The 115343-nt window shown below is 71.1% G+C and carries 84 protein-coding genes and 2 pseudogenes (1 of these 86 only partly in view); 43 read left to right on the forward strand and 43 right to left on the reverse strand.

What is annotated here, in order from left to right; translation table 11 throughout:
• Positions 1-1589, forward strand: the 3' portion of a protein-coding gene (locus WME82_RS46505) for a hypothetical protein (protein ID WP_438040585.1). The gene continues 799 nt to the left of window position 1, outside the view; only the last 1589 of its 2388 coding nucleotides appear in the window; its start codon lies beyond the left edge, outside the window; the stop codon is at positions 1587-1589.
• Positions 1590-1798: 209 nt separating this feature from the next.
• Positions 1799-2083 carry a hypothetical protein gene (locus WME82_RS46510; RefSeq protein WP_438040586.1) on the forward strand — a complete coding sequence of 95 codons (285 nt, stop codon included), beginning with the start codon at positions 1799-1801 and terminating at the stop codon, positions 2081-2083.
• A 248-nt stretch (positions 2084-2331) separates the two neighbouring features.
• Here WME82_RS46510 and WME82_RS46515 read toward each other — a convergent pair whose 3' ends face one another.
• Entirely contained in the window at positions 2332-2673 is a 342-nt protein-coding gene (locus tag WME82_RS46515; protein WP_438045030.1) for a hypothetical protein, read from the reverse strand.
• On the opposite strand from WME82_RS46515, the gene WME82_RS46520 reads away from it, so the two are divergent.
• From WME82_RS46520 to WME82_RS46530, 3 genes and pseudogenes are all read left to right on the forward strand, one after another.
• Positions 2649-3287 carry a DUF998 domain-containing protein gene (locus tag WME82_RS46520; RefSeq protein ID WP_438040587.1) on the forward strand — a complete coding sequence of 213 codons (639 nt, stop codon included), beginning with the start codon at positions 2649-2651 and terminating at the stop codon, positions 3285-3287. The two genes, WME82_RS46515 and WME82_RS46520, sit on opposite strands and share 25 nt — an antisense overlap.
• Before the next feature lie 40 nt (positions 3288-3327).
• Positions 3328-3558, forward strand: a pseudogene (locus tag WME82_RS46525) (proton-conducting transporter transmembrane domain-containing protein); the annotation flags it as partial.
• Positions 3482-4024 (forward strand): annotated as a pseudogene (locus tag WME82_RS46530) (MnhB domain-containing protein); the annotation flags it as partial. The pseudogenes WME82_RS46525 and WME82_RS46530, both read left to right, overlap by 77 nt.
• Positions 4025-4164: 140 nt before the next feature.
• Here WME82_RS46530 and WME82_RS46535 read toward each other — a convergent pair.
• The 4 genes from WME82_RS46535 to WME82_RS46550 all read right to left on the reverse strand — a co-directional run bounded on the left by WME82_RS46535 (position 4165) and on the right by WME82_RS46550 (position 8939).
• A complete protein-coding gene (locus tag WME82_RS46535) occupies positions 4165-5130 on the reverse strand; it encodes a universal stress protein (protein ID WP_438040588.1) in 966 nt (321 codons plus the stop codon).
• Positions 5131-5201: 71 nt separating this feature from the next.
• Positions 5202-5513, reverse strand: a complete 312-nt coding sequence (locus WME82_RS46540; RefSeq protein WP_437913901.1) for a hypothetical protein — start codon at positions 5511-5513, stop codon at positions 5202-5204.
• Entirely contained in the window at positions 5510-7840 is a 2331-nt protein-coding gene (locus WME82_RS46545; RefSeq protein ID WP_438040589.1) for a nitric-oxide reductase large subunit, read from the reverse strand. Before WME82_RS46545 ends, WME82_RS46540 begins: the two co-directional genes overlap by 4 nt.
• A 211-nt stretch (positions 7841-8051) precedes the next feature.
• Complete coding sequence (locus tag WME82_RS46550; RefSeq protein WP_437854833.1) at positions 8052-8939, reverse strand: SDR family oxidoreductase; 888 nt, start codon at positions 8937-8939, stop codon at positions 8052-8054.
• 111 nt (positions 8940-9050) lie between these two features.
• Between WME82_RS46550 and WME82_RS46555 the strand changes: the two genes are divergently transcribed.
• From WME82_RS46555 to WME82_RS46650, 20 genes are all read left to right on the forward strand, one after another.
• Positions 9051-9983, forward strand: coding sequence for an AraC family transcriptional regulator N-terminal domain-containing protein (locus WME82_RS46555; RefSeq protein ID WP_438040590.1), 933 nt, complete (start codon positions 9051-9053; stop codon positions 9981-9983).
• Positions 9984-10125: 142 nt separating this feature from the next.
• The gene (locus tag WME82_RS46560) at positions 10126-10596 is read left to right on the forward strand and encodes a hypothetical protein (RefSeq protein WP_438040591.1); all 471 of its coding nucleotides are present in this window, start codon (positions 10126-10128) and stop codon (positions 10594-10596) included.
• Positions 10597-10723: 127 nt separating this feature from the next.
• Positions 10724-11554: a hypothetical protein gene (locus WME82_RS46565; RefSeq protein WP_438040592.1), complete on the forward strand. Its 831-nt coding sequence runs from the start codon at positions 10724-10726 to the stop codon at positions 11552-11554.
• 25 nt (positions 11555-11579) lie between these two features.
• Entirely contained in the window at positions 11580-13184 is a 1605-nt protein-coding gene (locus WME82_RS46570) for a hypothetical protein (protein WP_438040593.1), read from the forward strand.
• A 359-nt stretch (positions 13185-13543) separates the two neighbouring features.
• Positions 13544-15682 carry a prolyl oligopeptidase family serine peptidase gene (locus WME82_RS46575; RefSeq protein ID WP_438040594.1) on the forward strand — a complete coding sequence of 713 codons (2139 nt, stop codon included), beginning with the start codon at positions 13544-13546 and terminating at the stop codon, positions 15680-15682.
• Positions 15683-15880: 198 nt separating this feature from the next.
• The gene (locus tag WME82_RS46580) at positions 15881-16687 is read left to right on the forward strand and encodes a hypothetical protein (RefSeq protein ID WP_437742873.1); all 807 of its coding nucleotides are present in this window, start codon (positions 15881-15883) and stop codon (positions 16685-16687) included.
• An 18-nt stretch (positions 16688-16705) separates the two neighbouring features.
• The gene (locus WME82_RS46585; protein WP_438040595.1) at positions 16706-20062 is read left to right on the forward strand and encodes a hypothetical protein; all 3357 of its coding nucleotides are present in this window, start codon (positions 16706-16708) and stop codon (positions 20060-20062) included.
• 115 nt (positions 20063-20177) lie between these two features.
• Positions 20178-20810: an OmpA family protein gene (locus tag WME82_RS46590; protein WP_438040596.1), complete on the forward strand. Its 633-nt coding sequence runs from the start codon at positions 20178-20180 to the stop codon at positions 20808-20810.
• Positions 20811-20839: 29 nt separating this feature from the next.
• Positions 20840-21829: a DUF2894 domain-containing protein gene (locus WME82_RS46595; protein ID WP_438040597.1), complete on the forward strand. Its 990-nt coding sequence runs from the start codon at positions 20840-20842 to the stop codon at positions 21827-21829.
• Positions 21830-21842: 13 nt separating this feature from the next.
• Positions 21843-22286 carry a hypothetical protein gene (locus WME82_RS46600; RefSeq protein WP_437854850.1) on the forward strand — a complete coding sequence of 148 codons (444 nt, stop codon included), beginning with the start codon at positions 21843-21845 and terminating at the stop codon, positions 22284-22286.
• Positions 22287-22740: 454 nt separating this feature from the next.
• The gene (locus WME82_RS46605; protein ID WP_437742878.1) at positions 22741-23511 is read left to right on the forward strand and encodes a PP2C family protein-serine/threonine phosphatase; all 771 of its coding nucleotides are present in this window, start codon (positions 22741-22743) and stop codon (positions 23509-23511) included.
• Between the two features lie 137 nt (positions 23512-23648).
• Complete coding sequence (uvrA, locus tag WME82_RS46610) at positions 23649-26693, forward strand: excinuclease ABC subunit UvrA (protein WP_438040598.1); 3045 nt, start codon at positions 23649-23651, stop codon at positions 26691-26693.
• 605 nt (positions 26694-27298) lie between these two features.
• A complete protein-coding gene (locus tag WME82_RS46615) occupies positions 27299-28963 on the forward strand; it encodes an IgGFc-binding protein (RefSeq protein ID WP_438040599.1) in 1665 nt (554 codons plus the stop codon).
• Between the two features lie 53 nt (positions 28964-29016).
• Entirely contained in the window at positions 29017-29940 is a 924-nt protein-coding gene (locus WME82_RS46620; RefSeq protein ID WP_438040600.1) for a DMT family transporter, read from the forward strand.
• 376 nt (positions 29941-30316) lie between these two features.
• Complete coding sequence (locus WME82_RS46625; protein WP_438040601.1) at positions 30317-31546, forward strand: phenylacetate--CoA ligase family protein; 1230 nt, start codon at positions 30317-30319, stop codon at positions 31544-31546.
• A 211-nt stretch (positions 31547-31757) separates the two neighbouring features.
• Positions 31758-32480, forward strand: coding sequence for a ClpXP protease specificity-enhancing factor SspB (locus WME82_RS46630; RefSeq protein ID WP_437742884.1), 723 nt, complete (start codon positions 31758-31760; stop codon positions 32478-32480).
• 56 nt (positions 32481-32536) lie between these two features.
• Complete coding sequence (locus WME82_RS46635) at positions 32537-33787, forward strand: branched-chain amino acid ABC transporter permease (RefSeq protein WP_438040602.1); 1251 nt, start codon at positions 32537-32539, stop codon at positions 33785-33787.
• A complete protein-coding gene (locus WME82_RS46640; RefSeq protein WP_438040603.1) occupies positions 33784-34584 on the forward strand; it encodes an ABC transporter ATP-binding protein in 801 nt (266 codons plus the stop codon). The genes WME82_RS46635 and WME82_RS46640 overlap by 4 nt, the downstream gene beginning before the upstream one ends.
• A complete protein-coding gene (locus WME82_RS46645) occupies positions 34581-35339 on the forward strand; it encodes an ABC transporter ATP-binding protein (RefSeq protein ID WP_438040604.1) in 759 nt (252 codons plus the stop codon). Before WME82_RS46640 ends, WME82_RS46645 begins: the two co-directional genes overlap by 4 nt.
• A 266-nt stretch (positions 35340-35605) precedes the next feature.
• Positions 35606-35980: a response regulator gene (locus WME82_RS46650; protein WP_012241215.1), complete on the forward strand. Its 375-nt coding sequence runs from the start codon at positions 35606-35608 to the stop codon at positions 35978-35980.
• An 80-nt stretch (positions 35981-36060) separates the two neighbouring features.
• Here the strand turns inward: WME82_RS46650 and WME82_RS46655 are convergent, their stop codons facing one another.
• Entirely contained in the window at positions 36061-37101 is a 1041-nt protein-coding gene (locus WME82_RS46655) for a hypothetical protein (protein ID WP_438040605.1), read from the reverse strand.
• Between the two features lie 505 nt (positions 37102-37606).
• Between WME82_RS46655 and WME82_RS46660 the strand changes: the two genes are divergently transcribed.
• The 4 genes from WME82_RS46660 to WME82_RS46675 all read left to right on the forward strand — a co-directional run bounded on the left by WME82_RS46660 (position 37607) and on the right by WME82_RS46675 (position 40818).
• Positions 37607-39172, forward strand: coding sequence for a glycosyltransferase family 2 protein (locus WME82_RS46660; RefSeq protein ID WP_438040606.1), 1566 nt, complete (start codon positions 37607-37609; stop codon positions 39170-39172).
• A 320-nt stretch (positions 39173-39492) separates the two neighbouring features.
• Complete coding sequence (locus WME82_RS46665; protein WP_012241218.1) at positions 39493-39798, forward strand: integration host factor subunit alpha; 306 nt, start codon at positions 39493-39495, stop codon at positions 39796-39798.
• Positions 39799-39809: 11 nt separating this feature from the next.
• Entirely contained in the window at positions 39810-40175 is a 366-nt protein-coding gene (locus tag WME82_RS46670) for a MerR family transcriptional regulator (protein ID WP_437742891.1), read from the forward strand.
• A complete protein-coding gene (locus WME82_RS46675; protein ID WP_438040607.1) occupies positions 40156-40818 on the forward strand; it encodes a hypothetical protein in 663 nt (220 codons plus the stop codon). The genes WME82_RS46670 and WME82_RS46675 overlap by 20 nt, the downstream gene beginning before the upstream one ends.
• Before the next feature lie 122 nt (positions 40819-40940).
• Here the strand turns inward: WME82_RS46675 and WME82_RS46680 are convergent, their stop codons facing one another.
• A complete protein-coding gene (locus WME82_RS46680; RefSeq protein WP_437854874.1) occupies positions 40941-41558 on the reverse strand; it encodes a single-stranded DNA-binding protein in 618 nt (205 codons plus the stop codon).
• Between the two features lie 256 nt (positions 41559-41814).
• A complete protein-coding gene (gene mgtE / locus WME82_RS46685; protein ID WP_437742894.1) occupies positions 41815-43200 on the reverse strand; it encodes a magnesium transporter in 1386 nt (461 codons plus the stop codon).
• 698 nt (positions 43201-43898) lie between these two features.
• On the opposite strand from mgtE, the gene WME82_RS46690 reads away from it, so the two are divergent.
• Positions 43899-46253 carry a hypothetical protein gene (locus WME82_RS46690; RefSeq protein ID WP_438040608.1) on the forward strand — a complete coding sequence of 785 codons (2355 nt, stop codon included), beginning with the start codon at positions 43899-43901 and terminating at the stop codon, positions 46251-46253.
• Positions 46254-46443: 190 nt separating this feature from the next.
• Positions 46444-47133 (forward strand): response regulator transcription factor, encoded by a 690-nt coding sequence (locus WME82_RS46695; protein WP_437713728.1) that lies wholly within the window; start codon positions 46444-46446, stop codon positions 47131-47133.
• Here WME82_RS46695 and WME82_RS46700 read toward each other — a convergent pair.
• A complete protein-coding gene (locus WME82_RS46700; protein WP_438040609.1) occupies positions 47115-48056 on the reverse strand; it encodes a M23 family metallopeptidase in 942 nt (313 codons plus the stop codon). The two genes, WME82_RS46695 and WME82_RS46700, sit on opposite strands and share 19 nt — an antisense overlap.
• A 207-nt stretch (positions 48057-48263) precedes the next feature.
• Here WME82_RS46700 and WME82_RS46705 point away from each other — a divergent pair, with 207 nt between their 5' ends.
• Positions 48264-48941 carry a HEAT repeat domain-containing protein gene (locus WME82_RS46705; protein WP_437713732.1) on the forward strand — a complete coding sequence of 226 codons (678 nt, stop codon included), beginning with the start codon at positions 48264-48266 and terminating at the stop codon, positions 48939-48941.
• Complete coding sequence (locus WME82_RS46710; protein ID WP_438040610.1) at positions 48941-49768, forward strand: class I SAM-dependent methyltransferase; 828 nt, start codon at positions 48941-48943, stop codon at positions 49766-49768. The genes WME82_RS46705 and WME82_RS46710 overlap by 1 nt, the downstream gene beginning before the upstream one ends.
• A 58-nt stretch (positions 49769-49826) precedes the next feature.
• Here the strand turns inward: WME82_RS46710 and WME82_RS46715 are convergent, their stop codons facing one another.
• Together WME82_RS46715 and queD are read right to left on the reverse strand one after the other, a co-directional pair.
• A complete protein-coding gene (locus tag WME82_RS46715) occupies positions 49827-50111 on the reverse strand; it encodes a (2Fe-2S)-binding protein (RefSeq protein WP_272096324.1) in 285 nt (94 codons plus the stop codon).
• 4 nt (positions 50112-50115) lie between these two features.
• Positions 50116-50478 carry a 6-carboxytetrahydropterin synthase QueD gene (gene queD / locus WME82_RS46720; RefSeq protein WP_012241229.1) on the reverse strand — a complete coding sequence of 121 codons (363 nt, stop codon included), beginning with the start codon at positions 50476-50478 and terminating at the stop codon, positions 50116-50118.
• Between the two features lie 115 nt (positions 50479-50593).
• Here queD and WME82_RS46725 point away from each other — a divergent pair, with 115 nt between their 5' ends.
• The gene (locus tag WME82_RS46725; protein ID WP_012241230.1) at positions 50594-50734 is read left to right on the forward strand and encodes a hypothetical protein; all 141 of its coding nucleotides are present in this window, start codon (positions 50594-50596) and stop codon (positions 50732-50734) included.
• Between the two features lie 27 nt (positions 50735-50761).
• On the opposite strand, the gene WME82_RS46730 is transcribed toward WME82_RS46725, so the two are convergent.
• The 7 genes from WME82_RS46730 to hemE all read right to left on the reverse strand — a co-directional run bounded on the left by WME82_RS46730 (position 50762) and on the right by hemE (position 60200).
• Complete coding sequence (locus WME82_RS46730; RefSeq protein ID WP_437742899.1) at positions 50762-52324, reverse strand: GAF domain-containing protein; 1563 nt, start codon at positions 52322-52324, stop codon at positions 50762-50764.
• 133 nt (positions 52325-52457) lie between these two features.
• On the reverse strand, positions 52458-53579 hold the full coding sequence (locus WME82_RS46735) for an acyl-CoA reductase (RefSeq protein WP_438045000.1): 1122 nt from the start codon (positions 53577-53579) through the stop codon (positions 52458-52460).
• Complete coding sequence (locus WME82_RS46740) at positions 53579-54781, reverse strand: acyl-protein synthetase (RefSeq protein ID WP_438040611.1); 1203 nt, start codon at positions 54779-54781, stop codon at positions 53579-53581. Before WME82_RS46740 ends, WME82_RS46735 begins: the two co-directional genes overlap by 1 nt.
• A gap of 40 nt (positions 54782-54821) precedes the next feature.
• Positions 54822-56180: an aspartate aminotransferase family protein gene (locus tag WME82_RS46745; protein ID WP_437742901.1), complete on the reverse strand. Its 1359-nt coding sequence runs from the start codon at positions 56178-56180 to the stop codon at positions 54822-54824.
• 43 nt (positions 56181-56223) lie between these two features.
• Positions 56224-57123 (reverse strand): diguanylate cyclase, encoded by a 900-nt coding sequence (locus tag WME82_RS46750; RefSeq protein ID WP_437742902.1) that lies wholly within the window; start codon positions 57121-57123, stop codon positions 56224-56226.
• Positions 57124-58130: 1007 nt separating this feature from the next.
• Entirely contained in the window at positions 58131-58916 is a 786-nt protein-coding gene (locus WME82_RS46755; protein ID WP_272096333.1) for a class II glutamine amidotransferase, read from the reverse strand.
• Between the two features lie 234 nt (positions 58917-59150).
• On the reverse strand, positions 59151-60200 hold the full coding sequence (gene hemE / locus WME82_RS46760; RefSeq protein ID WP_437547498.1) for a uroporphyrinogen decarboxylase: 1050 nt from the start codon (positions 60198-60200) through the stop codon (positions 59151-59153).
• Positions 60201-60427: 227 nt separating this feature from the next.
• On the opposite strand from hemE, the gene WME82_RS46765 reads away from it, so the two are divergent.
• Positions 60428-61012 (forward strand): hypothetical protein, encoded by a 585-nt coding sequence (locus tag WME82_RS46765; RefSeq protein ID WP_437742903.1) that lies wholly within the window; start codon positions 60428-60430, stop codon positions 61010-61012.
• Between the two features lie 106 nt (positions 61013-61118).
• On the opposite strand, the gene WME82_RS46770 is transcribed toward WME82_RS46765, so the two are convergent.
• On the reverse strand, positions 61119-62306 hold the full coding sequence (locus WME82_RS46770) for a M20 family metallopeptidase (protein ID WP_438040612.1): 1188 nt from the start codon (positions 62304-62306) through the stop codon (positions 61119-61121).
• A 183-nt stretch (positions 62307-62489) separates the two neighbouring features.
• Between WME82_RS46770 and WME82_RS46775 the strand changes: the two genes are divergently transcribed.
• On the forward strand, positions 62490-63641 hold the full coding sequence (locus WME82_RS46775; RefSeq protein ID WP_438040613.1) for an FAD:protein FMN transferase: 1152 nt from the start codon (positions 62490-62492) through the stop codon (positions 63639-63641).
• Positions 63642-63697: 56 nt separating this feature from the next.
• Positions 63698-63901 (forward strand): hypothetical protein, encoded by a 204-nt coding sequence (locus WME82_RS46780; protein WP_438040614.1) that lies wholly within the window; start codon positions 63698-63700, stop codon positions 63899-63901.
• 81 nt (positions 63902-63982) lie between these two features.
• On the opposite strand, the gene WME82_RS46785 is transcribed toward WME82_RS46780, so the two are convergent.
• From WME82_RS46785 to WME82_RS46800, 4 genes are all read right to left on the reverse strand, one after another.
• Positions 63983-64858, reverse strand: a complete 876-nt coding sequence (locus tag WME82_RS46785; protein WP_438040615.1) for a hypothetical protein — start codon at positions 64856-64858, stop codon at positions 63983-63985.
• Between the two features lie 112 nt (positions 64859-64970).
• Entirely contained in the window at positions 64971-65759 is a 789-nt protein-coding gene (locus WME82_RS46790) for an enoyl-CoA hydratase-related protein (RefSeq protein WP_438040616.1), read from the reverse strand.
• Between the two features lie 44 nt (positions 65760-65803).
• Positions 65804-68467, reverse strand: coding sequence for a M1 family aminopeptidase (locus WME82_RS46795; RefSeq protein ID WP_438040617.1), 2664 nt, complete (start codon positions 68465-68467; stop codon positions 65804-65806).
• 75 nt (positions 68468-68542) lie between these two features.
• Positions 68543-70408, reverse strand: coding sequence for a bifunctional homocysteine S-methyltransferase/methylenetetrahydrofolate reductase (locus WME82_RS46800; protein ID WP_437742910.1), 1866 nt, complete (start codon positions 70406-70408; stop codon positions 68543-68545).
• Positions 70409-70500: 92 nt separating this feature from the next.
• On the opposite strand from WME82_RS46800, the gene WME82_RS46805 reads away from it, so the two are divergent.
• Both WME82_RS46805 and WME82_RS46810 read left to right on the forward strand, forming a co-directional pair.
• Positions 70501-71379, forward strand: coding sequence for a hypothetical protein (locus WME82_RS46805; protein WP_438040618.1), 879 nt, complete (start codon positions 70501-70503; stop codon positions 71377-71379).
• 39 nt (positions 71380-71418) lie between these two features.
• On the forward strand, positions 71419-72000 hold the full coding sequence (locus tag WME82_RS46810) for a hypothetical protein (RefSeq protein WP_437742912.1): 582 nt from the start codon (positions 71419-71421) through the stop codon (positions 71998-72000).
• A gap of 6 nt (positions 72001-72006) precedes the next feature.
• Here WME82_RS46810 and WME82_RS46815 read toward each other — a convergent pair whose 3' ends face one another.
• The 5 genes from WME82_RS46815 to WME82_RS46835 all read right to left on the reverse strand — a co-directional run bounded on the left by WME82_RS46815 (position 72007) and on the right by WME82_RS46835 (position 79098).
• On the reverse strand, positions 72007-74361 hold the full coding sequence (locus tag WME82_RS46815) for a hypothetical protein (RefSeq protein ID WP_438040619.1): 2355 nt from the start codon (positions 74359-74361) through the stop codon (positions 72007-72009).
• Positions 74362-75015: 654 nt separating this feature from the next.
• A complete protein-coding gene (locus WME82_RS46820; protein WP_437742914.1) occupies positions 75016-75435 on the reverse strand; it encodes a type II toxin-antitoxin system VapC family toxin in 420 nt (139 codons plus the stop codon).
• On the reverse strand, positions 75432-75617 hold the full coding sequence (locus WME82_RS46825; RefSeq protein ID WP_433930775.1) for a hypothetical protein: 186 nt from the start codon (positions 75615-75617) through the stop codon (positions 75432-75434). The genes WME82_RS46820 and WME82_RS46825 overlap by 4 nt, the downstream gene beginning before the upstream one ends.
• 330 nt (positions 75618-75947) lie before the next feature.
• Entirely contained in the window at positions 75948-77177 is a 1230-nt protein-coding gene (locus WME82_RS46830) for an aminotransferase class V-fold PLP-dependent enzyme (protein ID WP_438040620.1), read from the reverse strand.
• Entirely contained in the window at positions 77152-79098 is a 1947-nt protein-coding gene (locus WME82_RS46835; RefSeq protein WP_438040621.1) for a YgiQ family radical SAM protein, read from the reverse strand. Before WME82_RS46835 ends, WME82_RS46830 begins: the two co-directional genes overlap by 26 nt.
• Positions 79099-79499: 401 nt before the next feature.
• Between WME82_RS46835 and WME82_RS46840 the strand changes: the two genes are divergently transcribed.
• Positions 79500-80279 carry an RNA polymerase sigma factor gene (locus tag WME82_RS46840; protein WP_438040622.1) on the forward strand — a complete coding sequence of 260 codons (780 nt, stop codon included), beginning with the start codon at positions 79500-79502 and terminating at the stop codon, positions 80277-80279.
• 29 nt (positions 80280-80308) lie between these two features.
• On the opposite strand, the gene WME82_RS46845 is transcribed toward WME82_RS46840, so the two are convergent.
• From WME82_RS46845 to WME82_RS46865, 5 genes are all read right to left on the reverse strand, one after another.
• Positions 80309-81943 carry a right-handed parallel beta-helix repeat-containing protein gene (locus WME82_RS46845; RefSeq protein ID WP_438040623.1) on the reverse strand — a complete coding sequence of 545 codons (1635 nt, stop codon included), beginning with the start codon at positions 81941-81943 and terminating at the stop codon, positions 80309-80311.
• A gap of 683 nt (positions 81944-82626) precedes the next feature.
• Positions 82627-84744: an FtsX-like permease family protein gene (locus WME82_RS46850; protein ID WP_438040624.1), complete on the reverse strand. Its 2118-nt coding sequence runs from the start codon at positions 84742-84744 to the stop codon at positions 82627-82629.
• Positions 84745-85509 (reverse strand): ABC transporter ATP-binding protein, encoded by a 765-nt coding sequence (locus tag WME82_RS46855; protein WP_012241252.1) that lies wholly within the window; start codon positions 85507-85509, stop codon positions 84745-84747. It abuts the gene before it with no gap.
• A gap of 249 nt (positions 85510-85758) precedes the next feature.
• A complete protein-coding gene (locus WME82_RS46860; protein ID WP_438040625.1) occupies positions 85759-87492 on the reverse strand; it encodes an endo-1,4-beta-xylanase in 1734 nt (577 codons plus the stop codon).
• A 234-nt stretch (positions 87493-87726) separates the two neighbouring features.
• Positions 87727-88317, reverse strand: a complete 591-nt coding sequence (locus WME82_RS46865; RefSeq protein WP_438040626.1) for a Uma2 family endonuclease — start codon at positions 88315-88317, stop codon at positions 87727-87729.
• 262 nt (positions 88318-88579) lie between these two features.
• Here WME82_RS46865 and WME82_RS46870 point away from each other — a divergent pair, with 262 nt between their 5' ends.
• Entirely contained in the window at positions 88580-90223 is a 1644-nt protein-coding gene (locus WME82_RS46870; RefSeq protein ID WP_438040627.1) for an ATP-binding protein, read from the forward strand.
• 185 nt (positions 90224-90408) lie between these two features.
• On the opposite strand, the gene WME82_RS46875 is transcribed toward WME82_RS46870, so the two are convergent.
• Positions 90409-91509 (reverse strand): LLM class flavin-dependent oxidoreductase, encoded by a 1101-nt coding sequence (locus WME82_RS46875; protein ID WP_438040628.1) that lies wholly within the window; start codon positions 91507-91509, stop codon positions 90409-90411.
• 509 nt (positions 91510-92018) lie between these two features.
• On the opposite strand from WME82_RS46875, the gene WME82_RS46880 reads away from it, so the two are divergent.
• Positions 92019-93470, forward strand: a complete 1452-nt coding sequence (locus WME82_RS46880; RefSeq protein ID WP_438040629.1) for a peptidoglycan-binding domain-containing protein — start codon at positions 92019-92021, stop codon at positions 93468-93470.
• Positions 93471-93605: 135 nt separating this feature from the next.
• On the opposite strand, the gene WME82_RS46885 is transcribed toward WME82_RS46880, so the two are convergent.
• Entirely contained in the window at positions 93606-94772 is a 1167-nt protein-coding gene (locus WME82_RS46885; protein ID WP_438040630.1) for a hypothetical protein, read from the reverse strand.
• Between the two features lie 744 nt (positions 94773-95516).
• Between WME82_RS46885 and WME82_RS46890 the strand changes: the two genes are divergently transcribed.
• Entirely contained in the window at positions 95517-97046 is a 1530-nt protein-coding gene (locus WME82_RS46890; RefSeq protein WP_438040631.1) for a sigma-54-dependent Fis family transcriptional regulator, read from the forward strand.
• A 226-nt stretch (positions 97047-97272) separates the two neighbouring features.
• On the opposite strand, the gene WME82_RS46895 is transcribed toward WME82_RS46890, so the two are convergent.
• The 8 genes from WME82_RS46895 to WME82_RS46930 all read right to left on the reverse strand — a co-directional run bounded on the left by WME82_RS46895 (position 97273) and on the right by WME82_RS46930 (position 115092).
• On the reverse strand, positions 97273-100167 hold the full coding sequence (locus WME82_RS46895) for a kelch repeat-containing protein (RefSeq protein WP_438040632.1): 2895 nt from the start codon (positions 100165-100167) through the stop codon (positions 97273-97275).
• A 252-nt stretch (positions 100168-100419) separates the two neighbouring features.
• Positions 100420-103491 (reverse strand): tetratricopeptide repeat protein, encoded by a 3072-nt coding sequence (locus WME82_RS46900; protein ID WP_438040633.1) that lies wholly within the window; start codon positions 103489-103491, stop codon positions 100420-100422.
• A 195-nt stretch (positions 103492-103686) separates the two neighbouring features.
• Entirely contained in the window at positions 103687-103968 is a 282-nt protein-coding gene (locus WME82_RS46905; protein WP_438040634.1) for a hypothetical protein, read from the reverse strand.
• Positions 103969-104311: 343 nt separating this feature from the next.
• Positions 104312-108184, reverse strand: coding sequence for a protein kinase domain-containing protein (locus WME82_RS46910; protein ID WP_438040635.1), 3873 nt, complete (start codon positions 108182-108184; stop codon positions 104312-104314).
• Between the two features lie 99 nt (positions 108185-108283).
• Positions 108284-109771, reverse strand: coding sequence for an OmpP1/FadL family transporter (locus WME82_RS46915; RefSeq protein ID WP_438040636.1), 1488 nt, complete (start codon positions 109769-109771; stop codon positions 108284-108286).
• A 29-nt stretch (positions 109772-109800) separates the two neighbouring features.
• On the reverse strand, positions 109801-111627 hold the full coding sequence (locus tag WME82_RS46920; protein WP_438040637.1) for an acetyltransferase: 1827 nt from the start codon (positions 111625-111627) through the stop codon (positions 109801-109803).
• 2 nt (positions 111628-111629) lie between these two features.
• Positions 111630-113579: a hypothetical protein gene (locus WME82_RS46925; protein ID WP_438040638.1), complete on the reverse strand. Its 1950-nt coding sequence runs from the start codon at positions 113577-113579 to the stop codon at positions 111630-111632.
• A gap of 214 nt (positions 113580-113793) precedes the next feature.
• Positions 113794-115092 carry a ketopantoate reductase family protein gene (locus WME82_RS46930; protein ID WP_438040639.1) on the reverse strand — a complete coding sequence of 433 codons (1299 nt, stop codon included), beginning with the start codon at positions 115090-115092 and terminating at the stop codon, positions 113794-113796.
• Positions 115093-115343: the final 251 nt, after the last annotated feature.

The raw sequence follows: 115343 nt of genomic DNA on the forward strand, positions 1-115343 counted from the left end.
GGCTCGCGAGCGACGGCAGCTACGCCTGGACGCGCCGCCAGTCCACCAGCACGATCACGCTCTGGAGCACCGCGGGGGTCGAGCGCTGGTCCGCACCGGTGAGCCACCACGGCGACGTCTACGCGGCGCCGGACGCGCTCCGGATCGCACCGGAGCCTCCTGTTCCCCCGCAAAATAGCATCGCCGTGCTCCCCGCTGACGGCTCGCCTCCCACGGTCACCCCCGAGCTCTCCGGCTCATTCCACTCCTGGTTCCAGGATGGCGAGCGATTTCTCACCACCGTCGGCACGACGGTGCGCGTGTACTCGAAGGCGGCGATCCAGGAGGGCATCGTCAACCTGCCGTCGATCACGCAACTCGCGGGGACGCGCGACTATTTCTGGATGCTCGCGGACGACAGAGCGGGCTCTCCGCTCATGGTCTATCGCGTCGGAGGCGGGGCCGTCCCCGTCGCCGAGTACCCTGACCGAGCCGACTATCGCTACACGTTCACGCCGACCGAGCGTGCGCTCGCCTTGCTCCACAAGCAAGCGTCGAGGCTCGACATCATCGATCTCGACGGCCCCGAGGTGACCCTGAGCGAACACGTGCCGCCGCTGGTCGCGAACGCCCACGTCCACATCGACCAGGAGCTGCGCCTGGCGGTCTCGAACGTGTACGGCGCGATCTCGTACAAGGGCACCCTCACCGATCCGGATAGCACGGGGCTGCTCGGCTGCGGCGCGCTCCACTCCGTCGCAGGCGCTCCCTCGGGGCACGTGGCGCTCGCGACGGGTTCGGGGAAGACGCTCGTCTATGATACGGCGGCGCTCGACGCCGGACCCTCGGCGGTCGTTCCGTTCCACAGCAACAAGGTGCTGCTCTCGGCGGACGGCGGCCTGCTCGCGGCGCGCGCCGCCCTCGATCCGATGGTCACGGACACATCACTCCGTCTTTTCTCGCTGCCGGACGGCGCGCAGCTCGCCTCGCTCTCGCGCGAGGAGGTGATTCAAGACTTCTCGATGTCCTTCGACGGCAGCACGGTCGGCCGCACTTACCACGTCGACTCGCACAGGACGGAGCGCGTCGTGAGCGACTGGGCGGGCAGCGCGCCGCTCTTCCAGGACACCGGGCACCGGCCGGCGCCGCTCGTCTCCCCCGACGGTCACCACGTCGTCGTCACGGACTCCGCCCCCTCGGAAGGCTGCGGGTTCACGCAGCTCTACGAGGACAGCGCGCTCGTCAACGTGGTGCCCGGCTGCGCGATCGGCTGGCTCGACGACACCCACGTTCTCGTCCAGTCGTACACCCGCTTCCTCCAAAGCAGCCCCTGGACGTATCAGGCCTCCACGATCTACGACGAGCTCGGCAACCCGGTCGACGCGCCGCCGCTGCCGAGGATCCCTATCCGCACCGACTCCGGGGATGTGAGCGACAACTACGGGATCCAGCCGGTCTCGGCGACGGCGCTCTACTCGCGCTACGACGGCGTCCTCTACGACATCGAGACGGGGGCGGCGCTCGCGACCTTCCCGGGCTTGCGAAGCGCCGTCGCCGGCGCCTTCATGGTCCATCCGTGCGGCTACGGCGTGTGCGCAGAGACCTACTGAGCCGGCGTGCGGCGCCCGGTTCAATCTCCGCCGGATTCCAGCAAGACGCGAACTCAAAAATCGACATCGGCCCGTGCCCAGACTGGCTCCGTCACGTTCTTCCTAGGGCGAAGGGGCCGGCGACAACGGCGGGCCGCTTCCGGGGCGCCGCGCTGCATGGGCCGGCCGGCTCCCCTCCATCCACACGTTGCGAGCTGCAGGGCTGGACCATGCGCAATACTTATCTCATGGCGTCAATTTTCCTTGCGACCGCGCTCCTGGGGGCCGGCTGCAAGACGGGGACATGCGCGGATGCCGTCGAGCACGCGGAGGCCTGCGGGGTCGACGGCCTCGAGCTCGAGGACGATCTCGTCGGCTGCTCCGAACACGAGGAGTGTCGCGCGTCGTGCGTGCTCGACGCGCCCTGCGACGAGATCAAGGCGTCTTTCGCCGGCGGCACGGACCGGAGCACGGAGGCCTGGCGCTGCTACGAGCAGTGCCCCATCTCCGATTGATGGCCATTCCACCGATCGATTTTCACTCCACAGCCTGCGGCCCGCGCCGCGAAGCCTGAACCGTGCGCGGGGCACGCGCCTCTGCCCGCTGCACCCGCATCGCCTGCGCCTGAGTCGCCCGCGCCTGCCAACGCCGTGGGCGACGACGTGAGCCGCATGGTGTGGTGGCCCGCCTCATCGAGCGCCCGGGGTGGGGCGAAACGGCGGACACGTCGCCGCTGGCGACCGACCCGGGCGGCTGATGCCGGTCACCAGCCGGATTTCTCGTCCTCGCCCAGCGCGCCGCCGATCAGGCCGGCCGCGCCGCCCACGGCCGCGCCGCTGGCGCCTCCGAGGAGGCCTCCGACGAGCGCCCCCTTGGCAGCCCCTCCGGCGAGCTCGTCCTCCGGCGAGGACTCCCTCGCTTCTCCCTTCGCCGCCGGGTTCGCCTGCTCCTGCTGGCTCGTCGCCTGTGTCGGCCGATCCTTCTGCTGCTTTTTCATGATGAGCTTCGGAGCAAGCGTCGTACCAGCGGCGACGGCGGGCCGCCGGAGCGGGGCGGTCTCCGTTCGGCCTGGTTCGATCCATGCACCGAATTCGTGATCTCGCATGGACGGATCCTCCCTACAGCTACACGCATCACTACATCAGCAACCTGGGAGTCCGTGGGCCCCTCGAGGCTCTTGGCCAGTTCATGAACTCGCCACTCGCGTGGGTCATGAACACCGGGTTCTTCCTCTTCGGGATCATGTTCTTCATCGGTGTCGCCGCGCTCGAGGGCCTGCGAAGCTGGCGCCGCTTGGCAGCGCTCATCCTGGGAGCTCTCGTGGCGCTCGGCGGCGTCTTGCTGGCATTCAACCCCGGTTCCGGAGAGCCGCCCGACGGCGCGGTCGACTATCACGGCCTGGGCGCCTTCGCGTCTATCGTCGGAGGCAACGTGCTCGCGATCTTTCTTGGACGCCAGCGCCAACAGATCGGAGTCACTCCGAAGGCCGGGAGGGCCATGGTCGTCCTCGGCGTGTTCGGGCTCGCCTCGATGGTGGCGTTCCTCGCGGTCGCCAGCTCGGGGGCCAACGTCCTCATCGGCCTCGTCGAACGCTGCGCCGTCTATCCCCTCCTGGTCGGCTTCATCTGTGCGGGGGCGTCGATCTGGGATCGCAGGACCGCTCATGCAGCTTCCCGACCGGCGCCGCGAACGCCGCGACCCCTCCCACCTTTTGGCTGAAACCCGCGCGGTCGGCAAATACCCTCGCGCGCCATGCCTGTCCGTCAGCCACCTCGGCCTCATCACGCTCCTCTTCGGGCTCAACAGCTCGCTCGCCGCCGTCGCCGGCGTGTTCCACATCATGAACCATGCGACGTTCAAGGCCTCGCTGTTCATGGCCGCGGGCGTCGTCGACCACGAGACCGGGACGCGCGACATCCGTCGCCCTCCTGCGCCGCTTTCGACCGCCCCCGGAGAGCATCGAGCAGCTCCAGCAACAGAGAGCTTTGCCGGCCGACATCGTCACCGACCTCATGAAGCCGCGCACGGCCGAGGACGCCGAGCGCGGATACATGATGGTGCCGGCGGTCATCGCGCGCGTGCTCCTGCCGGTCTCCGTCCTCGTCGCAGCGCACTTCCTTCTTCGCGGACACAACGAGCCAGGCGGCGGCTTCGTGGCCGGCCTCGTCGTCGCGATCGCAATGCTCATGCAGTACATGGTCTCGGGGGCGCTCTGGCTGGAAGCGCGCGCGCGCCTGCGTCCGGCGCGCTGGATCGCCGCTGGACTGCTGCTCGGGGCGACCACGGGCCTCGGCGCGCTCGCCGTGGGTTATCCCTTCCTTACGACGCACACGGCCCATGTCAGGCTGCCGCTGGTCGGCGAAGTACACCTGCCGAGCGCCACCTTCTTCGACCTCGGCGTGTTTGCGGTCGTCGTGGGGGCGACGCTCCTCACCCTCACGGCGCTCGACTCCTGAGGGCGGTTCGAGGCCGGGGAGCGGCTCATGCGCGAACGTGGGCCAGGGTCGCCCGATGCGGCGCGCCGGATGCTCATCCAATGCATCGGCCGTGGGCGGACGGCTGCGGTGGGGCCCAGAACGAACAGCAGGATGCAGCTTCATTCGGGCTCCTCGGCGCGTGGCCGAGCAGGCACGATCAGCACGTCGCTGGCGACCTCACGCAGCACGTCTCCAGCGACCGTCCCGAGGAAGGCGTGAGCGACCCCGGAATAGCCGTGGGTGCCGAGCACCAGGAGGTCGCTGTCTGCCTTCTTGACTGCCTTCTCGATCACGCGCCGCGCGGAGCCGCATCGAACATGCATCTTCCAGGGCGGCACCCCTGCTGGCCGCGCCTTCGCCCGCGCGAGCGAGGCGGCGAGCAGCTTCACGATCTGCTGTGTAGCTGCTTGCTCGAGCTCGCTGCGCCATGCCTCTGCGTCCTCCTCCGAGAGGCTGGGATAGATGACTCCGCGATAGGGAGTGTCGAACGCATGGATCACCAGGACGCGCGGCCGCGGGGTCGGAATCAACCGGAGCATCAGAGCGAGCACATCCGTGGATCCTTGCTCGAGATCGAGGGCGACCGCGGGCCGGCTGTACGCCGCGCGAGGAGCCAGCCGAACCGCCAGGACCGGGAGCTGCCCGCGGCGGATGACACGCTCCGCGGTCGAGCCGAGGAAGGTGTCCCGGAGCGCGCGGCTGCCGCCGCGACCCATGACGATGAGCTCGGCCCTCGTCGAGGTCGCGCAGCCTGCGATCTCCGCGGCCGAGCTGCCGACCTTCACCACCGGTTCGACGTCGACGCCCTTGGGCAGCGTCTTTACGAGATGCCGCGCCTCGTTCACGAGTGATTTCCTGGCATCCTGCTCGGCGCGGTCCTGGGCCCTGGCGGGGAGGTTGCCGGGAACGACGTGAAGCAGCGTGACGCGAGCTCCATCGGCCAGAGGCAGAAGTGCAACTCGGCCGAGGACGCGGTCCGAGATGGCCGTCAGATCGACGGGGACGAGCAGCGAATGGAAGCGCTCGGCCTCGTCCATCTCGGGCTGCCCTTCGCCTGCCTCAGGCTTCTTCAGACGCTCGGTCATCGTGTGGCCTCCTCTCTATGAAGCAGGTCCCTTTTCGGAGAACGCCCTCCACCGCGCCTGGAACAGCCGGTCTAGGCGCGACGGCCGCCTCGGGCGAACGCGGCCAGGCCCCTGGCGAGCGCCCTCGTCACGAGCGCCGCGGCGAGGCCAAGGATCCCGAGATCAGCGAGGCCGTGGTTCCGCAGCGCGACCGCCCCGACGATGCAATCGCCCGCGAGAAGGACCACGAGCGAAAGGCCGAGCTGAAAGCGGCGCGCGTCGTCGTGCGGCCACCCGGGCGCGGGCTCGGCCCTGGCTCCTCCGAACGCCCGGATCCCTGCGGCGATCCCCAGGAGAAGCACCGCATATCCGGCGCCGAGCAGCGCCTCCGGCGCGACGCTCACGGGAGCTCGCCCTGCCCCGCGCCCGAGGGCGCTGCCCTCCCGGCGCTGTCCGGCGGCGCCTCGATCTCGGTGAAGAGGTTGTCCTGGGCCCCTGGTCCCGCGAGCTGCGGGACGCGATGGCGGACGCCGCGGTAGGCGAGGAGGAGGAGCGGCAGGGTGCCGCCGAGGATGAAGAGCACATCGCCCGGCAGGCGCATCCACTCCATGAGGCGGTTCGTGGGGTTCGTCAGGTACTGGAGCTCTCGAGCCTCGAAATAGCCGTAGCTCACCGCGTGGTGGAGCTGCATGAGCCCGAGCGGGAACAGCGTGGCAAAGACCATCCACGCGAGCCCGACGTTCAGCGACCAGAAGCTGATCTTGGCCGCCCTGTCGGACCACCGCGCCGGGGGTATCAGGTAGCGCAGCGCGAAGAGCGCGAGCCCGGCGGCCAGCATGCCATAGACGCCCATCATCGAGGCGTGCCCGTGGTTGGCGGTCAGCGCGGTGCCGATCTCGTAATAGGACACGATCGGCAGGTTGATCAGGAACCCGAAGATCCCGGCCCCCAGGAAGTTCCAGAACCCCACGGCCACCAGGAACATGATCGCCCAGCGATGCGGGAAGGGCTTCGTCGACTGTTCGCCTTGCGCGATCCCCAGGCGGAGGAAGGTCCACGCCTCCACCGTGAGGAAGGTCAACGGGATCACCTCCGCGGCCGAGAAGAAGGCGCCGAGCGCCATGTGCTCCACGGGCGTGCCGGAGAAGTACAGATGGTGCATGGTGCCGATCACCCCGCCCGCTGAATAGAGGATGACCTCCAGGTAGATGAGCCGCAGCGCGATCGCCTCGGCCACCACCCCGAGCAGGACGAAGAGATAGGCCACCATGAGCGTGGTGAACAGCTCGAGGAAGTCCTCCACCCAGAGGTGCACCACCCAGAAGCGCCAGAAGTCGGTGCTCGTGAAGTTTGCGCGCGGGTGCGCGAGGAGGCCTACGGCGTAGAAGGCCGGGATGGCCAGCGCGGCGAAGAAGAAGAGCCAGGGCATGTTGCCCCGGTGCTCGACGGCGAGCCGACCCCGGAGCACGCGGAAGAGCAGCGCCACCCAGGAGAACAGGCCGAGCGTCAGGAGCACCTGCCAGAAGCGGCCCAGATCGAGGTACTCGAACCCTTGGAGCGCGAACCAGATGCTGTTCGAGGCGCCGTGGATGGCGAGGAGCTCGCCGAGGAGGCTGCCCGCGACGACGATGACGAGCGCCCCGAGCAGACCATAGGCGAGCCAGCTCTGGCCTCTCGGCTCGCGCCCGCTGATCATGGGCGCGATGAAGATGCCCGCGCCGAGATAGGAGACCGCGACCCAGAAGATGGCGAGCTGCAGGTGCCACGTGCGCACCAGGTTGAAGGGGAAGGCCCCGGCCAGGTTGATACCGAAGAAGCTGGACAGCTCGGCGCGATAATGCTGCGTGGCGCCTCCGAGGACGGACTGGAGGGTGAACAGCAGCGCCATGACCAGGAAGAACCACGCCGTCGCGCGCTGGGCTGGGGTCAAGGCGACCTCGCCCGGCTGGCGGAAGCTGAGCCGGTGCCCTTCCCGCCCGTGCCAACCGAGGAAGCGCCATCGCCCGAAGGCCGCGAAGAGCAGGCCTGTCCCGCCGAGGAGCGCGATGAGCGAGAGCACGCTCCATACCACCAGCTCGCCCGTGGGCTGGTTCCGGACGAGCGGCTCTGGAGGCCAGTTGTTGGTGTACGAGTAGGCCTCTCCGGGTCGCTCCGCCGCGGCGGTCCAGGCCGTCCAGGCGAAGAACGAGGTGAGCTGCGAGAGCTCGCGAGCGTCCGAGAAGAGGCCGGAGCGCAGGCCGTGCTTGCCGCTGGGCTGGGCGAAGAAGCGGCGATAGTGATCCTTCAGCAGCTCGAAGGCCTCCGCCTGGGCATCGGTGAAGACCAGCGTCCCTGTCGCGGGATCATAGCGGTTTTGACGAAAATCGCCGACGGTGCGCGCGAGCGCCTCCGCCGAGCCCACGCCGCCGTGGCGAGAGGCGGCGTGGGAGGCGGCCCGGCGGAGGTAATCGGCGGTGAAATCCGGGCCGAGGTAGGCGCCGTGGCCGAAGACGGATCCGTATTCCATGAGCCCGTTGCGCAGGAACAGCTCCTGACCCGTGAGCACGTCGTCGCCCGTGAACAGAACGCGCCCCGCAGGGTCGACCACCCGGGCGGGGATGGGTGGCTGTGCCGCGTAGGTGCGGTAGGCGAGCAGGCCGAGCACGAAGAACCCGAGCAGGAAAACGAGGGCCGTCGCCTGGACCCAGCCGCGCGAGATGAGGAGGTTTCGCCGTCCGGAGGAGCGCGCCATGGGAATGCCGGGAGCAAGCCGAGGAGGGCCCACCCGTTCTCCGAGATGACGACCGAGGAGGCTGCGTTGCGCGGCGTTCGTGCGCCTGGACGAGGAAACGGGGGTCTTTCCGCGGATTCCTCCTGGCCGCTGCCGGCGAGCTCGTGCTGGAGGTCGGGCGGCGTTCGGCGCCCCTGGAGCTCGGCCGCGAGGGCCGGGATCGCGTACTCCGCTATGCGCGCGCGAAGTACGTGCCGTGCTCGAGGTCGGCGAGCAGGCCCGCCTGCTCGGGCTTCCAGCCGAACCGCGCCTGCGTGATCGCGCTCGACGCGGGGGTGTCGAGCGCGAAGAACCCGCCGAGCCAGCCGAAGTGCTCCTTGGGGACCGACTCCACTGGCAAGCCGAGCTTGCGGCCGATCACGCCGGCGATGTCGCGGGTCGGGATGCCCTCGTCGCCGACCGCGTGGAGCCACGCGCCGGCCGGCGCCTTCTCGAGCGCGAGGACGAACAGCCGCGCAGCGTCGAGTCGATGCACCGCGGGCCACCGGTTCTCGCCGGCTCCGACGTACCCGGAGCGCCCGGCCTTGCGCGCGATCTCGATCAGCATCGGGACGAACCCGTGGTCGCCATCATCGTGGACCGACGGCGGCAGCCGCACCGAGGAAACGCGCACGCCGCGGCTCGCGAACGACAAGGCGAGCCGCTCGGAGGCGGCCCGCGGGCCGCCGGCCGACGGGTCGGGCGCCTCGTCCTCGGTGACGACCCGGCCCGCCGTGAAGCGCGCGATGCCGGAGGCGATGACGAGCGGGCGCTCGGAGCCGGCGAGAGCGCCGCCGAGCGCCTCGATCGCGCCGCGGTCCTTCTCGCAGTTGCCGGCGTAGTCGGTGAAGTCGTCGTGGGAGAACGCGCAGTGGATCACCCCGTCGCAGGCGGCGGCGCCGCGGCGCAGGCCATCGAGATCGGTGAGCGAGCCGCGGTGCACGTCGACGCCGGCGGCGGCGAGCCTCTCGGCGGACGCGTCCGAGCGCGCGAGGCCGAGCACGCGGTGGCCGGCGCGCGCGAGCTCGGGGACGATGGCAGATCCGATGAAGCCGCTGGCTCCCGTGAGGAAGATACGCATGGGACACCTCTCCTTGGTTCGCGATCCACCATGTCACCGCCGCGGCGCACGCGAAATACACGGCCGTCTCCAGTTCTTGCCCGATCGTCTACGCGAGGCTAGGCTGCCACCGTGAGCTCTGGGCGCGACGAATTGCGCGACGAATTGCGCGACGAATTGAAGGCCCTCATCGCGCGCTGGTGCCCCAGCGACGGCGTGCACGCCTCGCCGGTGCCCGGAATTTCTTGCATCAAAGTCTCGCGCCAGCAGCAACGCGCGAAGCGGCACTGGCGCGCGTCGTTCTGTATCGTCGTCCAGGGCACGAAGGAGATCCTGCTCGAGCGGCAGGTCTTTCGCGAGCGGGAGCCGCACTACATCGTCAGCCCCATCGACCTGCCGGTGACGAGCCGGGTGATGGGCGTGTCGCCGGCGCAGCCGCTTCTGGGCCTGAAGATGGACTTCGACGCGGCCCTGCTGCGCGAGGTCGCGGCGCAGCTCGACCGCGCGCGGCCGGATGGCCTCGAGAACCCGGGGCGCGTGATCTTCATCGGCAAGGCGAGCGACCGCATGCTCGACGCCGCGGTCCGGCTGGGCGCGCTGCTCGCGACGCCCGACGACGCGGTCGTGCTCGCGCCGCTCGTGAGGAAGGAGCTGACCTTTCACCTGCTGAAAGGCCCCGACGGCCCGGCGATCCGCCAGCTCGTGCGCGCGGGCAGCCAGGCGCACCGCATCGCCGAGGCGGTCCATCACCTGCAGGCGTCGCTCGACGAGGACGTCGACATCGCCGCGCTCGCGCGCACCGCAGGGATGAGCCGGGCGGCGTTCTTCAAGCGGTTCAAGGAGGCCACCGCGATGAGCCCGCTGCAGTACCAGAAGCGCCTGCGCCTGCTCGAGGCGCGCCGCCTGATGGTCGAAGAGGGCGTGGGCGCCGAGGTCTCGGCGTTCCAGGTCGGCTACACGAGCGCCTCGCAGTTCAGCCGCGAGTATTCGCGGATGTTCGGCAACTCGCCGCTGCGCGATGCCCGCGCGCTGCAGCAGAGGGCCGCGGTCGTCCAGGACATGTAGCCCGGCCGCTTCCATCGACCTCCTTCGTTTCCGCTCCCACGTTCCGCCCCCGTGGCCGCCTCGAGCTGAAAGATCGAGCTCGCCCAGAAACCGCTCGGCGCCTTCGCCGCAGGACTGGGCACCGCTCGACACGAGCGCGGCGATGCGTCGAACGCCGAAGCATGCGGCCGTATCCGGACACGGGCTCAGAGCTGCCCACGACGGTGACTTCGACGAGCTCGAGCCGATCGAGCAGGGCGCGGTAGCGCTGTGCGAGGCCAGCGATGATGGTCAGCCATTGCGGGTGGTGCGTCCCGTCGAAGCCGGGATGGGTGGGAACGATCACCCGGGCGTGGTTGCGTTCGGCGAGTGTCTTGGCGAAGCCGGCCGCCGACCGGGGACCGGCGCCGCCGTGCAGGAGCAGGAACGGGTGTCCGGCGCCGTATGCGTCGAGGGTGACATCGACGTGGCCGCGGCCGGGAAGGGTGAGGCTGCGCGTTGCCATGGGGGCTCCTCGTGGGGTTGCGGCGAGCGCGCTCGCCGAACCGCTGGTGGTAAAGCTCTTGTCGAAGCGGCACGCGCGCGGATCGTCCCGCTGGGGCGCAGCCTGGCGGCTTCGATGACTCGACCCTAGCGCCTTGCTCGACGGCGTACATTGTCCGGACGTGCCAGAAAGGTGGCGCGCGACGCGCGCGCCCGAGCCAGCACCGCTCGCCGTTCGGCGGCTTCCGTGGCGGGTGCTCATGAAGTAGCATCGCCCTATGCCCACGATGTTCGACATCGCCCAGCGCGCTCTAGCGAGCGTGGAGCAGCTCGGCAAAACGATCGCGGTGCTGCAGGATGAGGTCGCGCGCCTCTCGCAGATCGTGAGAGAATTGCGCGCGCCGCGCGGCCTGCAATTGTTCGCTGAAGCGGTGCCAGGGTTAGGTGAGTTTGGCCCCGATCCTTCGCTGAAAGCGGCGACGATCTACGTCCGCACGGCCCGTCCGGACGGCACGCCTGTGGATGCCGAGCAGGAGCTCCGGATCCGTTGGGTCAATGGTCCCGATCTGCCGTCCGACCACCTCTTCAAATGGCAGGCCCGGCATGGCGTGGATATCGGGCGCGCGGTCACGTACGTGCAGATCGCCATCCTTGCGGGATGGGTCGACGACGCGACCTACGTCTTTCTCATCGAGTCCATCGGCGGGCCCACGCCCGCACAGACGTTCGTCACGTTTCGCGCGGCGGAGAAGGCCCTGCCGGGCGCGGAGCTCACGGTGCACGCGGTCTGCACCAACGAGTTCAAGGTCGGCGCGAGCGATCCTGTGTTCGTCTTCGTGACGGTCGTCGGCACCTCGTCGTTCACGCCGAAAGTCGACATCACAGTCAGCGCGAAAAGCGCGGCGTGGAGGCCCGCCCCTCCCTCCGCGCCCGACGTCAATGTCTCGAGAGTCTATTACCCGGGCGGCACAACCTGGGTCCTCGAGGTGAGACCAAAGGCCGCCGCATGGCCAAATGACGTCATTGGGTTGCGCGTCTTCGCATCGGAGAAGCGTTCGAGCCAGATCGTCTCTGGGATGACGGTGGTCCAGCTGCGGCCAGTACGCTGAAATCCGACGAAATGGACGGCTCACGATGATTCGTCTGCAGAGATGGTTCCTGAAGCCTCCCTATAATTATCTGCCGGGGGACGATCTGGTGAATCGCGCCTTCCAGGACCTCGCGATCCTGCTCGGCGATTTGGCGATGTTCTTGATGATCCCCGAGATCAAGAGCAACACGGAGAACACGGACAACTACTTCCAGATTGCGATCGATTTTGACCAGGCAGAGCAGTATGGCGTTGTGCTCACGCCATTTGCGACCCTCGTCGCCGAGATCATCCGATCCGCGACGGAGGTCGTCCTCTGGCCGATCGACGGTCCGTTTGATGTCTATTATCGAAATCAGTTCTGGCCGTATGAATGGGAGTCCATTCGAAAGATCGCCGACCCGTCGGACCCGAATAACGTGAGTCTCGGCGTCACGCACATACCCACGGCCCTCGTCGCGCCGACGATTCCGCCTTCGTACCACCCGACGTTTGACATGTTCGGAGGTCAGGTGTTCTGGGTCGTCTATGAAGCGAGCGACGTCAACGGGACGAAATACTGCACGGATGGCCTCGACAAGGACGGGAATCGCGTGAGCGTCTGCATGCCGTCCTTCATCACATTGTTTCACGAGCTCACGCACGTCGTCTCGATCGCATCCGGCGGATCGCAAGACGAGACGGAGAGCGAGGCGATCGCGCGCCAGGGGGAGAACCTGTTGCGTACGGCATTGGGACTTGCCGTCAGGGACGCAAATCCGTCGACTCCGAACCGGCTCCAACCACCGAGCTACTGCTGGCACCCACCGCCGGCCGTACCCGATCCGACGGCCGGATCGTGGAGCTGGCCGGGGCCGAAGTGCTTCATCGCCTCGTCCGCGGGGGCCGATCTGGCAGCGCTTCGGCGCGTGCGTAAGCGAATCGCGCTCGAATCGGAGATTTGTCGCGACTTCCTGGTCTCGCTGTTCGATGAGTACTATCAATACAGTCCATTTCTCTGCCGGCGGATGACGTCAGGGACTCACGGGGCGCGGGAGGCGAGCGAAGGCATCGCCGCGTTCTGGCGGGCGGTGCTCGACGGAGCGGAGCCGCCGGCTCAAGCCGAGGGCGCCACGGCGCGCCGCGCCGGCGTCGAGTGGCTCGAGGAGATGCTCAACCGGAACCTCGTTGGACCACTGTCCGGGTGGGCGCTCGTGGACCCTGCGCGAATGATGGTGCTCGGCTTGTCCTCTCGGGCGATCGAGGAGTGGTGGTATCGGTTGCCTTGGCTTTGCGGCGCGGGCGCCGGGGGAGACCCCGTGCTCGATGGCTTCCTGCAACGCGCCAAGGCGCCCTTTCGCAGCGATCGGATCGCGCCGCGGCCCTCCTTTGCCATTCCCCGCGCGGACGATCTCTCGATCGTCACGGAGCGCGCGTACCGACTTCGGATCGAGAACGTCGGACGACGGCCTCTCTTCGTTGCGCCGCGGTTCTCCGCTGGAGTCACGGCGCCGTTCGACGACTCGATCGTCATCATGCCGGGCGAGGAAGGGTTCATGCCCGTGGGGCCCTTCGTGTCGGGCGTCGAGGCCGCGTTTCAGCCGAAGTACCCGGGAATCAATGTGGACGCCGACGGTCGCTGGCGCGTCGCGATCGCCGTCGATCCCTGACGCTCGGATCAGCTGGCTCGCCGGACGTCGTCGATGACTGCGAGCGGACTTGTTGCTGACGGCGCCGCCGACGTCCAGCGCGAGCGCGGCGGCGCATCGTGAAATGCGCGGGATCTCCGGACTCCCGCAGCCTCCCCAGGCGGCTCGCGCGATCCGACGTCGCTCTGCGACCCCGTCCTCCCCAGCGACCCGCCTCGCACGATGCTCGCGCCCCGGCGCGAGCCCCGCGAACCCGCGTGCCCCTGTCGGCTGGGGCACGGTATGCTTGTCGCACCATGAAGTACTCTCCCTGCCTGCTCCTCTCGGCGTTTCTCGCTGGCGCCTGCGGAGGTGGCGAGGCACACCCATCGGGTCCGACCATGACCGCAAGCTCCTCTCTGCTCCCCACCGCGGCCAGCGCCGCGCCCGCGCCCGCGTCCGAAGGTCCCAGCCGCCCCGCGTACCCGCCCACCCGCGTGGCCCCGGTGACGAACGCCGTGCATGGGGTCGAGATCACCGACAAGTACCGCTGGCTCGAGGACGGCGACGCGCCCGAGGTGAAGGAGTGGATGAAGGCTCAGGACGCGTTCACGCGCGCCGAGCTCGCCCGGCTCCCCGAGCGGGACGCGATCGCGTCAAGGCTGAAGCAGCTATTCTACATCGATGCGGTCTCTGCGCCGCGCCACCGCCGGGGCCGGTACTTCCTGAGCCGGCGGCACGCGACGAAGGAGAAGTCGGTCGTCTACTGGAAGGAGGGAAAGAGCGGCGAGGAACGCGTGCTGTTCGACCCGAATACCTGGTCCGAGGACGGCAGCGTCTCGCTGGGCGGATGGGAGGTGTCGTGGGACGGCAAGAACGTCGCCTACAAGATCCAGCAGAACAACTCGGATGAGGCGACGCTCTATGTGATGGATGTCGCGTCCGGCAAGCGCTCCGAGGTGGACGTCATCGAAGGGGCCAAGTACGCGTATGCGTCGTGGACGCCCTCCGGCGACGGCTTCTACTACGTCTGGCTCCCCACGGACCCGTCCATCCCGGTCGCCGAGCGGCCGGGTTATGCCGAGGTGCGCTTCCACCGGCTCGGCCAGGATCCGAAGCAGGATCGCGTGGTGCGCGGCAGGACGGGCGATCCAAGGACCTTCCTTAACGCGTCCCTCTCCAAGGATGGCCGCTTCCTGGTGCTCACCGTCTCTCACGGGTGGACCTCGGCTGACGTCTACTTTCGCGATCTCCGCAGGCCGGGCGGCCAGGCCGCGGACAAGCCGCTCGCGGTCGGGCGCGACGCCCACTACACCGTCGAGGTCTACAAGGACCGGCTCTACGTCCACACCGACGAGGGCGCGCCGCATTACCGCGTCTTCGAGGTCGATCCGGACAGGCCGGATCGCGCCGCATGGAAGGAGATCGTCCCGGAGCGCCCCGACGCCACGCTGGACAGCGTCTCCATCGTGGGTGGGCACCTCACGCTGAGCTATCTCAAGGACGCTTCGAGCCGGGTCGAGGTGCGCGCGCTCGACGGCAAGCTGGTCCGCGAGGTCCCGCTGCCGGGCATCGGCACCGTCGGCGGCCCTTCCGGGCTGCCCGACGAGGACGAGGCGTATTTCTCGTTCGAGTCCTACACCTCGCCTCACGAGATCCACGCGACCTCGATCAAGACGGGTCGGACCGAGCTCTACGCGCGCATCGAGGTGCCCATCGATCCGTCGCCCTTCAGCGTCGAGCAGACCTTCTTCCCCTCCAAGGACGGCACGAAGATCTCGATGTTCATCGTCCGCCGCAAGGACATGAAGAAGGACGGGAGCTCCCGCGCGCTGCTCTACGGCTACGGCGGGTTCCAGATGTCGCAGACCCCCGCGTTCACCTCCTCGATGTACCCCTGGCTCGAGCGGGGCGGCGTGTACGCGGTGGCGAACCTGCGCGGCGGCGGCGAGTACGGAGAGGCGTGGCACCGGGACGGGATGCTGCTCAAGAAGCAGAACGTCTTCGACGACTTCATCGCCGCCGCCGAGCACCTGATCGGCGAGGGGTACACGCGGCCCGAGCGGCTCGCCGTCCTGGGCGGCTCGAACGGCGGTCTGCTCGTCGGCGCCGCGCTCACGCAGCGGCCCGACCTGTTCGGGGCCGTCCTCTGCGGCGTCCCCCTGCTCGACATGGTGCGATACCACCTGTTCGGCTCCGGCAAGACGTGGATCAGCGAGTATGGCTCCGCCGACGATCCGGAGCAGTTCAAGGCGCTCTACGCCTACTCTCCTTATCACCACGTCCAGTCGGGGAAGCGGTATCCGCCGGTTCTCCTGCTCTCGGCCGACAGCGACGATCGGGTCGATCCCATGCACGCGCGCAAGTTCGCCGCCGCGCTGCAATCCGCGAGCGCGGGCGGTCCCGTCCTGCTCCGCATCGAGCGGAACGCCGGGCACGGCGGCGCGGATCTCATCAAGTCGGCGGTCGCGAAGGGCGCCGACCAGATCTCGTTCGCGCTGTGGGCCACGAGCGCGCAGGCGCCGGCGATCAAGCAGTGAGGCGTCTTGCGGCGCGCGTGCGCCGCAAGACGCGTGAGGCGCGCGGCGCGCGGCGCACGACGAGCGGCGCGCGTGAGGCGCGGGACGCGCGCCGCGGGCGGGGCGACGGACAGGCTTGCGGCTCCGCGCCGCGACGGCTAACAACGCGCCGCTGTGCGAACGCTTCACCCCGTAGCCGGGGCTTCCCGCCGCGGGCCTTTGATCTCGCGCCCCCTCGCGGCCGCCGTCTCGGCGCTCGCGGAGGGCCCGCGCGCGCCGCTCGCGGACCTCGCCGATCCTGCGGCGGTGCTGGCCGGGCTCATGGACCTGCACGGGAGCGTCTCGCTCGCGCGCGAGCTCTCGCTCCTCGACCGCCACGCGGCGCCGCCGCCGGCGTCCGAGGGCGCTCGCGCCGAGGTCCGGGCGCTCGCCGCCGATCGCCTCGGCGAGCTCGCGGAGGCGCTCGACCACGTGTTCGCCGCCCCGTTCCACCGGCGGAACAAGCTCCCCGACGCGGCGGCGGTGCACGCGACGCTGGAGCAGACCGGGGTGCTGCCTGCCCGCGCGGCCCGCGACCGCGGGGGGCGCCCGCTCGCGTCCGCGGCAGGGCAGCTCTGGGAGCCGTTCGGAGAGCTCATGGGCCGCGCCCTCGGCCGCATCCGGCTCGAGACGCGCGCGCTGCGCGAGGAGCTCGCGCCTTCGCTGCGGGCGCTCGGCCCGGAGGCGGCGCGGCTCGAGCGGCTCGACGCCGCGATCTCCGCTGCCACCCAGAAGCGGCGCGAGCGCGCGCTCGCCGAGCTCGTCCCCGGGCTCTCGCGCGCCTTCGCGCGGGCCTTCCGCGCGGCCGTGGGCGCGCTGCCGGAGGGGGCCGGGCTCGAGGACGTCGCGGGCTGGTTCGGGCAGGAGCAGTGGCTCCTGCGGGAGCTCCAGCGCATGGAGCTCGTTGTCCAGGCGGTGCTCGCGCACGAGGCGGGCCGGCTGCTCTCGCTGGTCGACGGGGCGGCGGCGGCGGGCGCGCCCGCGTAGCTCGCGGGGGGCTTCACGATGCGGTTCGCGACGGCGCGGCAGTGGACGACGCGGATCCTGGTGCTCCTCACCGGCGGGGTCGGCCTCGCCCTGGTGGGGCGGGCGGCGCTCGTCTACCGCGGGGCGGACCCGCTCGCGTACCGCCTCGTGCAGCTCATCGCGCTGGGGCTCGCGCTCGGCACGCTCGAGCTGTTCGTGCGCGCGGGGCGGGCTGCCCGGATCGAGCGCGAGCTCGGCGCGCTGCCGCGGCCGGCGACGCGGGCGGCGATCGAGCAGAGCGGCGCCCCGCTCCGATCGATGCTCGAGGCGCGGATCGCCGGCGCGGCGCTGCCCCCGGCGAGCACGACGTTCGCGTCGTATCTCGTCGGCCTGCTCGTGATGATCGGGCTGCTCGGCACGTTCCTCGGCCTGTTCGAGACGCTGCGGGGGGCCCGCGAGGCGCTGACGCTGAGCGCCGACGTCGACGCGCTGCGGGAGAGCCTCGCCGCGCCCATGCAGGGCCTCTCGCGCGCGTTCGGCACGTCGGCGGCGGGCGTCGCGGCGTCGGGGGTGCTCGGGCTCGCCGGCGTGCTCCTGCGCCGGGCCGAGGCGCGGGCCGCGGCGGCGCTCCAGGCCTACGCGTCGGGCCCGCTCGCGGCGCTCACGGTGGCGGGGCGGCAGCTCGCGGCGCTGGAGGCGCTCGCGCGGCAGGGCGAGGCGCTCCCCGCCGCGGCGGCGTCGCTCCGCGAGGCGACGGGCCGGCTCGAGCGCCTCGAGGAGCGGCTGCTCGCGGTCCAGGTGGAGGGCGCGCGCCAGGCCGCCGCCTCGTTCGCGGCCGCCGCGGCCGAGGTCCGCGGCGACATCGCCGCGGGCCTCCGGCAGACCGCCGACGTCGCGGCGAGCGTGGTCAGGCCGATCCTGGCGGAGGCGGTGGAGCGCGCTGGCGCGGTCGCGGGCGGCGCGCTGCAGGCGGTCGAGCGGCGCCTCGACGAGGAGGCGCGCGCGCGGCGGGAGGCGGACGTCGCGTCGGCGTCGAGGCTGGAGGGCCAGGCGGAGCGGCTGTCGTCGGTGGTGGGGGAGGCGATCGAGCGGCTGGAGCGAGCGCACGCGGCGCGCGCCGCGGAAGCGGCGGAGCGGCAGGCGGAGCTGGACGCGGAGCGGGCGGCGCACCTGACGGCGCTGGGCGAGGCGCTGTCGGGGGCGCTGTCGGAGGCGGCGCGGGCGGCGCAGGCGGCGCCGGAGGCGGCGTCGCGGCTGATCGGGGAGGCGTCGGAGCGGCTGTCAGCGCGTGCGGAGGCGGACGCAGCGCGGGATGTGAGGCTGGACGCGCTGCTGGAGAAGCTGTCGGAGGCGACGGCGGGGATGGCCGGGAGCGCGCGGGAGCAGGCGGAGCGCGTGGCCGCGCTTGCGGAGGTGGTGGAGCGGAGCGGCGCGGAGCGCGAGGCGCGCGCGGAGGCGCGGGTGGCGGCGCTGGGCGAGGCGGCGCGGGCGCAGCTGGCGGAGCAGGCGGCGCGGCTGCTGGCGTTCGAGGAGCGGCTCGACGGAGCGCGGCGGGAGGCGGCCGACGGGCTCGCCGAGCGGCTCAGCGCCCACGCCCGCGGCCTCGGCGAGAGCCTGGCGCAGATGGAAGGGGGCGCGGCGTCGCGGCTGGAGCGGCTGGAAGGGGGCGTGGCGTCGCGGCTGGAGCGGATGGAAGAGGGCGCAGCGAAGCGGCTCGAGCGGCTCGACCAGGAGGCCGCCGCGCGCCGGCGCGAGCTCGAGACGGCGTCGGCGTCGAGGCTGGAGGGCCAGGCGGAGCGGCTGTCGTCGGTGGTGGGGGAGGCGATCGAGCGGCTGGAGCGAGCGCACGCGGCGCGCGCCGCGGAAGCGGCGGAGCGGCAGGCGGAGCTGGACGCGGAGCGGGCGGCGCACCTGACGGCGCTGGGCGAGGCGCTGTCGGGGGCGCTGTCGGAGGCGGCGCGGGCGGCGCAGGCGGCGCCGGAGGCGGCGTCGCGGCTGATCGGGGAGGCGTCGGAGCGGCTGTCGGCGCGTGCGGAGGCGGACGCGGCGCGGGACGCGCGGCTGGACGCGCTGCTGGAGAAGCTGTCGGAGGCGACGGCGGGGATGGCCGGGAGCGCGCGGGAGCAGGCGGAGCGCGTGGCCGCGCTTGCGGAGGCGGCGGAGCGGAGCGGCGCGGAGCGCGAGGCACGCGCGGAGGCGCGGGTGGCGGCGCTGGGCGAGGCGGCGCGGGCGCAGCTGGCGGAGCAGGCGGCGCGGCTGCTGGCGTTCGAGGAGCGGCTCGACGGAGCGCGGCGGGAGGCGGCCGACGGGCTCGCCGAGCGGCTCAGCGCCCACGCCCGCGGCCTCGGCGAGAGCCTGGCGCAGCTGGAAGGGGGCGTGGCGTCGCGGCTGGAGCGGATGGAAGGGGGCGTGGCGTCGCGGCTGGAGCGGATGGAAGAGGGCGCAGCGAAGCGGCTCGAGCGGCTCGACCAGGAGGCCGCCGCGCGCCGGCGCGAGCTCGAGACGGCGTCGGCGTCGAGGCTGGAGGGCCAGGCGGAGCGGCTGTCGTCGGTGGTGGGGGAGGCGATCGAGCGGCTGGAGCGAGCGCACGCGGCGCGCGCCGCGGAAGCGGCGGAGCGGCAGGCGGAGCTGGACGCGGAGCGGGCGGCGCACCTGACGGCGCTGGGCGAGGCGCTGTCGGGGGCGCTGTCGGAGGCGGCGCGGGCGGCGCAGGCGGCGCCGGAGGCGGCGTCGCGGCTGATCGGGGAGGCGTCGGAGCGGCTGTCGGCGCGTGCGGAGGCGGACGCGGCGCGGGACGCGCGGCTGGACGCGCTGCTGGAGAAGCTGTCGGAGGCGACGGCGGGGATGGCCGGGAGCGCGCGGGAGCAGGCGGAGCGCGTGGCCGCGCTTGCGGAGGTGGTGGAGCGGAGCGGCGCGGAGCGCGAGGCGCGCGCGGAGGCGCGGGTGGCGGCGCTGGGCGAGGCGGCGCGGGCGCAGCTGGCGGAGCAGGCGGCGCGGCTGCTGGCGTTCGAGGAGCGGCTCGACGGAGCGCGGCGGGAGGCGGCCGACGGGCTCGCCGAGCGGCTCAGCGCCCACGCCCGCGGCCTCGGCGAGAGCCTCGAGGCAACCGCAGCGGTGGTGCGGGAGGCCTCGGAGCTCGTGCGGGCCGGCGGTGCCGAGATGACGTCAGTGGCGGAGATGTTCACCGTTGCGGTTGACCGTTACCGCGACGCGAGCGATCGCTGGCTGAACAGCCTGGGGGCGATCGAGGACGCGATCGAGCGCCGGGAGCACGGCGAGGCGACGGACCTCCTCGGCGCTTACCTCGACCAGACCCGTGAGGTCTTCGATCACTCGCTGCAGTTCCAGCGCGAGCTCTTCTCCGAGCTGCGGGCGCTGAGGAGCAAGACGAGCTGATGCGCCGCGCCTCGCGTGCGTCTGGCCCTGGTCTCTCGCGCCCTGAGACCGTGCGCTCGGCGGATCGTGGCGAGATCTCACCGCGTTTGCTGACGTCCGCCGCGAGAGCGATGCGATGTCCCTGACGCCGGCCGAAGACGATGTCCCCGAGCAGGCGGCGGTCTGGCCGGTCTTCGGCGACCTCATGGCCTGTCTCTTCGGCCTCTTCGTGCTCTTTTTCGTCTGGGCGATCTCGTTTCAGGTCGATCTGGCCCGCGATCTCGCCGCCGAGCGCGCCACCCGCGCGACGGAGCGCGCGCGTCTGGAAACGCTCGAGCGCGCCCTGGCCGGACCGCTCGCCGAGGGAAGGATCACCCTGACGGAGGGGCGCATCGGGATCCGCGGCAGCATCCTGTTCGAGCTCAACTCGGCCGAGCTTCAGCCTGCGGGCATCGCGCTGCTCCGCGCGCTGGCCGACCCGCTCAAGGCGTACCTCGAGCATCATGACGAGCTCATCATGGTGAGCGGCTTCACGGACGACCGCCCGCTCACGAGCTCGTCCCGCGGTTATGCCGACAACTGGGAGCTCTCGGCGCAGCGAGCGCTCACGGTGACGCGGGCGCTCTCCGCGGCGGGTGTCCCCGACACGTCGCTGTTCGCGGCCGGCTTCGGAGAGCGGCACCCGGTGGCGCCCAACGACACGAGCGAGAACCGGGCGAAGAACCGCCGGGTGGAGATCTCGCCGATCCCGCGGCGAGGTGCGCCCTGATGACATCCACGTCGGATTTTTCTCCGACAATGCTTTCCCAACCCGGGTTGGCCGCGGCGGCGTCCCCCCAACCTGGGTCGGCCGCGTGCCCCCAACCCGGGTCGGCCGCGTCTCCCCAACCCGGGTCGGCCGCGTCTCCCGCATCCCCCCAACCTGGGTCGGCCCCGTCCCCCCAACCCGGGTCGCCCCCGGCCGACGCGCGCCTCGCCGCCCTGCGGGCGGCCGGCGCCCACCGCTTCGACCCCGCGGGCTACCGCCTCGTCGAGGCGCTCCTCGAGCGCGCTCGCGCCCTCGACGGCGGCGCCCGCGCGCGCCTCGCTGCCCGCGCCTCCGCGCGGCTCGCGGCGCTCGACGCCGCCTTCCACCGCGCCCGCGCCGACGCCGAGGCTCACCTCCGCGCCCTCGCCGACGCCGGCCTCCCTCACGACGGCGCCCTGGCCGCGGCGCTCGCGCTCGGCGATTTCCCCGCCGTCGTGAGGACCGCGCGCCGCCGCCTGCGCGCGCTCGCCGCCGAGCGGAAGACGACCGCCGTCCCCTCGCTCGCGCGCCTTCGCGGCGAGGTGGCCGCGCGCGACGTGCGCCTCCCCGGGCCGCTCGCGCGCGATCTCGCGGAGCTCCCGTGCGACGGCGACGTCGTCGAGCGCCGGGTGAAGCGGCAAGCCCAGGCCCTCAGCAGCGCGCTGTCCACCGCGCTGTTCCACGAGTCGCTGGTGAGCGCGCGCGCCACGCTCGCCGTCGCGCGCGCGGCCGACAACGTGCCGGAGGACGCCGGCCCCTACAACGCCCAGGTGCTCGCCTCCCGGGCGCTCTGCGCCGCCGAGCGGCTCTCGGAGCACTACCTGCGCGCGCTCGTGGCCGGCCTCCAGGACCTCGGCGCCCTGGCCGCCGCGCTCGAGCCGCAGCCCGAGAAGCCAGCGCGGAAAAAAGCCGCCCCTCGGAACACGAGCGACGCCGCCCCTCGCCGACGGCCGGCCCGGTCGGTCCGAAAAAAAGAATCCCTTTTTCGCGGATCGCGTTAGGTAAGTAGTCCCCATGCTTTGCTCGCCAGGCCGATCGCTCGCTTCCCTCGCGCTCTTCCTGCTCGCCAGCTCCTGCTCGTCCTCGCCCGACAAGGTGCAGAGCGGGCCGCTCACGCCGCCGCTCAAGCAGTGCGGCACCGAGGTGGTCAAGCGCGGCGACGGCTACAACGGCGCGGCGCGCGAGTGCATCTGGCAGGCGTACAGGAACCACGACCCGTCCGAGTTCACGACCACGCGGTACACCATCGAAGGCGATCCCGTCACCTACCGCCTCGAGGTCACGCTCACGGGCGTCGTGGTCGTCGTGGACAGCAAGGATCGCTACGCGCTCCGGGGCGTCTTCCGCCACGAGTGCCGCAACCTCGAGCGCATCATGCAGGAGGGCACCGACGACCGGTTCGGCTTCGCGCTGAGCGCGTGCTCCGGCGGCGGCGCCGACCGGTTCGCGGTCCCGTGACGAGGCCGCCGCGCGCCGGCGTCCCCGGCTCGTCCCGGCGGCCCGGTCGGCTCGCTGGCCCGACGGGAGGCCGCCCCGAAGCCGCGGCAAATCAAGACGTTGGAAGCGGAACGGCGACGGGCGCGCGGCGTGAGGCGCAATCGCCCACCGTGCCGAGCCCTGCGCGGACGGCCGCGGGCGGGCGCGCCCCGAGGCCTGATCTGGTGGACGCGACCGATCCTTGGCGCGTAGGCTCGCTGGGAGCAGTCGGAGCGGGCGGCAAGATGAGCAGACGAAGCACCCCGTGTCGCGCGATCGGTCCGAGGAAGGCGCCGGAAGGGTGTGGATGACGCGATGACGGAAGACGCGCGCCCGTCGTCCGGCAGTCCGGCAGAGCGTGCCTGCGAGCACGCTGGAGGGAAGCGCCGTGCAGCGTCACCTCGTTTTTGAAGCCGCCGGGATCAGCCATCCTGGCATGGTCCGAGACACGAACGAGGACAGCTTCGCGATCCTCGAGCCCCGGGGGCTGTTCCTCCTGGCCGACGGCATGGGAGGGCGCGCCGCCGGGGAGGTCGCCTCGCGCATGGCGATCGATACGGTGCGTGATTTCTTCGACGACCCGGACTCCACCTGGCCTGTCGCCGTCGGCGTGGGGCCGCCCACGACGCGGGGCTCGGAGGCGCGCTACGTCGATCAGGGGCTCCCCCTGCTCGTCGCGGGCATCCAGCTCGCGAACGGCCGCATCTTCTCCGCCGCGCGGCGCGACCGGGAGAAGCGCGGCATGGGCACCACGATCGCGGCCGTGCTGGCGCGCGACGGCTTCATCGCCGTCGCGCACGTGGGCGATAGCCGCGTATACCGCCTCCGCGATCATCGCCTCGAGCAGCTCACGCGCGATCACTCGCTGGTCAACGAGTGCATCCGGCTCGGCCACCTCCTCCCCGAGCAGGCCAGCTCGTTCCCGCTCCAGCACGTGATCACCCGCGCCCTCGGCACCGACGAGGCGGTCGACGTCGAGACGCGGATCGACGCCATCGAGGGAGGGGATGTCCTCCTGCTCTGCTCAGACGGCCTGTCCGGCGTGGTGCCGGCGCAAGATATCGCAAGTATCCTGGCGACCCACGCCGATCTGGCCGGCATCGCGTCCCGGCTCGTCAAGCGCGCCAACGAGAACGGTGGCCCCGATAACGTCACCTGCGTTGTCGTGCGCTGGCGCGCTTCGCCCGGCGGCCCGACCAGGCGCTGATCCGCGCGCCCGCGCTGCCGCTCCGGCGGTGTGCGGGCGAGAGCATTGCGCTCAGCCCGCCAGTTTTTCCATGAAACATCGCGTGCCTGGAGGTGCCAGAGAGCGCGCCACCGTGTTAATGGCGGTGGGGAATCCCAATGGTCGCGCGAACGAACGGATCCACACACCCGCAATCCATCGAATCCCCGTCCCGGAGCGCGGCGCTGAGCAAGCCGGGGAAGGGCAGCTCATCGGGCGCGCGGCGCCCCGGCCCGGCGGCGGCGGAGCTCGATCCTGCGGAGCACCACCGGCCGGCGCTCAAGCTCCTCGACGCGGCGCGCGAGCCGGATTTCATCGAGGTGCTCGGATCGCGGGAGCACAACCTCCGCATCGATCGGCTGGAGGTGCCGAAGCGGAAGCTCGTGGTGTTCACGGGGGTGAGCGGCTCGGGCAAGTCGAGCCTGGCGTTCGACACGCTCTACGCCGAGGGGCAGCGGCGTTACGTCGAGACGCTGAGCTCTTACGCGCGCCAGTTCTTGGGTCAGCTCGAGCGCCCGCAGGTCGAGCACCTGCGCGGCCTGTCGCCGACCATTGCCATCGAGCAGAAGAGCGCGTCGAGCAACCCGCGCTCCACGGTCGGCACGATCACGGAGGTCTACGATTACCTGCGCGTGCTCTATGCGCGCGCCGGCGAGCAGCATTGCCACCTCTGCGGCAAGCCGGTGAAGGCGCAGAGCTCGGAGCAGATCGTCGACGAGCTCCTCGGGATGCCGGAGGGGACGAAGTTCGTGCTGCTCGCGCCGCTCGTGACGCACCGGAAGGGGGAGTTCAAGGACCTGTTCGAGGAGCTCCGGGGCCGCGGCTTCGTGCGGGTCGAGATCGACGGGGCGCAGCACCGGCTCGACGAGCTGCCGAAGCTCGACAAGAAGCTCAAGCACACCATCGCGCTCGTGGTCGACCGGCTGGTCGTGCGGGCGGACGAGCGCCAGCGCATCACGGAGGGGGTCGAGGTCGCGCTCCAGGAGGGGCGCGGCGAGCTCCGGGTCGAGCTCCAGGCCGACGAGGGGGCGTCCGGGCGGCGGCGTCGCCCCGACGCTCCGCTGCTGTTCAGCGCCGCGCGCTCCTGCTGCGGCCAGAGCTTCCCCGAGCTCTCGCCGCAGAGCTTCTCCTTCAACAGCCCGCTCGGCATGTGCGGCGCCTGCAACGGCCTCGGCACCCGCCTCGAGATCGATCCGGCCCTCGTGATCCCGGATCCTGCGCTGTCGATCCGGGAGGGCGCCATCGCCCCCTGGGCGTCGGCCATGGCGCGCGGGGAGGGCTGGACGTTCCGCATCATCGACGCCGTGGCCAAGGCGTGCTCCGTCGACCTCGACGTGCCCTGGCGCAAGCTCGGGGCGAAGAAGCAGGAGATGGTGCTCCATGGCCTCTCCGGCAAGCGCATCGCGGTGACGTGGGGGAAGGAGGGGACCGAGACGCACGGCACCTGGGGCATGAAGTTCGAAGGCGTGATCCCCAGCCTGATGCGCCGGTTCCAGCAGTCGTCGTCCGAGTCGGCGCGGGACGCTTACCGCAAGTTCATGAGCGAGCGCCCGTGCGACGCCTGCGGCTCCCGGCGGATGCGCCCCGAGTCGCTCGCGGTGCGCGTCGCGGCCAAGGGGATCGCCGACGTCACCGCGATGACGGTGAGGGACGCCTACGAGCATTTCGCCCGGCTCGAGCTGCCTGGCAACCGGCAGAAGATCACGGAGGGGGTGCGGCGCGAGATCACGAGCCGGCTCAGCTTTCTCCTGAACGTGGGGCTCGACTACCTGACGCTCGACCGCTCGGGGCCGACGCTGAGCGGCGGCGAGGCGCAGCGCATCCGGCTGGCGAGCCAGCTCGGCAGCGAGCTCTCCGGGGTGATGTACGTGCTCGACGAGCCGAGCATCGGCCTGCACCAGCGGGACAACCAGCGCCTCATCGAGACGCTGCGGCGCCTCAGGGATCTCGGCAACACGGTGCTCGTGGTGGAGCACGACGAGGAGACGATCCGGGCCGCCGACTACGTCGTGGATTTCGGCCCCGGGGCCGGGCACCTCGGCGGCCGGGTGATGGCCGCGGGGACGCCCGAGGAGATCGCGCGTGACCCCGAGAGCGTGACCGGGGCGTACCTGGCGGGGCGCGCGCGCATCGAGGTGCCCGAGGCGCGGCGCGCGCCGCGCGGGTGGCTGGAGATCCTGGGCGCGGCCGAGCACAACCTGAGGAGCATCGACGTCCGCTTCCCGCTCGGGGTGCTGCTCGCGGTGACCGGGGTGAGCGGCGCCGGCAAGAGCTCGCTGGTGAACGGCATCCTCCTGCCGGCGCTGGGCCGGGCGCTTCACCACAGCACCGAGCCGGTCGGCGCGCACCGCGCGATCCAGGGGCTCGAGGCGCTCGACAAGGTCATCGCGATCGACCAGAAGCCGATCGGCCGCACGCCGCGCTCGAACCCGGGGACGTACACGAAGGCGTTCGACCAGATCCGCGAGATCTTCGCCGAGCTGCCGGAGTCGCGCGCGCGCGGCTACGGTCCAGGGCGGTTCAGCTTCAACGTGAAGGGCGGGCGCTGCGAGCCGTGCAGCGGCGACGGCATGGTGAAGGTGGAGATGCACTTCCTCGCCGACGTCTATGTCCCGTGCGAGGTGTGCGCCGGCAAGCGGTACAGCGCGCAGACGCTCGCGGTGCGGTTCAAGGGCAAGAGCATCGCGGATATCCTCGACACCAGCATCGAGGATTGCCTGCGTCTCTTCGAGCACCACGTCGCGCTGCGCCGCGTCCTCGAGACGCTGGTCGAGGTCGGCCTCGGGTACATGAAGATCGGCCAGAGCGCGCCGACGATGAGCGGCGGCGAGGCGCAGCGCGTGAAGTTGAGCCGGGAGCTCGGCAAGAGCCAGACGGGGCGAACGCTCTACGTCCTCGACGAGCCCACGACGGGCCTGCATTTCGAGGACATCCGCAAGCTGCTCGGCGTGCTCCACCGGCTGGTCGAGGCGGGGAACACGGTGGTGGTGATCGAGCACAGCCTCGACGTCATCAAGTGCGCGGACTGGGTGATCGATCTCGGCCCCGAGGGCGGCGCCGGCGGCGGCCGGGTCATCGCCGAGGGGACGCCGGAGCACGTCGCGAAGGTGAAGGGCTCGTACACAGGACAGTTCCTTAGCCCCCTTCTCCCGCCTAGGCGTTAACGAAGCCTAGCGCCGCGTTCTCCTACATTCGAACGTGGTCGTGGTCGTGAACGTGGTCGTGGTCGTGGTCGTGGTCGTCAACGTTGGACCGTGAACGACCACGACCACGTTCACGTTCACGACCACGTTCACGTTGGTGACCGATGGTGGGGCGAGCTCGTGCGCTGAATGCAACCGAACGAGCTCGGCTAACACATATGCCCTCTTGTCCTGTGCGGGCGCTGGCCGAGCGGGGATGGATCATCTGGGGCAGAGTGGGGCAGAGAACGTCTGCGACGGCTCACTCCGACGCGCCTGAGACAGACGCATTTGTGATTTGCGTCTCTTGCTGACCATCCATTTCAGAGAAGCGCGATATTCATTGGTGGCGCCCTTGACTGATTTATTCGATCGGCTTGCACCGCGCTGCAAAAGCGCGTAGCCGGGATCGATGGACACCAACGTGTCCAGGAGTGCGCGAGCACCCGACCAGCACCTTCAGCGAACAACATCATGAGTTCTCGTGCCAGCGGGGCTGTCGTACAGGCCCCTGCGCTCGAGATCCGTTGACGGGAGGGCCCATGCAGATCTCGAAGCATGCTCTATTTCTCGGCGTAGGACTTTGGGTGGGCGCCGCCTCGGCGGCGGCGTGTTCCGCCAGCGGCTCGTCGGCGGGCGACCCTCGGCCTGGGACCACCTCCAGCGGCGGCGGCTCGGGCGGCGACGCCGTCGGGTCGATGAGCTCCGGCGGTTTCGGCGACGACATCGGCGCCGGCACCGGGGGCGGCGACGTCGGCCCCGAGCTGGTCGGCGACCCGAAGACGTGCGCGGAGGCCGCCGCGAGCAAGTCCTATATCGGCTGTGACTTCTGGCCCACGGTCACCGCGAACATCGTCTGGTCGATCTTCGACTACGCGGTCGTCGTCGCGAACGCCGGCGACGAGATCGCCGAGGTCGAGGTGACGCGCGCCGGCGCCGCGGTGGCGCGCGCCGAGGTCAAGCCCAACAGCCTGAGCAAGATCTACCTCCCCTGGGTGCGCGAGCTGAAGGGGCCCGACGCCACCCATTGCACCGGGGGCGACTCGATCACGAGCTCCGTCCGCGTCGACGGCGGCGCTTACCACCTCGTCTCGACCCGGCCGGTCACGGTCTATCAATTCAACGCGCTCGAGTACAAGGGAGAGGGCGGCCCGTCCGGGAAGGACTGGTCGTCCTGCCCTGGCAACGAGGCGTGCGCGGCCAACGACGGGGAGCCCTTCGGCTGCTTCTCCTTCACCAACGACGCGTCGCTGCTCCTGCCGAGCACCGCGATGACAGGCAACTACCGCATCACGGGCCAGCGCGGCTGGGCGGAGGCGGACTTCGGCGGCTACATCGTCATCAGCGGGATCCAGGACGGCACCAGCGTCACCGTGAACGTCGCCCAGGGAGGCTCGGTGGTCGCGGGCGACGGCATCCCCCGGACGAGCGGCGGCGGCAGCTTCACCGTCCAGCTCGACGAGGGGGATGTCGTCGAGGTCCTCGGGCACCCGAGGAGCGACCTCAGCGGCAGCCTCGTCACCGCGACCCGCCCTGTCCAGGTGCTGACGGGCATACCGTGCGTGCAGGCGCCGGTCGGCCACCAGGCCTGCGACCACATCGAGGAGTCCGTGTTCCCCGCCGAGACGCTGGGCAAGCGGTACTTCGTGACGCTCCCGACGTCGCCGGGCGGCCGCGTCATCGGCCACATCGTGCGCCTCTACGGCAACGTCGATGGCACGGCGCTGACGTATCCGTCCGGCAAGCCGGACGGCGCGCCGACCACCATCGACGCTGGCCAGGTCGTCGATCTCGACGTGGTGAGGCGGGATTTCGAGGTCGTGGGAGACCACGAGTTCGCGGTCAGCACGTTCATGCTGGGCGCCGAGATCGTCGACGCGGACACCGAGTCTCGCCAGAAGGGCGATCCGTCGCAGAGCCACCCCACCGCGGTCGAGCAATACCGCTCCAAGTACGTCTTCCTCGCGCCGAGCGACTACGATGAGAGCTACGTCGACATCATCCAGCCGCTCGACGCCGCGATCACGCTCGACGACGGCTCGGTCGACGTCGCCCCGACCCCGATCGGCAACGGCTCCGGCTTCGGTGTCGCGCGTGTCCGGCTCGGCCCCGGCAACGGCGGCGCGCACGTGCTGACCGCCTCGGCGCCCGTCGGCATCCAGGTGCTCGGCTACGGCGCCTACACGAGCTACCAGTACCCTGGCGGGCTCAACCTCGTCGCCATCGCGCCCCCGCCGCCCCCGCCCCGCTGACCCCGCGCGCCGCGCTGGTTGTCTTTCCCGGTCTCCTGAACTAGCACCCTCGCATGACGGACGAGCCGCGCTCCTCGGCACGTCGCGCCCGCCGCGCCGCGCTCTTCGTCGTCCTGGCCAGCCTCGCCTTCGCCGCGAGCGGCCCGCTCGCCCGCTATGCGCGCCCGGTCCACCCGCTCGCCATCGCCTTCGGCCGGGTCGCCCTCGCCGCGATCGCGCTCTCCCTGGTCGACCCGCGCGCGATCGCCCGCTCGGCTGCCCGCCTCTCGCCGCGCCAGGGCGCCGCCGTCCTCTGCGCCGGCCTCCTGCTCGCCGTCCACTTCGCGCTCTTCCTCTGGGGGCTCGACCGCACGTCCCTCGCCGCGGCCCTCTCGCTCGTCTCGCTCGAGCCGCTCGCCGTCGTGCTCTGCGCGTGGGCGTTCTTCGGCGTCCGCCCCACGCGCTCCGAGCAGGCGGGCGTGCTCCTCGCCACCGTCGGCGCGCTCGTCGTCGCGCGCTCGGCCGGCGCCGGCGATCACCGGCTCTCGGGCGACCTCCTGGTCGTCGGCGCCACCCTCCTCTACGGCCTCTACGTGTCCTTCGCCCGCGCGCTCCGGGACGCGCTGCCGGCGCGGAGCTACGCCGCCCTCGTCTACGGCAGCGCCGCCGTCTTCCTCGCCGTGGCGCTCCCGTTCGCGCCCGGCGCGCTCGAGGGCGTCGCCCCGCCGCCGGTCCACGCCGCCGTCGCCATCGTCGCGCTCGCGCTCGTCCCCACCGTCGTCGGCCACACCGCGGTCCAGATCGCGGCGCGCCGCATGTCCCCATCCATCGTCGCGCTCGTGTCCCCCGGCGAGACGCTCGGCGGGATCGTCATCGGCGCCCTGTGGCTCCACGCCACCCCGACCGCGCTCGAGATCGCGGGCGCCGCGATCATCCTCGCCGGCGCCACCGTCGCGATCCTCGGGTCGAGCTCGTCCGCAGCCACGAGCGCCGGCTGACGCGCGCCCCCGCCGGCGCGCCCCCGGCTGGCGCTCGATGCCCGGCGCGGCGTGAACGCCTGACTGCGTGTGTCCGGGCAGCGGTCGCGCCGAGCGCTCACCGGCTCTGCTGCGACGGAGTTTGCCCGCGCGCGCCGCTCCGGTCGGACTCCGCGCCTCGAACACAGGGATTTCACGGGAGAGGCGCCCGCGCGCGCTTGACGGTCGATGATTCGAAAGAACGCTCTCCCGCATGTACGGTGGGCTGTTTCGAAACATCCTGTTTCCGCTCTATGAGACCCGTTTGAGGGGCAGGGAGACCCTGAAAGACCTGGAGCGGATAGAGCGCTCCCAGTGGCGATCGGAGAATGAGATTCGCGATCTCAGCTTCCGGCGGATGCTCGCCGCCCTCCAGTTCGCCGAGCAGCACGTCCCGTTCTACCGGGCTCGCTTCGCCGAGCACGGCGTGCGCGCCGCCTCGGTGAAGGCGCCGGAGGACCTCCTGCGGTTCCCCGTCCTCACGAGGGCCGACCTCCGCGCCCACGGGCAGGACCTCCTCGCCGAGGGCTTCGTCGGCCGGCTCTACGCGAGCGGCACGGGCGGGTCGACGGGGGAGCCGGTGCAGTTCCGGTTCGACCACCGCACCTACGAGCGCCGCATCGCGGCCGCCATGCGGTCCGACGGGTGGGCGGGCGCCCGGCTCGGCGACCGGGAGCTCCACCTGTGGAGCGCCGTGCTGGTCAGCGAGACGCTCGCGAAGAAGGCCAAGCGCTCCCTTCACGAGGCCATCCTCCGCAAGAAGATGATCTCCGCCTTCGACCTGTCCGACCGGCGCCTCGCCGCGTTGCTCGACGAGATCGCGCGGTACCGGCCGCAGCTCATCGTCGGGTACGCGAGCGCGCTGTACCACGCGGCGCGCTACGCGCTCTCGGATGGCCGCGCGCTCCCCGCGCCGCGCGGCATCGTCACCAGCGCCGAGCGGCTGTTCGCGCACCAGCGCGAGGCCATCGAGCGCGCGTTCGGCGCGCCGGTGTTCGATCGGTACGGCTGCCGGGAGCTCATGCTGATCGCCGCCGAGTGCGAGCGGCACGCCGGCAAGCACATCAACATGGAGAACGTGTTCGTCGAGCTGCTCCGCGACGGGCGCCACGCCCTCCCCGGCGAGCCCGGCGAGGTCGTCGTGACCGACCTCGTCTGCCGCTCGATGCCGCTCATCCGCTACAAGAACCAGGACGTCGCGATCGCCGCCGGCGCGCCGTGCGCGTGCGGCCGCGGGCTGCCGATGCTCGCCTCGGTCGAGGGCCGCGTCCTCGACCTGCTCGTCGGCCCCGACGGCGAGCTGCTCGCCGGGGAGTTCTTCCCGCACCTCATCAAGGACCAGCCGACCATCGCCCGCTACCAGGTCCACCAGGACCGGCGGCGCGCGCTCACGGTCAAGCTCGTGCCGGGCAAGGGCTTCCAGCCCGAGACCGCGAGGCTCATCGAGCGCCTCGTCCGGCAGCACCTGGGCGAGCGCGCGGAGATCTGCGTCCAGATCGTCGACGAGATCCCCCTCACGAGCGGCGGCAAGCACCGGGTCACCCTCTCCGAGGTCCCCGTCCAGCTGGGCCGGGGGCGCGCAGCGTGAGCGTCGCCGGGGCTGCCGGGAAGCTCGCGCGGCGCCGGCGCCGGCGCCGGCCGCGCCGCGCGCTGCGCTCACAGCGCGTTTTCTACAGATCTGCTGGAGCGCCTGGTGGCGGGGGCGCGGCGGCCTGCTCACCCGGCACGCTGCTCGGCGCGTGGCCTCCCCGAAGCGCTGGCGGAGCCGCGCGGTCCGGGGTATTGGGCAGAGCAGTACGATGTCCGACGTGCAGAGACCGCTCCCGCCGAAAAAGGACGTCGCGCTGGCCCTCCTCGAGCGAGAGCCGAGCGTGTTCATCCACCTCGATCCGCGCCGGCCCGGTGTCTCCGTCCCCAAGTGGTTCACGGGACAGCCGCAGCTGATCCTCCAGGTCGGCATGAACATGGCGATCGCCATCCCCGACCTCAAGGTGGACGACGACGGGATCAGCTGCACCCTGTCGTTCAACCGCGCGCCGTTCTGGTGCCGCTTGCCGTGGCACGCGATCTGGGCGCTCGTGAGCGAGGACCAGCGCGGCATGGTGTGGCCCGAGGACATCCCGGCCGATCTCGCCGCGCAGAAGCAGCAGCGCCCCGCCGTCGCCCCGCCGCAGAAGCCCGCCAAGAGGCCGCGCCCCCGGCTCGCCGCCGTCGCGCCCCCCAGCGGCGACGACGAGCGGAGCGACGAGGCGGCGGACGAGGCGCCGGCGCGCGACAGGGCGCGCCCCCAGCTCGAGTCCGTGGAGGCCGGCGAGCGCCTCGGCGCGGGCGAGGCCCCGGCGCGGGACGCCGGCGCGCCCGTGAGGCCGCTCGCGCCGGTGCCGGCCCTCGCGCCGGTGCGGTCCACCGAGGAGCGCGAAGACGACGAATCGGGTGGCTCCGGTGAGCCCGAGCCCAAGCCTCGCCAAGGGGCGGGCAAGCCGAAGCGCGAACTGCCCCCCTATTTGCGGGTCATCAAGTAACGCTACTGACGCTACTGCTTGACGGTGCGGCTCGGCCATTCCAACTCTGGCCGGCCATGCCTCGACCGTTGCAGCGCATCCTCACTGCGCTCCTGCTCCTCGGCGTCGTCGTCGCCCTCGAGTTCGGCTTCGAGACCCTCTTGCCGGACGCTGCCTGGCGTCAGCTCGCCCTGTTCGCGATGGTCAACGTCATCGCGGCGCTCTCGCTCAACGTCATCAACGGAATGGCCGGCCAGTTCTCGATCGGCCACGCCGGCTTCGTCGGGATCGGCGCGTACACCGGGGCGGTCGTCGCCGGCAACCTGCACCAGCACCTCGGCGGCGGCGAGCCGCTCTTCGGCAACTCGTTCGTCGTGATGCCCGCCTCGCTGCTCGCGTCCGGGCTCGTCGCGGCCCTCTTCGGCCTCGTGGTCGGCCTGCCGAGCCTCCGGCTGCGCGGCGACTACCTCGCCATCGTGACCCTGGGGTTCGCCGAGATCTTCCGCCTGACGATCGCGACGGCGACGACCGGCGGCCCCGACCAGGGGGCGGTCGGCAAGCTCCTCGGGGCGCTCGGCGGCCCGATCGGCTACGCCGGCCCCGACGACACCGGCGTGCCGCAGTACGCCGGCCCGTTCTGGATCTTCGGCTCCGTCGTGCTCGCGACGATCCTCGCCTGGCGGCTGAAGTTCTCCGGCTGGGGCCGCGCGCTGCGCGCCCTCCGCGAGGACGAGATCGCCTCCGCCGCGGTGGGCGTCGATCCGACGCGCTACAAGGTCACGTCGTTCGTCATCTCCGCCGCCGGCGGCGGCATCGCCGGCGCCCTGCTCTCGTCGATGCGCGACGGCAACCCCACGGTCCAGCCGGACCAGTTCACGTTCAACTACTCGTTCGACGCCATCACGATGGTGATCCTCGGCGGCTCGGGCAGCGTCTCCGGGGCGATCCTCGGCGGCGTGTTCGTGACCTTCACGGTGAAGCTCATCGAGCAGCTGCAGGGCCTCGACAGCGTCCTCGCGCTGAAGGCGGCCTACCCCGCGCTCGATCTGAACGCCCTCAGGATGGTGCTCTACGCGGGCATCCTCATCGGGCTGATGGTCCTCCGCCCCGAGGGGCTGTTCGGCGAGCGCGAGCTCTTCGGCCGGCGCTGGTCGCGCAGGAAGCGCTTCCCGGTGGGCCCGGCCGAGCCCGTCCCCGCCACGACCGGCGTGGAGACGGTTGCCGAGCACCCGGGCGCGCCGCCTCCCCCAGGCGCGCCGCCCGATGAGCCGCCGCCCGGCATCACGGTCGGCCGCGAGGCCAAGCCGGCCGGGAGGGAGCTCGAGTGAACCTCGATCTGAAGCACGTGACCAAGCGGTTCGGCGGCCTGCGGGCCGTCGGCGGCGTCTCCTTCTCCGTGCCCGAGCGCTCGATCTTCGGGCTCATCGGCCCGAACGGCGCGGGCAAGACGACGGTGTTCAACCTGATCACCGGCGTCTACAAGCACGACGAGGGCGCGATCCGCTTCGGCGGGACCGACCTCGCGCCGCTCCGGCCGAGCCAGATCGCGCGCCTCGGCATCGCCCGCACGTTCCAGAACATCCGCCTCTTCGGCCAGCTCACAGTGCTCGAGAACGTGCTCGTCGCCTGCGAGAACCTGCGGAGATCCACGCTCGCGTCCGCCCTGCTGCGCTCGCCGTTCTTCTTCAAGGACGAGCAGGAGATGACCGAGCGCGCCCTCTCGCTCCTCTCGGTGTTCAAGCTGGAGGACATGGCCGACGAGATCTCGACGTCGCTCTCGTACGGCAACCAGCGCCGCCTCGAGATCGCCCGGGCGATGATGCTCAAACCGAGGCTGCTCCTGCTCGACGAGCCGGCGGCGGGCATGAACTACGGCGAGGCCGAGGGGCTCAAGCAGCAGATCCGCTGGCTGCGCGACACCTTCGACATCACGGTCGTGCTGGTCGAGCACAACATGCAGGTCGTGATGGGGGTGTGCGAGGAGATCCACGTCCTCGATCACGGCGAGACCATCTCGCACGGCACCCCGGAGGTCGTGCGCAGGGACCCGAAGGTCCTCGCCGCGTACCTCGGCGAGGAGATCGACGACGAGGCGGCCGGCGCGGCGGCGGAGGAGCCCGCATGAAGACATCGCATCCGACGCGGCAGCCCCCCTCGGTGGCCTCCGGCGACCCCCTGCTCGTCGTCGACGATCTCGCGGTCAGCTACGGCGGCATCAAGGCGCTCAAGGGCGTCAGCCTCGAGGTGCGGCGCGGCGAGATCGTGGCGATGATCGGCGCGAACGGCGCCGGCAAGACGACCACGCTGAAGACGATCGTCCGCCTCCTCCCGATCGCCTCCGGCCGCATCCGCTACGACGGCAAGGACCTCGCGTCCGTCTCGACGGAGGAGCTCGTCGCGGCCGGCATCTCGCTCGTCCCGGAGGGGCGCGCGATCTTCTCGAACCTCAGCGTCCGCGAGAACCTCGATCTCGGCGCGTGGTGCCACAAGCACGGCCCCACCATGGCGGAGACCGTCGACGACGTGGTGAAGCTCTTCCCCCGGCTGGGCGAGCGCATGCACCAGCACGGCGGCACGCTCTCCGGCGGCGAGCAGCAGATGCTCGCGATCGGCCGCGCCATGATGGCGCGCCCCGCCATGCTGCTCCTCGACGAGCCCTCGCTCGGCATCGCGCCGCGGCTCGTCGCGGACATCTTCGAGTCGATCGCCAAGATCGCGGCGTCGGGAACAACCGTACTCCTCGTCGAGCAGAATACCCGACTGGCGCTCAAGTACTCGACGCGCGCCTACGTGCTCCGTACTGGGCAGATCGCCATGAGCGGCGAGTCGAAGGATCTCGCGGCGAACGAAGAGATCCGCGCGGCCTACCTCGGCGGCTGATCCCGCGCCGGCGCTCGTCGGCGCGTCGCGGCTCCCCGAGCGGGTCGCAGACGGGCCATCGCGGATCACGGCGGATCACAGCGGATCAGAAAAGAAACAGGCAGAGAGCGCTGGTGTTTCAAGCGCGTATCAACGCATCGCGTGATGCGCTGAGGCGCGATTGATATCGCTCTTTGCCGAATATGGAGTATGGTCACTGTGAGCCAGGCCATGAAGACCTGGTCTTCACAGCGGCGGCCAGAGCCGGCCGCTGACGGGGGACACCCATGGAGATTGAGAGCACGACCCGCGTTCTGGTGATCGATGACGACGCCAGCAACTCCCAGCCGCTCGTCCACTTCCTCTCATCCCGGGACTACACGGTGGAGACGTGCTGCGGGCTCGGCCATGCGCGTGACGTGCTTGCCCGCTGGCGTCCTCATGTGATGGTGCTCGTGCCCCGGGAGGAGGCGGAGCTCCACAGCGAGATGGAGGAGCTCCGCCGCATGTCGCCGCGCGTGCCCGTCGTGGTGCTCACGCCCGCGGTCGGCCCCGAGCTCATCCTGGACATGGAGGCGTTTGCGCCCACGGTGCCCGCGTGCCCGTCGCGCGGCCTCGCGTACATCGAGTCTGCGGTGGCCGACGCCTCGGCCATGGGCTGACCGCGGCCGGCCTCGGATGGGGCCCGCGCTCACCGCGGGCCGGGTGCCACCGGGGCAGGTGCCTCTCGCATCGGCTCGCCTCAGGCGGACGGATCGAGCCCGTCCGGCAACCCGTCGAAGAACTCTTCCACCACGGACGCGAGCCAGGCGCGCACCGGTCCGGTCGCGCACATGCTCCTCACGACGGGCCAGAGCGCGTCCGCGAGCGCGCCGACGTCGAGCTCGGGCGTGATCCCGAGCCGCCCCAGCGCCTCGCCGAGCGGCTCGCCCGCGTGCGCCGCGACGAACGCCGCGATCGCCTCGCTGGTCCGCGTCCGGACGGGCCGATCCCGGAGCAGCTGCGCGGCGATGTCGGCGCCGAGCTCCGCGGCGATCGCCGAGCTCTTCGCGTCGAGCTGACCGACGAGCGCGCAGATCTCCTGCTCCAGCACCCACGTGGCGACCTGCTTGCGCAGGCCGACGAACTCGGGGGTGTCGCCCTTGGCGACGAGGATGTCGTGCACCTGGCGCATCGCCGTGCGCGAGAACCCCTGCAAGAACCGGCGGATCTCCGGCTCGAGCCGCCGCTCGAACTCGCCCCGCATCGCGCCCATCGTCTTTCCGACCCCGCCGAGGCCGAAGGGGGCGACCCGCTTGAGGAGCGCGGGCAGGCCCCACTCGGCGAAGAACGGGTTCACCTTCTCGGTGAACTCCATCAGCGTGTCGTAGAGGACGTCGCGCATCACCGCGTCGAGCGCCGCGCTCTCCAGCACCTCGCGCACGAGCCGCTCCGGCACGATCTTCGGCTGCTCGAGGATGCGGTCGAGCTTGTCGCGGGCGCCCTCCGGCAGGAGCTCCTTCGCGCTCCGCCGCTCGGCGCGCGCCGCCTCGACGAGCGCCGCGAGCGCCGCGGCGGCCGCGGGGCGGACCGCCCGCCGGAGCGGCTCCTCCGCCGCCAGCGCCTCGAGCGCGCGCCCGATCGCCCCCGCGTCCACGAGCTCGCCGAGCGGCGTCGCGAGCAGCGCCGCGAAGCCGGCAGGCAGCCGCTCCCGGAAGTCGCGCGCCGCCGCCTCCGAGACGAGCCGCGCCTCGAGGAACGCGATCTGACGAGCCTTCAGTTCATTAAGTAGCGCGCGATCCATCGGGAGAACCGATAGTCCCGAGCCCCCGCGGGTGCCAGGCGCAGATGACCCCGGGCCTCTGCCGACGCGGCGCGCGGCCCCTGCCCAGGCCCCGAAACCGCGCAGTACTGTGAATCTGCCCAGCGGGTGAGCACCCTACTCATCGAACGTGGTTTCGGAGGAGCCTTACCAAAAACACCTTACTTGGAGCTCCAGTATCCGGGGACTCCCTGAGTCGGCGCGCCGCTCGCGTACGTGCGTTCGTGCGGCGCACCAGCGGGCAGCGCCGCGCGCCCGGGCGAAGCGGGATTGTCGGTGATTGTCATTTCCCGCGGAGAGCGACTCGGGCCGAAGTCAACTTTGCGGACCTCGCGACAGAGAGTTGCAACGAATTACAAGTGCCTGACAACTTCGGATCCAGCGGATGGTACGCGTTCGTTGTCTGCCGGCGCCTGCAGGGGTGGAGAGCGGCGTTCTCGCCCGGTCCCACGGCTGCACGGCAACCCGCCGGCGGTAGGTGCTCGCGATGCTCTCCCTGCTGCTCTGTGTCCTCTACTTCGGCGTGCTGCTCGGCCTCAGCGCCTACGGCCTGCACCGGCTGCATCTCGTGGTCCTCTGTCGCCTGAACCGCGCCAAGATCACCCGCGCGCAGGAGGTCGCGGCCCTGACCGATCGCGACCTCCCGCCGGTGACGATCCAGCTCCCGCTCTTCAACGAGTCGACGGTCGCGGCGCGGCTGCTCGATGCCGTCGCGAAGATGGACTACCCGCGCGACAAGCTGGAGATCCAGGTGCTCGACGACTCGACGGACGAGACGCAGGGCCTCGTCCGCGCGCACGTCGAGCGGCTGCGCGCGCTGGGCCTCGACGCGGTGTACCTGCACCGCGTGGACCGCGTCGGCTACAAGGCGGGGGCGCTCGACGCGGGGCTCAAGATCGCGAAGGGCGAGCTGGTCGCGATCTTCGACGCCGACTTCATCCCGCAGCCGGACTTCGTGCGGTCCATCGTCGGCCACTTCGAGGACCCGACGGTCGGCATGGTGCAGACGCGGTGGGGCCACCTGAACCGCGACGTCTCGATCCTCACGCAGGTGCAGGCGCTCATGCTCGACGGCCACCACCTCGTCGAGAACCGCGCGCGCTTCGGCGCGGGCCTCCTGTTCAACTTCTCCGGCACCGGGGGGATGTGGCGCAAGGACGCCATCCGCGAGGCGGGCGGCTGGCAGCACGACACGCTGACCGAGGACCTCGACCTGTCGTACAGGGCGCAGCTCGCGGGCTACCGCTTCATCTACCGCGAGGATGTCGTCTCGCCCGCGGAGCTCCCCGAGGACATCTCGGCGCTGCGCGCGCAGCAGTACCGCTGGGCCAAGGGGACGGTGCAGACGGCGCGCAAGCTGATGGCGACCGTGCTGAGCGCCAAGCTCTCGCTCGGGCAGCGGATCGAGGCGTTCTTCCACCTCACGCCGCACTTCGCCTACCCGCTGCTGGTGCTGCTGAGCATCCTCTTGCTGCCGGCGCTCGTCCTGTTCCCCGCGGCCGACACGCTGACGATGATCGCCATCGATCTGCCGCTCTGCACGGCGACGACGGGGTCGCTCGCGGCGTTCTACATGCTGGCCGAGACGGCGCAGGGCCGCTCGCGCTGGGGCGCGGTCAGGCGCCTGCCGATGCTCATCGCGCTCGGGACGGGGCTCGCGCCGTACCTGTCGAAGGCCGTGATCGAGGGGCTCCGCAGCATGTCCGGCGAGTTCGTCCGGACGCCGAAGCAGGGCGACAACAAGGGCCGGTACAAGGTCCGCACGGACCTGCCGATCACCGAGGCGATGCTCGCGGTGCTGTCGTGCGGCGCGGTGGTCGCGTCCGTGGAGACGGGGCACTACTTCGCCACGCCGTTCGCGGTGCTCTTCGCCGTCGGCTACCTCTACGTGGCGTTCCTGGTCATCCAGGAGCAGATCGTGCGCCGCCGCGATGTGGCATCGAGCGCGCCGGTCGTCGGCTGGAGCGACGCGCGGCCGAGCGAGGCGGCCGTCGTCGGCGCCTGGTCCCGGCAGTCGACGAAGGAACGCCACCTCGGCGATCTTGCCGTCTGAGCGGATCGTCGCCGCCGAGCCCATCCTGCGCCCGTGGTCGCGCCGGTGAGCCTGCCGGATTCCTGGCCGCCGGATCGAGGGTGCGAGGTGTGGGGCGCTGCTCGTGGGGTCGCAGGTTCGCTCCGAGCGCTGCGTTGCTCGGGGGGCTCCACGAAGCGTGCCTGGTGCACATCGGGCGAAGCCTGCGTAACCCCCTAGACCTTACCGACGCACGCTGGCATTCTGCCCTCCAGGCCGGTCGGGGGACCGCACGCGGCTTCCTGAACGGTCTTCAGGGGTTGCGGCGCGTCCCCCCCTTCTGCAAGGGCGATGGGGGTGTCATGACGAAAGCCGAAATCGTTCAGGCGGTCTACTCCCGCCTTGGGGGGTTCTCGAAGAAGGAATCTGCCGATCTGGTGGACCTCGTGTTCGAGACCATGAAGGAAACCCTGGGTCGCGGGGAGAAGATCAAGATCTCTGGATTCGGCAACTTCGTGCTGCGCGACAAGCGCCAGCGGCAGGGTCGCAACCCCCAGACCGGCGACCCCATCCTGATCACGGAGCGCCGGGTCCTGAACTTCAAGGCGAGCCAGATCTTGAAGCAGGCCCTCAACCCGCGTGAGACGGCCTCGGCGGCCGAGGAGTAGACTGCTTGGCGGTGCGCGCGCAGCTTCCGGCGAAGCTGTACTACCGGATCGGCGAGGTGGCCGGCATCGTGGGGGTCGAGCCGCACGTGCTCCGGTACTGGGAGACCGAGTTCCGCTCCATCCGCCCGCAGAAGTCGGCGAAGGGGCAGCGGGTCTACAGCCGGCGCGACGTCGAGACGCTCCTCAAGGTCAAGGAGCTGCTCTACTCGCACCGCTTCACGATCGCGGGCGCGCGGCGCAAGCTGCGCGAGGGCGGCATCGAGCCGCCGACGCCGGACGCGGGCGCGAGCCACGAGGAGGTGCAGCGGATGCGCACGGCCCTCGTCGAGATCCGGACCGAGGTGATCGCGCTGATGGATGAGCTCGAGCGCGTCTGAGCTCCACGGCGTGGCGCCGGGCCTCGGGTTGCGCCTTGTGTTGCCGGCCGGGGCGAGCGGCGCGCCGGAGGAGGCGCTTCCCGCGATCGACGTCTCCGCGATCGCGGGCGCGAAGGTGACGCTCCTGCGGGGCGTCGAGGCGGACGGGCTCTCGCTGCGCGCGGTGTGCGTGACGGCCCCGTCGCGGCAATGGGTGACCGGCCTGGAGGAGCTCGTGCTCGATCGGGCCTCGGGGCTCGTGCGGGGTGGCCTCGGGATAGCGATCGAGCGGTGGGAGGCAGGGCCGATCCACGCGCAGTCGCATCGGTTCGAGCAGGCGTTCGAGGGAGCCGGGAGGGCTGGCGCGCGCGCGGTGGTGATCCGCGGGCAGCACGTGCTCGGCTTCGCCGGGAGCGAGCACGACGCGGCGCTCTGCAGCCTGGCCTGCCTGGAGCCTGCGCAGGGGACGGGCGCTCGGTGCGGCGCGCTGCTCGGCGCGACCGCGTTCGAGGGCGTGTTCGTGGCGCCACCTGAGCCGGGACTGCTCGTGCGGACGATCTTCCTCGCCGCGGAGCAGCCCCTCGCCATGACCGCGGCGCTCGGCGTGCTCGCGGCGGCGGGGGTGACCCTCCTGCTGGCGCGGCGGCCGCGGCCGCGGCCCTAGGACGGGGAAGAGGGGCTCGTGGAGAGCTGCCCGGCCCTCGGAGAGGGCCTATCGCGTGGATGCGAGATGTTGAAGAGAGAGGCGTACGCCAGGCTGATGACTCGACCGGGCAGGGGGAGCGATCAGAACGGGATGTCGTCGTCGTTGCCGCCGCCGCCGTAACCGCCGCCGCCGAAATCATCGGGCGGAGGACCGGGATCCTGCGCAGCCGGCGCGGGGCGACCGCCGCCGCCGCGGTTGTAGCCGCCACCCGCCGGGCGGCCGCCGCCGCCGCCGCCGCTGTAACCGCCGCCGCCGCCACCACCGCCGCCGCCACCGCCGCTGTAGCCACCGCCACCGCCGCTGTAGCCACCGCCGGGATCAGCGCCGAACGCGCCTGCGTCATCGCCGACAGCGCCGCGACCGCGGCCCCCGCCCGTCAGCAGGACGTTGTTCGCGATCACCTCGGTCTTGTAGCGCTTGTTGCCATCCCGGTCGTCGTAGCTCGACGTGCGGAGCGAGCCCTCGATGAAGATCGAGGAACCCTTGCTGAGGATCTTGCCCAAGGCCTCGGCGCGCTTGCCCCAGATCACGACATTGTGCCAGTCCGTCCGTTCTTTCCGGACCTTGTCGCGGTCCAGGTACGACTCGGTCGTCGCGAGCCGCAGGTTCAAGACGGCCTGACCCCCCTGGGTGAACCGGAGCTCTGGGTCGGCGCCCAGGTTGCCGAGCAGCATTACGCGATTCAAGCCTTCGGCCATCGTCACTCCTTCCCTAGGAGGGGCTCTCAGCGCACGCTGCGCTGAACGAACGTCGCCTGCTTCACTCCCCCATGGGGGCCGACGCGTCAAGGGTCGTGGCGCGCCGAAAAGCACGCGGCGCGCCCGCGCGGCGGGACCGGCGTGGGCCTCGGCACGGGCGGCGCGGCGTCGCTCGATCGCCGTCCGATGGCCGTCCGATGGCCGTCCGATGGCCGTCCGATTCCGCCAGGCTCCGCGCAATTCCGCGTGATTCCGCTCACCCGCCCGCTCCGGCTTGCGCGAGGAGGTCGGCCAGGAAGAGCCGGGCGATCGTGAAGTAGAGGAGGATCCCCAGGACGTCCACGAGGCTCGCGATGAACGGCGTGGAGCTGGTCGCCGGATCGAGGCCGAGGCGCCGGAGCAGGAGGGGGAGCATGGCGCCGACGGTGCAGCCCATGAGGACGATCGCCATCAGCGTCGCGCCGATCGTCAGGACGAAGCCGGTGCCGTCGCCCCAGAGCCAGACGCGGAGCATGCCGATGGCGGAGAGGATAAGGCCGAGCACGACCGCCTGCCCGAGCTCGCGGACGAGGACGCTCGCCCAGTCGCCGACGCGCACGTCGCCGACGGCGAGGCCGCGGATGATGAGCGACGACGACTGCGAGCCGGAGTTGCCGCCCGTGGAGATGAGCAGGGGCACGTAGTAGGCGAGCGTCGCGACGGCCTCGAGCTCGTGCTCGAAACGCCGGAGCACCTCGCCGGTCATGAACTCGCCGACGAACAGCACGGCGAGCCACGGGGCTCGCTTCTGGATGAACGTCCAGAAGCTCGTCTTGAAGTAGCTGTCCTCCATGGGGCCGACCGCGCCGAGCCGCTGCATGTCCTCGGACTGCTCCTCCGTGAGGACGTCCATCACGTCGTCGACGGTGATGACGCCGAGCAGCTTGCGGTCCGCGGAGAGCACGGGCAGCGCGTTGAAGTCGTACTTGGCCATGGTCCGCGCGACCTCTTCCTGGTCGGTCTCGGGGCTGACGGCGAAGACGTTCTCGGTCATCACGTCCGCGAGCTTCTCGGACGGCGAGGCGAGCAGCAGATCGCGCAGCGACACGACGCCGATGAGGTGCCCGCGATCGGAGACGATGTACACGTAGTAGATCGTCTCGGCGTCCTCACCGACGGCGCGGATGCGCTCGATCACGTCGGCGACCGTGAGGTGGATGCCCACCGACACGTAGTCGGTGGTCATGAGGCCGCCGGCGCTGTCCTCGGGCCACTTGGCGAGCTCCTCGACCTCGGCCGCCGCCTCGGGGTCGACCTTCTCAAGCGTGGAGAGCAGCGTGCCGCTGACCTGGTCCGGGAGGGCCTCGATGAGGTCCGTGCGGTCGTCGGCCGCCATCTCGGAGACGATCGGCGCGATGCTCTCGATGCCCATCTGCTCGACGAGCGCCTCCTGGGTCTCGCCGTCGAGGCGCTCGAAGATGGGCGCGGCCTCCTCGGCCCTGAGCGCCATCAGGACCTTCGCCGCTTCGGCGTCGTCCAGCAGGCCGATGAGGTCGGCGAGGTCCTCGTCGTGGATCTCGTCCAGCAGGTCGGAGAGCTGCGCCGGATCCTCGGTGAGCAGCTGCCGTACCTCCGGGACCATGGCGAGGGCGACGCGCAACATGCCCGGGCACTGACCACAACTCGGCTCTGCTGGGAAGCGGCAAACCCCACCGGCGCCGGGCCCGCGACCCACCCAGCTCCCCGGCGACCCACCCAGCTCCGCGCATCGACCGAGGTTGGGTTGCGGCGCCGCGGCCGACCGAGGTTGGGCTTCCCAGCCGACCGAGGTTGGGGCCTCCCAGCCGACCGAGGTTGGGCCTCCCACGACCGCCGGTCGCGCGCGATGGAGGCTGGGCTCCCGCGACCCGTGAAGGGGTGGTTTGCAATACAGTGATGAGTGAACTTTCCTTATTGGCCGACCCAGGTTGAGGACCAGGTCGGAGGAGCCAGGTCGACCCAGGTTGAGGGGCGGGTCGCCTACTGCGTTGGCTGTCGCGCAATCAGGTTGACGTCGCGGCGGCGCGCGGGGCATGGAGGGCACGGGTCTGCGGCGGCGGCATCTCGTTTGCTACGGGACCCCTTCGCGGGGTCGAGCGGGGCCGGCCGGGTCGAATTGACAGCCTTCCGGTCGGGTCCCTAGCATCGGGCTCCCGTCGAGCCGTGGATCGCCTGCGGAAGTCGGTCATGGGCCCGTGGACGGCGGGCCTTTTCGGTGGCTTGACCGCCGCGCAACTGGATCGGTGGTCGAAAGGAAAGTCGAATATGACGCGGATAGAGCGTGAGAGCAGGCGCCCGTGGAGGGGCGCGGTGAGGTTCGCCATGGCGGGCCTGCTGATCGCGGGCACAGGCAGCGCCTTCGGATGTCTGAGCCGCCCCATCGCCGAGAACAAGCCCCGGTCGACGTCGACGATCGTCGAGCGGCTGACGCAGAGCTCGGTCGACAAGATCGACCTCCTCCTGGCGATCGACAACTCGGGTTCGATGGCCGACAAGCAGGCCATCCTCGCCCTCGCGATCCCCGACCTCGTCCAGGGTCTCGTCAACCCGCGCTGCATCCACAAGGACGGCACGATGGCGACCACGGTCGCCTCGCCCAACACGCCCTGTCCGCAGGATCACAAGCGTGAGTTCGAGCCGGTCAAGGACATCCACATCGGCATCATCAGCTCGAGCCTCGGCGGCCACGGGTCGGGCGCCTGCCAGCGGACGACGAGCGCCTCGAACGTGGACATGGCGCACCTCCTCGCGCGCACCGACGAGAACTCCGACGTCAACGACATCCCGACCTACCTCAACCTGGGCTTCCTGGCCTGGGACCCGGATCAGAAGCTCGACGGCGAGCCGGAGACGCCGGATCCGAACGACGGCGAGGCGGATATCACCGCCGATTCGAACGCCGACCTCAACAACACGTCGCTGGTCGGGCAGCTCACCGCGATGGTCCAAGGTACGGGGCAGACCGGCTGCGGCTTCGAGGCGCAGCTCGAGAGCGTGTACCGCTTCCTCGTCGACCCGGAACCCTACGCGGCGATCAGCGTTGACCCGGCCACCGAAAACATCGTCGTCACCGGCGAGGATGCCGACGTCAAGAGGCAGCGCGCCGACTTCCTGCGGCCGAGCTCGCTCCTCGCGATCGTCATGCTCACCGACGAGAACGACTGCTCGATCCGCGAGGAGGGCAAGAACTACCTCGTGGCAGAGACCACAGGCTTCCGCCTGTGGCGGCCGCGCACCGAGTGCGCCACCGATCCGGGCAACAAGTGCTGCAGGTCGTGCAGCCAGAGACAGGACGACTGCCCCAAGGATGAGGCGTGCATGGGCACGGACGGCAACACCGCCCAGCTGACCAAGGAGGAGGACCCCGTCAACTCTCGCTGCTGGGATCAGAAGCGCCGGTTCGGCTTCGACTTCCTCTATCCGATCGACCGCTATCGGCGCGCCTTCACCGAGGCGCAGATCCCGAACCGCAGGGGCGAGCTGGTCCCGAACCCGATCTTCAGCGATCCGAACCCGGACGACCTCGACTCCAACGTCCGCGATCCCGGGCTCGTCTTCTTCGCCGGTATCGTCGGCGTGCCGTGGCACGACATCGCGCGTCAGAACGCGCAAGGCCAGCCCGACCTGCTGAACGGCCTCAACCAGGACGGCGAGCCGGTCGGTGGGTTCAAGAACTCCGACGAGCTCAGCGCGCCCGTGGCCGGCGCCGCCAGCACCTGGGAGCTCATCCTCGGCGATCCCGCGAAGTACCAGGCGCCGAAGGATCCCTTCATGATCGAGTCGATGAAGCCTCGCTCGGGCATGAACCCGATCACGGGCGATGCGATCGTCGGGCCGCAGGAGACGGGCTGGAACCTCATCAACGGCCGCGAGTACACGATCCCGCCGGACAGCACGGGGGACCTCCAGTATGCCTGCATCTTCGATCTCCCCGTGGACGCGGTGAAGACCTGCGACGGGACGGCTCAGAGCTGCGACTGCAGAGCGGTGGGGGGTCAGGCGACCGACAACCCGCTGTGCAGGCCTGAAGCGGGGAACGATCAGGAGGATCCGGCGCCCAGGTCGACGACGCAGATCAAGGCGAAGGCCTACCCGGGCCTCCGCGAGCTGCAGCTCATCCGGGAGCTCGGCCCCCAGGGCATCGTCGGCTCGGTGTGCCCGGGCCAGCTCAACGACCCCGGCGCGGCCGACTACGGCTACCGGCCGGCGATCGGCGCCATCATCGACCGCCTGAAGACGGTGCTCGGCGGCCAGTGCCTGCCGCGCACCTTGACGCCGGACACGGACCAGCAGGTCTCCTGCCTGATCCTCGAGGCGCGCAACTCGCAGGGCCAGTGCAACTGCGCGGATCCGAGGACGCCGGGGCGCCTCGACGTGACGGGTGCTCATACGGCGGCGAAGGACGAGGTGCTCTCGCTCGACATCGCGAAGGCGTCCGGCTGGGACTGCGTGTGCGAGATCCAGCAGCTCGAGGGCGACGGGGCCGTCGCGTGCAGGACCAACGTCAGCGATGACATCGACGTGCATGGGTGGTGCTACGTCGACCCGTCGATCCGGCTCGGCGATGCCGCTATCGTGGCCGACTGCCCGTCGACCGAGCAGCGCAAGATCCGTTTCACGGGCCAGGGCGAAGCCCAGCAAGGGGCCACGCTGTTCATCACCTGCTCCGGCGAGTAGGCGACGTCAGCGGCCGTCAGCTAGCGTCAGCTAGCGTCAGCTAGCGTCTGATTGAGCCCGGCGCGCGGGGTGCGATCGTGAGGTCGCGCCCCGCGGCGCTTTTGTGGCCCCGGAGCGGCTCCAGCGAGCCGGCCGGCGGAGCGCCGGGAGGGACCTGCCCAGTTTTGTGCTAAGACCGGACTCCGTCGTGGTGGCACGGAAGAAGATTCTCATCATCGAGGACGAGCCCCACATCGTGCTGGGGCTGACGGACGCCCTCGAGTTCGAGGGCTTCTCGGTGGCGTCGGCCTCGAAGGGGAAGGACGGCGTGCTGCTCGCGCGGCAGGAGAAGCCGGACGCCATCCTCCTCGACCTCATGCTCCCCGACACCAATGGCTTCAAGGTCTGCGAGGATCTGCGGCGCTGGGACGCGTTCGTGCCGATCATCATGCTGACGGCCCGCGGCCAGGAGATCGACAAGATCCGCGGCCTCGACGCGGGCGCCGACGACTACGTGACCAAGCCGTTCAGCGTGGGCGAGCTCATCGCCCGCCTGCGCGCCCTCTTCCGCCGCGCCGCCCGGCCGGCCGAGGCGCCCGTCGAGGTGTTCTCCATCGGCAACGTGCAGATCAACATGACCGCGCACACGGTCTCGCGGGGCTCGCGCTCGGATCAGCTGTCGTTCTACGAGGTCGAGCTCCTTCGCCTGCTGCACGAGCGCGTGGGCCAGCCGGTCTCGCGCGAGGAGATCCTCCAGAAGATCTGGGGGATCGAGGCCGGGCCGTCGAACCGCACGGTCGACAACTTCATCGTCAAGCTGCGCAAGAAGATCGAGCGCTCGCCCGACAAGCCGGAGCACATCCTCACGGTCTACGGCTTCGGTTACAAGCTCGCTCCCTGACGGAGCGGCAGGACGTTGCGGAGGTCGCAAGGCACCGTCACCGCGGCGTCGGTGATGCGCTTCGGATCGGGCTCTTCGATGCGCGCGCCCTCGCGGATCTGCCGCGCCTCGAGGCGCAGCCGGACGAGGCCCGGGCTGCCCGTCTCGCCGGCGTACCCGACCACGTCGCCCGCCTCGAGGCGCGCGCCCGCCACGACGCCGGGGCCAGGGCGATCGAGGTGGCCATGGAGCAGGAGGTACCTGCGCACGCGATCCACGTCGCGCGCCTCGCGCACGTCGTGCGCCGTGGCCACCGTGATCCCGGACAGCGCGCCGACGAAGACGACCTCGGCCTTCCCCTCCTGGCCCTCGAGCCTGAGCGCCGCCACCCGCTCGCCGCGCGTCGCGGCGATGTCGATCCCGCCGATCCACGACGGCGGCTCGGGCCGCGCCGCGCCGATCGCGACGATGGAGCCCGCTGCAGGCAGCGCGCCCGCCCCGGCTGGAGCGTCCTCGACAAGGAGGAACCCCGGCGGCGCGTCCGGCGCGCCGATCGGGAACGTGTACGCGGCGGCGCTCGCCGGACGTTCCGGGCGGCGGGGGATGTGCTCGGGGGCCTGGCTGCGCGTGCCCGCTCTGGCGGGGCGCGCACCGGCAGGGTCAGAAAGCGCCGCAGCGCCGCCTTCGGGGAGCGGCGCGCCCGGAGCAGGCAGCGGGACGCAGGCGGCGCCCTCCGGCACGGTGCGCGGGCCGCAGAGCGCCGCCGCGCCCGCGGCGCCGCGCGCCGCGGCCGCCGGAGGGACGACCGCGGGCGGCGGCGGCTCGGGATCGTCGATGCCGCCGAGCGCGAGGACCAGCGCCGACGCCGCGGCGCCGCGCACCAGCGGGGAAGGGGAGACCGCTGCCCTCGCCGGGCGGGCTTGCAATGAGCCGGACACACGCATGCCATGAACGGTCTACCGCATCGCGCGCGGCGGGCGAGCTCGATGCAGCGGCGGCGCGCTCGTCCCGCCCGGCCTGCGCGCGGCGGCCCCGGCGTGGGCGGCGCCGGGCACGCGCGGCCGCGCCCGCCGTGGACGGGAATTCGCGAGGAACAGGCCCTTGTTGCCTGCCGGCTTGCGGAGGCGACGCGCTGTTGATAGCTCCTCTTCGTGCAAAATCGTCAAGCCATCGAGACGACCCTGAACAAGCTGTTCGACGCGGAGCGCACGGCTCGCCGGCTCCACGACGACCTGACGGCCATGCCCGGCGATGGGCTGCTGGATGTCCTCACGGACGCGATCGCGGCCGCGACGCGCGAGAACGACGAGGACGAGGCGGCGCTCCGGCTGGTGCGTATCGCGTCGCTGCTCGGCGAGCACGAGGGGCCGCGCGCGCTCGACGCGCTCATCGATGTGCTCGCGTCGGAGCACCCCGAGGCGCGGCAGGCCGCGGGCGAGGAGATCGAAACGCTGGCCTACGATCGGTTCAAGGAGGTCGCGCAGGCGATCGAGCGCGCGCTGAAGCGGCTGCCGGTGGGCTCGTCGGCGCTCCCGGAGCTGCCGTACCTCATCGCCGAGGTGCCGGAGCCGGGCGTGCCGAAGCTGCTCAGCCAGTTCCTGGGCCACAAGGATCCGGACGCGGTCGCGGCGGCGATCGAGACGCTGGTCGAGATCGGTGACCCGGCGCATGCGCCGCTCATCCAGCCGCTGCTCGACGACAAGCGCACGGTCGAGCTCGCGGACGACGGCGGCGACGACGCGACGTCGGAGGTCACGATCGGCGAGCTCGCCGAAGAGGCGCTCAGCCTCCTCGCGCCCTACGACGACGAGGAGGACGGGGTCGCCTGATGATCGGCCCGCCGCTGAGCGCGGCGGACGCCGTGTTGTTCGAGCACGCGGTCGTCCCGCGCTACCTCTCGTTCTTCGCCTCGCTGGCGGTCGAGATGCTGCTGCCCTCCGAGGCGGCGCGCATCGTCCACCTCGGCTGCAGGAGCGGCTTCCCCGACGCGATCGTGGCCGACAAGCTGCCCGGCGCGACCCTCGTGGGCGTCGACGGCTCCGCCGCCGCGCTCGAGCTCGCGCGCGACAAGGCCGCGCTGTTCTCTGGGATGAACGCGAGCTACGTGGTCGCCGACGCCCTTCCGACGCCGCTGCCGGACGCGAGCTTCTCCCACGCGTTCACGCTGCACCCGGTCTGCCGTCCGAGCGAGCGGGCGCAGCTCCTCGCCGAGCTGCGCCGGGTCCTTGTCCCCGGCGGCCAGGCGCTCATCGCGCTGCCGTTGCGCGGTTCGTTCCCGGAGATCGCGGACATCGCGCGGGAGTGCGCGCTCAAGCAAGACCTCTCGGAGCTCGGCGCCGCGGTGGACGCCGCCGCCGTCAGCCGCCCCACGATCGAGACCATCGCCGAGGAGATCGAGGGCGCGGGGCTCGACGAGGTCGAGGTCGACGTCCAGCTCATCGCCGTGTCGTTCGAGAGCGGGCGTGAGTTCCTCGAGGATCCCATCTCGAGGTTGATGGTGATCCCGGAGTCGACGGCGATGCTCGACGTCGAGCCGCAGATCATCGACTCGATGCTCAAGTACCTGCACCACGCGGTCTCGAAGTACTGGTCCGAAGGGGTCTTCGAGCTGACCGTGAACGTCGGGTGCGCGAGCGCTCGGCGCCCCCTCGTCTGATCACGGTCGACGATCGGGCCAGGGCGCTGATCGCGCGGAGCGCGGCCAGCGAGCGCGGCTAGCGCTCGCGCCCGCCGCCGCGGAGGCCGAGCTCGTCGAGCCCGGCGAGCGCCGCGAGCGAGACCGGGTGGTACGGCGGCCGCGGGGTGATCGGCTTCCGGGCGTCGCCCCCGCGCTCCTCGATGAGCCGCGCGCAGAGCGCGAGGCACCACTTGCCCTGGCACCAGCCGGTGCCGAAGCCCGTGTAGCGCTTGACGGACTCGATGTCCTTGTAGCCGCGATCCATCGCGGCCTCGAGCTCGTGCAGCGTGACGTCCTCGCAGCGGCAGACGAGCGTCTTCATCGACCTAGTCGCCCTCGTACTCGCAGCGGGCGTCGCAGGTCTCGAAGATGGTGACCCGGTTCAAGGACGGCAGCGACGGCGCGAGGCGGGTCCAGATCCACCGTGCGAGCACCTCGCTCGTCGGGTTCTCCAGCCCGGGGACCTCGTTCAGGTAGTGGTGATCGAGCAGGTCGTGGAGGGGAGCCCAGGCCTCGTAGAGGTGGCTGTAATCGATGAACCACCCCGTCTCCTCGTTCACCGGGCCGCGGATCGCGACCTCGACCTTGAAGCTGTGACCGTGGAGGCGCGCGCACTTGTGCCCCTGCGGCACCTTGGGAAGGCGGTGGGCGGCCTCGAAGCGGAACTCGTGTACGAGACGGACGTTCATCGGAGCAGCGGTCATGGGGCGGTCGCCGTGGGGCGTCAACGCCCCGTGGCCTGAACAGGGGGCGGCGTGAGGTACGGGGTTCCCTCGAGGGCCTCGAGCGACTATACCGCCGGCCATGCCGCAGAAGCCCGCAGTGAGAGCCAAGAAGAAGCGTCGCGATACGAAGCGCCTGGCAAACTGGCGCGCCAAGAAGGAGCTGCAGAGCGCCCAGGGAACGCCGGCCGAGCCGGCCGCCGCCGCGCGGTCCGGCAGCTGAGCCGCGAGCACTGGCCCCGGCCAGTGCTCAGTTCGCCGGCTCGTCCTCTTCGTCGTCGTCTTCGTCGGGTTCCGGCGACGCGGGTCCCTTGCGTCGCGCCGCGCGAACGGTCGCGACCTCGGCCCGGGACGGGTTGATCACCAGGAAGCCGTGGTCCGCGTCGAGGAGCGCGACGTCTCCTGGCGACGCCCAGCGGAACGCCCCCGCCACATCCACGATCGACGGCACGCCGAGCAGCTGGAGAAGCACGAGCGAGCGCGGCCCGGACCGGTCGCTGAGCGCGACGCCCACCGGGTGGGCCCGGGCGGAGATCAAGAGGTCGAAGACCGTCAGCTGGTCTCCCACGAGGACCGCCTTCGACGGGAGCTCGGCCCGGGCATCCGGGGTCGCCAGCATCAGGATCGCATCGCAGAGATCCTCGATGTCACGGGCGCGATCCTGCAGGAACGGGTCACCGACGATCCCGTTGGCGGCCCGCGCCACCTCGCGAGCGACCGTCCCGAGCGCCTGCGCGACGTTGCGCCCGCTGGCCGCGAGCTCGAAGGCGCGCGCGCGCAGGCGGCCGTCGCCGATCATCAGGAGGTAGGTCGAGAGGAACGCCGCCTCCTGCGCGAGCCCTCGCTTCGCTGCGCGGGCGTTGAGGTCGAGGAGCGCCTTCTCCGCGATGTCGAACGCGAGCCGCAGGAGCTTCGGATCGCCGCTGCCCTGCCGCGCGCCGAGCGATGAGGTCGCCGGCCGCCGCAGGGCCGCGATGGCGCCGAGCGCGCGCCCGGCGACGACGGGCAACCCCGGCAGCGTGACCTTGCGCGTGCCACCGCCCGTGCGCCGCCGCCGCTCGCGCAGCTCGTCGAGCACCTGCGCGTGGCGAGCGCCGGCCGCGATCGGAGCGGTCAGCGCCATGACGAGCTCGACGTCCCGCGCCGTGAAGGCGCGATCGCCCGCCCGTTGCACGACGAGGGCGCCGAGCGGGCGGCCGCTGCCGAGGATGGGCGCCGCGAGGAAGACCGGGAAGCGCTCTTCACGGAGCTCAGGGAACGCTCGATAGCGCTCGTGCTCGGTCGCCTGGACGACCGAGATCGGCCGCAGGCACTCGACCGCCATGCCCGTGATGCCCTGCCCGACCGAGAGCCGCACCGTGCCGCGCGCCTCGCGCGGAAAGCCGACGTTGCCGCGCAGCACCAGCTCGTCGCCGTCGCCCTCGAGGAGGTACAGCGAGGCCACGTCGGCGCCGAGGATCGCGGCGATCCGCTGCGGCGCCTCGTCGAGGAGGAGCGACAGCGGCATCGGCTTCGCCACGAAGGCCAGGTACTCGATCACGAGATCCAGGCGCTCGTCGCGGCGCACCTGGATCCTCGCGGAGGCGACCGACGGCGGCGCGCCCTCATCGTCGGCGTTCGCGACGCGGGCCGAGCTGCCGGCCGGATCGCTCGAGAGGGACGCGTCCTCCTCGTCGGGGCGGAGCTCGTCCAGCGCGCGGTTCACGAGGCTGTCCCGTGAGCCCTCCACGCCGGACGGCGTCGCCGACGGGCTCGCGATCGCTTCGAGCTCCGTGGGCGGATGGGTCGCCTTCGGATCGGTGCGCGACGACATGCCATGATCGCTATCACACACCGTCGCTCGAGCGCACCTTGCTCCCACCACGTCCCGATCGTGTCGCGGTCTGGACGGCGTGGCCGCGCGACGTGCGCGCTCGCTGCGAGCCGCCAGCGCGGGCAGCTGGACGTCAGGCCGTCCGCAGATCGACGGGGCCGTCGAGGGGCGGGCGCTGCATCCGCCCGAGCGCGGAGAGCCGGGCGCGCGGGGCAGCCGCGGCCGCCGCGCGCGCGAGCATCCCGCCTCCGCCCGCGCCGATCGCGGTGATCGCGCCGTGGATCGGCGCGAGCAGCGCCGGAGCGGCCTCGGCGCTGCTCGCCGCCACGTGGACGACGCGCGCCGCCGGCGGCAGCAGAAGCGATCGCGGCGCCGGATCCAGGCCGACCCCGTGTCCTCGACCTTCCCAGAACGAGCCCACGGCGTCGAGCGTGGCCCGGTACATGGTGACCTCCGCGCGGGCGGCGCCGTCGAGCGGCCCGCGCGGGACGCGCGCGCCCGCCTCCTCGAGCGCCTCGTGCAGGCCGCGCGCGAGCGCCTCCGCGCGCTCGGCCGGGCCTTCCACCAGCGCGAAGCGCGGCGACAGGCAGCCGCGCTGATCGAACGGCACGACGTCCGCAGCGATGTCCCGCGCCGCCTCGACGAGGTTCGCGTCCAGGCCGACGACGGCGAGCCCCAGGCCGGCGCCGTGCCCGCGCACGAGCACGCCCGGGCCGGCCTGGGCCCGCAGCGTCGCCACGGTCTGGTCCGAGCCGTAGACGTGCAGCTCGGCGTGCGGCAGATCCCCGGGAGCCCGCTCGCCGGCCGCCGCCCCGGCGTCCCCGAGCGTGATGTCCGCGACAAGCGCGATGGCCCCGCCGGCGCGGCGGAAGCCTCCGTCCGCCTGCAGCGCGCGCACGAGGAGCTCCGCGACGACGGGATCGCGGCGGGACGGGCGCACGAAGACCTCCGGCGCTGTGGCCGTCGCGACGGCGATGGCCCGCAGCGGCGCCGTGCAGACGTTGGCCGCCAGGACCACGTGGCAGCGGCGCGCGCGCCCCGAGGACGCCACGAGCGCGTCGAGCTCGCCGTCGCTCGGCGCGACCTCGAGGTGGCGGTCGAGCGCGAGCTCCACGCCCTCGGGCGAGAGGCCGCTCGTGGAAGGCAACCGCTGGCGCGCCTCCTCGCCCAGCGGATCGCGCGCGTCCGCGATCCGCGCCGCCGCGGCGACCGCGCGCTCGACCCGGAGGCGCCGCGCCGCGCCGTCGTCCATCATCACGGCCCGCCGCCGAGCATCTGGTCCATCGCGATCGAGCAGCCGCGCGGCGGCGCCCCGGACGCGCGGCCCAGGAGCTCGACGCCCTCCGCGGTGACGCGCACGCGGTCGGCGGTCTGGATGGCGACCGCCGAGTCGACATTCGCGAGATCGACGATCCGCGCGAGCCCGATCGCCCCGGCAGGGAGCGGCGCGAGCGTCTCGGGGTCCGCCGCGGTGACGCGCGTCCAGGGAGGCGCGAGGTACAGCCCCGGCGCCGCGCCCGGTGCGCCGGCGAGCGCCGCCGCGAGCGTGCCCTCGTAGAGCTGGCTGGAGAGCTCGGTCATGCCGTACTCGCTCACCACGTGCGAGAGGGGAACCCCCAGCGCCCGCGCGATGGACGCCCGCAGCTCCTCCGCGGGCACCTCGCGCGAGCGGCCCTTGTAGCCGCCGGTCTGCATGACCCGGCTCCCTTCGGGCAGCCGCGCCGCGCCCTCGGGCAGCCGCGCCTCGATCAGGTGCTCGATCAGGTGCACGAAGGCGAACGACGTGCCGAGCACGAGCGCCGGCTCTCCCGAGGCGCGCGCCTCGGCGCACGCGCGGGCGAACCCCGCGGCGTCGAGCTCGCCGCCGCGAACGTGCCAGCTCGCCGGCCCCGAGAGGCGCGCGGCGAAGCGGTCGATCATGAACCCGAGCGACGAGTCCGGCGCCTCGTGGAGCGGCGGCGCGAGGACGATCGCCCGGAGCCGCGCGCCGTCGGGCCACAGCAGGCGCTCCCCCCACGCGAGCGCGGCCAGCTCGTACGTGGCGGTCGTGCGGAACGGGTGCTCGCCGCGGGACGCCGCGCCGAGGGAGGTTCCGCTCGTGCGGAAGACGCGCTCGTCCGCCTCCGGCGGGTGGGCCGCGACGCGCGCGAACCGGAACACGTCGCACGGCACAGCGGGGATCTGCGCCGCGTGATCCATCGCGGCGACGTCCGCGCCGCGCGCCTCGAAGAGGCGGGCCACCGGCGCGCAATGCGCGGCCTGGTGCCGGGCGAGGGCGATCGCGAGCGCATCGAAGGTCTCCGGGAGCGCCCCGCGCTCGCCCTGGTCCTGCGGAGGAGAGGCGGCCGCCGCTCGGCCGGCGCCTGTCGAGCCCGCCCTGTCCACGCCGAGCGCCGCCGCCTCGATGAACGCCCGCGCGCGGCGGTGCAGCGCCTCGCTCTGGTCTATCGGTCCCACGGGCACCGGGATAGCACGCGCGTCCTGCTCCGCTCGCGCGCTAGGCCGTCAACACGCGCGCGAGCGCGCCGGCCGCGGCCGAGAGCAGCGGCTCGGGGATGGTGAGCGCCGGCGTCAGCGTCAGCGTCTCGCCGCGCACCCCGCCCGTGAGGACCAGGTACCCTTCGGCCAGCATCCCGCGCATGGCCCGGAGCCCCAGCTCGGCGCTCTCGAGCTCGACGCCGACCATGAGCCCCGCGCCCCGCACGTCGACGACGCCTGCCCTGCGCGGGAGCGCCTCTCGCAGCATCGCCTGGAAGCGAGCGCCCACGTCGCGCGAGCGCGCGGCCAGCCGACCTTCGTCGAGGGCGTCGAGCGTCGCGAGCGCGGCGCTCGACGCGAGGGGCGATCCGGAGTGCGTCGACGTGTGGACCACCTCGCCCTCGCGCGCCCACGCCCGCATGATCGGCTCGGGCGCCACGCACGCGGAGATGGGCAGCCCGCCGCCGAGCCCCTTGCCGAAGCAGAGGATATCGACCGGCGCCCCGAGCTCTCCCGTCCGCGTCATCGCCCCCGAGCGACCGAGGCCGGTCCAGATCTCGTCCGCGATCACGAGCGCCCCGTGCCGGTGCGCCGCTTCGCAGACCGCGCGCAGGAACGCGTCGGGCGGGACGACGCAGCCGCCCCGCCCGAGGATCGGCTCGAGGAGGACCGCGCCGACGTCGCCCCCGCGCAGCGCGAGCTCGACGGCGTCGACCGAGCGCGCGGCGCCCGCCTCGTCGCGCGGGTAGGGCGCGAACGTCACGCGCCGGTTGAGCTGCTCCGCGAAGGGCGACCGGTAGCTCTCGCGCAGCCCGCACGCCGCGAGCGGCGCGTACCCGAGCCCGTGGTACGCGCCCTCGAACGCGACGAGCCCCGGCCGTCCCGTCGAGAGCGCCGCCGTCTTGACGGCCGCGGTGATCGCGTCGCTGCCGCTCTGGCCGAGCAGCGCCATGGGCGAGGGTCCGGGGTGCAGCGCCGCGAGGCGCTCCAGCAGGGCGATCTTCACGTCGGCCGAGTACACGTCGCCGAGCGCGAGGGTCAGCCGCGACAGCTGCTCCTCCGCCGCGCGCCGCACCGGCGCCGCCGAGTGGCCGAGCAGCAGCGCGCCGAAGCCGGCGCACAGGTCGACGTAGCGGTTCCCGTCGACGTCGCAGACGTTCGCGCCGCGCCCGTGCGACAGCACGATCGGCAGCATGTCGGCGCCGCTCTTCTGCGCCCGCGCCTCGCGCCGCCGGCCGAACGCCGGGCACTCGACGCGCTCGAGGCGCTCGAGGGCGCTCCGCGACAGGGGACCAGGCGGCGTCGACAGGATCGCGGGCAGCTCCGCGCCGCTGCCCGCGTCCGGCGCCGCCGGCAGCGGCAGATCGCTGTTCGGCATCGTCCTTCCTCCGCCGGAACCTAGCGCGCCCGCGGGCGGCTGCTCAGGCGCACACCCGGTTTCTTCCGCTGTTCTTCGCGTGGTAGAGGCGCTCGTCCGCGCGCTTGATGAGGTCGTTCGCGGTGCGATCACCCTCCTGGAGGAGCGCCACGCCGACGCTGATCGTCACGCGGATGCTGTCGGCCTGGAACACGAACAGGTGCTCCGCGACCTTTTGACGCAGGGTCTCGCCGAGGGCCGCCGCGCCCTCGATGGACGTCTCCGGCAGGATGATGGCGAACTCCTCGCCGCCGTAGCGCGCGAAGACCTCGTCGCGGCGAATGCGGCTCTGCACGATGCGCGCGACCTCCTTCAGCACGAAGTCGCCGGCCAGGTGGCCGTGGACGTCGTTGATGCGCTTGAAGTGGTCGATGTCGAACAGGAGGATCGCGAGGTCCCGCTCGTGGCGGCGGCCGCGGATGATCTCGCGCTCGAGCGCCTCGTAGAGGTAGCGCTTGTTGTGGATCTGCGTGAGACCATCGATGATGGTCATCCGGTAGATCTCTTCGTGGTATTGCGCCTCCACGTCGGCGCCGGACAGGAACTTGAAGATCGTGGGGCCGATCTTCACCCGGTCTCCGTTCTTCAGCACCACCTCGCGGGAGATCTGCTCATCGTTGCAGTACGTCCCGTTGGTGCTCCCATCGTCGACGACCATCCAGGCGTTCGGCCGCTGCTCGAAATGGGCGTGCCTTCGTGACACGGAGTCGCCGTCGAGCACGATGTGGTTGTCCGCGCCGCGACCGACCCGCGTCGGGTTGTTCTCCAGCACGAACCGCTTGCCGAGCAGCGTGGGCTCCTTCGTGTAGATCACGACCAGGCAGTCGGTCGTGTTCTTGCTGCCGCCGCCCGGTGGGGGCTGGACCACCTGCGTTACACGAGTCTTTTCGTCGAAGTCACTCACGCGCGCTCAGCCCAACCCGTCGTGCGACCTAGCCTCGACATTGTTCGAGCTCTTCCCGAGACGGAACCTACCCGGGCGTGGCTCTTCGGTCGCGATGCAACGGTTCGATATGCCCTAGCTCGCCCAACGTCAAAGCGTACTGACATGCCCCGACTCCCGTCAAGACGGCCATCCGGGCGGAGCCGTCTTCAGTGCTTCCTCCGCCTTCCCGACCCGACAAGGGCCTACGTCGCCCTCTGCGCTCCGTCGCGCTCGTCGCGCTCGTTGCGCCCTTCCACGTTCTCGGCTTGTTCCCCGCACGCCGTCCGCCCCTCGCCGCCGTTTGCCGCCGCTCACGCGGCGCCGCACCGCCGGTGCTCGCCGATGCGCCTTGTGGGGCGCTGTGCGCTGCTATCGCAGTTGACGCCCCATCTCTTTCCTCTTGTGCAGCCCGAGCTGCCGAGGACGCGGGTCTCTCTATGCGTTTCCCGAGCGCGCCGCCACCCGTCCGGCGAGCGATTGAGCCGGCAAGGGAGAGAATGGTTCGCTGGAACACGATGTGTCTGTTCGCCTGGCATGTCCGCGTTCTGCGGGGACGAGGCTCTGTGAGTTCTGCCTCAAAACCATGGCGCATCACAACGCTGAACTGAGCGAAGCGGAACGCAGCGGACCGGAACCGTGCGAAGCGGAACGGAGCGAAGCGGCACGGAACGGAGCTGCACCGGAGCGAAGCGGCACGGAACGGAGCTGCACCGGAGCGGAACCGAGCGAAGCCGAGCAGATCGGCGTGAAGCGGCGCGGAACGGAGCGGAACGGAGCGGAACCGCGTGCGCCGCGACCGCGCGGCGGCCCCGCCAGCGTGCCGGTTAGTTGACTTGGCACACAGGGTGCGTAGGATAGACCTGCGTCGCGGCGGAGACCTTCCCCCCCCAGGTCCGTCGCGGCGTTTTTCTTTTCAGGCTGCCGTGCCCATCTCCAGGCCGCGGCACGACAGCGCGCGAGGGGTGGACACCGCGCTGGCGCGTCGGTCAGGCGAGCGACGACAGCGTCGCGCGCAGCTCGCCGCCGTCGAATACCCAGAGCTCGCCCGGTCGTCCCGTGGTCCAGGTCTCGTTCGCGGTGAGCGGGCTCGTCGCGACCACCGCGATCCGATCCTTCGGGGTCGTGACGGCCGAGAAGTCGACGCGGACATCGTCGTCCAGGAGCGTCGCGATGCCGAAGGGGGCCTTGCGGATGATGTGACAGAGCCGGGTTGCGCAGCGGGCGAAGAGGTGGCGCCCGTCGCCGAGCAGGAAGTTGAACGTGCCGTCCTGGCCGAGCTCGCCGCCGAGCGCCGCGATCGCTTCCCAGAGCTCGCTGGGCCGGCGCGGATAGCCGGGGAACGAGCTGCGGAGGCCCTCCAGCAGGTAACAGAAGGCGTGCTCGCTGTCGGTCGTTCCGATGGGGTTGAAGCGGCCCAGCGCGCGGCGCCGGACGCGAGGGAGCGTGCCGTTGTGCGCGAAGACCCAGTGGCGTCCCCAGAGCTCGCGCACGAACGGGTGCGTGTTGGCGAGAAGCACGTCGCCGCGGGTACGGCGCCGGATGTGGCCGATCGCGAGCAGCGTCTTGATGGGCGTCTCGCTGAGGAATCGCGCCAGCGGGCTCTCCGCGGCGGGGCTCGGATCGAGGAACACGCGCGCGGCGCGCCCCTCGAAGAACGCGAGGCCCCAACCGTCAGCGTGGGGACCGGTGCGGCCGCCCCGGTGCCGGAGGCCGTTGAACGAAAAGACGATGTCTGTGGGGACGTTGCACTCCATCCCGAGGAGCTCGCACATGCTCGCGGCTGGACCATATCACCCCGGGAGGGGGTCTGAGATCTCGACGGTGAGGCGCCGATGCGGCTTCTTCATCAGGGCCAGGCGGCGGCGCGGCCTCGCTCCTCGCCGCACGATCCTGGTCAGCGGCGCGATGCGCTGGCGCGGCGCGGTGCGCCGGCGCGGCGCGATGCGCCGGCGCGGCCTGGCGCCCGCCGCGCGATCCCGGTCGACGCCGCGGCGCGATGCGCGGCGTCAGCGATCCGGCTCGCCCTGGAGCGACGCGCGCGGGATGGAGTGGACGAGATCGATGACCGCCTTGACCGTATCGACCGGCGTCTCCGGGATGATGCCGTGGCCGAGGTTGAAGATGTGCCCGGCGCGCCCGCCGGCCTCCGCGAGCACCGCGCGCGCGCGGCGCTCGGCGACGGCGCGCGGCGCGCAGAGCAGCAGCGGATCGAGGTTGCCCTGCACCGCACGATCGTACCCGATGCGCTGCCACGCCTTGTCGAGGGGCGTGCGCCAGTCGACGCCGATCACCGTGCCGCCGGCGTCGCGCTGCGCCTCCAGGAGCGCCCCCGTGTTCGTGCCGAAGTGGATGACCGGGACCCCGGTCGCCTCGAGGTCGCGGAGGATGTGCCGCACGTGCGGCTGCACGTGCTCGCGGTAATCGTCGATCGAGAGCGAGCCGACCCACGAGTCGAACAGCTGCACCGCCTGGGCGCCCGCGGCGACCTGAGCGCGCAACAGGCGGCGGACGACCTCCGAGATCTTGCCCATCAGCGCCGACCACGCCTCGGGGTCGCTCCACATCAGCTGCTTCGTGAGCCGGTAGTCGCTCGACTTGCCCCCCTCGACCAGGTAGCTCGCCATGGTGAACGGCGCGCCGGCGAAGCCGATGAGCGGCGTCTTGCCGTCCAGCTCCTTGCGGATGAGGCGCACGGCGTCGAGCACGTAGCCGAGGCCCTCCTCGGGCTCGAACACCCGCAGCCGCTCGATGCCGGCCCGATCGCGCACGGGCTCGTGGATCACCGGGCCCTCGCCCTTCGCGAACTCGAAGGGGGCGCCCATCGGCTCGAGCGGCAGCAGGATGTCCGCGAAGAGGATCGCCGCGTCCATCCCGAGCCGCAGCGGCTGGAGCGTCACCTCGAGCGCGAGCTCGGGCGTCTTGCAGATCTCGAGGAGCGTGTACTTCTTCCTGAGCTCCCGGTACTCGGCCATGTACCGGCCGGCCTGGCGCATGAACCACACGGGCGTGACATCGGTCGGCTCTCGCCGGCAGGCGCGCAGGAAGCGATCGTGCATGGAAGGCTCCAGGAGGGGCCGACGGGACGCCGTCGGGACGCCCCTTCATGTCCGTTCAGCCATCGCCCGGCAATGGGTTTCAGCCCTTCGCCCGCACGTGGGTCGCCGGGAGCGCGGCGCGGCCCGGCACGAGGCGGCCCGGTCGAGGGGGCGGACCCAAGCGTCGGCTCCCCCGCCGTGTAGACTAGGAGTCTATGGCGCGTCCCTCCCGACCTCCCGGCTTTGACATGACGTACAGGCCCGAGAAGCGCATCGCGTTCGGGCCGCCGCTGAAGGAGCGCCTCCCGGCGCTGCTTTACCTGACCTTCGCCCTCGGCGTCTCGGCGGTGATCTTCTACGGCCAGAACGCTCCCTCGAGCTCCCGGATCTTCCAGTACGTCGTCGAGGGCGATCGCCACCGGCTCGTCTCCTCCAGCGTGTGCGCCATCGTCCTGTGCGCGAGCGCGCTGGCGATGGTGCTGCGCGAGCAGATGCGGGGGGTCGTCGTGCACCCGGAAGGGATCGAGCTGCGCGAGCTGCTCACCTTCGGCGTGCCGCGCGTGCGGCGCTTCGCCTGGTCGCAGATCGACCGGATGGCGGTGCCCTCCGCGCAGGCGAGCGCCGGCGGCGCGGCGGCGGTCAGCGGGACCGTGCCGGCGAGCAACATCCGGCTCGATCTCTGGGATGGGTCCCGCACCTGGCTGCCGGACGTCGGAGACAAGATCGCGCTGTCGGTGATGCTGGAGCGGGTCGCCCTGGCGCGGGCGATCCCGATCGAGGGGGGGACCGGGCTGATGGACGACCTCGGGAACCCCCTTCAGGACGACGGCTGAACGCGCCTGTTTCTGCGCGTCAGAAATCCCGCCAGGGATTGCTGACGCGCAGAAACAGGGCGGCCGCGAAGCGGACGCCGGGGTTCGGGGCGGAGCCCCGAGGGAACTAGCGCGCGCTCGCCCCGGCCTTCCGCTGCGCGAACTCCTCGCGCACGCCCTGCCGCAGCTCGGGATCGAGCAGGAGATCCGCGCACGTCATCGCCATGGCCTTGGCGGCGATCAGCATCGAGTCCTGGCCGGAGGGGCTCGCGGCGCGCGCGGCGAACGCGTGCTGGTGGCAGGTCGTCTCTCCCTTGCCGCAGATCGCGATCCACGGATGGATGGCGGGGAGCGCGTGGGACACGTCGCCCATGTCGGTCGAGCCGGTGCCGACGGCGGGGTCCATCTCGAGCGGCGAGCGGCCGAGGGCGCGCAGGTGCTCGCCGAAGCGGCGCGCCATCTTCCGGTTGTTGACCATGTTCTTGTAGCCCCCCTGATCGACGATCGTGAGCTCGGACCCGCTCGCCATGGCCGCGCCGCGGGCGCAGCGCTCCACGATCGCCCGCACGCGGGCGAGCTCCTCGGTGTCGAGGGCGCGGACCGAGAACTCGGCGACGGCGAGCTCCGGGATGATGTTGACCGCCTGACCGCCGTTCTTGATGAACCCGTGCACCCGCACGCCGTCGCGGAAGTGGACGCGCTGGCCGTCGATCAGCCGGAAGGTGTCGAGGCAGGCCGTGAGCGCGCTGTTGCCGTCCCACGGCGCGAGCGCGGCGTGCGACGGCTTGCCGCGGAACTGGAGCTCGAGCCAGGCGCTGGCCAGCGTGTCGTGCGCGAGCAGGTCGCGGTCGAACGGGTGGAACATCATCGCGGCGTCGACGCCCTCGAAGGCGCCCGCCTCGAGCAGCCTGATCTTGCCGCCGCCCCCCTCCTCGGCGGGCGTCCCGACCAGATCGATGGTGCCGGCCACGGCGTCCTTCTGCCGCGCCAGCGCGAGGAACGCGCCGAGCGCACCCGCCGCGATCAGGTTGTGCCCGCAAGCGTGGCCGATCTCCGGGAGCGCGTCGTACTCGGCGAGGATGGCGAGGTGGGGACCCCCGCCGCGCCCGATGCGCGCGCGGAGCGAGGTGGGCATGCCGGCGAGCCCCCGCTCGACCTGGATGCCGCGCTTCTCGACGGCCTCGGCGAGCCAGGCCGCAGCCCTGTGCTCCTCGAAGCGGAGCTCGGGGTTCGCGTGGATGCGCGCGGCGATCTCGCGGAGATCCGGGGAGAGGTCGTCGATGTCACGCTGGATGCGGCTCGGGTCGAGGTTCATAGCGGCGAGCGATACTACTCTGGATCCGCGCGGCTCGCCCGGGCCATGGTGGCGCTGGCGGAGGAGCTCCGCCGACGCCGCCCGGTGGTCACGTTCGTGCGTTCGCGCGTTCGCGCGTTCGCACATTGGGCACCCCGCGCGCCGTCACGCTGTCGGGACTTCTCACGGACCCAGGACCCTCGAATGCACGGACCGCGCTGTTCTCCGCTCCTCTGCTTCCCCTGCTTCCCCTGCTTTCCCTTCCTCGCGGCGGCGCTCGCGCTCGCTGCCTGCGACGCGCCCCCACGCGCGCGCCAGGAGGCCGGGCCGGCCGCCTCGAGCGCGGCGCCTCTGCCGGCCCAGGCCGCTCCGCCGCAGGCCGGGCCCACCCGCGTCGCGGTCGAGGCGAGGGCGATGGGCACGAGCCTGCTCCTCGCCGCCTACACGAGCGAGGCGATGGATGAGGCGGCGATCAGGGCCCGGCTGGACAAGGCGATCGCCGAGATCCGCAGGCTCGAGGGGCTCATGACGACCTGGCGGCCGGACAGCGAGCTGTCGCGGGTCAACGCGGCGGCCGGGAAGGGCGCGGTGGAGGTGAGCCCGGAGTCTCTTGCCGTGATCGAGAAGAGCCTCTGGATCAGCGAGCGCTCCGAGGGGGTCTTCGACGTCACCTTCGAGGCGATGCACGGGCTCTGGAAGTTCGACGAGGACATCGACGACAACGTGCCGCGCAAGGAAGACGTCGAGCGGGCGCGCGCGCTCATCGATCACAGGCAGATCAAGATCGATCGCGCGCGGCGCACGGTGATGCTCGGGAAGCCCGGGATGCGGATGAGCCTCGGCGGGATCGCGAAGGGCTACGCCGTCGACGCCGCGGCGCGGGTGCTGCGCGGGGAGGGGCTGACGTCGTTCTTCGTGCAGGCCGGCGGTGACCTGTACATCGCCGGAAAGAAGCCGGACGGGTCGCCGTGGAGGGCAGGGGTGCGGGACCCGCGCGGCAAGGACGCGAACGACTACTTCGCGATGATCGAGGTGGAGGACCACGCCTTCTCCACGGCGGGCGACTACGAGCGGAGCTTCATCAAGGACGGCAGGCGCTATCACCACATCATCGATCCGCGGACCGGATTCCCGGCGACCGCGAGCCGGAGCGTGACCATCTGGGCAAAGGACGCGCTGACCGCGGACGCCGTCGATGATGCGGCGTTCATCCTGGGGGCCGAGAAGGGGCTCGCGCTCGTCGAGTCGATCGAGGACTGCGGCGCGGTGATCGTCGACCGGAACAACAAGGTGTGGGTGTCAAAGCGGCTGGAGGGCAAGGTCGAGGTGCTGCGGCAGCCGACCGACGGGCTGTAGTGGTCTCGGCCCTGAGGCCAGGTTTCAGGTGTTGCGCTTTGCGTGTGGAGCCAATCGTGCTCTCGGAAACTTGCGGCGTGCGCGCGCTTTCCGAGGAGCTTCGGGCCATCCAACATCAAGGCGAATTCAATGTTTCAATTGCCCTTCTCAACGAGGGAGATGTCGATGCATCTGCTGGAGATTGTATTTTTGCAGATGCCAGGTGCCGCGAAGCGACAATCGTCGCTATGCAGCAGAGCGCCTCGACGAGCCCGATCTGATCCCGGATGCGGCCGCCGCCTTGGCGAGCGCCTTCACGCGCACGGGTTCAGGCGCAGGAGCCGCCTGCGATGTGCGGCGTTTCAGCCTTCGAAGAGCTCGTCCAGTGTCCCGGCCGTGAGGATCCGCTCGGCCCACACCGCGAGCCGCTCCCCGGACGCAGCGAGGACCTGCTCCCGCCTCGCCTCGGGCACTTCTCCGAACCGCGCCCGGAGCTGGCGCAGCAGCACGGCTCGCTGGCCCTCGTCGAGCCCCGCGCGCCGCCCCTCATCGAGCGCTGCCTTTCGCTCGCGGGCCTTGATGGCCTCGATTTCAGGATTGCCCTTGCGCTCCAGCGCGCGAACGACCTCGCGCTCGGCCGCCGCGCCGTCGAGCAACGCGCGGACGGGGACCGGACGGATCAAGCACGGATCCTCGATGGTCGCGTCAGGCGCGAGCGGCACGAACCGCCCCTCAGCCGCCGACCACTCGGCGACCTCGTCACGCTTGACGAAGATGACGAAGACGCGGCGCACGCCCCGGGCGACGAGATCTTCGGCCTTCTCGCGCGCGTCCCGCATCGACTGCTCGTTGACGATCTCGAACGAGAGCTCCTCCAGATACCGGCGCCCCGTCGCCGGATCGGTCCCCGCCCTGCGAATGGAGAGGTCGGTGGCGAAATCCGAGCCCTCGGCGACGCGGGTGATGAGATCGGCCGCTCCGATGTAGCCGGGCCGAAGGTGCGGCGCGATCAGGAAATCCAGCCGCACCTGCTGCTCGGCGTGCGGCTCGAGCGCAGGCGCCGCGACGACCTTGCGCCCACGGATCAGCTCGTCGCGCGTCACCTCGGGCGCCACGAGGTGCTCATCGACGGCCGGGAAATGCGCCCGCTGCGGCTCCGCGGGCGGGAGCCTCACCGCCGCGCCGCCCCGGGCGGCCGGGGCGAGCAGGAGCGCGGCGCCGGTCGGCTTGGGATCCATGCGGACAAGGCTAGCACGAGGGCAGTCACACGAGCTTCGCCGCCGGGCCAGCGCGCGCCGAGGGGCCGCTCCCAGAGCGAGCAGCGCGCGCCCTCACCGCCGGTCGCTGCCCTCACCGCCCCTTGTAGACCGGCTTCCGCTTCTCGGCGAACGCGCGCAGCGCCTCCAGTCGATCCTCGCTGCGCAGCGTCTCGTCGTAGTGGACCCGCTCGATCTCGAGCCCGAGCGAGAGCGGCACGTCATAGCCGTCGTCGATCGCCCCGAGCGCCGCGGCCTGCGCGATGGGCGCGCCGCTCGCGATCGGCTCGATCCACGCGATCGCGTCGTCGACCACCGGCGTCCCCTCGGGCGACACCCGGTTCACGAGGCCCCAGGCGAGCGCCTCGGGCGCGGTGAGCTTCCTGCCGAGCAGGATCATCTCCTTCGCCCGCGCCTCGCCGACGACCCGCGGCAGCCGCTGCGTGCCACCCGCGCCCGGGATGATGCCGAGCGACGTCTCCGGCAGCGCGAGCTCGGCGTGCGGCGCCGCCACCCGGAGATCGCAGATCAGCGCGAGCTCCAGCCCCCCGCCGAACGCGACGCCGTTGATCGCCGCGATCACCGGCTTCGGGCTCCGCGCGAGCACCCCGAGGTCCGTCCGGTACAGGCCCACCTGGCGACGGACGTCGTCGGGGCTCATGCCCTGCCGCTCCTTGAGGTCGGCGCCCGCGCAGAACGCCTTGTCACCGGCGCCCGTGATCACGATCGCGCGCACCTCCGGGTCGTCCACGAGCTCGCGCCCGAGGCGGCCGAAGGCGACCAGCGCGTCCCGGGAGAGCGCGTTGCGGCGATCCGCCCGATCGATGGTGAGCACCGCGACCGCGCCGCGCCGGTCGAGCTTCACGGGAGTGGCTTCCGACATGGAGCCTGCCTAGCCGACCGCGGCGGCGCGGCAAAGAGGCTCGCTCACTTGGCGTCGGCCGCCTTCTTGGCCTTGGTGCTCGCCGCCTCGAGCTTGCCAAGCCGCGCCCTGATCTCCGCGTTGTCGCGGCGCAGCGCCTCGAGCTCGTCCCGCAGCCGGTCGAGCTCGCGCTTGCCCGCCCCGCCCAGGTCGCGGAGCACCTCGCGGATCCGACGCCGCACCCGCCCGTCGAGATCGCGGTCGAGCTGCCGCTGGAGCGCGCCACGCGCCCGGCCGTCGCCGAGATCGCCCAGCGCCCGCGCGACGTCGACCCGGAGGTACGGATCCGGCTGATCGAGGAGCTCCTCGAGGAGCTCGCGCGTCCGCCGATCGCTGGAGAGCTTCGGCAACGCCATGATCGCCGCCCGCCGCCCCCGCGTCGGGACGCCGTAGCGCGTGCGGGCCGTCAGGTGCGGCACGGCGCGCTCGTCCCGCAGGTTGGCCAGCCCGTCGATCACGCCGCAGCGGATGACCTCGCCCCACGAGGGGCGATCCAGGAGATCGACCAGCGTCTCGAACCCCGAGCTCTGCCGCGTGGCCCCGAGCGCGCGCGCCGCCTCGGCCTGCACCAGGTAGCTCGCGTCGCGCAGGGCGAGCTTGCCGAGGACCTCCGCCGCCTTGGCCGACCGGAAGCTGCCGAGCGCGCTCGCGACCGCCCGGCGCACCTTCGGGTGCTCCACGCCCGCGCTTCCCTCGAGCAGCGCGAACGCCGCGCTCGACTGGAGCGCGCCGAGCGCGGCCGCGGCCGCGGCGCGCACCCCCCAGAACTCGCTCGCGTCCGCGAGCGACTGCCCGAGCGTCCGCGCCGTCGGCGGGTCGTCCCGCCGAGAGAGCGGCTTCGCGGCGAGCATGCGGCCGCGCGCCGTGGGCGCGTGGGCGAGCTGCGCCCGCAGGAGATCGCCGGGCGCGTCGACCCGGACCTCGCCCAGGATCCTGAGGTCCGGATCCACCACCACGAAGCGAGGCCGCCGCGGGAGCGGGATGACGAAGGTGTGCGCCGCCTGATCCACGCGCCGCACCTCGCGCCGCGTGATCGAGCCCTTGCCCTCCGTGAAGCCGAAATCGAGCACCAGGTCGAACGCGAAGACGGGCGGCGTCGAGGCGTCCGGCTGGAGCGCGTGCTCCCGGCTGGGCTGCCCGGCCGCCTGCGCCTGCTTCACCGTCACGGTGCACTGGTCGCCCTCGATCTCGATCTTCACGTCGAGCTCGGGGTGCCCGGCGCGGAAGACCCACTGCTCGAAGAAGCGCTCCAGCGATTTGCCGCTCACGTCCTCGAGCGCGCGGGCGAGATCCCGTGTCTCCACGACCCCGCGCGCGTGGCGCGTCAGGTAGGTGCTCACCCCGCGCCAGAAGAGCTCGTCTCCGAGCTCCCGGCGGAGCAGGTGGAGCACGAGCCCGCCCTTCTCGTAGAGGTGTCGATCGAAGACGTCGAGCGGCGCGTCGTAGTCCTGACAGACGATGGGCCGCCGGTAACGCCCGCGCGCCTCGCCAAGGTACGAGTCGAGATCGGCCTTCAGGCCGTGATCGTACTCGTCGGCGCCGAGGTGGTGCTCCCGATAGACGTGCTCCATGAACGTCGCGAATCCCTCGTTGAGCCAGCCGTGCGACCAGTCGCGGCAGGTCACCAGATCGCCGAACCACTGGTGCGCGAGCTCGTGGGCGATGAGATCGTCCGACGAGATGTCGAGCGCCGCCCGCTCGTCGAGCAGGATGTGCTCGTACATCGTGGTGGCGGTCGTGTTCTCCATCCCTCCGAAGATGAAGTCGCTCACCACCACCTGCGCGTAGCGGCGGAAGGGATACTTGACGCCGAGCTTCTCGCTGAAGTGGTGGATCATGTCCGGCGTGCGCGCGAACGTGCGGCGGCCGTCCTCCTCGCGCCCCTTCGGCACGAAGTACGCGAGCGGGACGTCGAGCGCCGCGTCGTCGATGCGGGCGAACTCGCCCGCCACGAGCGTGAACAGGTAGCTCGGGTGAGGCTCGTCCAGCCGGTAGTGATAGACGCCCTCCTTCTGCGATCTCGCGTCGCTCGCGAGCTCGCCGTTCGACAGGCAGTACCAGCCCGGCGGCACCTGCGCGCGGAGCTCGGTCGTCTGCTTGATATGGGGCTTGTCGATGCACGGGAAGATGTGGCGCGCGTCCTCGTCCTGACACTGCGTCCAGACCTGGCGCGGGCGGTCGGGGACGTGCTCGTCCGGCTGGAGGAAATAGATCCCCCGGCGCGGCGTCGCCCGGTACCGGACCAGGATCGACACCTCGGCCTCGTCGAGCGGCACGGCGACGCGGATCGTCTCGCCGTCGTACGTGTGCTCGGCCGGGTGGAACGCGCCGCTCGCCGCCTTGCCCGCGCCGCGCTTGGGCTTCGCGGCGCGGCCGGCCCCGGCGCTGATCTCGACCGCCTCGAGGTCGAAGCCGATCGCGTCGAGCGCGATCTCGCGCGCGCCGGGGTCCACGCGGACCGCGTCGAGCCGCGCCGTGCCGCGGATCGAGCGCGCCTCGACGTCGAGGGCGAGATCGAGGGCGATGTGCCGGATCGTGAAGGGGCGCGAGCGCTCGTAGACGCGCCTCGTCCCGGCCAGCGTGAAGGGCCGCGACGCGGCCGCGAACTCGGACGACGACAGCACGGAGCCGCAGGCGCAGCGCGAGTGGAGCCGGTACTCTATGGACATCTCCGCGGAGTTTCCCCGCGCGGCGCCCGGCGCTGCAAGCAAGAACTCGTGCGCGGGGGCGGGCCGCCGGGCAGATCAGCCCGTCTTGAGGCCGTCGAGCACCTCGAGCGCCAGCTCGTACTTGCCGAGGGGCGGCATCAGGTAGGCCCCCTGCACCCGGTCGCGCACCGAAAAGAGCATCTCGCGGGCGATCTTCACCCCCTCCTTGCGCGCCTCGGGGCCGGCCGGCACCTTGCGCATGCGCTCGCGGATCTCCTCCGGGATCTGCATGCCGGGCACCTCGTTGTGGAGGAACTCGGCGTTCTTGTGGCTGACCAGCGGCAGCACGCCGACGAGCACCGGCATCCCCAGGTGATCGATGCGCCGCAGCACCTTCTCGAGCAGATCCTGGTGGAAGACCGGCTGGGTCATGATGATGTCGGCGCCCGCCGCGCGCTTCCGTTCCAGACGCGCGATCTCCTTGTCGAGGTCCTGGGCGCCGGGCTCGAGCCCCGTGGCGAGCAGGAACGACGTCTTGCCGCCCGGGATCGGCTTGCCGGCCGGGTCGAGGCCGCGGTTCATCGTGCTCGCCATGTGGAGCAGCCCGATGGAGTCGAGGTCGTAGACGGCGGTCGCCTCCGGGTAGTCGCCGACCTTCGGCGGATCGCCCGTGATGATGACGAGGTTCTTGATGCCGATCGCGTGGGCGCCGAGCAGGTGCGCCATCTGGCCGATGAGGTTCCGGTCGCGGCCGCAGACGTGCAGGATCGGCTCGATGCCGTAGCGCTGGACCAGCAGCGAGCAGAAGGCGAGGTTCGTCATCCGCGCCGTGGCGCGCGGGCCGTCGGCGACGTTCACGACGTCGACGCCGCTGTCGATGAGCATCTTCGCGGCGCTCAGCGCGCTCTCGGGGTTCAGGCCCGGCGCCGGGTTCACCTCGACGGAGACCACGAACTTGCCCGCGGCGATCTTCGCCGCGAGGGGGCTCCGCTCGCCGAGCGGCGTGGGCTCGAGCCCCGTGGGCGCGTCCATCGTGATGTGCGGGCGCGCGGCGACCTCGGGCGCGGCGCCGCCCCGGAGCATGCGGGCCGACTTGGCCATCCACCGGACGTGCTCCGGCGTGGTCCCGCAGCAGCCCCCGATCATCGCCGCGCCGGCCTGGATCATGCGGCGGGCGAAGACGTCGAAGTACTCGGGCGTCGCCATGTAGAGCTGGCGGCCGTCGACCGTGCGGGGCAGGCCCGCGTTCGGCTGCACGCAGAGCGGGAGCCCCGCGGTCGCCATCCGCTCCGCCATCGCGAGCGACAGCTGCGGGCCGTCGCCGCAGTTGACGCCGAGCAGCTCGACCCCCCAGTCCCGCAGCGTCCGCGCGACGCGCTCCGGCTCGCTGCCGTCCGCCGCGACGCCGCTCGTGTCGAACGTCATCGACGCGAGGACCGGGAGCCCCGGCGCGGCCGACCGCGCCGCGTCGATGGCGAGCTTGATCTCGTCAAGATGGCGAAATGTTTCAAGGATCAGGAGGTCTGCGCCGCCCTCGGCGAGCGCGCCGGCCTGCTCGGCGAACGTGGCGGACGCGGCGGCGAGGTCGTCGCGCGTGGCGACGCCGGGCACGAGCCCCGTCGGGCCGATCGAGCCGGCGACGTACGCGTCGCCGCCCGCGATCTCGCGCGCGAGGCGCGCGCCCGCGAGGTTGAAGTTGCGGACCTCGTTGACGAGCCCGTACCGCTCGAGCCGGAACCTGTTCGCGCCGAAGGTGTTCGTCTCGATGACGTTCGCGCCCGCCGCGACGTACTCGGCGTGGATCTTCTTCACGAGATCGGGGCGCGCGACGTTCAGCTGCTCGAAGTTCTGGGTGACGAACACCCCGCGCTCGTAGAGCAGCGAGCCCATCGCGCCGTCGAACACGAGGATCGAACGCCGGAGCGCGTCGAGGAATGGGGCCTCTGGTCTCGTGCGGGACATGGGGCGCATCGTAGGGGCGCTCCGGCTTCTCAGGAAGGGGGGCTCGACGCGGTTGACGGCGCGGCGCGGATCTCGGTAGGGCAGTTCTCGAGATGAGCACGCCCCGATGGCTTCAAGCATTCGCCCTGGCGGTCTCCGCCGCTGCTCCGCTCCTCGCCGCCCCTTCCGAGGCGCACGCCTGGCATCCGCCGGTGCACCGCTCGGACGCAGGCGTGGATCTCTACCTGTGGAGCGCCCGTGATCTCGGCACCTCGCTCGCCGCCGTCCCGTTCGTGCAGTTCGAGCCGTCGCCGGATCTGTTCATCAACCTGAAGTTCCCGCTGGCGCTCTCGTTCGACGGCCCGGGCGACTTCGAGGACCCGGGCCGCCAGTCGCGCGCCGCGCTCGGCAACCCGACGTTCACGCTCTACTACTCGGACATTGCCCGCAAGCTCACGTGGTACGCGGGCGGCCGCGCCGGGCTGCCGCTCGGCGCGGTCGACGGCTACGACTGGCACGTGGCCAGGGGCTTCAGCGCGTCGGCGATGGCCTATTACGATCTGCACCTCTGGGCGGCGAACGCGCTCCCGGTCGGCGGCCTGGGCGGCATCGAGTACCGCTTCGGGAGGTCCTTCGTGCTCCGGGCGGGCGGGGACCTCACGTTCTTCATCCCGGTGGGGGACGGCGTCCGGCGCGGCTTCATCGACGACTCGGACGATCTCGAGGCCGTGTTCCAGGCCAAGGTCGAGCCCGAGCTCCAGAGCCGCTCCGGCTTCGGCGGCGGCGTGGCGCTCCAGACGGTGTGGGTGCCGTCGTCGGTCTACGACGATCAGGGGCAGGTCTCGCTGCTGCCGTATTTCGTGTACGATAGCCAGAAGACCTTCTTCATGCGGGCCGGCCTGCTCCTCGCGCTGGACGAGCCGCTCGGGCCTGCGTTCGACAGGGGGCAGGTGGCGTCCCTCTATCTGCAGTTCGGCGGGCACATCGACTAGCGTGCCGGGCGGTTCGAGAGAGCGAGAGATGAGCCGGACATGACCCGTCGCCGTGCCATCGCCTGGGGCGCCGCCGCCGTCGGCGTGCTGGCCCTCGTGCTCGTCGTGATCAGGCTCAACCGATTTCCGCCGGACACGACGCCCGAGGGCGCCTATCTCCGCATCGCGTACAGCATCGGCGTCAGCGATCCGCGCGCGTGCTTCTCGTACCTCGAGGACCGGGCGCAGCACGCGGCGTACACCATCCGCGACTACCGGCGGAAGGCGAGCGAGCGGATCGAGGCGAGCTACCCGGAGCCGGAGCGCGCGCGCCTGCTGGAGCAGTACCGCGCGCACGCGATGGCCGAGGACGGGGCGGACGTGTGGGTCGACATGGCCACGAAGCAGGGCTTCATCGCGCGCCTCCGGCGCGACCTGTCCGGCATCGGGAAGGTGGAGGTGACGGGCGAGCGGGCCACGGTCGAGACGGCGCGCGGCACGCGGTACCCGTTCCGGCGGAGAGACAATGGCATCTGGGGGCTCACGCTGTTCACCGCGGACCTCGTGGCCGAGGCCGAGCGAGCCGCGCGCGACTGGGACGTCGTGGAGAAGGCCGCGCTCGATTACGAGCGGGGGCGGTGAGCGAGGTTAGCGGACGAGCCGCCCGAACGCGTGGGGCCGCGCGCCGGTTTGCGGGAAGTACGCGGAGCCCGACGTGAGACTCCAGCTGTACCCGGTGAGGTCCCCGGCGTTCGCCTGGCCCGGGGAGACGGCGTAAAGACGCATGGTGCCCCTGCCCGCCCCGCCATCCGTGCTCCCGCCGCGGCACGGCTTGGTGGGATCGGCCGGCACCCATCGCGTGTCTCCCGTGCTCGGGTCCGTGGCGCACCCGTGGGCGGTGCTTGTCGAGTCGATGACCCGGAGCGAATACTGGGTCGTGCCGGAGACGACGGGCTCGATGGCCAGCGCGATGGTGGTCGGGTACGCATCGACGATCGCCGTGTGTCCCGAGCCGCCGTCCGTGTAGTTGATGACCAGCAGATCGCCAGGCAGAATGTCGCCGATCTTCGAGATCCGCTTGAAGTGGTTCCCGGCGACCACGTGGCCGTACAGGCTCGCGGACGTGGGGCTCGTGGATCCCCACCAGCCGCGGAGGATCGAGGTCGTCAGCGTGGGATCCTCGTGCAAGAGGGACAGGGTGAACAGCGACGCGCCCTGCGTGGTCCCGGTGAAGCTCGCCCAGTTGATGCTGCTCGGCGTCCCGAATCTGTTGGTGTCGGGGTTGTCGAGCACAAATGGCATGTCGGCGGCACGATCGACGAAGGCGCGGGCGCCCACGAGGTGAGGCGGCGGACCCTCTCGCAGCTGGATGACATGAGCAGCGCCGGCGCTGTAGCCGCGAGCGTCGTCGGTCCAGGTGCCGGCGATCAGCGTATCTCCCGAGAGCGCCACGCGAACATCCCACCTGTTCCATGTGGAGCTCTCGGCCGCGCCCTGCGGCGTCCACACGTCGCCGATCCTAGCGAAGATGCTCGGTCCCTGTTCACCGTCGTCGCTTCCGCCGAGGACCAGCCTGTCCCCGGACACGGCGACGCTGGCGTTGCGATACCAGCCGCCCCAGCCCGGAGCATCGACGTCGCTGGAGTGCAGCATGGCCTGCTGCTTCCACGCGCCCTCGCCGCGCGCGAAGACCACGGCGGCGAGCCTGTCAGGGCCATACTCATTGTAGACGATGGTGCCTACCGCCAGCGTCTCCGAGCTCAACGAGAGCGAGCCGCCGAACCTGTAATGCGGTGTCGCTCCGACCGGCGGGTAAAGGATGGCCTGTTCGGACCAGGTGTCGCCGACGCGGGTAAACACGTAGACTTGACACGAACGCGCTCTTGAACCGTCGTCGCAGTCGCTGCCCATGACCGCGGTGTCGCCGTGCAGGGCGACGGCGTAGCCTTGGTTGCGTGCGTCGCGGCCGGGGGCGAGCTTGGCCTGCTGCACCCACGCGGCGCCGCTCCGGACGAAGATGTACGCGCCGCCCGGACCATGATTGTTGGGCGCCCCGACCATGATCGTGTCGCCCGATATCGCGGCGGTGTATCCGAACCGGCTGTCGCCGCCTGGGCTGTCCTTCGCGACGAGCTTTTGCTGCTCATGCCACGCGTCGCCGCTGCGCACGAACACGTACGCGGCGCGGCGCTCGACGGCGCGAGCCGACGTGCTGTTTCCGACGACGATCGTGTCCCCATCGATGGCCACGGAAACGCCGAAGAAATCGCCAGGCAGACCATCGCTGGGGGTGAGCACGGCCGCCTGGGACCACGACGCGCCGTCGCGCACGAACACGTACGCTGCTTCAGCGCCCATGGCGCCGACCACCGCGGTGTCCCCCGAGGCGGCCACCGACCACCCGAAATAGTCGTCGCTCGAGGCATCGCTGGCATAGAGCACTTGTTGCTCCGTGGCGATGAGCGGGTCGACCTCGAGCGGATAGGCCGCGCCGGTGTCGTCCACCACGATCGACACGTTCGCTTCGCTCAGCTTGAGCTCTGCCGGAAGTACGCTCCCGCGCGCGTCCTGGACGACGAGATCGGCATACCGCAGCACGGCCGCGCCGGACGCGTCCAGCAGCTCCATCGACTGGCCGTCCTCCGAGAGCCGCGGCGAGAGATCCCCCCCGAGCGCGATCTCGAGCTCCACCTTGCCTTCGCCGTCGCGACGGCATGGAGGCGGCGAATCCAGGGAGAAGCCCTGCTCCAGCCCGAGGGGGCCGTTCAGGTACCACTCCGTGACGCTCAGGCCCGCGGACCGGGCTAGGTGCCTGAGCTCGACGCGGTTGTTTGATCCGCGCGGTTCGGCCGCGACGTCCAGGGGGACGAGCTCCCCCTCGCAGCCATAACGCGCGAGCTTCATCGTGATTCGACCCGCGCTCACCGAGCTCTCGCGGGTCACGGCGACGCCGGCCGACGTGAACTCGGAGACGAGGCCGTGCGCCGGATTCAGAGCGCTCACCCCGGCGCGCGCGCCCGCCGTGTTGAGGCTTACATTGTACGCAGAAGACGCCTGTCTCTGAACTGTCGCGATGAACGCCGCGCGGCGCTCCAGGGACGCGGCGTCGGGCCCCTGCTGCCCGTGAGGCCGAGTTTCCTCGGCGCTGTCCGTGCTCGCTGGATCAACCTCCGCGCTGCACGACGTGACGGCGGTGATGCAAAACAAGAGTGCATGAATGGATGTTCTATGACGCGGCATGTGGCTCTCCCTGTCGGTGGTAGACCCTGACGGACCGGCGGCGTGTGCGGCGCCGGAGCCAATGACCCGAACTTGGATTGGAAGGCGGTCCACAGCGGCTCGCTGCTGTCGAGCGCCTTGCGGAGCCCCTCAGCGCACGAGCGCACGCGGATGGTTAGGTCACGTGAAGGACGGTCCCGTCCTTATTTGCCGTTCTCATCGTCCGCTTCGGTTTCGCGCGTGTCAAGGAGGGCGAACATCGATGGCGTTGAGGGAAGGCGCCACCTCGATAGGCCGTGGTGTGAAGGGGGGCCCTGCAATGCGTGGATGTCAGACAGCCGCAGCACTGAATGCGACATGTCGACAGAACGGATAACGACATCCCCGGGCGTGACGGTGTGGGTGAGGGTCTCAGCGGGCAGCGCCGCCGAGGCGCGCTCAGGTGACGATCCGCTCCAGCTTGAAGTCGAGGACGGCCCGAATCGCATCGTAGTCCTCGTCGGCTGTCAGGACGGTGGCGCCGAGAGAACGTGCCGAGAGCGCGATCAACACGTCATTGACCAGCGAGGCTCGGCGCACCTCACGCCCCGCCTCGCGGAGCCGCCGCAACGTTCGTCCGGCATGGTCGAAGACCTCGGCGTCTGGGGCGACGATCCGTCCGGCGCCCCTGTACGCGCGGCAGAGATGATCGACGGCCCGCCGCGCCGGGAGGGTCGTGGCGCCGGCGCGGAGCTCCATCTGCACGACGGCGGAGAGATACCGGACGAGTCCCGGCCCTATCATCAGGTCCTCGTGGATCCCCCGGTTCAGCCAGCCGATGTACAGGTTCGTATCGAGGAGGACCTTGCGGAGGATCATCGAAGAGCGTCTTCGAAGCCGCCGACCGCCTTGACGCGCCGGTGGACCTTCAGGATCGGTTCCTCGCCGAGGACGAGATCGAGCGCCCGCTCGATCGTCTCCTGCTCCGTCTTCGCGCCGAGGAGCTTTTTGGCTCGATCAATCTTGGACTGGTCCAGCTTGAGGTGCTTGTGCCGCGTCATGTTCATGCTTCAGGCTAGCGTGAACATCCCCGGCCCGCCAGCAAGCTGATTTCAAGCCCTTCCGTAGGTTCACGGGCTCGGTATTCCGGAGCTTCCAGTGGGAGGCTCAGCCGCGTGAGGATCTCCCTCACCATCGCTGACCCGGCCACAGCACCTGAAAGGCGCATTCTGCCGTCACGGCCAGTCAGCACAGGAGAGCGCGTCGAGGAGGTCCTGCCCGCGCTCATCGCGATGAAACCTGAGAGAGCCATGCGCTGCAGCGTCTCCGCGCACGGCTTTCTCAGGTCTCATCGCGGCGGCATCGCCCGACGCACCACGCGCGGCGCCGACTCACGCCGTCGTTATCCGCCCGAGCGCCTCGTCGACCGACAGCAGCACCTGCTCCCACTCGTCGAGCGCGTTGGGCCAGTGCGGCGAGAAGCGCAGCACGCCGTCCGGGATCGCGCAGGCGATCCCGAGGCGGGTGAGCTCGCGGTACAGCTCGACCACCGGGGCGCCGCCCGGCGGCCTCACCCCGAGCGAGCAACCCCGCAGCGCCGGATCTCCCGGCCGCAGGCTCTCCCATCCGCGCTCCCGGAGCGCCTCCTCGAGCGGGTCGAGGAACCGGTTCGCATGCTCGTGGATCCGCTCGACCCCGATCTGCAGGATCAGGTCCACCGCCGCCTCGAGCCCGGCGAAGCCCGCAGCATTGAGGTTGCCGCCCTCGACGAAGTCGGCGCGCTGCCGGATCGGCCGGTCGTACCGGAGCTTGCCCGGGCCCTGGAGCAGGAAGCTCACGGCGTCCTCGTGGCTCAGCCAGCCCGCCACCGCGGGGCGCAGCGACGGCAGGCGCTCGCGGCGGATGTAGAGGAAGCCCGTGCCCTCCAGCCCCATCAGCCACTTGTGGCCGCCGCACGCGAGGTAATCGACCCCGGCCTCCTCCACGTCCACCGGCGTCGCGCCGACCGCCTGCACGGCGTCCACGCAGAGCTCGGCGCCGTGCGCGCGGCAGAGCGCGCCGATCGCCGCGAGCGGCATCCTGAGCCCGGTCTGGAACTGCACAGCGCTCACCGCGACGAGCCGCGCCCCGCGCTTGAGCTCGCCCTCCAGCTGGGCGAGGCCCGAGCCGCTGCCGTCCGCGAAGCCGCCGAGCGGCAGGAAGACGACCTCCAGGCCGAAGATCGCGGCCGCGCGCTGCCACGGGGTCACGTTGGCCGGGAACTCCCCCTCGAAGAGGATCACCCGGTCGCGCGGCCGCCAGGGGAGGCACAGCGCGATGTCCGTGAGCCCGCGCGTCGTGCTCTGGACCAGCGCGATGTCGTCAGCCGCCGCGGCGCCGATGAGCCGGCCGAGCTTCTCCCGCAGGCGGAGCCGCTGCGCGTACCACGCCGGGAACGCGGCCGCCCCCTGCGCGGCGTAGTCGTCGAGCAGCGCCATCATCGCGAGGCGCACCGGCCGCGACGGCGGCGAGATCCCCGCGTGGTTCACGTAGACGAGCGGCGCGAGGTGCGGGAACAGGCCGCGGTCGCCGAGCTTCGCGGTGAACGCCCGATCCCTATCGATTTCGGCGGTGTGTCGCATCGGCTGGCTTCCCCCGGCGCTCCCCGCGGACCTTGGCGAGGTAGCGCGGCGGCGCCCCCTTCCCGGCCGCCGGCGGCACGAGGCAGTGCGGCTTCGTGCCGATGAGATCCCCGCGGCCCGCCTTGATCAAGGCCTCCCGCGCCTCGTCGTGGTGCGCCGGGTCCCAGTAGAGGAGCAGCGCCTTCTGGAGCTTCTTCTCGCGCAGGTCCTTGGCCGTGTACACCGGCTCCCGCGTGAGCGGGTCGATCCCCGTGTGGTACATGCAGGCCGCCATCGACATCGGCGTCGGGATGAAATCCTGCACCTGGCGCGGCCTCATCCCGCTCTTCTTCAGGTAGATCGCGAGGTCGACCATGTCCCGCAGCGTCGAGCCGGGGTGCCCCGAGATGAAGTAGGGCACGAGGAACTGGTTCTTGCCGGCCTCCTCGCTCGCGCACCGGAACTGCTCGGCGAAGCGCTCGTAGCTCTCGATGCCCGGCTTCTTCATCTTGTCGAGCACGTCCTTCTTGTTGTGCTCCGGGGCGACCGAGAGCTGGCCCCCCGTGTGGTGCGCGGCGAGCTCCTCGATGAACTCGGGCGACCGCTCCGCGAGGTCGTAGCGCACGCCGGAGGCGATGAAGACCTTCTTGATCCCCTGCTCCTCGCGCACCGCCTTCATCAGCTTGAGCAGCGGGCCGTGGTCGGTGTTCAGGTTCTCGCAGACCTCCGGGAAGACGCACGAGAGCCGCCGGCAGGCGTTCTCGATCGCCTCGTCCTTGCACCGCATCTGGTACATGTTCGCGGTCGGCCCGCCGAGGTCGCTGAGCACGCCGCGGAAGCCGTCCATGCGCCGCAGCGCCCGCACCTCGCGCAGGATGCTGTCCGCCGAGCGCGACTGGATGACCCGCCCCTCGTGCTCGGTGATCGAGCAGAACGTGCAGCCGCCGAAGCAGCCGCGCATCGTGACGACCGAGTGCTTCACCGTCTCGTACGCGGGGATCGGCGCGTCGTACGACCAGTGCGGCACCCGCGTGAACGGCAGGTCGTAGAGCGCGTCCATCTGGCCCGTCTCCAGCGGGAACGCGGGCGGGTTGAAGTACACCGCCTCGGCGCCGTGCGCCTGGAGCAGCGGGCGGGCGTTGCCGGGGTTCGTCTCGAACTGGAACGCGCGCGACATCTCCGCGAAGGCGCCCCTGTCCGCGGCCACCTCCTCGTAGCTCGGGAGGATCACCGCCTTGCCGTCGGCGACGTAGCGCGAGCCCTCGATGTGCTCCCACTCGCCCTTGCGCAGGGGGACGGCGGTGCCCCTGACGTCGCGGATCGACCGGACGGGCTCGCCGCGCCGGAGGCGATCGGCGACCTCCCAGACGGCCTTCTCGCCCATGCCGAAGATGAGCATGTCGGCCTTGGCGTCGAGCAGGACCGAGCGGCGGACCTGGTCGGACCAGTAGTCGTAGTGCGCGATGCGCCGGAGCGACGCCTCGATGCCGCCGAGGACGATGGGGACGCCGGGGAACGCCTGGCGGCAGAGGTTCGCGTAGACGATCGACGCCCGGTTGGGGCGGAGGCCCACCTGCCCGCCCGGCGAGTACTGGTCCTCGCTGCGGACCTTCTTCTGCGCGGTGAGCTTGTTCAGCATCGAGTCCAGGTTGCCGGCGGTGACCCCGACCATGAGCCGGGGTACGCCCATCCGCAGGAGGTCGCTCGTGTCCTGGTAGCGGGGCTGGGAGACGATGCCGACCCGGAAGCCGCGCCCCTCGAGGAAGCGGCCGATGATCGCGGCGCCGAACGCGGGGTGGTCGACGTAGGCGTCGCCGTTGACGAGCAGGATGTCGAGCGCGTCCCAGCCCCGCGCGCGCATCTCCTCCCGGGTCGTCGGCAGGAAGGCGGTCAGGTCGCGGGGGGCGGCGCCGGCGCTTCGGCGGAGCTGGGTGAGGGGCACGGCGCCGTCACCCTACGGGCCGGGAGAGCGGGCGGCAAGGGGGCGGCCCCGGCGGGGAAGCGACGGGTGACCGCGTGACGGCGCCGGGGAAGCCCCGCGGGGCCGCGGCCGAGGCCGGCGCGCGGGGGGCCGGCGAGAGGGCGCAGCCCGCGTTTTTTCGGGAGAAACGCACAACTTGCACGATACCCGGCCAGCAGGTCACGGCTTCTGGTCACGGAGCATCGGATCTCCGGACGCGACATGAGGGCTGGCGCGCACCACGCACCACCGCGGCGGGCCGCGGCGTTTCACACCGCGTCAGTCGCTGGTGAGCTCATCAAAAAACGCTTCAAAATAAGAGGTTTTGGCGCGCGGGGGAGGGTTCCAAAACGACCCGGAAAGAGGGTCAGTAAAAATAATATGTGGAATCACGATCAGAGGATGACCTCCGCGCCAAACATCTCAGCTTCGCTGTGGTGCACGAGGTCGGCGTTCCCTTCCTTCGCGGGTTGCTCCGGGGGGTTGGCGTGGGGGCGAACGATCGCGAGGACGTGCTGCACGACGTCCTCCTCGCCGCTTACCGCAATCTGGAGACCTTCGACGCGAGCCGCCTGCTGCGCGCGTTGCAGGGGCGGCGCGACGAGGACGACTTCTTCGAGGACGACTTCGAGGACGAGGACCACGAGCCGGTGCCGCTCAGCGCGGTGCTCCCGTGGATCGGGGAGGGGCAGCCGCGGCGGGTGTGGGACTCGCTCTACCGGTGGCTCTACGGGATCGCGTGGCGGCAGGTCAGCCACTACCGCGACCGGGCCTATCGGCGCCGCGAGATCCCGGACGGCCTGCGGCTCACCGCGATCTCCGCCGGCATCGACAGCCGGCCCCGTCTGGAGCAGCGGCTGGAGGCGATGGAGCGGGCCGACGTTGTCGACGCGCTGCTCGCCAGCCTCGACCCGCAGCGGCGGGTCATGCTGGTGATGCACGACATGCTGGACATCCCGGTGGTGGACATCGCCCGGGAGCTCCAGATCAACGAGAACACGGGGCAGAACCGGCTACGGCTGGCCCGGGAGGACTTCCGGGCGGCGGTGAAGCGGCTCGACCCGGAGCAGCGGAGCGCGCTGCGCCTCGGCGACAGGCCGTTCGCCGCCGAGGCGACGACGCGCCGCCGGCCGGCTCCCCGGCGGCGCAGGCGAGGGAAGTGAGGCGGCGCAGCGCGGGCCCTCGCCGCTCGTCAATAAGGGCACGCCAGCACTTCCGGCGCGCTCGTGCCGTAGGTGCTCACGTCCGAGATGACGTTCTCTTCCGGCTGAAAGAGCACCTGCGCGCCGGCCGGCCCCGACAGCCAGCATTGCTGCTGGATGGATCGCGACTGCATCCCGCGCCAGGGCTCGCAGCGAGCCACCGTACCGCCGCGGATCGTGACGTCGCTGGCCTCTATCCTGATGCCGGGAAAGGAGCCCGACGCGAAGCGCAGGGCGTTGTCGAAGACGAGCAGGTTCTCCAGGGTCACATCCTCTACCCGGGCCGAGGTCGCGGGCAGCGTCGTCCGCGAGCTCAGGAGCACGCCGTAGAGCGCGTTTCCCCAGGACCAGACGTCCCAGAACGCCACGCCGGCGCCTGCCTGCACGTGGACGCCATGGCTCCCGTTGTAAGCGAACTTGACCCTCTTGATCAGGATCCCCGCCGGACGTTCGTCCTCGATGGGGCTCGCGAGCACGACGCCGGCGCCGCCGTTGTGATGAAAGTAGCTGTCCTTGACCACGACGTTCTCCGGCACCGGGCTCGGGATCCCGGGCCCAGGGGAGATCTGGGTGGAGATCCAGAGGCCATGCCCGCCGCTGACCGTGGTGGAGCCGTCGCCGGGATGGATCATGTTGTGGTGGACATGGCAGTTTCGCACGGTCACGTTGGCGGTGACGATCTTGATCCCGCTGGCGCCGATCGGGCCGTTGATGTTCCTGATCTCGCAGTTCTCCACGAGGATGGGCGGCGTGTCGTGGTACCCGGCGATGGAGGACAGGTAGATGCCGCTCTTCGAGAAGCCATCCACGAGCACGTTCCGGATGACGCCCCCGGAGCCCCAGGTGAAGCCGATGCCCTCCAGGTTGCTCGGCTTGCAGGAAGGTAGCTGGGGAACAAGGGGCGAGTAGCGCATGATGACGTTCTCCACCTTGCAGTCCGAGCAGGTGTTCAGCTGGATGCCGCTGTTCGCCGTCCTGCGTGGCCCCTCCGTGACCGCGATCTGCAGATTGCGGATCCAGAGCCCCCGGACCGCGCTGATGATGGTCCCGTCCGGCTTGACGACCCTGGTGACCTGGATGGCCCCGGGGTACTGCTCCGGATTGCAGGGGATCGCCACGAGGGTCGCGGTCTGGGGATCGCCCGGGCTGGCCTCGGGAGACAGCTCCGGCCCCTCCAGGGTGAGCGCGTCATGGTGCGGCCGCAGCGGGGTGCGCAGCACGTAACGCCCGGCAGCGAAAGCCACGGTGCGCCTGCTGGCGCTCAGCGACGCCGCGCACTCGATGGCCGTCGCGATGCCCGGGCTGTCGTCGACGTTCGTGCTGCGGTCGACGGATGCGTCGGCGGAGAAGGGCCATTCCGCCGGCCTCCCCAGGTAGGGCAGGACGTCGACGACGCCGTCCGGGTCGACGGAGCCTGGCAGGCAGCAGGCCGCCCCCTGGCAAGCATTCAGGTCCTCGTGCAGCGTCCTCGTCCCCGGGCAAACGCCGTTGGCGGGGCAGAAAGGCCCCGTGCAGATCGGCGATTGCGTGGCGTAACCGGGGCAGGAGATGCCGGTCGTCTGGTCTGCCAGGAAGGGCGGCTCGGTGTAGGGCAGATCAAGGCTGCAGAAACCCTGGGAGGACACTGCGCGCTCCTCCGGAGGAGGGTGATATCCCCAGCCCGCCTCGGAGCGGGCGGTGCTGGCCGGGGGCAGCGTCGCTCCGGCTGGAGCGGAGGCGAGCGCGAGCAGGGCTCCGATCCAGATCTGCAAAAACCGCTGGTCCAATAACACACATTCCTCCTCTCGGACGAGGGTCGATCCGTCGCTGTCAGTCACCACCAGGAGCAAGGAGCGAGCGCAGAAGTCGAGCGGAGCACCGCTGTGCCAAGGAGAGGCTCACCTCCTCCGGGATCGCCGCGACGCGAGCACACCGATGTCCCGCTCTCCGTGTCCGGCCTGAGCGATTTTCATGAGCGGGCGCGCCGCGCGCGGCGTGGTGGCCCGTCCCGGCGGGCGCGGAGAGCGCACGTCAACGCCAGGGACGCTGAGCGCGCGGGCTCGCCGTCAACGGCCAGCGAGGCTGTCCGTGACAGTTATTTTCGAGAGCGACATGCCCGTTGCGGTGAACGCGCCGGAAGCACCGTCGCACATGCCCGCGGGGATGTGGTCGCGCCCACGATATGCCACGTGGCTTGTCATGCTGAACGCCTCTGCGCAAGCGCCGCGTCCGAGCGCTTCGCGGCGTCCCGCCGAGGGCGATCGGGGGAGAAGAGCCCGCGACGGCCGGGCGAGTTTCGTGAAGGACGGGCGCGCGCTCCTGCTCGTGGTCACTCGTAGTGGACCGACTCCGCCGCGTTGCTCCGCCCCGCGCTCCGCGCGGGATAGAGCGACGCGAAGAGCGCCACCGCGGTCGCGCCGAGCGCCGTGAACAGGCCGTACTCCGGCGGGATGCTGAGCTCGACCTCGAAGGTCGACACCGTGCGCAGCGCGCCGAGCGCCGCGGAGCCCAGCGGGATCCCGAGCAGCACGGCCAGCGCGCCGCCCAGCGCGCCCACCAGCGCGCCCTCCATCAGGACCATCCGGCGGACCTGCCCCGCCGTCATGCCGAGCACGCGGTGCAGCGCGAGCTCCCGGCGCCGCGCGTGCAGCGCCAGGACCATCTGGTTCGCGACGCCGATCGCCGCGAGCAGGGTCGTGAAGCCGAGGATCATGTCGAAGATCACGAAGTCGCGCCCCGTCGCCTTCCGGCGGATGACCTCGATCTCGGCCCCCGTCTGCATCCGGACGTCGCGCGCGCGCGGCACGTCGGCGAGGAGCTCGGCCCAGGGCGGCGTCGCCGAGCCGCCGCGCGCCGCCGCGGCGCCGGTCCGGGGATCGGCGAGGGCGATCGTGTGGCCGATCGCGGTCGCGTACGGGGAGATGACCGGGAAGTCGGACGCGTCGATGACCGCGTACGTGCGGAGGTTGCGGTACGCGCCGGCCGCGTGGACGTAGCCGAGCTCGTCGGTGATGCCGACGACCTCGAGGCGGCGCGCGCCGGCGCGGCCGCCCACCTCGAGCAGGTCGCCGGGGCCGACGCCGAAGCGGCGGGCCATCATCGTGGAGACGAGCGCCTTGCCCGGGCCGAAGCGGCGGGCGAGCGCGATCGGCTCGGCGCGGCCCGTGGCCTCGGCGAGCGCGAGGAGCTCGTCGGCGGGGACGGCGTAGGCGACGTTGGGCCACGGGGTGCGGCTCGAGAAGCGCGCCGCGACGAGGCGCTCGGGCAACCGCGGCAGCAGGCGCTCTGCGTGGCCGAGCGGCTCGTCCGGGTAGAGGAACGCGTAGGGCGCGAGGGCGCGGCCGGCCCAGGCCGAGACCTCCTGCTTGAGCGCCGCCGTGGCGATGTGCAGCGCGAGCAGGAGGGCGAACACCATCATCACGCCGCCGACGCTCCAGGCGAGCTCGTGGCCGCTGTGCTCGACCCGGCGCCGCAGGAGGAGCCGCTCGGCGGCCCAGCGGCGCGGCGCGAGGCGGACGGCGAGCGCGCCGAGGCGGGCGACGAGGTCCGGGACGAAGACGATGGCGGCGAGGAACGCCGCGCACGCGAGGCCCGCCTCGAGCACGAAGAAGGCGAACAGCGGGACGGACTCCTGGAAGAACGGGCGCAGCAGGCCGTAGACGAGCACCATGAACGGCAGCGCGAGCAGCGTGACGCCGCGCATGCGCCGCCGCTGCTCGGCCCCGCCCTCGACGAAGCGCGGGCGCAGGGCGCGCGCGATGTCGAGGCGGAGCGCGTCGCGCACCGGGCGCAGGACGCCGAGCAGCGCGGTGAGGGCGCCGGTGCCGCAGACGAGCAGCATCGCGCTCCAGGGCAGGACGATGGCGTTGAGCGGGATGCGCGCGCGGCCGGTCGTCGTGATGCCCGCCTTCGCGGCGAGGTACGCGAGCGGGATCGACCCGAGCAGGCCGAGCGCGGCGCCGCCGACGCCGAGCAGCAAGGCCTCGAGGACGAAGACCGCCGCGACCTGCGGCGGCAGCGCGCCGGCGCTGCGCAGCAGGGCGATCTCGCGGCGGCGGCGCTCGACGGCGACGTTGAAGGTGAAGAAGACGATGAGGGCGCCGACGAGGAACGCGGAGAGCGAGCCGAGGCGGATCGCGGACCGCATGATCTCGTAGTCCTCGTGGGTCTCCTCCTGGGCGTCCTCCGCGTCGATGGGCTGCCCGTCGGGGCGGAGGCCGCGCAGGGTGATGGTCTGATCGGTGAAGACGGGGAGGTCGGGGTTGGTGACGGCGCTCCTCGCCTCGACGGCGCGCGTCCCGACGTCGAGGATGAGGACGACGTTGACCGTGGCCGTGCCGAGGGCGACGCCGAGCACGGCGGCCATGGCGCCGAAGCGGTCGGCGCGCAGGTTGCGCAGGGCGAGGATCCGGACGAGCGGCTGGAAGAGGGCGCGGAGGAGGAGCATTCAGATGCCGAGCTCTTTCAGCCGATCGTGGACGGCGGCCGAGGTGACGGCGGGGCCCGCGAGGGCGGCGTCGTGCAGGAGCAGGCCGTCGCGCATGAAGACGACGCGGTGGGCGCGGGCGGCGTCCTCGGCGTTGTGCGTGACGAGGAGCATGGCGCTGCCGGCGTCGCGGAGGGCGTCGGCGAGCAGCGCCATGATGCGGCGGCCGGTCGCGACGTTGACGTTGCCGGTCGGCTCGTCGGCGAGCACGAGCGCGGGGCGGCGGACGAGGGCGCGGGCGATGGAGATGAGCTGCATCTCGCCGCCGGACATCTGCGACGGCAGGTGCTCGGCGCGGGCGCGCATGCCGACGCGATCGAGCATGCGCGACGCGGCGTCGTGGTCGGGGGCGGCGCCGTCGATGAGGTAGGGGAGGACGATGTTCTCGTAGCCGGTGAGGGTCGGGACGAGGTTGAAGAACTGGTAGACGATGCCGACGCGGCGGCGGCGCAGGAGCGTCCGCCCGTGCTCGTCGAGGGCGGCCATGTCCTCGCCGAGCACGCGGATCTCGCCGCGATCGGGCGACTCGAGGCCCGCGACGCACGAGAGCAGCGTGCTCTTGCCGACGCCGGAGGGGCCCATGATCGCGCACATCTCGCCGGCGTGGATGTCGAGGTCGACGCCGCGGAGCACCTCGATGGGCGTCGCGCCGAGCGCGTGGGACTTGTGGAGGTTGCGGACGCGGAGGACGGCCTCGTCGGAGGCAGGGGTCGAGGGGGTGCTCATGGGCGTGCGCGGTGCCGGGCTCGTCGAAATTACCGCGTGGATGATACCGTCAGGGGGTTCGACGATGCGTGTCTCTCCGCTCACGGAGACAACATTTTATGAAGGACGGCGAGGATCAGGCGCGCCTTGCGCTCCGGGTGACCGGGGAAAAGGGCGCGGAGATCGCGGTCGCCGTGGCGGGCGAGGAGATCGGGTAGGGCAATGCGCCGGAGGGGCCCTGGATCGAGCGCTCGTTCACCGGCGCGTGGATCAGCGCGCGGACAAGGGCTGGATCTTCACGTCGGCTGCGCACAGCTCCACGTCCGCCGATGGCCCGTAGAGCTTGAGCTCGACGGCGGCAGGCGCCGCGTTGAAGCCGAGGCCGAAGTTGCCCGCGAGCTCGATCCAGCGCCCGTCGGCGGCCACGATGGTGGCGAGCGAGAGGTCTCGCGGCGCTTGCCCTTCCTCGGTGATCGTCAGGGCGGCATTGACGGTCTGGCCGCTGGCGCCGCCCACACGTATCCAGCTGGAGAACGTGAACGGGCCCCCTGCGGAGAGCGGCTCCACCAGGGCTTCCTGGCGGAGCCCGTGGCTCGTCTCGGTCCGTCCGCTCACGCAGGCTGCAGCACCTTCGCGCTCGCTCGCGGCGCCCACGCTGAGCTCCCCGCCCATCGCCGCCCAGCTTGCGTCGCCGCTCGCGAAATCTCCGTTCTTGAGGACGTTGTCTCCCACGACGGAGCGCAGACCGCGCAGCCCGTCCAGCGTGCCCTCGTAGGCCGGCTTGGCCACATACTCTCGGTCGTACAAGAGCGCGTCGTCGGGATCGCCGTCGTCGTTGATCCAGGAGTGCTTGTCCGTGAAGCCCCAGAACGTCACCGCCTCGCAGCCGGGCTCGGCCACGCAGGCGCCCACGATCTGCTGAAACGCCACGCGCTGCGCCTGCCAGCGGCTGTCGCGCGTGCCAGGCAACAGCAGGGTGCGCGCGTCGAGCTCGCTGATGTTGACCTTCAAGCCCAGGTCCGCGAAGCGGCGGATGTTCGCGCGGAGGTTGCTCTCCGCCGGATAACGATGAATCGAGACGTGCGACTGGAATCCGATGCCGTCGATGGGCACGCCTCTGGCCAGGAGATCTCGTATCATCTCGTAGGTGAAGTCCGATTTGGGCCCGATGCGCTCGATGCCCACCTCGTTGTAGAAGAGCAGGACGTCGGGATCGGCGGCGCGCGCCCAGCGGAACGCGTCCTCGATGTAGCTGGGCCCGAGCTTCCGCCAGAAGATGCTCTCGGTGTATTTGGAGCCGCTGTTGATATCCACGGCTTCATTGACGACATCCCAGGCGCGGATGCGGCCCCGGTAGCGGGCCAGGGTCGTCTCGATGTGGCTCTTCAAGGCGGCCCTCAGCTCGTCCGCGCTCATGTCCTCGTTGAGCCAGGACGGGGTCTGCTGGTGCCAGACGAAGGTGTGGCCCTTGATGGCCTGCTCGTGCTCCTCGGCGAACGCGACGATCTCGTCGGCGTCCGCCCAGGCGTAGCTGTCGGCGGTCGGCGCGAGCGGACCCCACTTCATGGCGTTCTCTGCGGTGACGTAGTCGAATTCGCGGGCGAGGATCTCTCGATACACCGGCTCGTCCCGCAGCGCGCTCGCGTCCACCGCGGCGCCCAGGAGCTTGCCGGCCGCTGCGGCTGCTTTGCGCAGCTCCCCGAGCTCGTCCCCGCCGGTTCCACCGGCGCCGCCCTCACCGCCGGCTCCGCCAGTGCCGCCCTGGCCTCCGGCTCCACCGGCGCCGCCTTGGCCGCCGGCGCCGCCAGCGCCGGCATCGCCGCCGGTTCCGCCAGCGCCGGCGTCGCCGCCGGTTCCGCTAGCGCCCCCCTGGCCTCCGGCTCCACCCGCACCGCCCTGGCCGCCTGTTCCACCAGCGCCGGCGTCGCCGCCGGTTCCGCCAGCGCCGCCCTGCCCGGATGCAGCCGGAGCGGGGTCGTTTTCCCCGCACGCAACCCCCGCCATCAGGAGGCATGCCACCAAGCTCACAACGCGCGGCGCAGCGCCGAATCTCGCGGGACGCTTACGCTCTTCGTTCTGGAAGACTGGCCGGCTGTCGGGGAGCACGATGTCGCGGAGCGGATGGGTCATTGGCGCGTCCTGGGCTTTCGCCCCGCCCGGGCCGGGCGAGGGGCGCGCAGGATACCAGAATCGGCCGTGCCCATAGCGATGGCCGGGCGTTTACGGCGCAGCAGCCTGCTACTCCGCCCAGAGCACGGACAGGTCGAGCTCGATGGCCTCGAACGGCACGACGCGAACGCGCGCGGCGTCGCGGTAGACGGCCGCGGGTCCCCAGCGACGATCCGCGTCGAGCTCGTGGGCCTCGAGGGTCCGCGCGATCGGGTCGACCAGCCATGCATACCGCACGCCCTCGCGCGCGTAGATAGGCATCTTCTCGTGACGGTCGACCGCCTCCGTGGATGCGCTCAGCACCTCGCAGATCCAGTCGGGAGCGAGCGCGAAGTGGGCCGTCTTGGGAAGCGCGGGCATGCGCTCGCGGCGCCAGCCGGCGAGGTCGGGCACGAGCGCGTCGATCTCACCAGGCGCCGCCGGGTCCGGGAAGTGCAGTTCGGGCTCCACCAGGATGCGCCAGCCGCCAGGGCCCCCGCGCCCGCGCCCGAACGCGCCAACGAGCTCGGTAGCCAGCTCGGTCTCTGCCTGTGCATGCCGCGGCGCCGGCCGGGGGAACACGTGCAGGGTGCCGCCGACGAGCTCCGCCACCTTGTTCGGCGGGACGGCGCCGAGGTCGGCGTACGTGGCGCGGCGCTGCTTCTCGGCGGGCTGGCCCATGGGCGAAGCCTGCCCGGGGGCGGGCGGCGAGGCAAGGCGGTGAGAGCAGACGAGGTCGGCGCGCCGGTCGGGGCGGTGACCGGGGCAGGGCTACGACCGCGATCACCAGGGCGACCCCGAGCGCCTGCGGGTTTCGCTTACCGGGAGATCTGGGAATGCGTCCAAGCGCTCGGGTGGCGTGATCCGGAGCCTGGTGACGTGCACTGGCAGGAGCCCCGTCGAGCCTCTTAAGGATCATCTCGACAAGGATGTGAGGGTGTCGATGCGGACGATCAAACAGATCATCGCGGCGCGCGCATCAGAGATCGTCGAAGCGTGGGCCAGCGAAGCGAACAGGGCAGCGGCGGCGCGGGGGCTGGCGAGCCCCGAGCTGACGAACATGATGCCCAAGTACGTGCAGACGCTCGAGCGCGGATGGGACGGGGAGGACGTGCACCGCGAGCGAAACGAGCTCATCGAGAGCCATCTGTCCTCCCGCTTGCGTGCCGGCTTCAGCCTCGAGGAGGCGCTGGAAGAGTTCGCCATCCTCGGGCGTGCGATCGTTCGCACCTGGGCCATCGCAGGCGCCGAAGAGCAGCCGAGCTTGGAGGAGATCCATCGCCTCTTCGCCGAGATCCACGCCCGTTCCGTGTTCATAGCGCAAGCGTTCCGGCAACACCTCCTGGAGGACGAGCAAACCGAGAAGCGCTACCTGCGGCTGCTCCATGACCCGTTCTTGCAGCCTTTCGGCGGAGAGGCGCCCCTGTCGTCGGGGCGTTTGAGGAAGGTCCTCGAGGTCGTCATGGAGTCGATGGACGCCGATACGGCTGCGCTGCTGTTGCACGACATCAGGACCGGGAAGCTGGAGATGGTCGCTTCGGTGGGCCTGGCCGATGAGCCGTTCGTCGAGTACGTGCGATCCGTCGACGCATCGTCCTTCGCAGGCGCCGTCGCCTTGCAGGACTATGCGATGTCGATGCGCGACGTGGAGACCACGTTGCTCGACGTGCCGGATAGACTCCGGCACAGCGGCATCCATTCGCTGCTCGGCATCCGCCTCCCGCCGCAGCGTTCTCTCATGGGTGTCCTGTACATCGGCCTCCGTGAAAAGCGGACGTTCACCGCCCGTGAGACGCGGCGCATCGCGGCGGTCGGCGAGCGGCTCGCGCTCCACCTCGATAGCGCCAGACTCTACACGGAGCTGCTCGATCAGCTCGGTGCCCTGCGCGTCGCGCGCGAGCTACGAAACCAGTTCGTCTCGGTCCTGGCGCACGATCTCCGCGGCCCGCTGTCGGCCGCGAGGATGGCTGCGACGCTGCTCGCAGCGCAGCCGGACGCGAGCGGGCCGGTCGTCGCGAAGCGGGTCGAGGTCGTCGTCCGCAACCTGGATCGGGCGGACCGCATGGTGACCGATCTGCTCGACGCCGATCGGATTCACGCCGGCCGGCGTCTCTCGGTCACGCTCGAGGAGTGCAACCTGAGCGAGCTCGGCCGCGAGCTCGTCGACGAAATCGCGGCCGATCACCCTGGCCGCATCGTGCTGCATGCAGACGAGGGCGTCCGAGGGATCTGGGGTGCCTCGGAGCTGCGACGCGCGCTCTGGAACCTGATTTCGAACGCGCTGAAGTATGGCGCGAACGACGCGCCGATCGCCGTCGCCATCACGAAGCCGCGGGACGGGGTCGAGGTGAGCGTGCACAACGAGGGCGCGCCGATCCCGCCGGAGGCGCAAGAGACGCTGTTCGATCCGTTCACGCGCGCCGCAGGCGAGCACGGCGCACACGGGTGGGGCCTCGGTCTGATGCTGGTACGCGCCTGCGCCGAAGCCCACGGCGGGAGCGTCGATGTGGACAGCGCTCCCGGTCGCGGCACGACGTTCACGATGCGGCTGCCAGCGGACGCGCGGCCGGCCCAGGGCTGTACGTGAGGCGTTCTGCGCCTCGCCATCGGCCGCCTTGGACAGGCAACCAGCTACGCCGGCTCTCGGAGGTGAAGCCGGGGCGTGTCTTCGCCGAGCGAGCACAAGCGGATTTCCTGGCCAGGATGTCTCGATGCCGAGCCCGAGCGCCACTTCGACGTGGGCTCAGCGGGCCAGGAGCCATGACCGCGGGATCAGCCAGGCGGCCGGCGGACGCCCAGGTCGACGAGGCGTGGCATCACTTCATCCTTGAAGTACGAGAACTCGCTGGTGTAGTCGATGAATCCGAGGGTGAGGCCCCGGACGCCCGTGTCACGGATGCGCCGGATCTCCTCGGCCACATGGCCCGGATCGCCGACGATCGAGTAGTGCCCGTGCGCCGCGGCGAATCGCTGCCGGAACATGGCGTAAAACTCCGGGGAGAAGGACTGACAGCCCATCCCGAGCAGCTGCATGAGGTTGTCGGTCGCGGGCCAGTCGGCCATCTCGCGGGAGAAATAATCGTGGTACTCCTCGGCCTGCTTCCGGGTGGGACGACAGACGATGCAGGCCGTCGTGTACACGTCGATGGAGCGACCCGCGCGGCGCGCTGCCTCCTTGACCGTCGCGACCTCCTCCCGGCACGCCTCGGGAGAGACGAGGATGTTGAACAGCAGATCGCAGCGCTCGATCGCGAAGGCCCGGCCGGCGCTGGACGTCCCCGCGTTCATCAGGGTGATCTTGCCACGCGGCTTCGGCTCCCCGATGAGCCCGGGAAGGTCGAAGAATTTGCCCCGATGATGGCCGGGCCCGTTTGCCGTCCACAGCGCGCGCATCACGTCGAGCCAGTCCTTCGTGTACTCGTAGCGCTCATCATGCTCGCGCAGGGGAATGCCGAACATCTCGAACTCTTCCTTGTCCCAGCCGGTGACGATGTTCAGGCCGACGCGCCCGGGGCCGATGTGGTCCATCGTGGCCAGGTGCTTCGCCATGACGATGGGGTGCACGAAGGGCGTGTGCACGGTCGTGAAGACCTTGATCCGCTTCGTGATCGCGAGGATGCCCGCCGCCCAGACGATGGGGTCCAGCATGGCGCCCTGAGGGTCGGATTCGCCGCCGTGGCCCTTCCAGCGCGCGAATGGGATGTGGAAATCCAGGCCCGCCGCCTCGGCTGCGAGCGCCAGGTCGCGGTTGTTCTCCCAGGTGGGATACCAGCGCTCGGGGACCTTCGACATCGAGTGGCCCGTGCCGTTCGGGCCGAACATCCCTAGCTCCAGATGCCCGCCCTCCGCTGCTGCTCCTGCGATCGGTTTCATGGCTGATCCTCCGGCCGGCATCGTCTCACGCCCTGCGCTGCGCGCGAAAGAGGGCACATGCGGCCGAGCGCAGCGCAGCTCGCGCGAGCGCGTTGCCTGCCTGATCCACGCTGGACGACCGGTATATCGACGTGCTGTGTGGGCTCGGGCGCGCGCTCCTGGCGGGACGGAATGCGGCGTTGAATCCGTTCAGTGGTCAAACTCAGGTCTTTGCGAGAGGCCAGATCATGGATGCGCTGCGGGCGCTGGATGCCTTGCCCGCCGAACAGAGGGCGGCTGTTGCGCTCGTGTGAGCTCCAGCAGACGCTCGGCAAGAGCTGAAGGCTCTTTGCACCGGGCGGATCGTCGCGGCCCGAGGAGAGAGATAGAAAGGAGTCCCACGATCGAGAGCGCGACTTCGCGGTGCCGAACCAGCGCGCACCGCAGCGCCGCCTGACGCGCGCACCGACGGGCGCGGCGTGGTATCCTGGGACGGATCCAGCGCGCCTGGTGATCGCAGGAGGGGACCCATGGGGGACAGCGGGAACACAGGGCTCGGCGCCCCCGAGCTCGCGTCGAACGAGGTGTTGAGCGCGGTCGCGGCGGGCACGGCGACGCTCGCGCAGGGGGCGCACGGCGACGGCGTGCGCGCCCTGCAAGAGGCGCTCGGCACGCTCGGCGACGCGATGAAGGCCGACGGCTCGTTCGGGCCGAAGACGCACGCCGCCATCGTCGCGCTGCAAGCCGCGGAGGGCCTGCCGCAGACGGGCATCGTGGACGCCGCGACGATCGCCGCCCTCGACAGGCGCCTCGGAGCCCGGCGCACGGTGGCGCTCGACGAGGCCATGGCCAGGGCCGCGGGACTCAGCCCGGAGGAGGTGGCGGCGCTCGGCCGCAAGCCGTCCGCGGTTCAGGCGTCCGCCGTGGCTTCGCGCCACGATCAGGGCTATTTCACGGACGCGAAGGGGCTCCCGCGGGTCGTTCCTGGGGCCGAGCCGGACCCGGACTCGCCGCCGCCCGCCGTGGACTCCGTCGGCGACAGGCCCGCGACCACGGCCTCCGGCGCGCTCGCCGCCGATCGTAGCGCGCGCGTCGACGAGGTCCGGCGTGAGCTACGGGGCGACGCGCGCGGTCTGGCCGCGCTCGACAGGCTGCTCGCCGCGGGCCGGCTGCACGCGGGGGCGCTGCTGCCGAACCTCGCGACCATGGCGGGCGTCCGGCGCGATGGCAGGCTCGTGCTCGAGGGCGGCATCGATCCGCACCTCGTGCTCGCGCAGGCGATCCGGCACGTGGACAACCCGCTGCGCGTCAAGCAGGGGGCGCGCCACGGCACCTGCGGCGCGGGAACGATGGAGTACGTCCTGCTGCGCGCCGATCCGGCGGAGTTCACGCGGCTCCTCGACGGGATCACGCGGGAGGCGGGCGAGGTGACGCTGCGCTCCGGCCGCGTGCTGAGGATGCCGCGCAACGCGATCTTGCGCGACGCCTCGGGCCGCATCGACATCGACCGGCTGTTCCAGTCCGCGCTCATGAACCACGCGACCCTGATGAGCTGGATCTTCGATTACGACAACCCCGAGGACAACGACTCGTTCTGGGCTGCTCTGGGGGGCGACTCGCGCGTCCCGCTCGGCAATTTCACCAGCCTGTTCCAGGACATCATGGGCGGCAGCTACACGAGCGTGTCGGCGCTGCTGCGCAGCGGCGCGTCCGTCGCTGACGATGTCGCTGGGGCTTTGGGGCGCGGCGAGAAGGTGCCGGTTCTCATGAAATGGGAAGGTGGCTATCACTGGGTCGCGGGCGAGAAGATCGAGAGGGGGGCGGACGGCTCGCCTGCGTCGGTCATCCTGCGCAACCCTGCGGGGTCGGACAGCTGCCAGGGCGTCCCGCCCCGCGCGCCGCTGCCGGAGGGCTGCGGACGGTTTCGCATGAAGTACGCCGATCTTGCGGCGCATATCCACGGCGCGACCATCAGGGGATGAACCGCGCGGGGACGCGGGGAGGGGAGCCCCGTCAGGTCATTTCTTCAGCGGCTGTGCCGGCGACGCTGGCTCCACGATTGACCGCCGGGACGCCGGGACGCCGGCCGGTCCGGGGGCATCGCTACGGATCGCCCTTCACCTCGGCGGGTTGATTTTGGAGAACGACAGGACCTCGGCTGTCGTCAACACGCCCAAGCCTGCGTTGTCGCGGGTCCTGCCGCCGACGACGTAAAGCATGTATTTGTCTTCTTGATTGTTGCCCTTCATTTTCCTCAAGCTCGTTGCGGGGGAGTGCCTCGGGCTATTGAGCTCCGGGATCACATAATCGTCGGAGGAGATGAACCTGGGATCTCGATGCCGGACATCAACGATGTCGATCCGGCGGAGCGGCTGATCTGGCTGACATGCGCCGCCCGTGCAATTCGCGTCGCCGCCGATCAGCAAGAGATACTTGTCGTCCACGTTCCGTACGCCGAACCGGGTTCGACCCACGCCGAAATTGTCATACAGTGTCCACTTGTCTTGCGTGATGTCATACACTTCCATGGACCGCAGCGACTCGCCGATGGATGAATCGCCGCCGGATATCGCATAGATGGACGTTGCCCCTCCCCGTGCGACAGCGGCACAGCCCAGATGTCTCCGCTCCACGTTCATGCTCGCCACCTGCTCCCATCTGTCATGCGTGATCGAATAGTAACGGACGATCGAGAGGGAGCCTTCGGCGTTGGGGTCTTGTCCGCCCATGATATAGATTCTCTTTTCGGCCTTGCCGCTGCACTCGTTGCCTTCGCATATCTCCACTCCGACCGCGCAGCAGTCCTCCGCCTTGAGCTCCGGGCCGAGTGATGACGTGGACAGATGGTTGAATTTGTACGTGTTCGCGTCGAAGGAATATACCGAATCGGTGCCTGAATCGTCGCATGCAAGATAGTATTCGTCGTCGAACTGGACGAATCCATTCGTGGTTGTGAACCACGGCTCCGCCACGGCGGCATCGGCCCCGCGGTTTCTCCACTGCTGCTGGGACGGCGGCTTCGTCAGATCCAGCGTGTACACATTGTGGTTCATCGGCGTCGGCGGCGACGGAGGGCCGTTGCCCAAGCCGCCGAAGAGGGCCAGTTCGTTCTTTTCTTCGTGGATGATCGAGGTGAGATGCCGATACCCTTGACCGTTCGGCAATACGTAGGGTTGGATCCGGAATTCGCCGTCGATCACGGCGCGCCTGTCGGCATGGCCAGGAAATGCTGTCACCGTGACGAGCGCCAGAAAGGCCGCCGGAGCCAGATTTTTGAAGAGCATGATTAACCCCTCCATTCGTATGACAGGGACGAACGGTCGAGTCTCGAGCGTCCTGTCTTTGTAAGCGTTCGCAATGCGCGTACCAGGAAATGAGGGCGCAAGCGAGATGTGGCCAGTGGTTGGGATATTCGCTCTCGTCGCACCGCGTATATCTGGACATTCGGGGGATGTGCGCGCGCGTGGCACTGATTGCAACATGCTCCAGAAATGTGAGCAAACCCGCGCCCCGATGCGCGGGACTGGCGCCGCCCCTGTCAACCAGGGAACGCCCCGGCCGGTCTGCGTAACCAAGCACCGCAATGGCGGTGGCACGGCGCCCCAGACGGTCTTTCAATGCACCTTGTTGCGCCGAGCACGGAGGGCAGGACCAGCGGCCCGCCCTCCATTCTCCGCGCTCTCTCTCCACAGAGTTCCAGGGGAAGCCTGTCTCTCCCGACATTGGGACAGAGGGACCTGTCGATGGCGGGCGCTAACCCCGCGATCCGTGGTCGGCCGGACGATTCCGTGACGCTTCCGGCGGTGCCCTCGGCGCGTACCGCAGGAGGCAGCGCAAGTCGACCCCTCCCCGACCCGATGCAGCCCGGACCACGCCCCCGGCGAGCAACCGGTGCCGGGTGAGTGCGCGCGCGGGCGACCAGCCACTTGCCGCGACGCTCTCCGGCGACACCATGGCGGAGCCGCCGACGCCACGGGGAATCGCTCTGTGTTTCCTTCCCCCCTCATCGTACCCTGGGCGCCGCGGCCATGGATCTCTACCCCTCGCTCCTTCAGATCGTCAGGATCCTCCTCTCGGAGGACGATGACGCGAAGGCTCCCGAGCTCGTGCTCCGCCGCGTCCTCGAGGCCACGGGCGCCGACCGCGGCTTCATCGTTGTCCGTGAGGACGGCTCCTACGAGCAGAAGTTCGCGGTCCACTTCGACAAGGCGAGGATCTCCGACAAGGAGCGCAAGTTCAGCCGCGGCCTCGTGCGGCAGGCCATCGAGACGCGGCAGATCGTCCACCTCTCCAGGGACGCCGACGAGCCGCGCTCGTCGCTCCTCAAGAGCCTCGAGGAGTCGGGCGCGTCCGCCGCGCTCGTGGCGCCCCTCGCCCACGGCGCCGATGTCTATGGTGCCGTCTACGTGGAGTACAAGTCCCGGGCCGCCAGCGCCGAGGCGCTCCGCTTCGTCGCCGAGTTCGCCGAGCTCGCAGGGCTCTTCCTCAAGCGGGCCCTCGAGCGCGAGGCGCTGCGCCGCCGGAGCCAGCGCCTCGAGCGCGATCTCTTCGCCCGCTACGATTTCGAGGGCATCGTCACGCAGGACGCCAGGATGCTCGCGCTCCTCAAGACGGTCGCGCAGGTGGCCGACTCGGACGCGACCGTGCTCGTGCGCGGGGAGACGGGCACCGGCAAGGAGCTCATCGCCCGCGCGCTCCACGTGAACAGCCCGCGGCGCAGCAAGGCCTGCGTCACGCTGCACACCTCGGCGCTGCCGGGCAGCATCCTCGAGTCGGAGCTCTTCGGCCACGTCAAAGGCGCGTTCACCGGGGCCGACCGGGACCGCGTCGGGCGGGTCGCGTCGGCGCAGGGAGGCACGCTCTTCCTCGACGAGGTCGCGGAGATCGCGCCCGACGTGCAGGCGAAGCTTCTGCGCTTCCTGCAGTTCGGAGAGATCCAGCGCGTGGGCTCCGACCGGACCGACAAGGTCGATGTCCGCGTGATCGCGGCGACGCACCAGGATCTGCCGGCGCTCGTCGAGGCAGGGAAGTTCCGGCGAGATCTGTACTTCCGGCTCAAGGTGATCGAGATCGAGATTCCGCCGCTGCGCGAGCGCGCGAGCGATGTCCCGCTCCTCGTCGAGCATTTCCTCCGCACCTGCTGGAAGCGCCCCGGCGAGCGGCCCCGCTTCACGGAGCGCGCCGCGCGGGCGCTCCGCGAGCACGCGTATCCGGGCAACGTGCGCGAGCTCGCCCACGTGGTGGAGCGCGCGTGCATCCTGGCGACGGGGCCGGAGCTCGACGTGGATCTGCTCCCGCCCGATGTGGCTCGGCCAGCAGGCCCCGGGCCCCTGGCGCCGCGCTTCTCGCGGCTCTCCGCCGACGAGCTCGATGCGGCGCGCGAGGCGGGCGTCGCCGAGCTGGAGCGTGCGTTCCTCGTGGCGCTGATGGATCGGCACGGGGGGAACGTCTCGCAGGCGGCGCGGGAGTCCGGGTTCAACCGGACCTACCTGCAGAAGCTCCTGGCGAAGCACCGGGTCGCCGGCGCAGGCGGCCGGCGCCCTGCCTTCGATGGGTGACGGACGCCGCCGGCCTTTGAGCCGCCAAGCCGGATGCGCCGGTCTTGACCGGCGCGTCCGGCCTGGTGGTTCGCTCCCCCGGCCGACTTCCCGCAATAGAGCTACCCTACGCTCGGGAACCTGCCGGAGCCCGAATGGCTCACCCACAAATTCTTCTGAGGAGGCACTTACCCATGCATCGAAGGGGCCGCCTTCACTCCACAGCCTGCGAGAGCCTTCTCGCGTTTCAGCGCCTGCGGCGGCGCGCGAACAGGGCGCCCAGGGCCACGAGGGCCGCGAAGCCGCTCCCGCTATTCTCCGCGGATCCGCGTGCGGCGCGGCAGCCGTCGCCCGGCTCTTCGCCGTCGCCGGAGCCGCCGGTGCCGCTCACGCCACCCATACCGCCCTGACCGCCGGAGCCGGCCACTCCACCGGCGCTGCCTGCGCTTCCGCCCTCGCCTGCGCTTCCGCCCTCGCCTGCGCTTCCGCCCTCGCCTGCGCTTCCGCCCTCGCCTGCGCTTCCGCCCGCGCCTGCGCTTCCGCCGGAGCCGCCGGAGCCGCCCATTCCGCCGGACCCGCCCGCGCCTGCGCTTCCGCCAGAGCCGCCGGAGCCGCCCATTCCGCCGGACCCGCCCGCGCCAGCGCTTCCGCCGCTGCCCTCCGGGGTGACGCCGCCCTCGTAAATCTCCGTGCTTGCATGCGCCTCGGGGTCGCCGTCCCCGGACGAGCAACCTCCCAGTAGCCCCCCGAAGACCAGGACGCGATTGCCATCGAGCAGCACGGACGACGGAGAGCTGCGTAGCCTGCTCAGGTTCGGCACCATCGACCAGCCATTCGTCCCGGGGTCGTACACCGCGGCGCTCCGGAGGTCGCACTGGCTGCCGCCCGTCCATTCCGTGCCGCCCGCGATGAGCACCATTCCGTTTCCGAGCAGCGTGGCCGTATGACGTCGGCGCGCGACGTCCAGGGGCCCGGTCACCGTCCAGTCATTCGTCGCCGGCTCGTAGACCTGCGCGTGCGGGACGTGCGGCGCGCCCATGACCAGCACCCGACCATCACCGAGCAGCGTCGCCGTGAAATCGGCGGGCGGCATGAGCAACGCCTGCGTCGGCGTCCAGGTGTTCGTGGCCGGGTCATACCGATCGGCGCCGTTGCCGCTCACCACGAGCACGCCGCCGTCGAGCAGCCTCGTCGCCTGGTGCCCGGAATGCGCGAAGGTCAGCGTCCCCGCCGGGGAGAACGTCCCCGTGGCCGGGTCGTAGAGCTCCGCCGTCGCCGGATTGCCAGCGCCGCCGCTCACCAGCACCTTCCCGTTTTGCAAGAGGACCGCCGAGTGCCCCGAGCGCGAGACGCCGAGCGAGCCCGTCGCGTCCCAGGATTTCGTCGTCGGATCGTAGAGCTCGGCGACCGCCGTCCCGCCGCCCACGACGAGGATACGATCGTCGGGGAGCCGCAAGAGAGCGACGCTCGGATCGTGGTGCGCGACCATGGCGCCGGTGAGCGTCCACGTATCGCTCGCCGGATCGTATGCCTCGGCCGTCGACGGAGAATCACCGCCCACGACGAGGATCTCGCCGGTCGAGACCCGGATCGACGCGGGCTTGCGGCGCGCCTGCGAGAGCGACGCGACGCTGCTCCAGGCGTTCGTCGCCGGATCGTAGAGGTCCGCGGACAGGGTATCGTTCCAGTCGTTGTCGTACCCGCCGGCCACGAGCACGCGGCCATCGGCGAGCTCGGCCCACGTGCCGTCTTGCCGCGGCACGGGCATGTTCCCGGCCGGCGTCCACGGGGACTGGCAGCCGACCGGCAACGCCCCGACGCAAGCGCCCGCCTGGCAGACGCCGTTCGCCGTGCAGCCGTCGGCGCTGCCGCAAACGGCTCCGCTCAGCGGCGTGCAGGTGCCGTTCGCCGACGCGCCTGCGCTCACCGCGCACGCGTCACACGAGCCCGCGTCACACGCGGCATCGCAGCAGACACCGTCGACGCAGAAGCCGCTCGCGCATTCGCCCGCGAAGAGGCAGGAATCGCCCGGGGCCGCGAGGGTGAGCCTCTCGACGGTCGCGCTCCCGCCGCCGGCCACGAGCACCCGCCCGCCTGCGAGCGCCGTGGCGGTGTGATGGCTCCGGTCCATGTTCAGGTACTTGCCGAGCGACCACCTCCCGCTCGCCGGATCGTAGACCTCCGTGAGCGCGCCGCCGCCGGCGATCAGCACCCGGCCATCGGCGAGCGGCGTGGCCGTGTGGTTGTGGTGGGTGACGTTCATCGGCGTCGCGGTCGTCCAGGTATCGCTCGCCGGATCGTAGAGCGCCGCGCTGCGGTTCGTGGAGGAGAACCCCTCACCACCGTAATCGGTGTAGCCGCCGGCGACGAGCACCTCGCCATTCGCGAGGAGCGTCGCGGTGTGCCCTTCCCGATTCTGGATCGAGCCCGCGGCGGTCCACGTGCCCGTGACCGGATCGTAGATCTCCGCGCTGCCGATGGGGTCGCCGGATGCGTCCACCCCGGCCACCACGAGGACCTTGCCGTTCGGCAGGAGCGTGGCCGTGTGGGAGGAGCGCACCTGCGCCAACGGACCCGCGTCGGTCCACGTATTCGTGACGGGATCGTAGATCTCGCTCGAGCCCATCACCCACTCTTCGAACTCGCCGGCGGCCACGAGGATCCGGCCATCGGGCAGGAGCGTCGCGGTGTGGCGTTCGCGCGGCGTGACGAGCGGCGCGGCGAGCGTCCATGCATCCGCGGCGGGGTCGTAGATCTCTACGACCTCGGTCACGCCGCCGGCCACGACGACCCTGCCGTCCGGAAGGAGCGTCGCGGTGTGGCCGGTGTGCCGCGTGCTCATCGGCGCGACGAGCACCCATGTATTCGTGGCGGGGTCGTACACCTCGGCCGTCTCGCTCGCTCCGCCGGCCACGAGGACCTTCCCGTCGAGCAAACGTGTCGCCGTGTGCCTGCTCCGGGCGACGTTCATCGGCGGCGCCATGTCCCAGCGTGGCGCCGTGAGCGCGGCGACAGCCGCCCCGATGCCTTGCTCCTTCACGCGGCTTCGCGGGGTATCGGCCTCATCGCATCCGAGCGCCGCAGCGAGCGGCGCGACGAGGATGACGGGGGCGAAGCGGCGCAAGAACAAGGCTGAACGCATGCTCGACGATAGCAATCTCGATGTTCTGGCTGTCAAGAAAAATGGGCTCCTCCGTAGAATCTGAGGGAGAGGGGTGAAGTCATTCCCGCAGTCCGTCGACCACGCGATGGATACCCTGCCTCACTCTCACCTCGCCAAAGTCGATGACGATCGCGAGCTCGAGATTCGAGAGCCGCGGGTAGGTGAGGGCGCAGGATAGGGGAGTTCCCCTGCCGCCCGCTCGGGAGCTCCTCCCCGAGCGCGGCCCCCTCGTCACCGCGCGCCGCCGTGCGCTGCGAGCCACCCGTTTACCGCCGTGAGCGCGCGCTTCGCGTACTCCCCCTCTTCGGCCGCATAGGCGTCGCGCGCCTGGGTCGCGAGCTCGACCGCCCGCTTCCGGTCCCGCGCCGATCCCCAGAGCGCCCGAGCCGCGTGGAAGCGCGTATCCGCGAGCTCGATCGGCGAGACGCCCTCGCCCTTCGCCGCATAGATGGCGAGCGCCCGCTCGGCGAACGGGCGCGCCTTTCCCGGCTCGCCCTTCTCGTTGTAGGCGCTGGCAATCCCGGTGAGCATCGACGCGACCGCATGCGAGCTCGGGCCCAAGGCCTTCTCCTGGATCGCCGCGGCGCGCTCGAGGCGCACCAGGCCCTCGGCGTACCTCTTCTGCGCGACGAGCGCGCTCCCCAGGTTGCCGAGCGAGGCGGCCACGTTCGCGTGATCCGGGCCGAGCGCCTTCTCGCGGATCGCGAGCGACCGTTCGTAATAGGGCGTCGCCTCGGCGAACTTCTGCTGCATCTCCAGGACGGCCCCGATGTTGTTGAGCGATGACGCCACGTCGGGGTGATCGGGGCCGAGCGCCTTCTCCCGGATGGCGAGCACCCGCTCGTGAGCACGCCTGGCAGCGTCGGTCTCGCCGAGCATGACGAGCGCATTGCCGAGGTTGTTGACGGAGGCCCCGAGAAACGGGTGATCGGGGCCGAGCGCCCTCTCCTGGATGGCGATGGCGCGCTCGATCCGGGGCAAGGCATCTCGGTATTTGCCCTGGGTGTTGAAGAGGCGACCCAGGCTGTTGAGCGTGAGCGCGACGCTCGGATGAGAGGCGCCGAGCGTCTCCTCTCGGACGGCGAGCGCTCGCGTGTAGGCGCGCTCCGCGTCGTCGAACCTCTCGAGGTGGAGGAGGACGGTGCCGAGGCGGCTCCACGTCGCCCCGACCTCGGGGTGGCTCGGGCCGAGGGCCTTCTCGAGGCCGGCCAGGGCGCGCTCGACGTGCTGCGCTGCCTCGTCGTACTTGCCCTGCTCGTCGAGCACGCTGCCCAGCGTGCCGAGCAGCCGCGCGCTCGCCAGCGTGTCGCCCCCCGTCCGCTCGACCGCGCCCTCGGCGGCCAGCTGCAGCGCGAGCGCGTCGGCGTGCCGGCCTCCCAGGTAGCCAACCACGTAGATGAGCTGCGGCCATGCCTCCGCCGCGAGGGCGTCGTCCCTGGCCCGCGCCGCCGCGCGCAGCGCCTCGCGGAGCGCCGCCTCCGCGGCCGGGGCGTCGTGCGCGTCCCGCGCCGCGCGCCCGAGCATCAAGAGCGCCTCCGCCTCGATCGGGGCGTAGTCCGCCGCGCGGGCCTCGTCGGCGAGCGGCCGCGCGAGCGCGAGCGCATCGCCGAACTTGCCGGCCTCATCGAGGGCCCTGACCTCGGCAAGGCGACGCCGCAGCGCGTCGATGCGGGCCCGCGCCGCGGCGTCGGCGGGCGGCGGGATCGCCGCGGTCAGCGCGCCCGCGTCCGCGCAGCGCTCGAGGCCCGGGAGCGCGAGCGACGCCTCGATCGATCGATCGAGCACCTCGGCGTCCGCCCCGTGCGCGAAGAGCGCCGTGAGCGCCCCCATCTCCTGGCGGCGGCGCTCCAGGCACAGCGTCCGGAGATCGAGCAGCCCGGCCGACTGATCGCCCCGCACATGCGTGGCCTCGCACGAGTCGGCGTACATCGCGACCCACGCGCGCGCTCGATCGCCCAGCGCCTTCTCCACGCGCCGGTACGTGTCCTCCGCGTGCGGCCGCCCGGTGCCGGCGAACGCTGCCCGCACCTTCGCCATCGTCGCCTCGTCCCAGACGCCCGCGAGCCTCGCCTCGCCGCCCTTGCAGAGCCTGTCCGCAGGCTGCCGCGCGAACGCGAACGCGAGCAGGCCCGCGAGCGCGAGCCCCGACGCCGCGACGAGCCCGCGCCTCCACGCCGCCGCCGGATCGTTCGATAGATCGTCGAGCAGCGCGTCCATGTCGGGGTATCGAGCGTCCCTGTCGACGGAGAGCCCGCGCTCGATACAGCGGCGGATCCGCGCCGGCATCTCGGCCCCTCGCGGCGGCTCTCGCACCCGCCCGAGCGCCACGTTCTCGCGCAGCTCGTCGTAGGTCTTGCCGGCGAACGGACGCTCGCCCGCGAGCGCCTCCCACAGCGACACGCAGAACGCATACTGATCGGCCCGCGCATCCGCGGCCTCTCGCCGGTGCTGCTCCGGCGCCATGTAGACCGGCGTCCCCAGAAACGAGCCCGAACGCGTGAGCGCGGCCTCGATCCCCGCCTCCGCGCCGCCGCCGCCGGCCTCGCCCTCCGCGAGCCCCGCGAGCCCGAAATCGGTGACGCGCACGCGGCCGTCGGCGCCGACAAGGACGTTGTCGGGCTTGAAATCGCGGTGCACGAGCCCCGCGTGGTGCACCTGCGACAGCCCCTTTCCCGCCTGGAGGAAGGCCGCCACGACCTCCGAGGCGGGCCGCCGCTTCTCCGCGCAGAACGCGCGCAGCGTCCGGCCGTCGACGTGCTCCATCACCACGCGCACCTGCCCGGCCGAGGCGTCGACCTCGTGCACCGTGACGACGTTGGGGTGCTTGATCCTCGCCATGGCCTGCGCCTCGCGGACGAGCCGCGCGAGCGCCGTCGCCGCGCCCGATCGCCCCAGCACCTCGGGCCGCAGCACCTTGATCGCCACGTCGCGGCCGAGCACGTGATCGCGCGCTCGCACCACCACGCCCATGCCGCCCTCGCCGAGGCGATCGAGCACCTCGAACCGGCCGAGCTTCGTGCCCGGGCGCAGATCGAGCGACGCCTCGGCCCCGGGCGGCGCCGGAGGCACGGGCGCTCCCCCGTCCGGGACGACAACCGTGCTTGCGAGCGGATCGATCGTGACGCTCGAGGACACGTGCTCGTCGCGGGAGGTCGACTGCCTCGACGGGGGCTCGTCGGCGGTTGTGGAGCGCGACCGCGGCTCCTCCGAGAGCAGCGCCTCGCAGCGGGTGCAACGCGGGTTGAAGGGTGAGTTCTCCGCGCTGCACCCCGGGCAGATGATCACGCTCTCGCCCAGGCTCACAGGACCCTGTGTAGCATGCCGCGTCGCGGCCTGCGGTCCCTGCGTCGCCCTCTCTCGGGTGGTGGGGTACTTTGACTGAAGGTGCGGTCTTTTGAACCGCCAAGGCGCCGAGGGCGCCAAGGATAATCCCAATCATCTTGGCGTCTTATGGCGCCCTGGTGGTTCCATCATCCCGGCAGGGCGGGGGAGAGGCGGCTACCAGCAGGTCGGCTGACCCTGGCAGCACCCGGGCTCCCCGGGCTCGCAGGTCTGCTCGTCGCAGTCCGCCAGGCAGGCATCCCGCTCGGCGGTGCACAATTCGGTTTCTTCGCTCGACCGGATGCAGGCCAAGAAGAACCTGACGCACCGGCCCTTGCAGTTGATCAACTCCTGGCTCGCCTCGCCCACCTCGACGTCGGGGGACGGCTCCTCGGCGACCTCGACCTGACAGCCGAGCAGGGTGAAGCTCGCGAAAAGCGACGCGAGAAGGATGGACATGGATCGTTTGGCAACGCGAGTGAACATTCGACTCTCCTCGATGGTGACCGGACAGGTGGAACAGCGACACGGTTTTGCAGGTGCCATGCCACGGCCAACGGGCCGGGCGTCCGTCGGCGAGCTCCCGCGTTTACGCCGAAAACGAGGCCTATCGCCCCCCGGAGCTCCGGGCCTGAGCACGCGGCTGCCGAGCCCCCTGTCTCTCTGGAGGAGACACCTGTTCCTCGCGGAGAACAGCGCGCCGGCTCGCGGCGAACAGCCACGACGTCAATTCATCATCCGATGAGAGCGTCCTGAGCCCCACTCCCCTCCACCAAGAGAGAAACGTCTTGCACGGCGAGGATCAGCCGCCGAGCCACCGCCGCGCGAGCTCGAGCGTGCGGGCGTTGTCGGGGACGTGCTCGAGAAAGCGCTCGCGCCAGGCCGGGTCGCCGAGCTTCTCGGCGCGCGCGAGCAGGGCCGTCCTGGCCGCGCTGATCGCGGCGGCGGCCTCGTCGTGCCTACCGCTCGCGGAGAGCACCTCGGCGCAGGTCAGGCGGACGAACGACTCGCCCTCTTCGATGGTTCCGAACGACTCCAGCGTGGCGTTGGCGTCGGCTGCTGTCCGGACTGCGTCGTCGATGCGGCCGAGTCCGAGCAGCGCGCGCGCGAGGACCGCAAAGGCCTGCACGCCGAGCGTCGGTATGCCGGGAGCGAGCGAGATGGCAGCGCGCGCTTCGCGCTCGGCGGTCTCGAGATCGCCGGCGGCGAGGGCGATCCTCCCGAGGCAGCAGCGGGACATCATCTCCACACGCGCGCCGCTCGCTTCACGGCTCGGCGTGGCGCCTGCTTCCGCGAGCCTCCGCGCCTCGGCCAGCTGCCCGCGATGCGTGAGGATCTGCGCGAGGTTCGACTCCACGACGATCTTCAGATCCCAGAGCTGCAACCGGTCGGCTTCGTCCCTGGATGCGCGCAGCAACGACTCCGCCCTCTCGAAGTCGCCGAGCTCCGCGTAGAAAAAGCCGAGATTTGCTCGGGCGCTGCAGGTATTGCGACGATCGCCGGCCTGGTCAAAGGCGGACAGCGCGGTCTCCAGGCGGTTCGCGGCGGCGCTGAGGTCACCCGTGCACATCGCGTAGCACGCGCGCGCGTCGTGGAGGCGTCCAATCACCTCCAGGTCTTGTATCCCTGATCTTGCGAGAATGCGCTCGACGGTCTCCATCAGAGCGTCCCCTTCGGCATAACGCCCACTCATGGTCACCACCATCGAACCGGCGATGAGACAGGTGAGCTTGACGCACTGAGCGTTGCCTGCGGCTTGTGTATCCGCCGCCATGGCCAGCCATCGCTCCAGCGCGTCGAACGATCCCTGCTTGGACGAGGCCAGGCACAGCTGCTCGATGGCTGAGAACCACGTGGTCGAGCCTCGCTCGACCCGCTCGATCGCCTCCAGGCCTCGCTCCACGGCGAGCGTGGAATCGCCGCTCCATACATGCGCTTCGGCTTGAACTCGGCGGAGCCTGCCCGCGGTCTCTCCAGCGGCGCCGCAGCCGATGCCGCGGTCGGCCCGCTCCACCGCCGTGCGCAGATCGTTGCCGCGAAGCGCCTCTTCCGCGGCGCGCAGGTACGCCTCCGCCGCCCGCGCCGGCGCGTCGCCGAGCTCGAAGTGCTCCGCGAGCGCCATCGCGTCTGCGCCGCCGGTCCGTTCCAGCCAGTCGCCCGCGAGCGCGTGGCCGACACGGCGGTCACGCTCGGTGAGCATGCCATACGCGGCTTCCCGGACCAGCGCATGGCGGAACCCGTACTCCACCTCGCCTGCGACACGCGCCTCGTGGCGCCGCAGGATGAGCTCCCGCCGCGCGAGCTCGCCCAGCCGCGGCGCCACCGGCGCGCCGCCCACGAGGGCGGCGATTCCACCCTCCCAGAACGTCTCACCGAAGACGCTCGCCGCGCGCAGGACGCGTCGCTCTTCGACGTCCAGCGCCTCGAGCCGCGCCTGCACCATGGCGAGCGCCGTCTCGGGCGTGCCCGCGCTCCTGCCCTCGGCGACCGCGCGGATCTGCTCCTCCAGCATGAACGCGTTGCCCTCGGCGCAGGAGAGGAGCCTCTCGATCTGCTCGGCGCCGATGCCTTCTCCGAGCACCTCCCGCACGAGCCGCTCACCCGCGCGCCGGGGCAGCGGAGCGAGGCTGAGCCGGAGGCCGTGGCGCTCGCTCCAGAGCGCCGGGAAGAGCTCGTCGACCTCTGGACGAGCGAGCGCCAGGACGAACAAGGGCAGGTCCCTGGCGTGCCGGAGCGCGGCGTCGATCAAGGTCACCGTGGGCAGATCGCCCCAGTGGAGGTCCTCCAGCACCACGAGCACCGGCTGCCGCTGGCACTCGGCCTTGACGAAGTCCACGAACGCCTCGCGGAGGCGATCGCCCATCAGCATCGGGTTCTGCCGCGCCGCGCTGAGCTGCACGTCGCCTTCGTCGGGGAACGCCGTCCCGACGAGCTCGCCGAGGAACGCCGCGACGTGCGGGCGCTTGGCCCCGAGCCACTCGAGCTGCTCGACCCGGTCGCGCACCTTGCTCCGCCGCACCTCCAGCGGCTCGCCGTCGAGGATGCGCATGGCGCGGCGGAGCGCCTGGGACAGCAGGCCAAACGCCGAGCCGGCCGCCATCGGATCGGCCCTGCCGATCCAGATCTCGGCGGCCTCGCGCTGCTCCTCGAGGGCGCGGAGGAACTCCCAGGCGAGGCGCGACTTGCCAAGACCGGGGGCGCCCACGACGACCACGGCGCTCGCGGAGCCTTCGTCCACGCAGTGGCGCCACTCGGCCGCGAGCTGGGAGAGCTCGCGCTCGCGCCCCACGCACGGCGTCGGCTTCCCGAGCAACCTGGGGACAGTGTCCGGCTCCGCCTTGGGGCCGCGAAGCCAGCATCCTTCGGGCTCGCGCGCCGTATCGAAGCGGCTCGCGAGCAGGCTCGCCGTCGCTTCGTCGAGCCGGATGCCCGAGGGCAGCGGGCCGTCACGCCCGGCGATGAGCTGCGCCACGCGATCGACGAGCTCGCCGACAGGCAACCTCCCCTCGATCTCCGCGAGCCCCGTCGCGACGGCCATCGGTGCGCCGCCAAGCACCGTCCGGAGCGCGAGCGCGCAGTGGGCCGCTCGCACCGCGAGGTCGGTCGGGGACTCGGCGCCCGACAGCGCGACGAGCAGCCAGCGCGATTGGAGCACATCGAGGCTCCCGCCGTGGCGCGCCACGATGTCCCGCAGCGCCTGGGTCCGCGCGGCGCCCTCGGCGTCCGAGTGCGTGGCGTCTGTCTCGTCTGTGCCGTTGGCGGTCAAAATGACACACATGACCCTGCGCTCGGCCGTCGTGATCGCCTCGCTCGACGCGGACGGCGCCGAGACGGCGCCCGCTCCGCCGGGGCGCCCGTCGGCCAGCGCCGCGAGCTCCGCTGCGACGGCGGCGCCGTCGCGCGGCCGCTGCGCTGCCTCCTTCGACAGCATCCGCGTCACCAGGCGCTCGAGCGGCTCGGGGATGTCGCCGCGGAGCTCCCCGAGCCGCGGTGGATCTTCCAGGACGACCTTCACGAGCAGCGCGAGCACGCTGCCGCCCAGGAACGGCGGGCGCCCGGCGAGGCACTGAAACAGCACGCATCCGAGCGCGAACACGTCGGCGCGGGCGTCGACGGCCAGGTCGCCGCGCGCCTGCTCGGGGGAGATGTACCCGGGCGTTCCGAGGAGCGCTCCGGGCGACGTGAGGTTCAGCTCGATCCGGAGATTGCGCGCGATACCGAAGTCGAGCAGCGTGACGCGCTCGACGTCGCCATCGACGAGCATCAGGTTGCTCGGCTTGAGGTCGCGGTGAACGATGCCGAGGCCATGGACGGCGCCAAGCGTTTCCGCCACGCGCGCGGCCAGCGTCACGCTCTCGTCGAACGTCAGCGGTCCTTCGGCGAGCCGCTCCTCCAGGGTGACGCCTTCGAGCCACTCCATGGCCAGGTACGGCTGCCCTGCGCCGGTCACGCCGTGCGCGACATACTGCACGATGCCGGGCAACCGCAGCGTGACGAGCGCCTCCGCCTCTCGCGCGAACCGGCGCAGATCGCGCTCGCTGGCGCCCTGCAGGACCTTGAGCGCGATCGCCTCTCCCGACCGCCGATCGCGCGCGCGGTACACGTCCCCCATCCCGCCGGAGGCGGCGAAACGCTCGACTTCGAACCGATCCTCGACGAGGTCCAGCACGTGCATGGCGCTTCCTATGTACTCGCGCCGGGCACCCGAAAGCGGTTCGGCGCCGCAGAGCCGTTGCCCAGCGATGTCGTGCCGCCGGTGGTCAGCGAATCGCCGTCAGAACACGAACTTGAGGTGTCCGCCCACCGTCGCGAGCACCAGCGAGTACTTCCCGTTGCCGAGGTCGTAATCCGAGCCGGTCACCGTGCGCGGCAAGATGCCCTGCACGCGGACGTCGCCCGAGAGCGACACGCGATCGCTGAGCTTCAAGACACCCCCGACGTCCCCGATCAGCCGGTGGTTGTCGGGCGAGGCCACGTCGATCGTGCTGTCCGGCGAGGCCGCCGACTGATACCCGACCGACGCCGTCGCGAGAAGCGCCTCGCTCAGCTTGTACTTGGCGCCGATCTCCGCCCACACCGTGTCGTTCCACCTGCGCGGCAGCGTCACGGTGACGCGATCGGTGATCCCGAGCTTCGGCTGGGCGAGGTCCGGAGAGGAGGCCTCGACGACGAACGCCTCGATGTCCGAATAGAGCACGTACGAGAGGAGCCCATCGAGGCTGAGCTTGTCGTTCACCCGGTAGCCGACGCCGGCGGTGAGCCGCTTGGGGAGCGTGAACGAGAGCTCCACGTCGCCCTCGACCAGCGGCTTGTAACGCAGGCCCTGCTCGGCGAGGTCCTGCGTGAAGAACGGGTGGTTCATGTCGATGGCGAACTTGCCCTTGTACCGCATCGCGGCGCTGTGCTGGTACGTGAGGCCGAAGCGAAGGTCCTTGTTGGGATTGAAGGCCAGCCCGAGGTGGAAGGAGGCGCCGTGCGACAGGGCCTCCTTGATCGAGATGGAGCGCGCGAGGACGTCGAGCTCGCGCAGCTCGGACGGCGTGTTCGGGCCGAAGTCGTTGTCCTGCTTGAGGTAGTCGAGGCCGTCGTGGAACTCCTTGAGGCTCCCGAAGTCCTGCACCTTCGAGAGCTCCGCGAGGCCGCTGACGTAGGACACGCCGGCGCCGAGCGAGACCTGGTCGGTCAGCTTGAGCCCGGCGGCCGCCGTGAGCGACGTCGAGACGATGAACGCCTGCCGGAGCTGCCAGCGCTGCGCGCCGTCCTGGAAGCTGAGCGCCGCGGCATAAGGCACGTACAGGCCGACGCCCACGGTCAGGCGGTTCGGCAGGACCGGGATCGCCAGGAAGGCGTTGCCCGTCGGCGCGATCGGCGTCGTCGACACCTCCTCGGCGCGGCCGCGCTTGCTGGCGTCGACGTTCGCCGGATCCAGCGGGAGCTTGAACTGGAGCGTGTCCGGCGTCTGGTACGTGCCGCGCCGCTCGCGCTGGTAGGTCGCGTGGCCGACGATGAGGCCCGCGCCCAGGACGAGCTCCGGCCGCTGGACCCCCGCGAGCTCGGCCGGGTTCCAGTAGACCGCCGCGGCGTCGGGCGTCGTGGGGCCCGAGAGGCCGCTCGTCACCCAGGGCGCGTCGATGCCCGAGGCGTGCGCGTCCCGCGCCGTCAGGCAGGCGAGGCCTGTCGCGAGCGAGAGCGCGGCGAGCTCACGTCGTGTTCGTTGACGCGCACGGGCGCGGGGCCGCGGGGGCGGCAGAGCTCCTTGCATGAGACGGGTCCTCACGGTGGGGGGGCCGATCACTGGATCCGGGTGAGGGTGAGCGAGAGGCGATGGGGGCTCGGCTTGTCGCCGATCCTGATCTCGTAGCGGTGCCCCTCGTCGTCCGCGAAGTACAGCGTATCTCCCGCCTTGACCTCCACCTTCTCGTGGAGCGCGTCGCCGTCGATCTCCTCGGTCGTCGACACCTTCTTCTCGAGCGCGGGGTCGGAGAAGAAGCCAGGGCTCTCGTACGCATAGTCGCGCACGCGCACGCCGTCCGCGTCCTTGCGGATGTCGTCGGGCGCGACGAAGTAGAGGTAATCCCGCAGGCCGGCGACGCCGCTCTCGGTGCTCGGCTGGTAGAGGTAGAAGTCCGCGTCGCCGGCGGCGTTGTTGTTGAGCTCGAGCGCCATGTCCTTGAGGACCGCTGGATCGCTCGCGAGGTTCTCCTTGATGCTCGCGACGAGATCCTCGGTCTTCACGCCGACCGGCACGTCGCGCAGGGTCACCTCGAGGTCGGCCTCCCCCTCGGCGAGGCCGCCGTCGTGGAGCCGCGCCTGGGCCACGTCGAGGAGGATGTCCCAGAAGTAGGACGGCGCCGGAGGCGGGTCTTCCAGGACGACGCTCTCGTCGACGCTGATCTCGGTCCACCCGCTCTCGTCGATGCAGACCTTCACGGCCTCGAAGTCGCTCGTCGAGGTGCCCGCGGGCGCGTAGCTGGAGCAGTGATCCTCGATCTGCGCTGCCCTGAGCTCACCCGCGCGGGCGAGGATGTGCTCGAACTCCCAGAGCGGCTGCTCCCACACGGGCGAATTGCCGCGCGGCGCGGGCTCCCGGCTCGTTCCGCCTGGCAGGAGCATCGCGTTCTCGGGGATGGCCAGCGTGAGCTCGCCGATGCTCAGGTTCCTGGCGAGGTTGTCCAGAACGAGCCAGTCCTCCTGGCTGAAATCGAACAGGGTGTCTATCTGGCCGGGCGTGCTGTTGACGCTCGCGACGTCGGCCATCGTGGCGTCGACCCCCTTGTACGGCAGGGCGTTGACGTCGACGCGGACCGTCATCGTGAAGTCGTCGAGGGCCGCCTTCACCCCCGACGCGGCCTTGATGAAGCCGGGGTGCTCCGCGCCGCCCGGGTCGTCGGGATCGAGCGGCGTCGGGCCGAACTGCGCGGCGAGGCCGGCGAAATCGGTGACGACGTCGTACAGCGTGACGGGGATGGAGTGCGGCGCGACGGGGTAGACGCCGTCCGGGTGCTCGTCGTTCGGCGGCCCTCTCCGGTGCTGGGTGTTCGGGTGGGTGCTGACCAGGTTCTCCAGGACGGCCTGTGAGGTGATCTGGACGGGGATGAGCCGCTCGTTGCCGGCCGCGCCCGTGAGGTCCGAGAGGATCTTCGACGTCGGGAGCCCGACGGCGTTGCCGACCCCGAGCAGGCCCTCGAGGCTCGTGCCGCGGAGGTCGGCGTTCTCCGGCGTCATGTTCAGGAGCCCGACGAGGTTCCGCGACGCCGGCGGGAGCGCCGCGATCTCCGCGGGGGGCATGTACATGACCTTGAGCAGCGCGTTCTCGATGAGCGTCGAGATGTCGAGATCGAGCAGCCATATCCCCTCGAGGGTGGGCCGCGGGATGGCCTTGAGCTCGTCGAGCGTGAGCGTCTTGGCGAAGCCCCTCGCGTCGAACCGCAGGAACTCGAGCGTGAGGGTGCGGCTCTCGTTCATGCCGAGCGCCGGCGGGGGCGGCGCCTGCTCCACCGTGACGGCCTCGACGCAGCCGGGCAGCGCAGAGGAGAGCGCGGCGGCGACCAGGGGGCCGAGCCGGGAGAGCCGGCGGGCGGCGGGTGCGGCGGGGCGGGTGCGGTCTCGCGCTTCCATGATCAGAGCTTCTCCACGTCGGCGGTGATCTCCACCGGATCGTCGCTCTCGGGCACGTAGAAGCGGACCTCGTAGACGGCGCCCTCGTCGTCCTGCATGTACAGCGTGGTCTCGCCCGGCGGCAGCCTGTATTTCTCGTGCGTCGTGTCGTCGACGCCGTCGAGCTCCTTGCTGGACACCTTGCTCGCCTCGCTGAGGTCCGGGCTCGTGAAGAAGCCGGGACTTTCGTAGGTGTAGGCGCGAGGGGCCTCCGAGCTTTGATCCGAAGGCCGGAGATCGTCCTCGGCGACGAAGAACAAGGTGGGCGCGCCGTCGGGCGCGCCGCGGCCGTAGAAGAAGTCGAGCCCGTCGTTGTTGACCCAGTAACGGCCCAGGATGATCTCCGCGATCTCCTTGGCCTGGCTCTGCAGGGTGGGGCGGAGGTCGGCCACGATCTCGTCGGCGGTCAGGCCGATGCCGACGTTGTGGAGCGCGAAGACCGGCTGGGCGGCGCCTTCGGGGATCTCGGGGCTGCCGTCGCCCGTGGGATCGTGGATGGCGACCTGGCCGACCTCGGTGAGCAGCTCCCAGAAGAACTGCGACGGCGGTATCGGGGGCGGTTGGTCGGAAACCAGGTCGGTGAAGGCCGTCCAGCCGCGCGGGGCGCCGTTCTGGCCGATGGTCACGCCCACCCGGCACGTCCCGCTCAGGCGGAAGTAGCACCCTGTGAAGGGCACGCGCTCGCTATACGTGAGATAAGCCGCCTTGCCCACGATGTGCTCCATCATGAATGGAGGGGTGGACCATACCGTGTCGGCGCCGACCGGCATGTCTGGACGGTTTTCCTTGCAGGCGGGCGCGTCGGCCTCGATGCACGCCTTCACCTTGGCGGGCAGCTCGCGCAGCGAGATGCGCATATCGATCGTCGGTGTCGCGGCGATGCCGCTGATCTGGAGCTTCTCCGGGTCGGTGAAGTCGAACCGGAGCGGCGCGTCGCCGTCCCGGAGGAACATGTCACCGCCGCCCTTCGAGAGATCGACCCCCGAGACCCTGCGCAGGCCGGACTCGGCGACGACGCGCATCTGGAAGTCAGGCAGGAGGACATCGCTCTTCGTCGTGAACGTCTCATCGTCCCGCACGAGCACGCCTGGATGATCCCCGCTGGGTCCGAGCTTCTCGGACAGCGGCTGGAGATCGACCAGGGCCTCGTAGAGGCTGACAGGCATCCTCAAGCCATCTGGACTGGCGATGGCCGGGTGCGTGCCGAGCAGCTGCTGTTGGAGGGCGAGGATGAGCTTGGGTATCGGCACGAAGGGGGCCGTCCGGTTGCTGCGCACGGCCGTCGGATCCGGCTGGACCGCCAGATCGAGGGTGATGCTGTCGGCGAGGACGTCGGCGAAGTCGAACCCGAATGTGCCGGGGGGGTTCTCCTCGAAGATCGCCTGCAGCCCCTCGAGCGACGTCCCCGTCACATTGGCGTTGGCGGGCGTCATGCTGAGCAGCCGGACGAGCGCGAACTCCGGGGAGTTTAGCCACTCTGCCCCGAAGCTCTGGCCGAGCTCGGTGAGCGAGCAGTTATGGCCCGGGTCCGGGCTGTCGTTCTGCCACGAGGTCCCACACGCGTTCTGGATCTGCTCGAGCGCGTTCCGGAGCAGCCCGGTCGTGTCCACGTCGAGGATCGTGATCTGCTTGGCGCCGTCCTCGCCGAAGACCTGGAGCGCCTTCTGCTTGTCGAGCTCCAGCACCACCGACGGGAGCTCGGCGTCGTCGATGCGCAGGCGGAACCGGTTCGGCTCCTCGATGACCACGCCGCCGCCTCCGCCGCCTCCGCCGCCCCCTCCGCCGCCCGCGGCCCCGCTGCCGCCGCCGCCTCCGTCGTCGCCGCACGCGGCGAGCGCGGCGAGCAGCACGAGGGAAGCGCCGCGGAGCGCGGCGCCGCGCCGGGAGGAGAGGGCGAGGGAGAAGTGCGTCATGCGAGGGTTCCTCGTCGAGGGATCTCTCGAGATCCGCAGGAAGAGACGCCCGATGCTACCGAACTTCGACGCCACGGCGCGACAAAGAGTTCGTGCCGCGACGGCGCGGCGAGCTCGATCCGCGACGACGCCAGGCGTGCCGGGACACGTGTCGGTGTCCTTCGGCTGCTCGTCTGCTTGTCGGTTTTCTGTCGCCGAGCAGTTCGGCGCTTGTTTACGCGTCCCTGAGATCGCTCTGGACGTTCGCTGCTGGCATGGACGGCTCGCCCGGCTCGTCCGCCTGTGCGCTCGTTGCGGTCGTGGGCGGCTCGTACGGCGGGGCCGCGGCCGGCTCGTGCGGCGCGGTCGCGGGCGGTTCGGCCGGCGTTGCCGGCGGCGGGGGCCGGATGGACGACGACGCTCCCACGAGCTCGCGCGTCCGGTCGAAGAAGGCGCGCAGCAGCGTGAGGCTCGGCTTGCGCTTGCCCGCCGCGATCGCGAGCACCTCCTCGCGGACCGCGGCGTTGATCGGCGTCGCGATGCCGAGCGTCGCGCCGCGCTCGATGACCTCGCCGTTCAGGAAGTCGACGGCCGGCGGGCGGCCTCGCTCGATGGCGGCGAGCATCGAGGAGCGCATGCGGCGGAAGCGCGCGCCCACCGCGAGGAGCAGCGCGTGCTTCGCGAAGAGCCCCGGCGAGCCCACGGCGGAGCGCTCGGCGTCCGTCAGCGCGATCCAGTCGAGGTCGAGCGTCCCTGCGACCTTCTCGAGGCGCACGCCGATCGTGCGCGAGACCTGCACGGTCTCGGTCATGATCTCCAGCGCGAGGCGGCGGACGAAGCGGTGCCTGAGCAGCACGCCCAGGCGATCGCCGCCGACGGTGCCGAGCGACGAGATGGCGCAGTTGATGGCGAGCTTCGACCAGCGCGCGCCGGCGAGGTTGTCCGTCACGGTCGTCGGTCCGATCGCCTCGAGGATGCGCGCGAGCTCGTCGAGGCGCGGGTCGCTCGCCCCGTCGAGCCGGCCAAGGACGAAGCCGCCGCTCGAGGTGCGGTCGTACACGCCGGGCTCCACCATCGAGGCGCCCCACGCGACGATCCCCCCGAAGGTGCGCTCCGGGCCGGCGATGCGCGCGACGCGCTCCTCGCAGAGGCCGTTCTGGAGGCAGATCATGGCGCCCGTCGGGGCGAGGTGCGCGACCGCGTTCCGCGCGGCCTCCTCGACCTGCGGCGGCTGCGTCGCCAGGAGGATGTAGTCGAAGGGGCGGGTGTCCGGGCCTAGCTCCCGCACCGCGCGGCCCCCGACCGTGCCAGGGCTCGCCTCGCCGCGCACCCGGAAGCCGATGGCGTTGATGGCGTCCGCGATGATCGGGTTCGTCGTGAAGGCAGTGACGTCGTGGCCCTGCTCGAACAGGTACGCGGCGATGATGCCGCCGATGCCGCCGCAGCCGACGACGAGCAGCCGGGGGGCGGAGGAAGCGGGGGCAGCGGCCGCGCCAGGGGCAGGCTCGGCCGAGGAGAAATCGGTGAAGCTCATGCGAGATCCATTACCACTGCTGCGGCGCGGACTCGACGGCTCGCGAGCGCGGGACGGAGGGACGCGTGGGGTGGAAGCTCGGAAGCCGCGGCGGCTTTCGCAGCGCGTCATCCGGGCGAGCAACTCTCGCAGGTAGCCCGCAGTTCAGGCGGGACCTTTGGAGGTAGGCGGGGAATCCGGGATCTCGGAGCGACATCTTCGATGTCCCTCGCCGCTCCTCAATCAAGCGTGGAGCTCAGGACCGGCGCGAC

Origin of the sequence: Sorangium sp. So ce128 (genome assembly GCF_051525245.1) — a bacterium.
GTDB lineage: Bacteria > Myxococcota_A > Polyangia > Polyangiales > Polyangiaceae > Sorangium > Sorangium cellulosum_B.

Excerpts from the sequence above, each read along its gene's own strand:
- WME82_RS46510 (WP_438040586.1), top strand. The coding sequence starts at position 1,799 with ATGCGCAATACTTATCTCATGGCGTCAATTTTCCTTGCGACCGCGCTC.
- WME82_RS46520 (WP_438040587.1), top strand. The coding sequence starts at position 2,649 with ATGCACCGAATTCGTGATCTCGCATGGACGGATCCTCCCTACAGCTAC.
- WME82_RS46515 (WP_438045030.1), bottom strand. The coding sequence starts at position 2,673 with ATGCGAGATCACGAATTCGGTGCATGGATCGAACCAGGCCGAACGGAG.
- WME82_RS46535 (WP_438040588.1), bottom strand. The coding sequence starts at position 5,130 with ATGACCGAGCGTCTGAAGAAGCCTGAGGCAGGCGAAGGGCAGCCCGAG.
- WME82_RS46545 (WP_438040589.1), bottom strand. The coding sequence starts at position 7,840 with ATGGCGCGCTCCTCCGGACGGCGAAACCTCCTCATCTCGCGCGGCTGG.
- WME82_RS46550 (WP_437854833.1), bottom strand. The coding sequence starts at position 8,939 with ATGCGTATCTTCCTCACGGGAGCCAGCGGCTTCATCGGATCTGCCATC.
- WME82_RS46560 (WP_438040591.1), top strand. The coding sequence starts at position 10,126 with ATGCGTCGAACGCCGAAGCATGCGGCCGTATCCGGACACGGGCTCAGA.
- WME82_RS46565 (WP_438040592.1), top strand. The coding sequence starts at position 10,724 with ATGCCCACGATGTTCGACATCGCCCAGCGCGCTCTAGCGAGCGTGGAG.
- WME82_RS46570 (WP_438040593.1), top strand. The coding sequence starts at position 11,580 with ATGATTCGTCTGCAGAGATGGTTCCTGAAGCCTCCCTATAATTATCTG.
- WME82_RS46575 (WP_438040594.1), top strand. The coding sequence starts at position 13,544 with ATGACCGCAAGCTCCTCTCTGCTCCCCACCGCGGCCAGCGCCGCGCCC.
- WME82_RS46585 (WP_438040595.1), top strand. The coding sequence starts at position 16,706 with ATGCGGTTCGCGACGGCGCGGCAGTGGACGACGCGGATCCTGGTGCTC.
- WME82_RS46590 (WP_438040596.1), top strand. The coding sequence starts at position 20,178 with ATGTCCCTGACGCCGGCCGAAGACGATGTCCCCGAGCAGGCGGCGGTC.
- WME82_RS46595 (WP_438040597.1), top strand. The coding sequence starts at position 20,840 with ATGCTTTCCCAACCCGGGTTGGCCGCGGCGGCGTCCCCCCAACCTGGG.
- WME82_RS46600 (WP_437854850.1), top strand. The coding sequence starts at position 21,843 with ATGCTTTGCTCGCCAGGCCGATCGCTCGCTTCCCTCGCGCTCTTCCTG.
- WME82_RS46605 (WP_437742878.1), top strand. The coding sequence starts at position 22,741 with ATGGTCCGAGACACGAACGAGGACAGCTTCGCGATCCTCGAGCCCCGG.
- uvrA (WP_438040598.1), top strand. The coding sequence starts at position 23,649 with ATGGTCGCGCGAACGAACGGATCCACACACCCGCAATCCATCGAATCC.
- WME82_RS46620 (WP_438040600.1), top strand. The coding sequence starts at position 29,017 with ATGACGGACGAGCCGCGCTCCTCGGCACGTCGCGCCCGCCGCGCCGCG.
- WME82_RS46625 (WP_438040601.1), top strand. The coding sequence starts at position 30,317 with ATGCTCGCCGCCCTCCAGTTCGCCGAGCAGCACGTCCCGTTCTACCGG.
- WME82_RS46630 (WP_437742884.1), top strand. The coding sequence starts at position 31,758 with ATGTCCGACGTGCAGAGACCGCTCCCGCCGAAAAAGGACGTCGCGCTG.
- WME82_RS46635 (WP_438040602.1), top strand. The coding sequence starts at position 32,537 with ATGCCTCGACCGTTGCAGCGCATCCTCACTGCGCTCCTGCTCCTCGGC.
- WME82_RS46645 (WP_438040604.1), top strand. The coding sequence starts at position 34,581 with ATGAAGACATCGCATCCGACGCGGCAGCCCCCCTCGGTGGCCTCCGGC.
- WME82_RS46650 (WP_012241215.1), top strand. The coding sequence starts at position 35,606 with ATGGAGATTGAGAGCACGACCCGCGTTCTGGTGATCGATGACGACGCC.
- WME82_RS46655 (WP_438040605.1), bottom strand. The coding sequence starts at position 37,101 with ATGGATCGCGCGCTACTTAATGAACTGAAGGCTCGTCAGATCGCGTTC.
- WME82_RS46660 (WP_438040606.1), top strand. The coding sequence starts at position 37,607 with ATGCTCTCCCTGCTGCTCTGTGTCCTCTACTTCGGCGTGCTGCTCGGC.
- WME82_RS46665 (WP_012241218.1), top strand. The coding sequence starts at position 39,493 with ATGACGAAAGCCGAAATCGTTCAGGCGGTCTACTCCCGCCTTGGGGGG.
- WME82_RS46675 (WP_438040607.1), top strand. The coding sequence starts at position 40,156 with ATGAGCTCGAGCGCGTCTGAGCTCCACGGCGTGGCGCCGGGCCTCGGG.
- WME82_RS46680 (WP_437854874.1), bottom strand. The coding sequence starts at position 41,558 with ATGGCCGAAGGCTTGAATCGCGTAATGCTGCTCGGCAACCTGGGCGCC.
- mgtE (WP_437742894.1), bottom strand. The coding sequence starts at position 43,200 with ATGTTGCGCGTCGCCCTCGCCATGGTCCCGGAGGTACGGCAGCTGCTC.
- WME82_RS46690 (WP_438040608.1), top strand. The coding sequence starts at position 43,899 with ATGGCGGGCCTGCTGATCGCGGGCACAGGCAGCGCCTTCGGATGTCTG.
- WME82_RS46700 (WP_438040609.1), bottom strand. The coding sequence starts at position 48,056 with ATGCGTGTGTCCGGCTCATTGCAAGCCCGCCCGGCGAGGGCAGCGGTC.
- WME82_RS46710 (WP_438040610.1), top strand. The coding sequence starts at position 48,941 with ATGATCGGCCCGCCGCTGAGCGCGGCGGACGCCGTGTTGTTCGAGCAC.
- WME82_RS46715 (WP_272096324.1), bottom strand. The coding sequence starts at position 50,111 with ATGAAGACGCTCGTCTGCCGCTGCGAGGACGTCACGCTGCACGAGCTC.
- queD (WP_012241229.1), bottom strand. The coding sequence starts at position 50,478 with ATGAACGTCCGTCTCGTACACGAGTTCCGCTTCGAGGCCGCCCACCGC.
- WME82_RS46725 (WP_012241230.1), top strand. The coding sequence starts at position 50,594 with ATGCCGCAGAAGCCCGCAGTGAGAGCCAAGAAGAAGCGTCGCGATACG.
- WME82_RS46730 (WP_437742899.1), bottom strand. The coding sequence starts at position 52,324 with ATGTCGTCGCGCACCGATCCGAAGGCGACCCATCCGCCCACGGAGCTC.
- WME82_RS46735 (WP_438045000.1), bottom strand. The coding sequence starts at position 53,579 with ATGATGGACGACGGCGCGGCGCGGCGCCTCCGGGTCGAGCGCGCGGTC.
- WME82_RS46745 (WP_437742901.1), bottom strand. The coding sequence starts at position 56,180 with ATGCCGAACAGCGATCTGCCGCTGCCGGCGGCGCCGGACGCGGGCAGC.
- WME82_RS46755 (WP_272096333.1), bottom strand. The coding sequence starts at position 58,916 with ATGTGCGAGCTCCTCGGGATGGAGTGCAACGTCCCCACAGACATCGTC.
- hemE (WP_437547498.1), bottom strand. The coding sequence starts at position 60,200 with ATGCACGATCGCTTCCTGCGCGCCTGCCGGCGAGAGCCGACCGATGTC.
- WME82_RS46765 (WP_437742903.1), top strand. The coding sequence starts at position 60,428 with ATGACGTACAGGCCCGAGAAGCGCATCGCGTTCGGGCCGCCGCTGAAG.
- WME82_RS46770 (WP_438040612.1), bottom strand. The coding sequence starts at position 62,306 with ATGAACCTCGACCCGAGCCGCATCCAGCGTGACATCGACGACCTCTCC.
- WME82_RS46775 (WP_438040613.1), top strand. The coding sequence starts at position 62,490 with ATGCACGGACCGCGCTGTTCTCCGCTCCTCTGCTTCCCCTGCTTCCCC.
- WME82_RS46785 (WP_438040615.1), bottom strand. The coding sequence starts at position 64,858 with ATGGATCCCAAGCCGACCGGCGCCGCGCTCCTGCTCGCCCCGGCCGCC.
- WME82_RS46790 (WP_438040616.1), bottom strand. The coding sequence starts at position 65,759 with ATGTCGGAAGCCACTCCCGTGAAGCTCGACCGGCGCGGCGCGGTCGCG.
- WME82_RS46795 (WP_438040617.1), bottom strand. The coding sequence starts at position 68,467 with ATGTCCATAGAGTACCGGCTCCACTCGCGCTGCGCCTGCGGCTCCGTG.
- WME82_RS46800 (WP_437742910.1), bottom strand. The coding sequence starts at position 70,408 with ATGTCCCGCACGAGACCAGAGGCCCCATTCCTCGACGCGCTCCGGCGT.
- WME82_RS46805 (WP_438040618.1), top strand. The coding sequence starts at position 70,501 with ATGAGCACGCCCCGATGGCTTCAAGCATTCGCCCTGGCGGTCTCCGCC.
- WME82_RS46810 (WP_437742912.1), top strand. The coding sequence starts at position 71,419 with ATGACCCGTCGCCGTGCCATCGCCTGGGGCGCCGCCGCCGTCGGCGTG.
- WME82_RS46820 (WP_437742914.1), bottom strand. The coding sequence starts at position 75,435 with ATGATCCTCCGCAAGGTCCTCCTCGATACGAACCTGTACATCGGCTGG.
- WME82_RS46825 (WP_433930775.1), bottom strand. The coding sequence starts at position 75,617 with ATGACGCGGCACAAGCACCTCAAGCTGGACCAGTCCAAGATTGATCGA.
- WME82_RS46830 (WP_438040620.1), bottom strand. The coding sequence starts at position 77,177 with ATGCGACACACCGCCGAAATCGATAGGGATCGGGCGTTCACCGCGAAG.
- WME82_RS46850 (WP_438040624.1), bottom strand. The coding sequence starts at position 84,744 with ATGCTCCTCCTCCGCGCCCTCTTCCAGCCGCTCGTCCGGATCCTCGCC.
- WME82_RS46855 (WP_012241252.1), bottom strand. The coding sequence starts at position 85,509 with ATGAGCACCCCCTCGACCCCTGCCTCCGACGAGGCCGTCCTCCGCGTC.
- WME82_RS46860 (WP_438040625.1), bottom strand. The coding sequence starts at position 87,492 with ATGGCGGGGGTTGCGTGCGGGGAAAACGACCCCGCTCCGGCTGCATCC.
- WME82_RS46865 (WP_438040626.1), bottom strand. The coding sequence starts at position 88,317 with ATGGGCCAGCCCGCCGAGAAGCAGCGCCGCGCCACGTACGCCGACCTC.
- WME82_RS46870 (WP_438040627.1), top strand. The coding sequence starts at position 88,580 with ATGCGGACGATCAAACAGATCATCGCGGCGCGCGCATCAGAGATCGTC.
- WME82_RS46875 (WP_438040628.1), bottom strand. The coding sequence starts at position 91,509 with ATGAAACCGATCGCAGGAGCAGCAGCGGAGGGCGGGCATCTGGAGCTA.
- WME82_RS46880 (WP_438040629.1), top strand. The coding sequence starts at position 92,019 with ATGGGGGACAGCGGGAACACAGGGCTCGGCGCCCCCGAGCTCGCGTCG.
- WME82_RS46885 (WP_438040630.1), bottom strand. The coding sequence starts at position 94,772 with ATGCTCTTCAAAAATCTGGCTCCGGCGGCCTTTCTGGCGCTCGTCACG.
- WME82_RS46890 (WP_438040631.1), top strand. The coding sequence starts at position 95,517 with ATGGATCTCTACCCCTCGCTCCTTCAGATCGTCAGGATCCTCCTCTCG.
- WME82_RS46895 (WP_438040632.1), bottom strand. The coding sequence starts at position 100,167 with ATGCGTTCAGCCTTGTTCTTGCGCCGCTTCGCCCCCGTCATCCTCGTC.
- WME82_RS46905 (WP_438040634.1), bottom strand. The coding sequence starts at position 103,968 with ATGTCCATCCTTCTCGCGTCGCTTTTCGCGAGCTTCACCCTGCTCGGC.
- WME82_RS46910 (WP_438040635.1), bottom strand. The coding sequence starts at position 108,184 with ATGCACGTGCTGGACCTCGTCGAGGATCGGTTCGAAGTCGAGCGTTTC.
- WME82_RS46915 (WP_438040636.1), bottom strand. The coding sequence starts at position 109,771 with ATGCAAGGAGCTCTGCCGCCCCCGCGGCCCCGCGCCCGTGCGCGTCAA.
- WME82_RS46920 (WP_438040637.1), bottom strand. The coding sequence starts at position 111,627 with ATGGAAGCGCGAGACCGCACCCGCCCCGCCGCACCCGCCGCCCGCCGG.
- WME82_RS46925 (WP_438040638.1), bottom strand. The coding sequence starts at position 113,579 with ATGACGCACTTCTCCCTCGCCCTCTCCTCCCGGCGCGGCGCCGCGCTC.
- WME82_RS46930 (WP_438040639.1), bottom strand. The coding sequence starts at position 115,092 with ATGAGCTTCACCGATTTCTCCTCGGCCGAGCCTGCCCCTGGCGCGGCC.